General features: G+C 64.3%; 119 protein-coding genes and 1 tRNA gene (2 of these 120 only partly in view). 77 read left to right on the top strand and 43 right to left on the bottom strand.

The features are described 5' to 3' along the window. From JOD47_RS03005 to JOD47_RS02970, 8 genes are all read right to left on the bottom strand, one after another. Positions 1-162 carry the 5' end (the start) of a hypothetical protein gene (locus JOD47_RS03005; RefSeq protein ID WP_204531807.1) on the bottom strand. It extends 492 nt beyond the left edge of the window, so 162 of the gene's 654 nt are visible here — the first part of the coding sequence; the start codon lies at positions 160-162; its stop codon lies beyond the left edge, outside the window. A 27-nt stretch (positions 163-189) separates the two neighbouring features. Continuing rightward, positions 190-1,152, bottom strand: coding sequence for a hypothetical protein (locus JOD47_RS03000; RefSeq protein WP_204531805.1), 963 nt, complete (start codon positions 1,150-1,152; stop codon positions 190-192). 47 nt (positions 1,153-1,199) lie between these two features. Continuing rightward, the gene (locus tag JOD47_RS02995; RefSeq protein ID WP_204531803.1) at positions 1,200-1,799 is read right to left on the bottom strand and encodes a dihydrofolate reductase; all 600 of its coding nucleotides are present in this window, start codon (positions 1,797-1,799) and stop codon (positions 1,200-1,202) included. Beyond that, positions 1,796-2,653, bottom strand: coding sequence for a thymidylate synthase (locus JOD47_RS02990; protein ID WP_204531801.1), 858 nt, complete (start codon positions 2,651-2,653; stop codon positions 1,796-1,798). Before JOD47_RS02990 ends, JOD47_RS02995 begins: the two co-directional genes overlap by 4 nt. Further along, a complete protein-coding gene (locus tag JOD47_RS02985; RefSeq protein ID WP_204531799.1) occupies positions 2,643-3,608 on the bottom strand; it encodes an NUDIX hydrolase in 966 nt (321 codons plus the stop codon). Before JOD47_RS02985 ends, JOD47_RS02990 begins: the two co-directional genes overlap by 11 nt. Beyond that, positions 3,608-5,833, bottom strand: coding sequence for an RNA degradosome polyphosphate kinase (locus tag JOD47_RS02980; protein ID WP_204531797.1), 2,226 nt, complete (start codon positions 5,831-5,833; stop codon positions 3,608-3,610). The genes JOD47_RS02985 and JOD47_RS02980 overlap by 1 nt, the downstream gene beginning before the upstream one ends. 72 nt (positions 5,834-5,905) lie before the next feature. Then, positions 5,906-6,898: a mycothiol synthase gene (gene mshD, locus JOD47_RS02975; protein WP_204531794.1), complete on the bottom strand. Its 993-nt coding sequence runs from the start codon at positions 6,896-6,898 to the stop codon at positions 5,906-5,908. 217 nt (positions 6,899-7,115) lie between these two features. Beyond that, positions 7,116-7,820 carry a winged helix-turn-helix transcriptional regulator gene (locus JOD47_RS02970; protein WP_204531785.1) on the bottom strand — a complete coding sequence of 235 codons (705 nt, stop codon included), beginning with the start codon at positions 7,818-7,820 and terminating at the stop codon, positions 7,116-7,118. Positions 7,821-8,076: 256 nt separating this feature from the next. On the opposite strand from JOD47_RS02970, the gene JOD47_RS02965 reads away from it, so the two are divergent. From JOD47_RS02965 to JOD47_RS02950, 4 genes are all read left to right on the top strand, one after another. Next, complete coding sequence (locus JOD47_RS02965; protein WP_239547985.1) at positions 8,077-8,814, top strand: hypothetical protein; 738 nt, start codon at positions 8,077-8,079, stop codon at positions 8,812-8,814. A 193-nt stretch (positions 8,815-9,007) separates the two neighbouring features. Continuing rightward, positions 9,008-9,607: a nitrobindin family protein gene (locus tag JOD47_RS02960; protein ID WP_204531783.1), complete on the top strand. Its 600-nt coding sequence runs from the start codon at positions 9,008-9,010 to the stop codon at positions 9,605-9,607. Between the two features lie 82 nt (positions 9,608-9,689). Continuing rightward, positions 9,690-10,775: a CAF17-like 4Fe-4S cluster assembly/insertion protein YgfZ gene (gene ygfZ, locus JOD47_RS02955; protein WP_204531781.1), complete on the top strand. Its 1,086-nt coding sequence runs from the start codon at positions 9,690-9,692 to the stop codon at positions 10,773-10,775. After that, positions 10,772-11,173 (top strand): ankyrin repeat domain-containing protein, encoded by a 402-nt coding sequence (locus tag JOD47_RS02950; RefSeq protein WP_204531779.1) that lies wholly within the window; start codon positions 10,772-10,774, stop codon positions 11,171-11,173. The genes ygfZ and JOD47_RS02950 overlap by 4 nt, the downstream gene beginning before the upstream one ends. Here JOD47_RS02950 and JOD47_RS02945 read toward each other — a convergent pair. The 9 genes from JOD47_RS02945 to JOD47_RS02905 form a co-directional block, all read right to left on the bottom strand. Next, positions 11,170-11,910: a GNAT family N-acetyltransferase gene (locus tag JOD47_RS02945; RefSeq protein ID WP_204531777.1), complete on the bottom strand. Its 741-nt coding sequence runs from the start codon at positions 11,908-11,910 to the stop codon at positions 11,170-11,172. The two genes, JOD47_RS02950 and JOD47_RS02945, sit on opposite strands and share 4 nt — an antisense overlap. 39 nt (positions 11,911-11,949) lie before the next feature. Further along, positions 11,950-12,975 carry a 6-phosphofructokinase gene (locus JOD47_RS02940; RefSeq protein WP_204531775.1) on the bottom strand — a complete coding sequence of 342 codons (1,026 nt, stop codon included), beginning with the start codon at positions 12,973-12,975 and terminating at the stop codon, positions 11,950-11,952. A 141-nt stretch (positions 12,976-13,116) separates the two neighbouring features. Beyond that, entirely contained in the window at positions 13,117-13,770 is a 654-nt protein-coding gene (locus tag JOD47_RS02935) for a response regulator (protein ID WP_204531773.1), read from the bottom strand. Continuing rightward, on the bottom strand, positions 13,767-14,999 hold the full coding sequence (locus JOD47_RS02930) for a sensor histidine kinase (protein ID WP_204531771.1): 1,233 nt from the start codon (positions 14,997-14,999) through the stop codon (positions 13,767-13,769). Before JOD47_RS02930 ends, JOD47_RS02935 begins: the two co-directional genes overlap by 4 nt. Positions 15,000-15,043: 44 nt before the next feature. Continuing rightward, a complete protein-coding gene (locus JOD47_RS02925; RefSeq protein ID WP_204531769.1) occupies positions 15,044-15,919 on the bottom strand; it encodes an ABC transporter permease in 876 nt (291 codons plus the stop codon). After that, positions 15,916-16,842: an ABC transporter ATP-binding protein gene (locus JOD47_RS02920; protein WP_204531767.1), complete on the bottom strand. Its 927-nt coding sequence runs from the start codon at positions 16,840-16,842 to the stop codon at positions 15,916-15,918. The genes JOD47_RS02925 and JOD47_RS02920 overlap by 4 nt, the downstream gene beginning before the upstream one ends. Positions 16,843-16,941: 99 nt before the next feature. Next, positions 16,942-17,184, bottom strand: coding sequence for a PspC domain-containing protein (locus JOD47_RS02915; protein ID WP_204531765.1), 243 nt, complete (start codon positions 17,182-17,184; stop codon positions 16,942-16,944). Positions 17,185-17,246: 62 nt separating this feature from the next. Next, complete coding sequence (locus JOD47_RS02910; protein WP_204531763.1) at positions 17,247-17,480, bottom strand: hypothetical protein; 234 nt, start codon at positions 17,478-17,480, stop codon at positions 17,247-17,249. Beyond that, positions 17,477-18,874, bottom strand: a complete 1,398-nt coding sequence (locus tag JOD47_RS02905; RefSeq protein ID WP_204531761.1) for a PspC domain-containing protein — start codon at positions 18,872-18,874, stop codon at positions 17,477-17,479. The genes JOD47_RS02910 and JOD47_RS02905 overlap by 4 nt, the downstream gene beginning before the upstream one ends. A 124-nt stretch (positions 18,875-18,998) precedes the next feature. Between JOD47_RS02905 and JOD47_RS02900 the strand changes: the two genes are divergently transcribed. Further along, on the top strand, positions 18,999-20,243 hold the full coding sequence (locus JOD47_RS02900) for an ATP-binding protein (protein WP_204531759.1): 1,245 nt from the start codon (positions 18,999-19,001) through the stop codon (positions 20,241-20,243). Further along, a complete protein-coding gene (locus JOD47_RS02895; RefSeq protein ID WP_204531757.1) occupies positions 20,236-20,886 on the top strand; it encodes a LuxR C-terminal-related transcriptional regulator in 651 nt (216 codons plus the stop codon). Before JOD47_RS02900 ends, JOD47_RS02895 begins: the two co-directional genes overlap by 8 nt. Positions 20,887-21,041: 155 nt before the next feature. On the opposite strand, the gene JOD47_RS02890 is transcribed toward JOD47_RS02895, so the two are convergent. Continuing rightward, positions 21,042-22,274, bottom strand: a complete 1,233-nt coding sequence (locus tag JOD47_RS02890) for a pyridoxal phosphate-dependent aminotransferase (RefSeq protein WP_204531755.1) — start codon at positions 22,272-22,274, stop codon at positions 21,042-21,044. Positions 22,275-22,546: 272 nt separating this feature from the next. Between JOD47_RS02890 and JOD47_RS02885 the strand changes: the two genes are divergently transcribed. The 8 genes from JOD47_RS02885 to rplL all read left to right on the top strand — a co-directional run bounded on the left by JOD47_RS02885 (position 22,547) and on the right by rplL (position 27,792). Continuing rightward, a tRNA-Trp gene (locus JOD47_RS02885) sits at positions 22,547-22,619 on the top strand. Between the two features lie 105 nt (positions 22,620-22,724). Further along, positions 22,725-22,982: a preprotein translocase subunit SecE gene (secE, locus tag JOD47_RS02880; RefSeq protein ID WP_307836187.1), complete on the top strand. Its 258-nt coding sequence runs from the start codon at positions 22,725-22,727 to the stop codon at positions 22,980-22,982. Positions 22,983-23,041: 59 nt separating this feature from the next. Then, the gene (gene nusG / locus JOD47_RS02875; RefSeq protein WP_204531754.1) at positions 23,042-23,890 is read left to right on the top strand and encodes a transcription termination/antitermination protein NusG; all 849 of its coding nucleotides are present in this window, start codon (positions 23,042-23,044) and stop codon (positions 23,888-23,890) included. 119 nt (positions 23,891-24,009) lie between these two features. Next, positions 24,010-24,441, top strand: coding sequence for a 50S ribosomal protein L11 (gene rplK, locus JOD47_RS02870; RefSeq protein ID WP_204531753.1), 432 nt, complete (start codon positions 24,010-24,012; stop codon positions 24,439-24,441). Between the two features lie 112 nt (positions 24,442-24,553). After that, the gene (gene rplA, locus JOD47_RS02865; protein WP_204531752.1) at positions 24,554-25,261 is read left to right on the top strand and encodes a 50S ribosomal protein L1; all 708 of its coding nucleotides are present in this window, start codon (positions 24,554-24,556) and stop codon (positions 25,259-25,261) included. A 128-nt stretch (positions 25,262-25,389) separates the two neighbouring features. Further along, positions 25,390-26,487 (top strand): GNAT family N-acetyltransferase, encoded by a 1,098-nt coding sequence (locus tag JOD47_RS02860; protein ID WP_204531751.1) that lies wholly within the window; start codon positions 25,390-25,392, stop codon positions 26,485-26,487. A gap of 264 nt (positions 26,488-26,751) precedes the next feature. Beyond that, positions 26,752-27,351, top strand: coding sequence for a 50S ribosomal protein L10 (gene rplJ / locus JOD47_RS02855; RefSeq protein WP_204531750.1), 600 nt, complete (start codon positions 26,752-26,754; stop codon positions 27,349-27,351). 60 nt (positions 27,352-27,411) lie between these two features. Further along, positions 27,412-27,792: a 50S ribosomal protein L7/L12 gene (rplL, locus tag JOD47_RS02850; RefSeq protein ID WP_204531748.1), complete on the top strand. Its 381-nt coding sequence runs from the start codon at positions 27,412-27,414 to the stop codon at positions 27,790-27,792. Positions 27,793-27,892: 100 nt separating this feature from the next. Here the strand turns inward: rplL and JOD47_RS02845 are convergent, their stop codons facing one another. Next, on the bottom strand, positions 27,893-29,095 hold the full coding sequence (locus JOD47_RS02845) for an acetyl-CoA C-acetyltransferase (RefSeq protein ID WP_204531746.1): 1,203 nt from the start codon (positions 29,093-29,095) through the stop codon (positions 27,893-27,895). Between the two features lie 403 nt (positions 29,096-29,498). On the opposite strand from JOD47_RS02845, the gene rpoB reads away from it, so the two are divergent. The 37 genes from rpoB (at position 29,499) to JOD47_RS02660 (ending at position 60,193) form a co-directional block, all read left to right on the top strand. Continuing rightward, complete coding sequence (gene rpoB / locus JOD47_RS02840) at positions 29,499-33,008, top strand: DNA-directed RNA polymerase subunit beta (protein ID WP_204531744.1); 3,510 nt, start codon at positions 29,499-29,501, stop codon at positions 33,006-33,008. A 105-nt stretch (positions 33,009-33,113) separates the two neighbouring features. Continuing rightward, a complete protein-coding gene (locus tag JOD47_RS02835) occupies positions 33,114-37,007 on the top strand; it encodes a DNA-directed RNA polymerase subunit beta' (protein ID WP_204531742.1) in 3,894 nt (1,297 codons plus the stop codon). Positions 37,008-37,355: 348 nt separating this feature from the next. Beyond that, positions 37,356-37,730, top strand: a complete 375-nt coding sequence (gene rpsL / locus JOD47_RS02830; RefSeq protein ID WP_026531947.1) for a 30S ribosomal protein S12 — start codon at positions 37,356-37,358, stop codon at positions 37,728-37,730. Position 37,731: 1 nt separating this feature from the next. Further along, positions 37,732-38,202 carry a 30S ribosomal protein S7 gene (gene rpsG / locus JOD47_RS02825; protein ID WP_167994193.1) on the top strand — a complete coding sequence of 157 codons (471 nt, stop codon included), beginning with the start codon at positions 37,732-37,734 and terminating at the stop codon, positions 38,200-38,202. 84 nt (positions 38,203-38,286) lie between these two features. Next, a complete protein-coding gene (gene fusA / locus JOD47_RS02820) occupies positions 38,287-40,401 on the top strand; it encodes an elongation factor G (protein WP_204531740.1) in 2,115 nt (704 codons plus the stop codon). Positions 40,402-40,522: 121 nt separating this feature from the next. Then, positions 40,523-41,713, top strand: a complete 1,191-nt coding sequence (gene tuf / locus JOD47_RS02815) for an elongation factor Tu (RefSeq protein ID WP_204531735.1) — start codon at positions 40,523-40,525, stop codon at positions 41,711-41,713. A gap of 74 nt (positions 41,714-41,787) precedes the next feature. Further along, a complete protein-coding gene (locus JOD47_RS02810; protein ID WP_204531734.1) occupies positions 41,788-42,390 on the top strand; it encodes a hypothetical protein in 603 nt (200 codons plus the stop codon). Positions 42,391-42,789: 399 nt separating this feature from the next. Then, on the top strand, positions 42,790-43,098 hold the full coding sequence (gene rpsJ, locus JOD47_RS02805; RefSeq protein ID WP_003803825.1) for a 30S ribosomal protein S10: 309 nt from the start codon (positions 42,790-42,792) through the stop codon (positions 43,096-43,098). A 16-nt stretch (positions 43,099-43,114) separates the two neighbouring features. Next, positions 43,115-43,771: a 50S ribosomal protein L3 gene (rplC, locus tag JOD47_RS02800; RefSeq protein WP_204531733.1), complete on the top strand. Its 657-nt coding sequence runs from the start codon at positions 43,115-43,117 to the stop codon at positions 43,769-43,771. Between the two features lie 3 nt (positions 43,772-43,774). Beyond that, positions 43,775-44,443, top strand: a complete 669-nt coding sequence (rplD, locus tag JOD47_RS02795) for a 50S ribosomal protein L4 (RefSeq protein ID WP_204531726.1) — start codon at positions 43,775-43,777, stop codon at positions 44,441-44,443. Continuing rightward, positions 44,440-44,745, top strand: coding sequence for a 50S ribosomal protein L23 (gene rplW / locus JOD47_RS02790; RefSeq protein ID WP_056544012.1), 306 nt, complete (start codon positions 44,440-44,442; stop codon positions 44,743-44,745). Before rplD ends, rplW begins: the two co-directional genes overlap by 4 nt. Positions 44,746-44,775: 30 nt before the next feature. Beyond that, positions 44,776-45,615, top strand: a complete 840-nt coding sequence (rplB, locus tag JOD47_RS02785) for a 50S ribosomal protein L2 (RefSeq protein WP_056544015.1) — start codon at positions 44,776-44,778, stop codon at positions 45,613-45,615. 12 nt (positions 45,616-45,627) lie between these two features. Next, positions 45,628-45,909 carry a 30S ribosomal protein S19 gene (rpsS, locus tag JOD47_RS02780; RefSeq protein WP_011692805.1) on the top strand — a complete coding sequence of 94 codons (282 nt, stop codon included), beginning with the start codon at positions 45,628-45,630 and terminating at the stop codon, positions 45,907-45,909. Positions 45,910-45,948: 39 nt separating this feature from the next. Continuing rightward, the gene (gene rplV / locus JOD47_RS02775; protein ID WP_204531724.1) at positions 45,949-46,314 is read left to right on the top strand and encodes a 50S ribosomal protein L22; all 366 of its coding nucleotides are present in this window, start codon (positions 45,949-45,951) and stop codon (positions 46,312-46,314) included. Beyond that, a complete protein-coding gene (gene rpsC / locus JOD47_RS02770) occupies positions 46,315-47,175 on the top strand; it encodes a 30S ribosomal protein S3 (RefSeq protein ID WP_204531715.1) in 861 nt (286 codons plus the stop codon). Further along, positions 47,176-47,592, top strand: coding sequence for a 50S ribosomal protein L16 (rplP, locus tag JOD47_RS02765; protein WP_056544024.1), 417 nt, complete (start codon positions 47,176-47,178; stop codon positions 47,590-47,592). Positions 47,593-47,594: 2 nt separating this feature from the next. Further along, on the top strand, positions 47,595-47,942 hold the full coding sequence (rpmC, locus tag JOD47_RS17630) for a 50S ribosomal protein L29 (RefSeq protein WP_056544026.1): 348 nt from the start codon (positions 47,595-47,597) through the stop codon (positions 47,940-47,942). Continuing rightward, positions 47,939-48,226 (top strand): 30S ribosomal protein S17, encoded by a 288-nt coding sequence (rpsQ, locus tag JOD47_RS02755; RefSeq protein WP_204531713.1) that lies wholly within the window; start codon positions 47,939-47,941, stop codon positions 48,224-48,226. The genes rpmC and rpsQ overlap by 4 nt, the downstream gene beginning before the upstream one ends. A 370-nt stretch (positions 48,227-48,596) precedes the next feature. Further along, positions 48,597-48,965, top strand: coding sequence for a 50S ribosomal protein L14 (rplN, locus tag JOD47_RS02750; protein ID WP_056544033.1), 369 nt, complete (start codon positions 48,597-48,599; stop codon positions 48,963-48,965). A 2-nt stretch (positions 48,966-48,967) separates the two neighbouring features. After that, positions 48,968-49,345, top strand: a complete 378-nt coding sequence (gene rplX / locus JOD47_RS02745) for a 50S ribosomal protein L24 (protein WP_204531711.1) — start codon at positions 48,968-48,970, stop codon at positions 49,343-49,345. Continuing rightward, positions 49,345-49,920 (top strand): 50S ribosomal protein L5, encoded by a 576-nt coding sequence (rplE, locus tag JOD47_RS02740; protein ID WP_056544039.1) that lies wholly within the window; start codon positions 49,345-49,347, stop codon positions 49,918-49,920. Before rplX ends, rplE begins: the two co-directional genes overlap by 1 nt. A gap of 95 nt (positions 49,921-50,015) precedes the next feature. After that, the gene (gene rpsH, locus JOD47_RS02735; protein WP_056544043.1) at positions 50,016-50,414 is read left to right on the top strand and encodes a 30S ribosomal protein S8; all 399 of its coding nucleotides are present in this window, start codon (positions 50,016-50,018) and stop codon (positions 50,412-50,414) included. A gap of 20 nt (positions 50,415-50,434) precedes the next feature. Next, positions 50,435-50,971 (top strand): 50S ribosomal protein L6, encoded by a 537-nt coding sequence (gene rplF, locus JOD47_RS02730; protein ID WP_056544046.1) that lies wholly within the window; start codon positions 50,435-50,437, stop codon positions 50,969-50,971. Between the two features lie 2 nt (positions 50,972-50,973). Then, entirely contained in the window at positions 50,974-51,357 is a 384-nt protein-coding gene (gene rplR / locus JOD47_RS02725) for a 50S ribosomal protein L18 (protein WP_204531709.1), read from the top strand. Beyond that, on the top strand, positions 51,354-52,091 hold the full coding sequence (gene rpsE / locus JOD47_RS02720; protein WP_204531707.1) for a 30S ribosomal protein S5: 738 nt from the start codon (positions 51,354-51,356) through the stop codon (positions 52,089-52,091). The genes rplR and rpsE overlap by 4 nt, the downstream gene beginning before the upstream one ends. Next, on the top strand, positions 52,091-52,309 hold the full coding sequence (rpmD, locus tag JOD47_RS02715) for a 50S ribosomal protein L30 (RefSeq protein WP_056544055.1): 219 nt from the start codon (positions 52,091-52,093) through the stop codon (positions 52,307-52,309). Before rpsE ends, rpmD begins: the two co-directional genes overlap by 1 nt. Further along, the gene (gene rplO / locus JOD47_RS02710; protein WP_239547984.1) at positions 52,309-52,857 is read left to right on the top strand and encodes a 50S ribosomal protein L15; all 549 of its coding nucleotides are present in this window, start codon (positions 52,309-52,311) and stop codon (positions 52,855-52,857) included. The genes rpmD and rplO overlap by 1 nt, the downstream gene beginning before the upstream one ends. A gap of 203 nt (positions 52,858-53,060) precedes the next feature. Further along, positions 53,061-54,374 (top strand): preprotein translocase subunit SecY, encoded by a 1,314-nt coding sequence (gene secY / locus JOD47_RS02705; RefSeq protein WP_204531705.1) that lies wholly within the window; start codon positions 53,061-53,063, stop codon positions 54,372-54,374. Next, a complete protein-coding gene (locus JOD47_RS02700; RefSeq protein ID WP_204531703.1) occupies positions 54,371-54,943 on the top strand; it encodes an adenylate kinase in 573 nt (190 codons plus the stop codon). Before secY ends, JOD47_RS02700 begins: the two co-directional genes overlap by 4 nt. 5 nt (positions 54,944-54,948) lie before the next feature. Further along, on the top strand, positions 54,949-55,773 hold the full coding sequence (gene map, locus JOD47_RS02695; protein WP_204531702.1) for a type I methionyl aminopeptidase: 825 nt from the start codon (positions 54,949-54,951) through the stop codon (positions 55,771-55,773). Positions 55,774-56,005: 232 nt separating this feature from the next. Continuing rightward, entirely contained in the window at positions 56,006-56,227 is a 222-nt protein-coding gene (gene infA / locus JOD47_RS02690) for a translation initiation factor IF-1 (protein WP_019481515.1), read from the top strand. A 21-nt stretch (positions 56,228-56,248) separates the two neighbouring features. Continuing rightward, positions 56,249-56,362, top strand: coding sequence for a 50S ribosomal protein L36 (rpmJ, locus tag JOD47_RS02685; protein ID WP_024475611.1), 114 nt, complete (start codon positions 56,249-56,251; stop codon positions 56,360-56,362). A 167-nt stretch (positions 56,363-56,529) separates the two neighbouring features. Beyond that, entirely contained in the window at positions 56,530-56,907 is a 378-nt protein-coding gene (gene rpsM, locus JOD47_RS02680; RefSeq protein ID WP_056544063.1) for a 30S ribosomal protein S13, read from the top strand. Between the two features lie 49 nt (positions 56,908-56,956). Further along, positions 56,957-57,358, top strand: coding sequence for a 30S ribosomal protein S11 (gene rpsK, locus JOD47_RS02675; protein ID WP_204531699.1), 402 nt, complete (start codon positions 56,957-56,959; stop codon positions 57,356-57,358). A gap of 155 nt (positions 57,359-57,513) precedes the next feature. Further along, positions 57,514-58,524 carry a DNA-directed RNA polymerase subunit alpha gene (locus tag JOD47_RS02670; RefSeq protein ID WP_204531691.1) on the top strand — a complete coding sequence of 337 codons (1,011 nt, stop codon included), beginning with the start codon at positions 57,514-57,516 and terminating at the stop codon, positions 58,522-58,524. Positions 58,525-58,585: 61 nt separating this feature from the next. Beyond that, a complete protein-coding gene (rplQ, locus tag JOD47_RS02665; RefSeq protein WP_204531689.1) occupies positions 58,586-59,227 on the top strand; it encodes a 50S ribosomal protein L17 in 642 nt (213 codons plus the stop codon). 24 nt (positions 59,228-59,251) lie between these two features. Continuing rightward, positions 59,252-60,193: a tRNA pseudouridine synthase A gene (locus JOD47_RS02660; protein WP_372432784.1), complete on the top strand. Its 942-nt coding sequence runs from the start codon at positions 59,252-59,254 to the stop codon at positions 60,191-60,193. On the opposite strand, the gene JOD47_RS02655 is transcribed toward JOD47_RS02660, so the two are convergent. Next, on the bottom strand, positions 60,190-61,227 hold the full coding sequence (locus tag JOD47_RS02655) for an alpha/beta fold hydrolase (RefSeq protein WP_204531687.1): 1,038 nt from the start codon (positions 61,225-61,227) through the stop codon (positions 60,190-60,192). The genes JOD47_RS02660 and JOD47_RS02655 overlap by 4 nt on opposite strands. A gap of 34 nt (positions 61,228-61,261) precedes the next feature. Further along, complete coding sequence (locus JOD47_RS02650; protein ID WP_307836186.1) at positions 61,262-62,917, bottom strand: sensor histidine kinase; 1,656 nt, start codon at positions 62,915-62,917, stop codon at positions 61,262-61,264. 259 nt (positions 62,918-63,176) lie between these two features. Between JOD47_RS02650 and JOD47_RS02645 the strand changes: the two genes are divergently transcribed. Further along, positions 63,177-63,956 carry a response regulator transcription factor gene (locus JOD47_RS02645; protein ID WP_204531685.1) on the top strand — a complete coding sequence of 260 codons (780 nt, stop codon included), beginning with the start codon at positions 63,177-63,179 and terminating at the stop codon, positions 63,954-63,956. Between the two features lie 34 nt (positions 63,957-63,990). Here JOD47_RS02645 and JOD47_RS02640 read toward each other — a convergent pair whose 3' ends face one another. From JOD47_RS02640 to JOD47_RS02575, 14 genes are all read right to left on the bottom strand, one after another. Next, positions 63,991-64,758, bottom strand: a complete 768-nt coding sequence (locus JOD47_RS02640) for a DUF6994 family protein (protein WP_372432840.1) — start codon at positions 64,756-64,758, stop codon at positions 63,991-63,993. An 81-nt stretch (positions 64,759-64,839) separates the two neighbouring features. After that, positions 64,840-65,295, bottom strand: coding sequence for an Hpt domain-containing protein (locus JOD47_RS02635; protein ID WP_204531684.1), 456 nt, complete (start codon positions 65,293-65,295; stop codon positions 64,840-64,842). Between the two features lie 120 nt (positions 65,296-65,415). After that, positions 65,416-66,300 (bottom strand): type II secretion system F family protein, encoded by an 885-nt coding sequence (locus JOD47_RS02630; protein WP_204531683.1) that lies wholly within the window; start codon positions 66,298-66,300, stop codon positions 65,416-65,418. A 9-nt stretch (positions 66,301-66,309) separates the two neighbouring features. Next, the gene (locus JOD47_RS02625) at positions 66,310-67,245 is read right to left on the bottom strand and encodes a type II secretion system F family protein (protein ID WP_204531682.1); all 936 of its coding nucleotides are present in this window, start codon (positions 67,243-67,245) and stop codon (positions 66,310-66,312) included. A 4-nt stretch (positions 67,246-67,249) separates the two neighbouring features. After that, on the bottom strand, positions 67,250-68,728 hold the full coding sequence (locus tag JOD47_RS02620) for a TadA family conjugal transfer-associated ATPase (RefSeq protein ID WP_204531677.1): 1,479 nt from the start codon (positions 68,726-68,728) through the stop codon (positions 67,250-67,252). Beyond that, positions 68,728-69,921, bottom strand: a complete 1,194-nt coding sequence (locus JOD47_RS02615) for a CpaE/TadZ family protein (protein ID WP_204531675.1) — start codon at positions 69,919-69,921, stop codon at positions 68,728-68,730. Before JOD47_RS02615 ends, JOD47_RS02620 begins: the two co-directional genes overlap by 1 nt. Further along, a complete protein-coding gene (gene cpaB / locus JOD47_RS02610; protein WP_204531673.1) occupies positions 69,918-70,682 on the bottom strand; it encodes a Flp pilus assembly protein CpaB in 765 nt (254 codons plus the stop codon). Before cpaB ends, JOD47_RS02615 begins: the two co-directional genes overlap by 4 nt. Next, complete coding sequence (locus JOD47_RS02605) at positions 70,679-71,665, bottom strand: pilus assembly protein TadG-related protein (RefSeq protein WP_204531670.1); 987 nt, start codon at positions 71,663-71,665, stop codon at positions 70,679-70,681. Before JOD47_RS02605 ends, cpaB begins: the two co-directional genes overlap by 4 nt. Next, the gene (locus tag JOD47_RS02600) at positions 71,653-72,036 is read right to left on the bottom strand and encodes a TadE family protein (RefSeq protein ID WP_204531668.1); all 384 of its coding nucleotides are present in this window, start codon (positions 72,034-72,036) and stop codon (positions 71,653-71,655) included. Before JOD47_RS02600 ends, JOD47_RS02605 begins: the two co-directional genes overlap by 13 nt. Before the next feature lie 84 nt (positions 72,037-72,120). After that, positions 72,121-72,372, bottom strand: coding sequence for a Flp family type IVb pilin (locus tag JOD47_RS02595; protein WP_204531666.1), 252 nt, complete (start codon positions 72,370-72,372; stop codon positions 72,121-72,123). Between the two features lie 164 nt (positions 72,373-72,536). After that, entirely contained in the window at positions 72,537-73,319 is a 783-nt protein-coding gene (locus JOD47_RS02590; protein WP_204531664.1) for an ABC transporter ATP-binding protein, read from the bottom strand. Next, a complete protein-coding gene (locus tag JOD47_RS02585) occupies positions 73,316-74,236 on the bottom strand; it encodes an ABC transporter ATP-binding protein (protein ID WP_372432783.1) in 921 nt (306 codons plus the stop codon). The genes JOD47_RS02590 and JOD47_RS02585 overlap by 4 nt, the downstream gene beginning before the upstream one ends. A gap of 1 nt (position 74,237) precedes the next feature. Further along, positions 74,238-76,973 (bottom strand): FtsX-like permease family protein, encoded by a 2,736-nt coding sequence (locus JOD47_RS02580; RefSeq protein WP_204531663.1) that lies wholly within the window; start codon positions 76,971-76,973, stop codon positions 74,238-74,240. After that, positions 76,970-80,179, bottom strand: a complete 3,210-nt coding sequence (locus JOD47_RS02575) for an FtsX-like permease family protein (protein ID WP_204531662.1) — start codon at positions 80,177-80,179, stop codon at positions 76,970-76,972. Before JOD47_RS02575 ends, JOD47_RS02580 begins: the two co-directional genes overlap by 4 nt. A gap of 93 nt (positions 80,180-80,272) precedes the next feature. Between JOD47_RS02575 and JOD47_RS02570 the strand changes: the two genes are divergently transcribed. The 6 genes from JOD47_RS02570 to JOD47_RS02545 all read left to right on the top strand — a co-directional run bounded on the left by JOD47_RS02570 (position 80,273) and on the right by JOD47_RS02545 (position 85,047). Further along, positions 80,273-80,488 carry a ribbon-helix-helix domain-containing protein gene (locus tag JOD47_RS02570; protein ID WP_204531661.1) on the top strand — a complete coding sequence of 72 codons (216 nt, stop codon included), beginning with the start codon at positions 80,273-80,275 and terminating at the stop codon, positions 80,486-80,488. Between the two features lie 2 nt (positions 80,489-80,490). Further along, positions 80,491-80,910 carry a PIN domain-containing protein gene (locus tag JOD47_RS02565; RefSeq protein WP_204531655.1) on the top strand — a complete coding sequence of 140 codons (420 nt, stop codon included), beginning with the start codon at positions 80,491-80,493 and terminating at the stop codon, positions 80,908-80,910. A 285-nt stretch (positions 80,911-81,195) separates the two neighbouring features. Then, positions 81,196-81,639, top strand: coding sequence for a 50S ribosomal protein L13 (gene rplM / locus JOD47_RS02560; RefSeq protein WP_204531646.1), 444 nt, complete (start codon positions 81,196-81,198; stop codon positions 81,637-81,639). A 39-nt stretch (positions 81,640-81,678) separates the two neighbouring features. Then, positions 81,679-82,176 carry a 30S ribosomal protein S9 gene (gene rpsI, locus JOD47_RS02555; RefSeq protein WP_056544114.1) on the top strand — a complete coding sequence of 166 codons (498 nt, stop codon included), beginning with the start codon at positions 81,679-81,681 and terminating at the stop codon, positions 82,174-82,176. Positions 82,177-82,411: 235 nt separating this feature from the next. Then, positions 82,412-83,764 (top strand): phosphoglucosamine mutase, encoded by a 1,353-nt coding sequence (gene glmM / locus JOD47_RS02550; RefSeq protein ID WP_204531644.1) that lies wholly within the window; start codon positions 82,412-82,414, stop codon positions 83,762-83,764. Positions 83,765-83,955: 191 nt separating this feature from the next. After that, entirely contained in the window at positions 83,956-85,047 is a 1,092-nt protein-coding gene (locus tag JOD47_RS02545; RefSeq protein WP_307836183.1) for a Fic family protein, read from the top strand. A 13-nt stretch (positions 85,048-85,060) separates the two neighbouring features. Here the strand turns inward: JOD47_RS02545 and mscL are convergent, their stop codons facing one another. The 3 genes from mscL to coaA form a co-directional block, all read right to left on the bottom strand. Then, positions 85,061-85,456: a large conductance mechanosensitive channel protein MscL gene (mscL, locus tag JOD47_RS02540; RefSeq protein WP_204531640.1), complete on the bottom strand. Its 396-nt coding sequence runs from the start codon at positions 85,454-85,456 to the stop codon at positions 85,061-85,063. Positions 85,457-85,540: 84 nt separating this feature from the next. Next, positions 85,541-86,233, bottom strand: a complete 693-nt coding sequence (locus tag JOD47_RS02535) for a M15 family metallopeptidase (protein WP_307836182.1) — start codon at positions 86,231-86,233, stop codon at positions 85,541-85,543. 233 nt (positions 86,234-86,466) lie between these two features. Continuing rightward, a complete protein-coding gene (gene coaA / locus JOD47_RS02530; RefSeq protein WP_372432782.1) occupies positions 86,467-87,477 on the bottom strand; it encodes a type I pantothenate kinase in 1,011 nt (336 codons plus the stop codon). Positions 87,478-87,569: 92 nt separating this feature from the next. On the opposite strand from coaA, the gene glmS reads away from it, so the two are divergent. The 12 genes from glmS to JOD47_RS02470 all read left to right on the top strand — a co-directional run bounded on the left by glmS (position 87,570) and on the right by JOD47_RS02470 (position 101,843). Continuing rightward, on the top strand, positions 87,570-89,492 hold the full coding sequence (gene glmS / locus JOD47_RS02525) for a glutamine--fructose-6-phosphate transaminase (isomerizing) (protein WP_204531633.1): 1,923 nt from the start codon (positions 87,570-87,572) through the stop codon (positions 89,490-89,492). Between the two features lie 8 nt (positions 89,493-89,500). Further along, on the top strand, positions 89,501-89,872 hold the full coding sequence (locus tag JOD47_RS02520) for a holo-ACP synthase (protein WP_204531632.1): 372 nt from the start codon (positions 89,501-89,503) through the stop codon (positions 89,870-89,872). A gap of 10 nt (positions 89,873-89,882) precedes the next feature. Continuing rightward, a complete protein-coding gene (locus JOD47_RS02515) occupies positions 89,883-91,421 on the top strand; it encodes an NAD(P)H-hydrate epimerase (protein ID WP_204531631.1) in 1,539 nt (512 codons plus the stop codon). Positions 91,422-91,516: 95 nt separating this feature from the next. After that, entirely contained in the window at positions 91,517-93,703 is a 2,187-nt protein-coding gene (gene glgX, locus JOD47_RS02510) for a glycogen debranching protein GlgX (protein ID WP_204531630.1), read from the top strand. A 45-nt stretch (positions 93,704-93,748) separates the two neighbouring features. Further along, on the top strand, positions 93,749-96,064 hold the full coding sequence (gene treY / locus JOD47_RS02505) for a malto-oligosyltrehalose synthase (protein WP_204531628.1): 2,316 nt from the start codon (positions 93,749-93,751) through the stop codon (positions 96,062-96,064). Beyond that, positions 96,061-97,815 carry a malto-oligosyltrehalose trehalohydrolase gene (treZ, locus tag JOD47_RS02500; RefSeq protein WP_204531626.1) on the top strand — a complete coding sequence of 585 codons (1,755 nt, stop codon included), beginning with the start codon at positions 96,061-96,063 and terminating at the stop codon, positions 97,813-97,815. The genes treY and treZ overlap by 4 nt, the downstream gene beginning before the upstream one ends. Positions 97,816-97,828: 13 nt before the next feature. Then, positions 97,829-99,436: an FAD-dependent monooxygenase gene (locus tag JOD47_RS02495; protein ID WP_204531624.1), complete on the top strand. Its 1,608-nt coding sequence runs from the start codon at positions 97,829-97,831 to the stop codon at positions 99,434-99,436. Between the two features lie 4 nt (positions 99,437-99,440). Beyond that, positions 99,441-100,487, top strand: a complete 1,047-nt coding sequence (gene mgrA, locus JOD47_RS02490; RefSeq protein ID WP_204531622.1) for an L-glyceraldehyde 3-phosphate reductase — start codon at positions 99,441-99,443, stop codon at positions 100,485-100,487. 112 nt (positions 100,488-100,599) lie between these two features. Beyond that, positions 100,600-100,830, top strand: a complete 231-nt coding sequence (locus JOD47_RS02485; RefSeq protein WP_204531620.1) for a ribbon-helix-helix domain-containing protein — start codon at positions 100,600-100,602, stop codon at positions 100,828-100,830. After that, positions 100,817-101,170, top strand: coding sequence for a type II toxin-antitoxin system PemK/MazF family toxin (locus JOD47_RS02480; RefSeq protein ID WP_275577870.1), 354 nt, complete (start codon positions 100,817-100,819; stop codon positions 101,168-101,170). The genes JOD47_RS02485 and JOD47_RS02480 overlap by 14 nt, the downstream gene beginning before the upstream one ends. Further along, the gene (locus JOD47_RS17845; RefSeq protein WP_204531617.1) at positions 101,133-101,336 is read left to right on the top strand and encodes a tetratricopeptide repeat protein; all 204 of its coding nucleotides are present in this window, start codon (positions 101,133-101,135) and stop codon (positions 101,334-101,336) included. The genes JOD47_RS02480 and JOD47_RS17845 overlap by 38 nt, the downstream gene beginning before the upstream one ends. Before the next feature lie 102 nt (positions 101,337-101,438). Further along, entirely contained in the window at positions 101,439-101,843 is a 405-nt protein-coding gene (locus JOD47_RS02470) for a VOC family protein (RefSeq protein WP_204531615.1), read from the top strand. A 78-nt stretch (positions 101,844-101,921) separates the two neighbouring features. Here the strand turns inward: JOD47_RS02470 and JOD47_RS02465 are convergent, their stop codons facing one another. The 3 genes from JOD47_RS02465 to JOD47_RS02455 all read right to left on the bottom strand — a co-directional run bounded on the left by JOD47_RS02465 (position 101,922) and on the right by JOD47_RS02455 (position 105,754). Further along, entirely contained in the window at positions 101,922-102,521 is a 600-nt protein-coding gene (locus tag JOD47_RS02465; protein ID WP_204531614.1) for a class I SAM-dependent methyltransferase, read from the bottom strand. 244 nt (positions 102,522-102,765) lie between these two features. Then, the gene (locus JOD47_RS02460) at positions 102,766-104,112 is read right to left on the bottom strand and encodes a family 4 glycosyl hydrolase (RefSeq protein WP_204531612.1); all 1,347 of its coding nucleotides are present in this window, start codon (positions 104,110-104,112) and stop codon (positions 102,766-102,768) included. Positions 104,113-104,164: 52 nt separating this feature from the next. Next, positions 104,165-105,754 (bottom strand): MFS transporter, encoded by a 1,590-nt coding sequence (locus JOD47_RS02455; protein ID WP_204531610.1) that lies wholly within the window; start codon positions 105,752-105,754, stop codon positions 104,165-104,167. A 111-nt stretch (positions 105,755-105,865) separates the two neighbouring features. Here JOD47_RS02455 and JOD47_RS02450 point away from each other — a divergent pair, with 111 nt between their 5' ends. Further along, positions 105,866-106,951, top strand: a complete 1,086-nt coding sequence (locus tag JOD47_RS02450; RefSeq protein ID WP_204531608.1) for a carbohydrate kinase family protein — start codon at positions 105,866-105,868, stop codon at positions 106,949-106,951. Positions 106,952-106,965: 14 nt separating this feature from the next. Here JOD47_RS02450 and JOD47_RS02445 read toward each other — a convergent pair whose 3' ends face one another. Continuing rightward, a complete protein-coding gene (locus tag JOD47_RS02445; RefSeq protein WP_204531606.1) occupies positions 106,966-107,763 on the bottom strand; it encodes an SDR family oxidoreductase in 798 nt (265 codons plus the stop codon). 99 nt (positions 107,764-107,862) lie between these two features. Here JOD47_RS02445 and alr point away from each other — a divergent pair, with 99 nt between their 5' ends. The 6 genes from alr to JOD47_RS02415 all read left to right on the top strand — a co-directional run bounded on the left by alr (position 107,863) and on the right by JOD47_RS02415 (position 112,437). Beyond that, on the top strand, positions 107,863-109,041 hold the full coding sequence (alr, locus tag JOD47_RS02440; RefSeq protein ID WP_204531604.1) for an alanine racemase: 1,179 nt from the start codon (positions 107,863-107,865) through the stop codon (positions 109,039-109,041). Continuing rightward, on the top strand, positions 109,038-109,571 hold the full coding sequence (gene tsaE / locus JOD47_RS02435) for a tRNA (adenosine(37)-N6)-threonylcarbamoyltransferase complex ATPase subunit type 1 TsaE (protein ID WP_204531602.1): 534 nt from the start codon (positions 109,038-109,040) through the stop codon (positions 109,569-109,571). Before alr ends, tsaE begins: the two co-directional genes overlap by 4 nt. Position 109,572: 1 nt before the next feature. Further along, on the top strand, positions 109,573-110,226 hold the full coding sequence (tsaB, locus tag JOD47_RS02430) for a tRNA (adenosine(37)-N6)-threonylcarbamoyltransferase complex dimerization subunit type 1 TsaB (protein ID WP_204531598.1): 654 nt from the start codon (positions 109,573-109,575) through the stop codon (positions 110,224-110,226). Then, positions 110,223-110,705, top strand: coding sequence for a ribosomal protein S18-alanine N-acetyltransferase (gene rimI / locus JOD47_RS02425; protein ID WP_372432781.1), 483 nt, complete (start codon positions 110,223-110,225; stop codon positions 110,703-110,705). Before tsaB ends, rimI begins: the two co-directional genes overlap by 4 nt. After that, positions 110,692-111,759: a tRNA (adenosine(37)-N6)-threonylcarbamoyltransferase complex transferase subunit TsaD gene (gene tsaD, locus JOD47_RS02420; protein WP_204531596.1), complete on the top strand. Its 1,068-nt coding sequence runs from the start codon at positions 110,692-110,694 to the stop codon at positions 111,757-111,759. Before rimI ends, tsaD begins: the two co-directional genes overlap by 14 nt. Before the next feature lie 129 nt (positions 111,760-111,888). Beyond that, on the top strand, positions 111,889-112,437 hold the full coding sequence (locus JOD47_RS02415; RefSeq protein ID WP_204536367.1) for a TIGR03086 family metal-binding protein: 549 nt from the start codon (positions 111,889-111,891) through the stop codon (positions 112,435-112,437). A gap of 91 nt (positions 112,438-112,528) precedes the next feature. Here JOD47_RS02415 and JOD47_RS02410 read toward each other — a convergent pair whose 3' ends face one another. Then, positions 112,529-113,662, bottom strand: the 3' portion of a protein-coding gene (locus tag JOD47_RS02410; protein ID WP_204531588.1) for a glutamate--cysteine ligase. The gene runs 6 nt beyond the window's last position; the window shows 1,134 of its 1,140 coding nt (coding positions 7-1,140); its start codon lies off the right edge, out of view; it ends in the stop codon at positions 112,529-112,531.

The raw sequence follows: 113,662 nt of genomic DNA, 5'->3' as shown, positions 1-113,662 counted from the left end.
GGTGTCACCGACTTCATCGCTCACCCGCAAGGCCGCGGCACTCGCCGTTGCGGCAGCGCCTGGAGCGAGACTCAGCAGGGCTGCCACCTCGGCGAACCCGAATCCGATGGCGTCGGGATACGGGCTGTCGGCCTGCTCAGGCTTCGACACGGTCTCGGTCATCGTGCTGCTCCTCGTGCAATTGAAGTCCTAGAAACCAAAGAAATCACCGACTGCTTCCGCCCCGTCGGAAAGGGCGCCGCTCACGTCCTCAGCGGTGTCGGCAATTGCCCCGCCCACTGCGTTGACGGCGTCGTGTACTACCGGAACGTTGTCATAGATGGCGAGGGCGCCGCTGGCCACCATGGCGACTGTACCGACAGGGGGAGGCGCAAAGGACGCAAGCCCCAGAACTGTTTTCACCCCGGAGTAGGCGGCTGCGCCCTCGTCGCCCTCGTTCCAGTGGACCACTGTGTCATACAGGTCGAGTCCGGTGCCGACGACGCCGAGCCCCTTGCCCAGCACATCGAAGGCAGCGAACGCCCGGGAGCCTTCCGTGAGGTTCAGGGCCGTGTGCCAGTTCCCGTCGAAGAGGTCACCGGAGGTGTTGAAGAAGCCGCTGAGCATGTTCGAACTGCGGAACGCCGTCCATGCTTCCGGGTCCAGGAACCCGCTGCGGAGGGCCGGCGTCAGCATGGCGCCGATGTCGAAGAGCCCGGCACGCATGTTGGGGAATGCCTTGATGAGCTGGTAGATGTCCCAGCCGTCGCGGAAGGGGGAGTCGGGTCCAAGCAGCCAGTCCGGCCCGGGGACGTCTTCTCCGGGTAGGGGTGTGCGCCCCTGGTCACCAGCGGGTGTCATTCCAGGAGCGCCGGGCGCACCGGGGCCTCCGGGCCCATCGGCGTCCGAGCTGGTGCGCTCCTGGTCCGCGGCCTGCTCCAGCAGTTCTGACTTGGCGCGCTCAAGGCTGGTGGAGGCGGACAGGATCTGCATCCGCAGCACGGTGTTCCACCGCTGGCGCGTCTGATCCGCGTCAGTGCCCTTCCAGAACCCGGGATTGTTGACCACCGCGGAAACGCTGGACGAGATGTCGAGCAGCGACTGTGCCCCTGTACTGCAGTGCTGCGCCAGCGAGCGCAGCTGATCCGGGTTTGCCCCCAGCGTCCCAGTCATTGTCCCCCGCGTCTTTCCCTGTGTCTGATCCCGGTACCGCCCTGAGACTACCCAGTGCCGGTGTTCTCACGCGATGGGGAGGGCTGCCCATGACTGTCCGTCCGGGTCCACAGACTGATCCGGAACCGCGTGCCGTTGTGGGACGTGTTCCAACCCTCGGACGGCTCAACTCCGGTGAGATTCCATGAGCTCGCTAGTGCAGGGGCGTAGGTGTCACCCTCCTCTGCCGAGTCGATCACCGTGACAAAAGCGGCGTTAGCGAGCTGGGCCGCCTCTGCATAGATCTGACCGCCGCCGATGATCCAGATCTCGTCAGCGCCCTCACTCCGCTGTGCCTCGCTGAATGCCTCTTCAAGCGAGCCGACGACGGCGGCACCCCGGTAGCGCGCCGGGTCCGGTTCCTGCCTGCTCACCACGATGTTGGTGCGGCCGGGCAATGGACGGTACTTCTCCGGGAAGGACTCCCAGGTTCGCCTGCCCATGATGACCGGGTGCCCCTGGGTGGTGCGCTTGAAGTGGGCGAGGTCTTCCGGCAGGTGCCAGGGCATGGTGCCGTCCCGGCCGATGACGCCGTCCACGGTCTGGGCCCAAATCATCCCGACAACCGGGGTGCCGACCAGAGCAGCGGCGCTCAATGGCTCGTTCATACGGCGATCGGGGCCTTGATGGTGGGGTGGTGCTGGTAGTTCTCCACCGTGAAGTCTTCGAGCTCGTAGTCGAAGATGCTCTCGGGCTTCCGGTTCAGGCGCAGCGACGGGTAGGGGTAGGGCTCGCGGGACAACTGTTCGGCGACCTGCTCCAGATGACTGTCGTAGATGTGAACGTCCCCGCCGGTCCACACGAACTCGCCTGGTGCAAGGCCCACTTGCTGGGCGACCATGAGGGTGAGCAGCGCGTAGGACGCAATGTTGAACGGTACGCCGAGGAAGGTGTCCGCGGAGCGCTGGTAGAGCTGGCAGGAGAGCTTGCCCTCAGCCACATAGAACTGGAAGAAGGCGTGGCACGGAGGCAGGGCCATGTTCTCGATGTCCGCGACATTCCAGGCCGAGACGATGTGCCGCCGGGAATCCGGATTGGTCTTCAGACCTTCGATGAGGCGTTCGATCTGGTCGATGTGGCCGCCCTCGGGCGTGGGCCACGAACGCCACTGGACGCCGTACACGGGACCAAGCTCACCGTCCTCGTCAGCCCATTCGTTCCAGATCCGCACTCCGCGTTCCTGCAGCCAGGACACGTTGGAGTCGCCGCGGAGGAACCAGAGCAACTCCAGGGCCACTGACTTGAAGTGCACCCGCTTGGTGGTGATGAGCGGGAAGGACTCTGCGAGGTCGAACCTCAGCTGCCGCCCGAAGACGCTGCGGGTTCCGGTGCCGGTCCGGTCCGATTTCGGGGTCCCGTTGGCCAGGACGTCGCGGAGCAGGTCTTCGTAGGGTGTGGGAACCGGGGTAGTCACGGCACCCAGTCTATGACTGGAACCTTCACTGCCGGAATCAGTCGTCATAGGCACGGAATTGCTCAACGGAGACCACCTGGCCCTGCTTCCGGGAGCTCACCTGGCAGATGATCGCCTCACCCGGAGCCAGGTACGGATCCGACGCCGGCAGCAGCTCGCCCAGATGGGACGGCATGTGCGACCGGAGCACGTCGAACAGGAGCGGCAGCACCGGGCGATGGCTGCACACGGCCACCGGGACGCGCCGGTCGAACAGCTTCTCGACCGTGTTGCCGGCCCGTCCGGGCTTACGGGCGGCGTCGCGTTCGGTGATGGCGTCCACGAGCTTCAGCTTCGCGTCGGAGCGCTTCACATACGGCATGATCGTCTGCACGCACCGGTCCCACGGGCTGCTGACTATGCGTTCGGGCCACCACGCCTCCAGGAGGCGGCTCACGGCCTGTGCCTGTCGCCGCCCGGACGCGGCGAGCGGGCGCTCGCCCTCGGCACGGGTCCACGAGGACCGCGGCTTGGCCTTCGCGTGGCGGACGACGATCAGCGGCCAGGTGGCCAGACGGTCCTCCGCGAATGCCTCAACCAGGGCATCCAGCGGCTCCCTGTCGGAGGGGTTGCTGAGCAGTTCGGCGGCGCGATCGGCGGAACACCACAGGAAGTCGTCCACCTCCCTGCCATCCGGCTGCGGGGTAGCGGTATCAACCTTCGCCGCCCAATAGTGGACCACCTTCAACCCGGACGCCACCGGGTACTCGATGGTCGGCAGGGGGATGCCGAGCTGCACCGGAATGCCGATTTCCTCACGGACCTCGCGTACGGCGCACTCCGGTGTGGTCTCGCCGGCGTCGATCTTGCCTTTCGGCCAGGACCAGTCGTCATAGCGGGGACGATGGATGAGGAGAACTTCCAGCGCGCGGGAGCGCTTGCGCCAGCACAGTGCACCGGCAGCGACGACGGCGGCGCCCTTCCTGCTCTGTTTGCTGTCTACCGCCGTATCGGGCTGCGTCATCACTGGCGGGCGGGCCGCAGACGGCTGCGGGAACGGGAGGCCAGCAGCCAGGACTGCACGTCGCTCAGTGGGTTGCCGTCGTCGTCCTTGTGGTGGCGGATCCACTCTCCGTCGCTGTCCAGGTGCCAGCTCGCCGTACCGCTGTCGAGGTAGCGGTCCATCAGCGACAGTAGATAGGTGATGTGTTCGGGTGAAGACAACTGGACCAGGGCTTCCACCCGGCGGTCGAGGTTGCGGTGCATCATGTCGGCTGAACCGATGAACACTGCCGGATCTCCGCCGTTGGCGAAGGCGAAGACGCGTGAGTGCTCCAGGAACCGGCCGAGGACGGACCGGACAGTGATGTTTTCGCTGAGGCCCGGAACGCCGGGGCGTACAGAGCAGATACCGCGGACAATCACGTCCACCCGTACCCCGGCCTGCGACGCCCGGTACAGGGAGTCGATGAGCGCCTCATCAACGATCGAGTTCACCTTGATGGTCACGCGGGCTTCGAGGCCCGCCTGGCTGTTGGCGATCTCCTGTTCGATGCGCTCGATCAGTCCGGAACGGACGGAGCGCGGCGCCACGAGAAGCCGCTTGAACGTCGATTTGGGGGCGTAGCCGGAGAGCTGGTTGAAGAGCCGTGAGAGGTCCTCGCCCACCTGGTGGTTGGCGGTGAGGAGCCCCAGGTCCTCGTAGTAGCGGGCCGTGCGTGGGTGATAGTTGCCGGTGCCGATGTGGCAGTAGCGGCGGAGTCCGTCGATCTCCTGGCGAACCACGAGGGAGAGCTTGCAGTGGGTCTTCAGGCCCACGATGCCGTACACGACATGCACGCCTGCCTGCTCAAGCTTCCGCGCCCAGGAGATGTTCGCCTGCTCATCGAAGCGGGCCTTGATCTCCACCAGCGCGAGCACCTGCTTGCCCGCTTCGGCCGCGTCGATCAGCGCATCGACGATGGGGGAGTCGCCCGAGGTCCGGTACAGCGTCTGCTTGATCGCCTGGACCTTCGGATCCACCGCGGCCTGCTCGAGGAACGCCTGCACGGAAGTGGAGAAGGAATCATACGGGTGGTGCAGGAGGATGTCCCGGCGCCGCATGGCTGCGAAGACGTTTGCGGCCTTCGAGGTTTCGCTCTCGTTGAGGTCCCGGCTGGTGTGCGCCACATGCTTCGGGTAACGGAGCTCGCCGCGGTCAATACGGGCGATGACGCTCAGGCCCCGCAGGTCCAGCGGAGCGGGCAGGTCATAGACCTCCGACTCCTCGACGCCGAGCTCCCGGGAGAGCAGCGCGCGGATGCTGGGGTTGATGTCGGTGGTGACCTCAAGGCGGACGGGCGGGCCGAACCGGCGCCGCAGCAGTTCCTTCTCGAGCGCCTGCAGCAGGTTCTCGGCGTCATCCTCCTCAACCTCGAGGTCTTCGTTTCGGGTGACGCGGAACGTGTGATGCTCTAGGACCTCCATGCCGGGGAACAGCTGGTCCAGGTGGACCGCAATGACCTCCTCCAGCGGAATGAAGCGGGCGTTCCGGCCGGCCACGTTGCCTGCCCGCGGTCCGTCCACGGAGATCAGCCGCGGCAGCTGGTCGGGCACCTTCACGCGAGCGAAGAGTTCCTTGTCGCTCACCGGATTACGCACGACGACGGCGAGGTTCAGTGAGAGCCCGGAAATGTAGGGGAACGGATGTGCCGGATCGACGGCGAGCGGCGTCAGGATGGGGAAGACCTTTTCAGCGAACAGCTTGTTCAGGTCCTGCCGCGCAACCTCGTCCAGCTGATCCCAGGTGGTGAGGTGAATGTTCTCCGCGGTGAGCCCAGGCCGGATGTACTCGGCGAAAATGGCGGCATGGCGGCGTTGCAGCGCAAGCCCGTCAGTCATGATCGTCTCGAGCTGCTCGATCGGGCTCAACCCGGCGGCGGAGGGGACGGCCAGGCCCGTGGCGATCCGGCGCTTCAGGCCGGCCACCCGCACCATGAAGAACTCATCCAGGTTGGAGGCGAAGATGGAGAGGAAGTTCACGCGTTCCAGCAGGGCCAGGTCCGGGTCTTCCGCAAGGTCCAGCACGCGGGCGTTGAAGTGCAGCCAGCTCAGCTCGCGGTCCAGGAAGCGGTCGGCGGAGATCTCGCCTGCCGGCAGGAGGCTCGGCGCGAACTCGGGAATGTCGATGCGGTCCTGGGTTGCCCGGGCGGGAGCCACTTCGGACGATCCGTACCGTGCCGGGACCCTGGCGGCGGTTTCGGCTTCCATGGTGTCTCCTTTTGTGGTTCTGGCGTGGCTCGCTGCCTGCCGTGGCAGCACAGGTCGAGGCCCTTCCCAACCTTACAAGTTGTCGGCTGTGTTACCCGGTGCGTACATGACGTCGACGTCCCACCGGGTGAAGCCCAGCGAACGGTACAGGGCGACGGCGGCAGTATTGTCCGCGTCCACGTACAGCATGATGGCCTGCAGGCCCAGCGAATGCAGGTGTTCGATCCCGGCAATGGTCAGCGCCTTCCCCAGGCCCATGCCCTGCGCGGCGGGAGTCACTCCCACGACATACACCTCGCCGATGGCTGGGTGCTTGCCGCTGCGGGGATGCACCTTGGTCCAGTGGAAACCGAGCAGTTCCCCGTCCGCCTCCCGCACCGCAAGGATCAGGCCCTGCGGATCGAACCAGTCCTCCGCCATGCGTGCCTGCAGGTCCTCGAGCGTCATGGCGCCCTGCTCCTGGTGGTGTGCAAAGGCGGCAGCGTTCGCGTCCAACAGGGCCTGCTCATCCCGGCCCGGTTCAAAGGTGCGCAGTCGAACACCAGCGGGAACCACGGCGTCGGGCACTGTTGCTTCGAGGGCGGCGCGCGTCTGCCGCATCCGCCACAGTTCGCGGACGGGGGTGAACCCCGCTTTACCCGCAAGTTCGACGGCGGCCGCATGGTTCCCGTGCGACCACACCCGCAGCTCAGGCAGCCGGCGGTCCTGCAGCGCGCGCACCAGGCTGCTGCCGACGCCCTGGTTGCGGTAGGTGGGACGGACAACGAGCTCCAGCACGCCCGGTTGGCCGTCGCCGCGGGAAAGACTTACGACGGCGACGCCGGCCAGCTCCTCCCCGGCCTCACCGGTGCCGTTTTCGTCACTGGCGTAGGTCGCGAAGACCAGTAGGGAATCCGGGTGTCCATGCGAGGCGCGCAGGTTCACCAGCGTCTGCTCGGACAGCGGAGGGTTGCCGTCAGCGTCTTCCGCAGCGCGGGCGAGGCCGGCGATGTCCTGCAGGACCTCATCGCGTGGAGCGCCGCCGATGGTGCGGATGGGCCAGGTGGGTGCGTCAGCTGCCGTCATTTGACCAGCGTAGCCGTGGGCACCGCCGTTCCGGGAGGGTTTTGGCGGCGCCGGGCGGCGTACTGTAGGCTTTTCTAGCGTTCGAAAGAGTGCAACCGGGGGGATGCGCCAGTGGGGCGCCCTCGATACGTTCGACCCGTATGTCCTCCACAAAAGACGAAGGCTCCTTTTCCGCAGCGCGGGAAGGGAGCCTTCGTCTATGCCTGCTGGCTGAGGTTCATGCCTGCTGGCTGACGGCGGAATCACCCGGTTGGCGGCTCAGCGTGAACCGGTAGCCGACGTTCCGCACGGTGCCGATCAGCTGCTCATGGTCCGCGCCCAGTTTGGCCCGCAGCCGGCGGACGTGCACGTCGACGGTCCGGGTGCCTCCGTAGTAGTCGTAGCCCCACACCTCGTGCAGCAGCTGGTCGCGGGTGAAGACCCGGCCGGGGTGCTGCGCAAGGTACTTCAGCAGCTCGAACTCCTTGTAGGTGAGGTTCATCGGCTCGCCGCCCACCCGTGCGGTGTAGCTCGCCTCATCGATGAAGACGCCCGAGGCATGGATCTCGCTCGAAACCTCCTCGGCCGCAGTGTTCGCCCGCGAGATGACAAGGCGCAGCCGCGCCTCGACCTCGGCCGGACCCGCGGAGTCGAGGACGACGTCGTCGGCCAGCCAGTTCGCGGCTACGGCCGCCATTCCGCCTTCGGTGAGCACCAGCATGAGCGGAGCGCTGAGCCCTGTGGCACGCAGCAGTTGCGTCAGTGAGCGGGCACCCACCAGGTCCTTCCGCGCATCGATGATGACGACGTCGGACGGTTCAGTTTCAAGCAGGGCAGTGGGCTCGGCTGGAAGGATGTGCACCTTGTGGCTGAGAAGCTCCAGCGCCGGAAGGATGTCCACGGAGGAGCCAGGGCTGTTGGTCAGCATCAGGATGTGCGGCATGTGTCCTCCAGGGATTGGGACGCGCATCATCGGGCGGGCGCAGCGGTGACCGGATGCCGGAAACAGCAGGACGTTCCGGCGGGCCGGCAGCGGATTGAAGTCCAGTATACCGGTGTGACCGGGGGCACCCCCGTAACATCACGTCCGAAACGGCCTCCCACAGCACATGCCGGACGCGGGGCGGACGGGTACGCCGAGGACGATCCGCCGCTTTCGACGCCTCCGGCGTGGGTAGTGCAGTATTGCAGGGGTGAGGATGATGATGGCGGCACTGGTCGCGGCGGTAGCACTGATAGCTGTCGTCGGGGCGTCCTACGTGTCGCTGACGGTGAGCGCCGTCGTCGTCGTCGTTCTGATCCTGGTGGCCGCTTTCGGGTGGCCGCATCTGCTGGGAGTTCCGGCGCGCAAGAGCCAGTCCACGGCGATCGCGCTCAGTGCCCTTGCGGCCAGCGCCGCTGCCTACTTCTCCCCGTCCGGGGCAGCGCTGACCTGGCTGCCCGTTGCGGTGGCCCTCGGTGTCGGGGCGATCTTCCTCATCCAGCTCATCCGGGGAACCGGCCAGAGCCACCGCCTCGAGTCAACGCTCGGGGCGAGTTCCGGCGTGCTGATCGTCGCGCTGGGGGCCGGCTGGATCGCCGCCGAGAACCTCGGGTTGAACGCGGGAACCTCCGGTGTCACGCTCGTTACGGGAATCAGCGTCCTGAGTGCGATCGCCACCGCTCTGCTGCCCTGGCCCGACCGCATGGTGGGGCCGCTCGGTGTTGTCCTCGCGGCGCTCGCGGGGCCCCTGTGCGCACTGATTTTCACGGACGTCGAAGGCCTTGCCGCCGCAATCATCGGCGCGGTGTGCGGCGCCGTCGTCATGGCCGGCCGCCGCCTCGTGATCAGCCGGGATGCGCCGCTCAACACGGCGGCCGTTCTCGCCGTGGGTGTCGCTCCGATCCTGGGCATCGGCTCGCTTGCCTACTTCCTCGAACGGCTCCTGCTGAGCTGACGCGCGTATTTCGCGCAACTGTTCACCGTGGCGCAGGCGGCGGAAACACAGCGTTAGGATGGACCCATGTCAATTCTTGCGCTGGAAATCTTCTTCATCTCCCTGTTGGTGATCGCGGGCCTGGGCATGGGCGGCTTCGCTCTGCTCGTCATCACGCGCCTGTACAAGGGCCAGAAGTAACTTCCGCTGATCCATGTCTTTCGAGATTCCTACAGATCTGACCCCTGAGCTTGTTCCGCTGTCCTGGCTGCTGGGCAGCTGGGAGGGCTCCGGCCGGCTGGGCGAGGGCACCGCTGATTCCGAGCACTTCTTCCAGCGTGCCGTGTTCACCCAGCACGGACTGCCCTATGTGCAGTACACCGCTGAGAGCTGGCTGACGGATGAAGAGGGCAATACGCTCCGACCGCTGTCGGTGGAGACCGGCTTCTGGGCGCTGGACCGCAAACTGAACGACGCCGACGTCGGGCCGGGCCTGTCTCCTGCGGATATCGTGCCCGCCCTGAAGAGCGCTGACGAGGTTGAGCAGTTCCGTAATGAGGCGGGCGGCTTCGACATCACGGCCACGATCGTTCACCCGGGCGGCATCGCCGAGCTGTACTACGGCAGCATCAAAGGCCCGCAGATCCAGCTTTCCACGGATCTCGTGATGCGCGGCCAGCACTCCAAGGACTACTCGGCGGCCACGCGTCTGTTCGGGCTGGTCAACGGAGACCTCTACTGGCGCTGGGACATCGCGGCGGACGGCAGTTCGCTGGAGCCGCACGCCTCCGCGATCCTCAGGAAGGCGTCCTGAGTAGCACTGCAGACCGCCCGGGTGCGCCGCTGGAATACCCTGTGCCGGAATACCGCTTGCCGCTCATGACGTTGCCAACGGTATGACCTACTCAAGCCCGCTACTTTCCCTGCCCGGCGCAGTGGCTGCCGGTGCACCCGATGAGGGCGTGGCAGCGCACTACGGCGATCCGCTCCGCGAACAGCGCGCCCTTGCCCGCGGAGAGGCCGTCGTCGACCTCTCCCACCGCGGAGTCGTCACCGTGACCGGCCCGGACCGGTTGAGCTGGCTCAACACGCTTTCCTCCCAGCTCCTGCTCGACCTGGCGCCGGGTGAATCCACTGAGACGCTCCTGCTCACCGTGCAGGGCCGGATCGAGTACAGCCCCAGCGTGGTCGACGACGGCGCCACCACCTGGTTGCTGACCGAAAGCTGGGAAGCTGCACCCCTTGCGCAATGGCTTGACCGCATGAAGTTCATGCTCCGTGTGGAGATCGCAGACGTCACTGCGGACTGGGCCACGCTCGGTTCAGTCCGGCCGGTCGAGCGGTTCGCTGACAACCTCAGCTGGGCCGACGCCTGGCCGCACATCCGCACGGGCGGATACTCCTACAGCGTTGTCGGGGAGGATTCACACCCCGGTGCTGAGCGGCCCTGGTATGAGTACCTGATTCCCCGAGCTGAACTCGCGGGAGCGGTGGAGGGGCTCACGCTGGCCGGCACGATGGCGTCGGAGGCACTGCGGATCGCCGCCTGGCGCCCGCGGCTGGGTGTTGAGACGGACGAACGCACCATCCCGCACGAGCTGGACCTCCTCCGCACGGCCGTCCACCTGTCAAAGGGCTGCTACAAGGGCCAGGAGACCGTCGCCCGCGTGCACAACCTCGGGCATCCGCCGCGGCGGCTCGTCTTCCTGCAGCTGGACGGAAGCCAGCACACCCTCCCTGAGCGCGGCAGCGCCGTCGTCGTCGGGGGCCGGACGGTGGGTACGCTCACGTCCGTCGGACAGCACTACGAAATGGGCGCTGTGGGCCTCGCGGTCATCAAGCGCAGCGTGGATCCGGGAGCGACCGTGGAGGTGGTCGACGGCGAAGAGCACTACGCCGCCACGCAGGAACTGATCGTTGCCACGGACGCCGGTCAGGTTGTCGGCCGTCCCACCGGACTGCTGAAAGGCGGCAGAGGATGACCGGACAGGACACCCCGGATCCTTCCGCTGACGCGGCAATCGCACTCGCCCACCGCCTCCTCGACGCAGCGCGTGAGGGCGACGGCGCAACGCTGCGGAAGTACCTCGATGCCGGCGTGCCGGCAACGCTGACCAACGCCGCCGGGGACAGCCTCGTGATGCTCGCCGCCTACAACGGGCACGCGTCGGTGGTTGCCGACCTGCTTGCACGCGGAGCCGATGCGGCGGCTGCCAATGACCGGGGCCAGACCCCGCTGGCCGGTGCGGTCTTCAAGGGCTACGCCGATGTGGCGAAAGAGCTGCTCAGTGCAGGCGCCAGCCCGGACGCCGGAACGCCGTCGGCCCGCGACGCCGCAACCATGTTCGGTAGGGCGGACATGCTCGAGCTGTTCACCTAGTCCTGCTGTTTGGTCTCTTCGGGCATAGCGCCGCCCTCCAGTACAACTGACGTCTGGGTCCCTGCGTAAACGAATCCCGCGCGGAGCGCGGTGCGCTGTGAGGCCACATTGTCGGTGCGCGCACGCCACTGTGGAATCAGTCCGGCAGCCATCGACTCCTCCACCGCGACCGACACGGCATAGGACGCGCGGCCCTGCCGCCGTTCAGCCGGCGCCGTGAGCACGCCGAGGTGGGCAAGGATGCCCTTCCAGATGTCATAGCCGGCACCGGCGAGGGGCAGCAGCGGTTCGGAGGTCTCGTCCACGAGGACGCACGTGTTCTCCATGGCGCTCAGCCCCACCTCGGCCACATCGTCCGGCGGGCAGAGCCGCTCGAGGGCAAGCGCGTGCCCGGGGTCGCTGCTGACCGGCGGCCCGCTGTCCGGGAAGGACGGCAGGGTGTCGCAGAAGTACAGGGACGCTTCGCCGAGCCCGCGTCCACCGTGCGGACGGCTCATCGACAGCAGCGTTGAATGCTGTGAAAGTTCGATGCCGGACAGACCCCTGGCCGCGTCCACCGCCCAGGTGGGACCGACCAGTGCTTCCTTCCCGAAGAGGGACACGAACCTGAGCAGCGGCGCGTTGTTGTCCTCACGGTAGATGCGGTCCCGGCCGCCTGCCATGGCGTCGTCGTCGAACCCCAGCAGCCTGGACCAGGCGAGCTGGATGATCGAGATGGTGCCGGGTTCAAGGTTCATGGAAACGACGTTAGCGGTCGGACGTCCAGCCGGCGGTACTCAGCCGAAGAGGATGGCCGCTTCGTCGTAGCGGTGCTGCGGCACGGACTTGAGGTTGCCCAGCGCCGCTTCGAAGCCCACATGGGCAATTTCGGTGCCGTTCAGCGAGACCATGGTGCCCCACAGCCCGTCGATGACCGAGTCGACGGCGGCCATGCCAAGGCGGGTGGCCAGGACCCGGTCGAATGCCGAGGGGACGCCGCCGCGCTGGATGTGACCGAGGACGGTGGCGCGGGTTTCGATCCCCGTGCGGGCCTCGATCTCGGGAGCCAGCTGGTCCGCGATGCCGCCCAGGCGCGGTCTGCCGAAGGTGTCCAGCCCACGCTCGGAATGCGCCTGCTCCATGTGCGCGGGGACAAAGCCCTCGGCGACGACCACCAGCGGTGCGCGGCCGCGGTCGCGGGCGTCGGTGACCCACTCGCACACCTGCTCGATGGAGGTCCGCTGTTCGGGGATGAGGATGGCGTGTGCACCGGAAGCCATGCCGGCGTGAAGGGCGATCCAGCCCACATGGCGGCCCATCACTTCGGCCACCATGCAGCGCGAGTGCGATTCACCGGTGGTGCGGAGTCGATCAATGGCTTCAGTGGCGATCTGCACTGCCGTGTCGAAGCCGAAGGTGTAGTCGGTGGCGTCGAGGTCGTTGTCGACTGTCTTCGGCACGCCGACGATCTTCAGGCCGGCGTCCGTGAGGCGCTTGGCGGCAGCCAGTGTGCCTTCACCGCCGATGGCGATCATCGCGTCGATACCGAGCCGATCGAGCGTGGCCTTGATCGCATCCGGACCGCCGTTGCCGTCGAACGGGTTGGTGCGGGACGTACCAAGGATGGTGCCGCCCTGTTTGGAGATACCCCGGACCGCATGCCGCGGAAGCTCGATGATGTCGCCTTCCACCACCCCACGCCAGCCGTCACGGAACCCCACGAACTCGAGGTTGTCGGTCTTGATGCCCTTCAGGACAGCTCCGCGGATCACCGCGTTGAGCCCGGGGCAGTCGCCTCCGCTGGTGAGGATTCCGATCTTCATGTAAGGCGTTTTCCAATCAATCGTGGACTTGGGTGATCTGGTCAGGCGCCTCCTTGAGCCACGTATGATTCTAGACACATTTGCGGCAGGGTCCTCTTTATGTCCCGGTCGGCAGGGCAGGGTGCGCCGATGCTGCTTCCGTCAGCGCGCCGACGGAAGCAGTCCGCGCTCCATGGCAACAACGACGGCGCGGGTTCGGTCATCGACGTCCAGCTTGGCGAAGATCCGGAGCAGATGCGTCTTGACCGTAGTTTCCGCGATGAAGAGTGCGGCTGCGATATCCGGGTTGCTCATTCCCTGTGCCACTGCCTGGAGCACTTCGACCTCCCGGCGGGACAGCGCAGGCGTACCCGGTGCCCGTAGCCGGGAAACAAGCTTCGCCGCAATCGGCGGTGCCAATACAGTTTCGCCGCGTGCGGCCGCAAGGACCGCGTCGATGAGCGTCTCACCGGGAGTGTCTTTCAGGAGATAGCCCACCGCACCTGACTCGACTGCACGCACGATGTCGGCATCGCCGTCGTACGTTGTCAGCACCAGGACCTTGATGGCTGGGTTGACGCTCAGCAGTTCGGCGGTTGCCTCCGCCCCGTCCAGTTCCGGCATGCGCAAATCCATAAGAACGACGTCGGGCAACTGCGTAGCGCTCGCAGTGACGGCTTCCCTGCCGTTCCCGGCATCTCCGATCACCAGCAATCGGTCATCTGTACTCAGCAGTGCACGAAGACCGGCGCGCACGATGGGGTGGTCGTCAACGATCAGTACGCGGACGCCGGCACCGGCGGTGGGTTCTGTCATGGCTTCGGGATTTCTCCGGTGGCGTGTGGTGCGAGTGGCACGGTCATGGTCACTCGCGTTCCGTGACCCGGTGCGCTGTCCACGGCAAGTGTTCCGGAGATTTCGGCCAATCGTGTCCGCATCGACGTCAGCCCGTAACCGCCGTTGCTGTCTTCTTGAGGGAAGCCGCGGCCATTGTCGCTCACCATCAGCACCAGGTTGCCGCCCTGCGTATCGACGGTCAACCGCACCTCTTCGGCGTGGCTATGCCGCCGAACGTTACTCAGGGCCTCCTGGGCGCAGCGCAACACGGCAATCTGCTCCGGTGAGGTCAACGGTGGCAGCACGTCCGGAAGGAACACCTCGGCCCTGCGGCCATCCCGGCCGGTGGCTTCCCCCAACCGGCGCAACGCCCCCAGCAGGTCCCCGCCCTGCAGTTGCGACGGGCCCGCAGACGCGATGAGCGCGCGCGCTTCCCGCAAATTCTCCCGCGCTGTCTCACCGATCGCTGCAAGCTCGCCGGGGATGCCGCCGCCTGTCGGAGCACGGCGCAGCCTTGCCTGCGCCGCTTCGGTCAACATGACAATCGACGTGAACCCCTGAGCGAGAGTGTCGTGAATCTCCCGTGACATGCGCTCCCGCTCGGCCATGGCACCCTGCTGTTTGTGGGCCTCGGCGAGCTCCGCCCGGGTCGCCTCGAGGGAGGCGATCAGCTGCCCGCGGTCCTCGCTCTGGTCGATGATCTTGTAGATCCACAGCCCGATCATGCTGGATCCGAGGAAAGACACAAGCACCTGCAGACCCACGCTCCTCAGATTCTCAGGGTCTGTGCCCGTGAGGTTCAGCTGGCCCATGGCGACCACGACACACAGGATGGCGGTGGCGACAAGACCCCTGCGTGGGGTGTTCGAGAACATCCAGATTTGGGGGAAGGCGACAAACAAAAGGATGGCGCCGTAACTCGACAGGAATGCTGACAATCCAACGGTGCAGACAAGCAGCACGACGTAGGCCGTCGGCCGCCAGCTCCCGAGGTGCTGCAGCCGGGTGAGGAACGGGTAGGCGGTTGCGAGGACTCCAAGAGCCACAAGCATGGCGGCCCTCGTCCAATCGCCGTCCACCAGCAGCAGGACAACGAGCACCACCACCGACAGCACCGTGTAGAAGCCGACATGCCACCAGCGCATTCCGCGCAGCCACACTGAATTGTCCGGTAGGAGGGGGACGCTCCGATCGGCTGGAGTGGTCATGGAATTACTGTACGACCGCACCTGCCCGCCCACACCGGCCTCAATCACTTTTGCGGCGGCCAGCGGAAGGTCAGCAGAGTCACCATGAGGCCCACGACCAGCCAGAGCCCGATGACGACGGCGGACAGGCCCAGGTTCCAGACCCCTCCCGGCTCTACTGTCGCCCAGCCCTCCGGCAGTAACACCGAGCGGAAGCCGCTGGCGGTCCAGCGGAGCGGCGTCAGGTCAGCGATGCTGCGCAGCCAGTCCGGAATCTGGGAGAAGGGGAAGTAAATGCCCGAGATGAAGGCGAGGAGAAGGGGCGGAACAGCGGACATGGTGGACGCCGACTGCGCCGATCTGGCGATGCAGGCGAAGGCGATCCCAATGACTGACCATGCGGCTGTGGCACCCAGCAGAAGCCAGGCGAACGTCAGCCACGCGGTCGTCGTCGTCGGTAGCTCGACACCGAACAGGAAGCGCGCGCCCAGCAGGAGGAGGGCCGTCTGGGTCAGGATCAGGATCAGCGTCAGTCCGGTCTTGCCCAGGAAGTAGGACAACCGGGGCAGCGGCGTACCGGCCAGCCGCTTGATGCTGCCGTTGAACCGTTCGGCGGTCACATAGCCGCTGAGGTTCTGGAATCCGCTGAGGATGGTGGCTAGAGCCAGCATGCCTGGCAGGAAGTATTCGGCCGGGCGCAGCAGGGACTCCGGCCGGGAGGGGTCGCCCATGCTGGGTTCGTTACCGAAGACGCTGCTGAAGAGCGCCATCATGATCAGTGGGAAGAAAAGGGTGAACACGAGTGCCGACGGATCCCGCCAGAACATTGTGACCTCAAGGCGTGTCCGCCGCCAGCCAAGGGCAAGGGTGTTCGGCTGCCAGGGACGGCGCCGTGCGTTCGAGGGCACCCCGGTCGGGGCCGTCGCTGCTGGTGTACTCATGATGCTTCTCCACTGGGTGTGCCGTGCTGCTTGAGCAGCTCAAGATAGATGTCTTCCAGGCTCGGTACCTGCACCTGCAGGTTCCGGGGCTCATGGGTGCCGCCTGCGCTGAGCAGGTGCACCAGCTCAGCCGGCCGGTCGGTGATTTCCTCATGCGGGCCGCCGTCGTCGGTCCAACTCACGCGGGGCCGCCGGAGTGCGGCACCTCCCAGCGTGCGGGGCGCGCCCTCGGCGACAAGCCGGCCCCCGGTGATGATGCCCAGCCGGTCCGCCAGCTGTTCTGCTTCATCGAGGTAGTGGGTGGTCAGCACAATGGTTGTGCCGTCCGCCCGGAGGCTGCGGATCAGTCCCCAGAAGGCACGCCGCGCATCGGGATCGAATCCCGTGGTGGGTTCATCCAGGAAAAGCAGCTCGGGGTTGCCGACGAGGCCCAGCGCCACATCGACCCTTCGGCGCTGACCGCCTGACAGTGTGCTGATGCGTTGGGTCTCCTTGCCTTCGAGCCCGACCGCCGCGATCAACTCATCCACCCTTCGCGGATTGGGGTAGTACCCGGCGAGGGCATGCAGCACTTCGGCGACCCGAAGCTCGCCGGAGTCGGTCGCCTCCTGCAGGACAATGCCGATCCGGGCCCGGAAGGAGGCGGGTGCCCTGTACGGAGCCATTCCCAGAACGGTCACTCTGCCGGAGGTGGGCTTGCGGTGGCCTTCCAGGATCTCGATGGTGGTGCTTTTCCCGGCACCGTTGGGCCCCAGCAGGGCGTACGTTTCCCCTGCCTGGATCGACAGGCTCAGGTTGTCGACGGCGGGAATGACGCCGGACTTCTGCCGGTAGACCTTGGTGAGGTTCTCGACCTCGATCGGCACATCGTGGTGTCTGGCCGCGTCATTGGGCGGGGTCGGGTGAACGGTGGGAGTTTCCATGCCTCAAGACTGCTCCGCGCAGGCAGGTCCGGGTAAGCATCTACAGACTGAATGGGGGTGTCCACCGGTTGGTGGACACCCCATTCCTCAAGGCTGAATTCAGCGGTTGGAGACGAGCTTCTCCAGCGCAATGGTCCCGTCAGTCTTGGGAAGCAGCAGCCAGAGAACCACATACACCGGTGGGCCGATGACGGGCAGCAGGAAGCTGAGCAGGATGCCGATCCTCACCAGTCCCACGGACCAGCCGAACCTGAGGGCGATGCCGGAGGCGATGCCGCCGAACCAGCCGCCCGGTGCGCGTTTGATGGGGGAGGAGCGGAGGGCGTTGAAGAAGGAGTTCATAGGTCCATGCTTTCGTAGTGGGGCGGGAATGTCACGGGGAGTGAGGTTTGGTGGATGCCGCCTCAGTTGCGCCGGTTCATTGAGAGGATGCCGCCGATGATCAGGGCCACGCCGGTGCCGACGAGGAGCACCATGACCACGAGTACCGGGTCAAGCACCAGGCCCGTCAGTTCGCCGGCCAGCACAAGCATGCCGATCACAATGGCGAGGACGCCCCAGATGATGGTTCCGGCGCGGGGCCGTGCGTCGTCGTCGTGCTTGGTGGGGTTGTGCTTGCCGGGATAAAGGGTGCTCATCGTTCCTGCCTGCTTTCGGGGTCCTGGAGTGCGTTCTCGTTGGTGGCGACAGTGATGTGGCTGACCACACCCCGCATGTCGAGGATGATGCGGGGGCCGTCCGCGTCCTCGTTCAGGTGAAGGGTCCGCGGCTGCCAGATCCCGCCGACGCTGGTGGTTTCACCGGCATTCACCACTTCGGTTGAGCTGAGCGCCAGCCTCGAACGCACATCCACTGGGACGCCTTCCGGAACCAGGATGCCGACGTTCCCCGCGGCTGCATTGACGGGGATGGTGACGTCCTCAGTGATGTCCTCCAGGCCGGTCAGGTCCACACGCCCCTGGCCGACGACGACGGTGTACCCCTCGGACGCCGGGCTTGCGGCCGTCATGGACCACCTGCCCTGATCGGCGAGCACCCAGTTGCCTGTCACGGGCGACGCTGACGAAAGAAGGGTGGCCGCGATCCCGACCGCGGCCAGGAAGCCGAGTCCGCCGGAAGTGCGCCCGCGAATCCCCAGCAGGACAATGCCCAGACCCAGAACGACGACGCCGGTCGCCAGCGCGACGGCGACGACACTGCCGCCGAGTGCCAGTACGCCGACGTAGTCAAGGACGAGCACGAGTGCTGCCAGGAGGAGCGCGCCGCCGAGGAAGATGGCGACGTCGGCTCCGGTGGGACGCGGTGCCGGCGGCTTAACCTTCACCGGAGGGCGGGTCGGGCCGATGAAGGGCCTCGTGGGGGGAGGTGTCGGCGAAGAGACATCGGTGGGTGCGGTACCGGGCGGCATGGTGCCGAATGGTGGCGCGCCTGTTGCAGCGGTGCCGGCCTTGAAGGATTCGGTCGGCACCGTGCCCGTGCCGGTGCCCGTGTCGGTAGGCCTGCCGGTGCCTGTTCCATCGCTGCTGTTTTTGTTCCGGTTGGCGTTGGAGATCCAGTAGACGATGAACACCGCCACGCCGATCCAGAACAGACTCCAAATGAACCCGCCGAACCCGCCGGTATTGCCGAAGAACGGTGCATTGGGACGCCACAACCCGAGGAGGGAAACAACGAGGGCGCCGGTCATGCCGGAGGTCCAGCTGCCGCGGGCGGCGGATTCCGCGTGGATGCGACCGTCTGGTTCCGGCAGCAGGGCCCACGCCAGCCCGTAGGCCAGCAGGCCGATGCCGCCGAAGATTGCGAGCACTACAAACAGTCCGCGGACCAGGACGACGTCCAGCCCGGTTCGTGCGGAAACACCGGTTGCGACTCCGCCGATCCAGCGGTCCTGACCGCGGGTAACCCGCAGGCTTCGGATCCAGCCGAAGAAGCCGGCGCCGGAACCGGTGCGTGAGGCGCCGCCGGATGCGGGGGATTCCGGGGTGCGGTCAGTGTCCCGGGGCGAGGAGGAAGGGTCATCATGGGAGTTCATATCTTCATCCTTGTCGTCCGCCGGCCTTCCAACCATCGGGGCTGACCCTGAACCACCCCTGAGCTACGGCGGGATTCCCCTGAGAACGGGTAACGCTGAGCCCTGAGCGTGCTTGGATTGACTCATGAGGCCCCCGCTGCTCCGCTCCGACGATGCCCTGATCGCGGGCGTCTGCGGTGGCCTGGCGGCGCACCTCGGAGTCTCGCTGCGGGCGGCCCGCATCTCCATGGTGGCGCTCTCCCTGGTGGGCGGTGCCGGCGTCGTTCTCTATGGCTGGCTGTGGCTGCTGGTTCCAACCACCGAAGAACGACGACGGGGCGTAGCGACGCCCGCCGGACTGCGGCTGGGTGCGCCCGTCCTCGCAGGACAGGGATCCAAACCGGCCCGGTCATTCGGTGCGGCGGGCAGCCGGGAAGTGATGATCGGCGTCGGGCTCCTCGTGGTCGCGGCCGCATTCGTGGCGCAACAACTCGGGGTAACCGTCCAGTGGGGCTGGCTGGTGCCGGTCGGTGCGGTTGCCCTCGGCGCGGTGCTCGCGTGGTCCCAGCTGGACGAGGCCCGCCGTGCCCGGCTGATGGATCATGCGGGCGCCACCCGGGCTGAAGGTGTGGCGCGGCTTGCGGCCGGTCTGGTCCTGGTGATGGTCGGGCTGTTGATCCTCGTGTCCGGGTCGCTGTCCTGGGAGTTCACCTGGCCGGTGCTCCTGGCCACTGCGGCGGTGCTTGGCGGCGTAGGGCTGGTGCTGGCGCCGTGGGGGCTGAAGTTCTGGAAGGACCTTGAGGCTGAGCGGTCGGCGCGCGTCCGCGAAACCCAGCGGGCGGAAATCGCCGCCCACCTTCACGACTCCGTGCTGCAGACGCTGGCGCTGATCCAGAACCGCGCCGCCTCGGAACAGGACGTCATCCGGCTGGCGCGCGCCCAGGAGCGGGAGCTGCGGCGGTGGCTCTACGCGGACACGGCTGCGCGGACCGGCAACCTCGCGGACCGCATCAAGGCGGTTGCAGCGGAGGTGGAAGAGGAATACGGGCATCCCGTCGATGTCGTCTCCGTCGGAGAGGCACCCCTGACCCGGCGGCAGGATGCCCTGGTGCAGGCAACCCGCGAGGCCATCCTCAACGCAGCCAAGCATGCGGGCGGCGCCGTCTCCGTCTATCTTGAGGCAGGGACCGCAGTTTCGCAGGTCTTTGTCCGCGACCGCGGTGCGGGATTTGACCCCGAAGCTGTCCCGCCTGACCGGCTGGGTATCCGCGAATCGGTCATCAACCGCATGCAGCGCCATGGGGGTACTGCCCGGATCCGCAGTTCGGAGACCGGAACGGAAGTTCAACTGACCATGCCGGAAGAGGAAGCAGGAGCTTCGCATGACTGAGCCGATCACCGTCGTCGTCGTTGATGACCACGCCATTTTCCGGTCCGGAGTGAAGGCCGATCTCGACAGTCGTGTCCGGGTTGTCGGCGAGGCAGCCACGGTGGAGGAGGCCATTGCGGTCATCCGGGAGCAGCAGCCCCAGGTGGTCCTCCTTGACGTCCACCTGCCGGGAGGGAAGGGCGGCGGAGGCGCCGAGGTGATCGCAGGGTGCGGAGACGTCCGCCAGTCCACGCGTTTCCTGGCGCTCAGCGTGTCCGATTCCGCCGAAGACGTGGTGACCGTCATCCGGGCCGGTGCCCGCGGATATGTCACCAAGACCATCACGGGGGCCGACATCTCCAACGCAGTGCTCCGCGTGGCGTCAGGAGATGCGGTGTTCTCGCCGCGGCTGGCCGGGTTTGTACTCGATGCCTTCGGTACCGCAGCGGTGGCCGCCGCCGACAGCGAGCTCGACCGGCTGTCCGCCCGGGAACTCGAAGTGATGCGGCTGATCGCCCGCGGCTACAGCTACAAGGAGGTTGCGAAGGAACTGTTCATCTCCATCAAGACCGTCGAGACCCACGTCTCGGCCGTGCTGCGGAAGCTGCAGCTCTCCTCCCGGCACGAGCTCACCCGTTGGGCGGCGGAGCGCCGGCTCCTTTAACCGGGCCGTTCGGTGGCTGGCGCGGGTGCCGCCCGACGGCCACCGCGGGCCTGCCCGCTCCGCGATGCCCAACCACTCCGGGGCATCGCGGTGGCCGTCGGCCGGCGCGAAAGTCACCGGGCCCGCGGCGGCTGCCGCAACGCGGGAGGAGAGCGTCAGCGCGCTGAACCGAGGAACTCCTGGAGGCGGCCGACGCCGGTCGCGAGGTCCTCGTCGCCGAGCGCGTAGGACAGGCGAAGATATCCGCTCGGTCCGAAAGCCTCACCGGGAACCACGGCAACTTCGACCGTGTCGAGGATCAGGGCCGCCAGTTCCGCCGACGTGGCCGGCCGTGCACCGGCGAGTTCCCTGCCCAGGAGTTCGCGCACATCCGCATAGGCGTAGAACGCGCCGTGCGGAGTGGGGCACTGGATACCGTCAATGTCGTTCAACCCGGAAACCATGGCACGACGACGGCGGTCAAAGGACTTCTTCATCTCCTCCACCGCGGTCAGTGGTCCCGACACAGCTGCGAGAGCTGCCATCTGGGACACATTGGCCACGTTCGAGGTTGCGTGCGACTGCAGGTTGGTGGCCGCCTTGACCACATCCTTGGGGCCGATCATCCAACCGACGCGCCAGCCGGTCATTGCGTAGGTCTTGGCCACGCCGTTCAGGATCACTACGCGGTCGCCCAGCGAGGGCGCGGCTGTCGCAATCGAGGTGAACGGGACGTCGTCGTACGTGAGGTGTTCGTAGATCTCGTCTGTCACTACCCACAGGCCGTGACCGGCCGCCCACTCACCGATTTCGCGAACCTGTTCCGGGGAGTACACCGAGCCGGTGGGGTTGGAGGGGGAAACGAAGAGCAGGATCTTGGTGCGCGGTGTCCGTGCGGCCTCGAGCTGGTCGATGGTGACCAGGTAGGACTGTTCAGGGCCGGCGAAAACCTCGACCGGGACTCCTCCGGCCAGCCGGATGGCCTCCGGGTAGGTGGTCCAGTACGGGGTCGGCACCAGCACCTCGTCGCCCGGGTCGAGCAGCGTGGCGAAGGACTCGTAGACTGCCTGCTTGCCGCCGTTGGTGACCAACACCTGTGCCGGGTCCACCTGGTAACCCGAATCGCGCAGGGTCTTGTCGGCAACAGCCTGCTTGAGCTCCGGAAGGCCTCCTGCGGGGGAGTAGCGGTGGAACCGGGGCTGACGCGCGGCGTCGACTGCAGCATCCACGATGTAATCCGGTGTGGGGAAGTCCGGCTCGCCGGCGCCGAAACCGATCACAGGACGCCCGGCAGCCTTCAACGCCTTCGCCTTCGCATCTACGGCCAGCGTCGCGGACTCAGCGATCGCTCCGATTCGCTGGGACACGCGTCCGTTGGAGTGCTGGGACAGGGCATCAGCGGCAGTCATGGTCTTCCCGTCAGTCGAGGTGGGTCTGTCTTGGAGATGAAATAGGGTTCAGTAACCCTTGTCTCAGCTTAGGGCTTACCCACTGAACGAAGCCTGTCCCGACGCACTGGATGACAGGGGAAGAGACGTCGGAATGCGTGTGGCTCGTCCGGTTCGACGTTGCGTCCCTGATTGCGTAGACTAGTTCCTCGGTGTTGAAGTCGCCATGATGGTTCGTGCCTGCACAGCGGTATTGCTGCGGGGCACTGGGCAGCAGCGAAGCTTCACTCCAAAGGGTAGTGGCGCAATTGGTAGCGCAGCGGTCTCCAAAACCGCAGGTTGCAGGTTCGAGTCCTGTCTGCCCTGCGCATCACCGTCATGGACAGCATGCGGCAGTGCGGCGTCGAACGCTCTATGAGTGATGGGTCAGTGCGGCCAGCTCAGGTACCTACAGGATTGGTGAGGTTGAAGGTGACCGATACGGCTGAAAGCAGCTCCAAGGGAAACCCCGCCGGCAAGCAGAATCCGAAGCGCGGGTTCTTCGGTCGGATCATCCTGTTTGTCCGTCAGGTCATCGCCGAACTGCGCAAGGTGGTTGTACCCACCCGCAAGGAACTGATCCGGTTCACCATCACAGTTCTGGTGTTCGTGATCATCATGATGCTCATAGTGACCGGTTTGGACTTCCTGTTCGGCACGGGCGCGGTGTGGGTCTTCGGCGACAACTAGTTTCTGTCCTCAAACGGCAGTATCGAGCAAGCACAGCAATTCAGAAAGCAGGCAGCTAGGTGTCCGAGCAAGAACTCGAACGACAGATCACAACCGACGAGGAAGATCTGGGTACCGAGGATCAGGTAACTGCAGCAGGTGCGGAAGACGCCCCTGCTGATACCGTTGCGCCCGCGGACAGTGAAAACTCCTCGGTCGAGGAAGGCACAGTTGACGAGGAAGACTCGGCTGACAGTGATGACTCAACTGACAGTGCTGACTCAACCGACGGGGAGGACTCGGCTGAAGAGGCTCCGGAACCCGAAGTCGACCCCGTCGCCGAATTCAAGTCGAAGCTGCGTCGCCAGGACGGCGACTGGTATGTGATCCACTCCTATGCCGGTTATGAAAACCGCGTGAAGGCAAACCTGGAAACCCGTATCCAGACCCTGGACATGGAGGATTTCATCTTCGAGATCCAGGTGCCGATGGAAGAAGTCGTGGAGATCAAGAACACCACGCGCAAGATCGTCAACCGTGTCCGCATCCCCGGTTACGTGCTGGTACGCATGGACCTCACCGATGAGTCCTGGGGCGCGGTTCGGCACACCCCCGGCGTTACCGGTTTTGTCGGGAACGCGCACGATCCCGTGCCGTTGAGTCTCAACGAGGTTTTCTCGATGCTGGAGCACACCATCGTGAAGAGCGGCTCCGAGACAGGAAAGCCGGCGCGCGCCCAGGCCACACCAGCGATGGTGAACTTCGAGATCGGCGAGTCCGTGACCGTCAACGAAGGTCCCTTCGAGACGCTTCCGGCCAGCATCTCGGAGATCAAGCCGGAGACCCAGCAGCTGGTTGTACTGGTTTCGATCTTCGAGCGTGAAACCCCGGTTACCCTCTCGTTCAGCCAGGTAACCAAGATCCAGTAAGTTTCGTCTTCGTCGGGTCCGCTTTGACCCGTCAGGACGGCCGGCCGCCACGCCATGGCGGTCACCATCCCCGGGACGCTCCTGTCCCGAGGAACGAATTGTAAGAAAAGGACCCTTTCATGGCCCCCAAGAAGAAGGTCACCGGCCTCATCAAGCTGCAGATCAACGCAGGCGCCGCCAACCCGGCTCCTCCGATCGGTCCCGCACTTGGCCAGCACGGTGTCAACATCATGGAGTTCTGCAAGGCATACAACGCCGCAACAGAATCCCAGCGCGGGAACGTTATCCCCGTGGAAATCACGGTGTACGAGGATCGCTCGTTCACCTTCGTCACCAAGACCCCTCCGGCTGCCGAGCTGATCAAGAAGGCTGCAGGCGTACAGAAGGGCTCGGCTACGCCGCATACCGTCAAGGTTGCCAAGCTGACCCGGGCACAGGTTGAGGAGATCGCCACCATGAAGATGGAAGACCTCAACGCCAACGATGTCCAGGCAGCTGCCAAGATCATCGCCGGCACCGCCCGGTCGATGGGCATCACCGTCGACAACTAAGCGTCGACAACTATTTCAATCAACGAAAGACACCGCGCCGAACCGGCACGGGATGTCTGTGGCAGGGCCGAGCGCGGTCCGCAGACCACGACTGCATAAGGAGAAAGAGCAGATGGCAAAGCGCAGCAAAGCATATGAGGCAGCTGCCGCCAAGATCGACGCGAACAAGCAGTACGCGCCGGTAGAGGCAGTGGCCCTGGCGAAGGCAACCAATCCTTCGTCGTTCGACGCAACGATCGAGGTGGCTTTCCGCCTCGGCGTGGATCCCCGTAAGGCAGACCAGATGGTGCGCGGCACCGTCAACCTGCCGCACGGTACCGGCAAGACCAAGCGCGTCCTGGTCTTCGCAACAGGTGAAAAGGCTGAGGCGGCAATCGCCGCTGGAGCCGATTTCGTCGGATCAGACGACATGATCGAGAAGGTAGCCGGCGGCTGGGTCGATTTCGACGCAGCAGTTGCAACCCCGGACCTCATGGGCAAGGTTGGCCGACTCGGCAAGGTACTGGGTCCCCGTAACCTGATGCCCAACCCGAAGACCGGTACCGTCACCCCTGACGTCACCAAGGCTGTCACCGACATCAAGGGTGGAAAGATCGACTTCCGTGTCGACAAGCACTCTAACCTTCACTTCATCATCGGCAAGGTTTCCTTCGATGAGACCAAGCTGGTTGAGAACTACGCGATCGCGCTGGAGGAAGTGCTTCGTCTGAAGCCTTCAGCCTCCAAGGGCCGCTACATTCAGAAGGCAACGGTTACCACCACCTTCGGACCGGGCATCTCGGTTGACCCCAACGTCACCAAGGTTCTGGCAGACGCATAAGGATCTGAGTGGAAAAGGCGGGTGCAGCTGTTGCTGCACCCGCCTTTTGCGTTGGATGTACCACCCAGCGCCGGGGTCGGCAGGGAAAGTGATTGACATTTCCCAATCAGGGGGCGATGATTCAGACCATGACCACTACCGACGTGAGTATCCGGCCGTATGCACTCCCGGTGTCACTGGACGTGCCGGAGGCCCAGCCATTCATTGCCGCTTCTGAGCTCAGCAACCTCATTGAGCGCGAGGTGTGGGGCAATGATGATCACTGCCACACAGCGCAGACACGGTTCGAGAGCTCGAAATCCAACGATTACGAGGAGCGGACCATCTTCCTTGCTTTCGAGGGGGAGCGGGTGGTTGGCAAGGCCGTGGTCGACGTACCGCTCACGGACAATCTTCAAACCTGCTACGCATTGGTCATTGTCCATCCGGAGCGCCGCAGGATGGGCTTCGGCTCAGCCCTCTATGCCGCCGTGGAGGATCTTGCGCTGCAGTGCGGACGCTCTACGATCATGGGCTGGACGGATCACCGCGCCGGTTTCGACCCAACCGAGGTGCTCACTCCCGCAACAGGAGCAGGCGCCTTCCCGTCGACGTCGCTCGCGGCCCGGTTCGCCACTGCCCATGGATTCTCCCTGGCGCAGGTGGACCGCTGCAGCGTTCTGCCGGCGGATTGGGACAGCAGTGCGCTCGCAGCGCTTGGTGTCGACGCAGTCCGGATCGCTGGGCCGGACTACGCGGTGGTGGACTGGGTGGACCGCTGCCCGGATGAGCTCCTCGAGGAGTACGCACACTTGCGGAAGACCATGAGCACCGATGTCCCCATGGGTGAGCTGGACTGGGAAGAGGAGATCTGGGACGGGGCGCGCGTCCGTGAGAATGAGGACCGCCTCGCGCGGGAGGGTGGCAATAGCCTCGTCAGGGCCGTTCTGCACAGGCCGAGCGGACAGCTGGTCGGTCACACCATCCTCGAAAGGCGGGCGGAGAATCCTGGGACGGTGTACCAGGAGGACACCCTGGTACTTTCCGCCCACCGAGGGCATCGCCTTGGGATGTGGCTGAAGGCAGCGAACCTGCTTGCCGTCGTCGATGTCTGGCCGGAGACGCGGCAGATCTACACCTGGAATGCCGAAGAGAACCGGCACATGCTGGACGTGAATATCGAGCTTGGGTTTACGCCCGAGGGGTATACCGCTGCCTGGCAGAAGAAGCTGAAGACCGCGCAATGAAGGGACGGGCGGCCCGATTTGGCCGCTCCGTCCCGGTCCCGTAAGATTGGGGGACCAAAGACCGTCGGTCGATGAACACCCATGTTCCTGAATCCGTTCAGTTCGTGATGTCCATCTGAAAGTTCCCGTAAGGGCGGCCAGCGCAGGTGAACGAAGCTCAACCTTCCGAGGAGCAGTAAGCTCCAATGTGGTCAAGCCCCGTGCATCTGCGCGGGGCGTTTTTATTGGGCCGATCACCGGCACCAATTCCCCGGAAGGAGGGTTATGGCAACGCCAACAAAGGTTACGGCCGTGGATGAGATCACCACCGATTTCAAGGAATCCACCGCCGCTGTCCTAACCGAATACCGTGGGCTCTCCGTTGCACAGCTCAAGGAACTGCGCCGCTCGCTCGGTGCGGAAACCAAATACGCTGTCGTCAAGAACACCCTGACTGGCATTGCAGCCAAGGAAGCCGGCATCGACGCGTTCGAAGGCCAGCTTGCCGGACCCACTGCAATCGCTTTCATCAAGGGTGACGCCGTTGCTGCGGCAAAGAGCCTGACGGATTTCGCGAAGACCAACCCACAGCTCGTCATCAAGACCGGTTACTTCGAGGGCAAGTCCCTCGACGCCTCGGCGGTAATTGCTCTTGCTGCTCTTGAGTCGCGTGAGTTCCAGCTGGCCCGTGTGGCAGGTGTCCTCAAGGCACCCATGTCCGCACTTGCCCGCACCGTCGATGCCCTGCGCATCAAGTTGGATGAGAACGGGGACGCTGCACCCGCGGCAGAAGCCGTTGCTCCCGCGGCAGAGGAAGCACCCGCAGCAGCGGATGCCGCACCTGCCGAGGCTGCTGAAGCTGCAGCCGCCCCCGAAGAGAAGTAATTCTCTTACCCACCACACTCCCGGTGCCGCGCGCACCATATCAGGAAGGATGCTTTTGCCATGGCGAAGCTCACCAACGAAGAGCTCATTGAGGCCTTCAAGGAACTGTCCATCATCGAACTCTCGGACTTCGTAAAGCTGTTCGAGGAGACCTTCGACGTCACCGCTGCTGCCGTTGCAGTTGCAGGCCCAGGCGGCGGCGGCGCAGGCGAAGCTGCTGAGGAAGAGAAGGACTCCTTCGACGTCATCCTCGAAGCTGCCGGCGACAAGAAGATCGCGGTCATCAAGGAAGTTCGCGCCCTCACCTCCCTCGGCCTGAAAGAGGCCAAGGATGTTGTGGACAGCGCTCCCAAGGCTGTTCTCGAAGGCGCCAACAAGGAAACGGCAGAGAAGGCCAAGGAGGCCCTCGAGGCTGCCGGCGCTACCGTCTCCCTCAAGTAGGTTCTTCGAACTTTCCAAAACAGCCCCGGAACCGTATGGTTCCGGGGCTGTTTTGTGTCTGCGGCTCCATGTCTGCGGCAGGGGCAGAGCCCAGCAGGCGTCAGTCGCGGTACAGCAGCAGTGCCTCGCCCTGGCCGCCGCCGCCGCAGAGGGAAACGGCGGCTTTTCCGCTGCCCCGGCGCTGCAGTTCCAGCGCCGCGTGGAGGGCAAGCCGCGCGCCCGATGCGCCGATGGGGTGGCCGAGGGCAATCGCTCCGCCGTGGATGTTGCATTTATCGAGCGGCAGGTCCAGGTCCTTGAGGGACTGGCAGGCAACGGAACCAAACGCTTCGTTGATCTCCACGAAGTCGAGGTCAGCGGTGCTCCACCCCGCGCGTTCGAGGGCCTGTTCAATCGCGCGTGACGGCTGGGAGTGCAGCGAATTGTCAGGTCCTGCCACCTGGCCGGGACGCCCGACGACGGCAAGAACCTCCCAGCCGTTGGCTTCCGCATTCTGCCGGCTGGTGAGCACCAGGGCGGCCGCGCCGTCGGACAGTGGAGAGGAGTTCCCCGCCGTGATGGTGCCGTCCTTCGCGAACGCCGGCTTCAGCCCGGCCAGGGTTTCGACGGTGGTGTTGGGCCGCAACCCCTCATCGGCGGAGACAACGAGGTCATCGCCCTTGCGTTGCGGTACGTGCACGGGAACGATCTCGTCCTTGAACACTCCGGACTCTGTTGCTGCCGCCGCACGCTGGTGCGAGGACGCTGCAACCTCATCCTGGGCCGTCCGGTCGATGCCAAGGCCGGTGTTGCCTCGTTCGGTGGACGCTCCCATTGATTCGGAGTCGAAAGCGTCAGTGAGGCCATCATGCGCAACGGAGTCAACGGCGGGCATTGTCCCGTAGGTCCAGCCCTGGCGGGCACCCGGCAGCAGATGGGGGCCGTGCGTCATGGATTCCTGCCCGCCGGCGACGACGACGTCCGCCTCCCCGCTGCGGATCAGCCGTGCGGCGTCAATCACCGCGGTCAGGCCGGAAAGGCAGACCTTGTTGACGGTCACAGTGGGAACATTCCACCCGATGCCGGCCTTGATGGAGGTCTGCCGCGCCGGGTTCTGGCCACAGCCGGCCTGCACGACGTGGCCCAGGATGACGGCGTCCACATCCGCGGCCGAGACTCCGGACCGTTCAAGCGCACCGGCAACGGCGAAGGCGCCGAGTTCGACTGCGGTGAAGGCTGCCAACTGTCCATTGAGACGGCCCTGCGGAGTGCGTGCACCACCTACGATGACAACATCCTGGGGGGTTTGCTCGAGGCTGTTCATGGGAGATTCCGCTCGCTTTCGTCATCGAATTGCACGGCGCATGGTGCTGCCGGCGCGTCCTTCTTCAAGATTACCGCCACGTCCCACTATTTCAGCTAATGATCATTCACTGAACCCTCTTGCCGCCGTCGATGTCCGCTGAACCCGTATACCACATCCGGTTGGACATTGTCGCTACCCTGACGTACAGTAGATATTTGCGTCTTCCCTCATAACCTCAGCCTTCATATAGCGGTGGGCTTTGCCACGCATTCGTCATTTAACGGACAAAGTCCCGTCGGTTTCCCTAGTCGGTTTCCCTGTGGACTGTATCCGGTGTGCGAGTGCGGGCGTCAGGTTGGCACCTCACCGGTGCGGGGAGTGATCGTAAGAACACGCCTGTTGGTCTGTGGAAGGATCCCTCTTGGTCGCCCCGAGCACCTCACTTAATGCAACCGCTACCAGCCAGGTCGACGCCGACGGCGCCGCACCCCGGCTATCATTCGCAAAGATTCACGAACCGCTGGACGTTCCCAATCTTCTTGCCCTACAGACAGACAGCTTTGACTGGCTGGTAGGCAACGAGCGCTGGAAGGCGCGCGTTGAAGAAGCGCTGAAACAGGGCCTCCAGGGTGTGGCCACCACTTCCGGCCTGGCTGACATCTTCGAAGAGATCTCTCCGATCGAGGACTTCCAGGGCACCATGTCCCTGAGCTTCTCGGAGCCTGAATTCGCTGATCCGAAGTACACCATGGCTGAGTGCAAGGACCGCGACGCAACCTACGCGGCCCCGCTGTACGTCAAGGCCGAGTTCATGAACAACAACACGGGCGAGATCAAGCAGCAGACCGTGTTCATGGGCGACTTCCCGCTGATGACGGAGAAGGGTACGTTCGTCATCAACGGCACCGAGCGTGTCGTTGTCTCCCAGCTCGTTCGTTCCCCCGGCGCATACTTCGAGCGCGCTGCGGACAAGACCAGTGACAAGGACATCTTCAGCGCGAAGATCATCCCGTCACGCGGTGCCTGGTTCGAGCTCGAGATCGACAAGCGCGATCAGGTCGGCGTACGCCTTGACCGCAAGCGCAAGCAGTCGGTCACCGTGCTCCTCAAGGCGCTCGGCTGGACTGAAGGCCAGATCCTCGAGACGTTCGGCGAGTACGACTCCATCCGCGCCACCCTCGAGAAGGACGCCACGGAGACCCAGGAAGACGCCTTGCTGGATATCTACCGCAAGCTCCGTCCGGGAGAGCCGCCCACGGTCGAGGCTGCCAAGACGCTGCTCGACAACCTGTACTTCAACTCCAAGCGCTATGACCTGGCGAAGGTTGGCCGGTACAAGATCAACCGCAAGCTCGGCATCGACAAGAACCTGGGCGATTCCGATGCCTCGGTCCTGAACATCGATGACATCGTCGCGATGATCAAGTTCCTGGTTGCCCTCCACGCCGGTGAGACCACCCTGGCGGGCAAGCGCGACGGCGAAGACGTGGAGCTCCGCGTTGAGGTTGATGACATCGACCACTTCGGCAACCGCCGCATCCGCGCCGTTGGCGAGCTCATCGAGAACCAGGTCCGTACGGGCCTGTCCCGTATGGAGCGCGTTGTCCGTGAGCGGATGACCACCCAGGACGTCGAGGCGATCACGCCGCAGACCCTGATCAATATCCGTCCGGTTGTCGCTGCGATCAAGGAGTTCTTCGGAACCTCCCAGCTGTCGCAGTTCATGGACCAGAACAACCCGCTCGCCGGCCTGACGCACAAGCGTCGCCTGTCCGCGCTGGGCCCGGGTGGTCTCTCCCGCGACCGCGCCGGTATGGAAGTCCGTGACGTCCACCCGTCGCACTACGGACGTATGTGCCCCATTGAAACTCCTGAAGGCCCGAACATCGGCCTCATTGGTTCGCTGGCGTCCTACGGCCGGATCAACACCTTCGGTTTCATCGAGACTCCGTACCGCAAGGTCGAGAACGGCATCGTCACCGACCAGATCGACTACCTCACGGCAGACGACGAAGTTGAGCGGCTGATCGCCCAGGCCAACGCACCGCTTGATGCAAAAGGCAAGTTCGAAGAGGACATGGTCCTCGTCCGTACCCGTGGTGGCTCAGGCGAGCCCGTCCTGGTGGTGGCGGCTGACGTTGAGTACATGGATGTCTCCCCGCGCCAGATGGTGTCCGTCGCTACCGCGATGATTCCGTTCCTGGAGCACGACGACGCCAACCGCGCCCTCATGGGTGCGAACATGCAGCGCCAGGCCGTGCCCCTGCTCCGTTCCGAGCGCCCCCTCGTGGGCACCGGCATGGAGCGGAACGCCGCCGTTGATGCCGGTGACGCAGTGACCGCCAACAAGGCCGGCGTGGTGTCCGAGGTGTCGGCTGATCTCGTGACCGTGCTGAACGACGACGGCACGGAGACCAACTACCCGATCATGAAGTTCGCGCGCTCCAACCAGGGCAACGCCTACAACCAGCGTGTGCTGGTTGCCGACGGCGACCGCGTCGAATACAACACGATCATCGCGGACGGTCCCTCCACGGACCAGGGCGAGCTCGCGCTCGGCAAGAACATGCTTGTTGCGTTCATGTCCTGGGAAGGCCACAACTTCGAGGACGCGATCATCCTGTCCCAGCGCATCGTCTCAGACGATGTCCTGACCTCGATCCACATCGAGGAGCATGAAGTCGATGCCCGCGACACCAAGCTCGGTGCCGAGGAAATCACGCGTGACATCCCCAATGTCTCCGAGGAGGTGCTTGGCGCGCTCGACGAGCGCGGCATCATCCACATCGGTGCAGAGGTTGAGGCCGGCGACATCCTGGTTGGCCGTGTCACCCCCAAGGGTGAGACGGAACTGACCCCGGAGGAGCGCCTGCTGCGCGCCATCTTCGGTGAGAAGAGCCGCGAGGTCCGCGACACGTCGCTCAAGGTTCCCCACGGTGAGTCGGGCACGGTCATCGGTGTCCGCATCTTTGACCGCGACAATGACGACGAGCTGCCCCCGGGCGTCAACCAGTTGGTCCGCGTCTACGTTGCACAGAAGCGCAAGATCACGGACGGCGACAAGCTGGCCGGCCGTCACGGCAACAAGGGCGTCATCTCCAAGATCCTGCCGATCGAGGACATGCCGTTCCTCGAGGACGGAACACCGGTTGATATCGTCCTGAACCCGCTGGGTGTTCCGGGCCGCATGAACGTCGGCCAGGTCCTTGAGATCCACCTTGGGTGGGCTGCCAAGCAGGGCTGGAAGATCGAGGGCGAGCCCGAGTGGCTCAAGAACCTTCCGAACCTTCCCCGGGAGATCGACACCACCACCGTCGCAACTCCCGTGTTCGACGGTGCCACCGAGGATGAGATCGTCGGCCTGCTCGGTTCCACGAACGTCACCCGCGACGGACACCGCCTGATCGGCGAGTCCGGCAAGGCGCGCATGTTCGACGGCCGCTCCGGCGAGCCGTTCCCGGATCCGATCTCCGTTGGCTACATGTACATCCTGAAGCTTCACCACCTGGTGGACGACAAGATCCACGCCCGGTCCACCGGCCCGTACTCGATGATCACGCAGCAGCCGCTGGGTGGTAAGGCGCAGTTCGGCGGGCAGCGCTTCGGTGAGATGGAAGTGTGGGCCCTCGAGGCTTACGGTGCGGCCTACACGCTGCAGGAACTCCTGACCATCAAGTCGGATGATATCCACGGACGCGTCAAGGTGTACGAGGCAATCGTCAAGGGCGAGAACATTCCCGAACCGGGTGTTCCGGAATCCTTCAAGGTTCTGATCAAGGAAATGCAGTCGCTGTGCCTGAACGTGGAAGTACTCTCCACCGACGGCACCACGATTGAGATGCGTGACTCGGATGAAGAAGTCTTCCGGGCCGCGGAAGAGCTGGGTATCGACCTCTCACGGGCCGAGCCGAGTTCTGTCGAAGAGGTTTAGCTGCTTTCGCACCGCACCGGGGATTGAACTCCGGTGCGGTGTACAGCTGAGCTCCTGCCGCACCCACGAGACTTTGTGAATTTAGAGAAGAGAGACAGGGACCATATGTCCAGCGAATCCTCATTCGGCCACATGAAAATCGGCCTGGCCACCGCGGAAGAGATCCGCGGTTGGTCGTACGGCGAAGTCAAGAAGCCGGAAACCATCAACTACCGCACGCTCAAGCCCGAGAAGGACGGACTCTTCTGCGAGAAGATCTTCGGCCCATCGCGTGACTGGGAATGCTACTGCGGCAAGTACAAGCGCGTGCGCTTCAAAGGCATCATCTGTGAGCGGTGTGGCGTCGAGGTCACCCGTGCAAAGGTACGCCGCGAGCGCATGGGCCACATCGAGCTCGCCGCTCCCGTTACACACATCTGGTACTTCAAGGGCGTTCCGTCGCGCCTGGGCTACCTCCTTGATCTGGCACCGAAGGACCTCGAAAAGGTCATCTACTTCGCGGCCTACATGATCACCTCGGTTGACGAGGAGAACCGCCACGCCGAACTGCCTAACCTCCAGGCCGAGCACGACCTCGAGAAGAAGCAGCTCGTCGACCAGCGCGACTCCGACATCGCCGCGATCGCCCGCGACCTCGAGGACGAGCTTGCCCGTCTTGAGGGTGAAGGCGCCAAGGCTGCAGACAAGAAGAAGGCTCGCGACTCGGCGGACCGCCAGATGGCGAACCTCCGCAAGCGTGCGGATGCCGAGATCGAGCGCCTCGAGCAGGTCTGGGACCGCTTCAAGAACCTCAAGGTCGCAGACCTTGAGGGTGACGAGGGCCTGTACCGCGAACTGCGCGACCGCTACGGTCTGTACTTCGAGGGCTCCATGGGAGCCGAGGCCATCAAGAAGCGCCTCGAGAACTTCGACATGCAGGCTGAGGCAGCACTGCTCCGCGACATCATCCAGAACGGCAAGGGCCAGCGCAAGACCCGCGCCCTGAAGCGTCTGAAGGTTGTCAACGCGTTCCTCACCACCACCAACAGCCCGCTGGGCATGGTGCTCGACGCCGTACCGGTGATCCCGCCGGAACTGCGCCCGATGGTGCAGCTGGACGGCGGCCGCTTCGCGACCTCCGACCTGAATGACCTGTACCGCCGCGTGATCAACCGCAACAACCGCCTGAAGCGCCTGCTCGATCTCGGCGCACCCGAGATCATCGTGAACAACGAAAAGCGCATGCTCCAGGAAGCTGTTGACTCCCTGTTCGACAACGGCCGCCGCGGCCGTCCGGTTACAGGACCGGGTAACCGCCCGCTCAAGTCGCTCTCTGACATGCTCAAGGGCAAGCAGGGTCGCTTCCGCCAGAACCTTCTCGGCAAGCGCGTCGACTACTCGGGCCGTTCGGTCATCGTCGTCGGTCCGCAGCTGAAGCTGCACCAGTGTGGTCTGCCCAAGCAGATGGCCCTGGAGCTCTTCAAGCCGTTCGTGATGAAGCGCCTGGTTGACCTCAACCACGCGCAGAACATCAAGAGCGCGAAGCGCATGGTCGAGCGCTACCGCCCGCAGGTGTGGGATGTCCTCGAAGAGATCATCACCGAGCACCCCGTGCTGCTGAACCGTGCGCCCACCCTGCACCGTCTCGGCATCCAGGCGTTCGAGCCGCAGCTGGTTGAAGGCAAGGCCCTTCAGCTCCACCCGCTGGTCTGTGGTGCGTTCAACGCTGACTTCGACGGCGACCAGATGGCAGTGCACCTGCCGCTGAGCCCGGAGGCCCAGGCCGAGGCGCGCATCCTGATGCTGTCCTCGAACAACATCCTGAAGCCGTCGGACGGCCGTCCGGTGACCCTTCCTTCCCAGGACATGATCATCGGTCTGCACCACCTCACCACCAAGCGCGAGGGTGCGGCAGGGGAGGGGCGTATCTTCTCCAGCCCGGCTGAGGCGATCATGGCTTTCGATTCCGGTGAGCTGCACCTGAACTCGGTTGTGAAGATCCGCGTTCCGCACTTCATCCCGGGCCCTGACACCGCAGCCCCCGAAGGCTGGGAAGAAGGCACTCCGGCGCTGATCGAAACGTCGCTCGGACAGGTCCTGTTCAACGACACCCTGCCCGCGGATTACCCGTGGGTGGACAAGGTCGCTGACAAGGGTGAGCTCTCCACGATCGTCAATGATCTCGCTGAGCGGTACCCGAAGGTCGTCACCGCGGCAACGCTGGACAACCTGAAGGATTCCGGTTTCTACTGGGCAACCCGCTCCGGCGTGACCGTCGCCATCTCCGACATCTCCGCGCCGATCAACAAGGCCGGGATCATGGAGGGTTACGAGAAGCAGGCAGCCAAGGTGCAGTCGCAGTTCGACAAGGGCCTCATCGCGGATGAGGAACGCCGTCAGGAACTGATTGACATCTGGAACAAGGCAACCAACGAGGTGGCCGAGTCCATGCGCGGCGCAATGCCGAAGGACAACACCATCAACCGCATGGTGTCCTCCGGTGCCCGTGGTAACTGGCTGCAGGTCCGTCAGATCGCGGGTATCCGCGGCCTGGTGGCAAACCCCAAGGGCGAGATCATCCCGCGTCCGATCAAGTCCTCCTACCGTGAGGGCCTGTCGGTTCTGGAGTACTTCATCGCTACGCACGGTGCCCGTAAGGGTCTTGCCGATACCGCTCTGCGTACCGCGAACTCGGGTTACCTGACCCGTCGTCTCGTGGACGTGTCCCAGGACGTCATCGTCCGCGAGGACGACTGCGGTACGGAGCGCGGCCTGAACGTCACCATCGCCGTACCGAACCACGACGGTGAGCTTGTCCTGCATGAGGAAGTCGAGAACTCGGCTTACGCACGCACGCTGGCCACCGACGTCGTTGATTCCAAGGGCGAAGTGCTGGCTCCTGCGGCCTCCGATGTCGGCGATGTGCTGATCAGCAAGCTGTTCGCGGCTGGCGTGACGGACATCAAGGTCCGCTCGGTCCTGACCTGTGAGTCCAGCGTTGGTACCTGCGCACTGTGCTACGGCCGTTCGCTGGCCACCGGCAAGACCGTGGATATCGGCGAGGCAGTAGGCATCATCGCCGCGCAGTCCATCGGTGAGCCAGGCACGCAGTTGACCATGCGTACCTTCCACACCGGTGGTGTTGCTTCGGCTGAAGACATCACCCAGGGTCTGCCCCGTATCCAGGAGCTCTTCGAAGCGCGTACGCCCAAGGGTGTCGCGCCGATCTCCGAGGTCGCCGGCCGGGTCACCATCGAAGACGCAGAGAAGCAGCTGCGCCTCGTGGTCACTCCGGACGACGGCTCCGAAGAGATCGCCTACCCGGTCCTGCGGCGTGCGCGTCTGCTGGTTGCCGACGGCGATCACGTCGAGGTTGGCCAGCAGCTGGTCTTCGGTGCGGTCGATCCCAAGCAGATCCTCCGTATACTCGGCCCCCGCAAGGCGCAGGAGTTCCTGGTGGACGAGGTCCAGCGCGTGTACCGCAGCCAGGGCGTAGGCATCCACGACAAGCACGTGGAAGTCATCGTCCGGCAGATGCTGCGCCGCGTCACGGTCATCGAGTCCGGCGATTCCGACCTGCTCCCCGGTGAGCTGGCCGAGCGTCGCCGCTTCGAGAACGAGAACCGCCGTGTGGTCTCCGAGGGCAAGAAGCCGGCCTCCGGCCGGCCCGAGCTCATGGGTATCACGAAGGCCTCGCTCGCCACGGAGTCCTGGCTGTCGGCCGCGTCCTTCCAGGAGACCACGCGTGTCCTCACGCAGGCCGCCATGGAAGGCAAGAGCGATCCGCTGCTCGGCCTGAAGGAGAACGTCATCATCGGTAAGCTCATCCCGGCCGGCACCGGCCTGGACCGCTACACGAAGATCACGGTCGAGCCCACCGAGGAAGCCAAGGCCAACCTGTTCACCGGTCCGAGCGCGTTCAGCGACTTTGACTACGCAGGTGTCGACGGCGGACTCAGCCCCGAGTTCCACGCCATCCCGCTGGATGACTATGACATGGGATCGAGCGACTTCCGCTAGGAGACGCTTTCCCCGTTGATTGAGTAGAGGGGCCTGGACAGCAGATTCACTGCAGTCCGGGCCCCTTTACCATGCCGTTCCAGCCACGGCGCCCAATCTGTTAGACTTATCAGGAATTGTTTGTGTGGCAGTGGATTGGCGTCTCTTCGGGCGTATCTCCGTGTTGTAGGGAACTTGTACAACGAATGCCACATTTTTGCACGCCTACGGTCGTTTCACTTTCATTTTTCGCGTAGGCACGCCAAACGACTGACAAGCTCTGATTCGCTGCTGACCGGCCACGTGTCGGCGGTGCGATGCGGAGTCAGCAGAGATCTGATCTCGAGACAACATACGGAGAACTGAGAAGTGCCTACCATTAACCAGCTGGTCCGTAAGGGCCGGTCACCTAAGGTCTCCAAGACCAAGGCGCCCGCACTGCAGGGCAGCCCCATGAAGCGCGGTGTCTGCACCCGTGTTTACACCACCACCCCGAAGAAGCCGAACTCGGCTCTGCGGAAGGTCGCACGTGTACGCCTCAACGGCGGCATCGAAGTAACCGCCTACATCCCGGGTGTCGGCCACAACCTCCAGGAGCACTCCATCGTGCTCGTGCGCGGCGGTCGTGTGAAGGACCTTCCCGGCGTGCGTTACAAGATCGTCCGTGGCGCACTGGATACCCAGGGCGTGAAGAACCGCAAGCAGGCTCGCAGCCGCTACGGCGCAAAGATGGAGAAGAAGTAATATGCCTCGTAAGGGCCCGGCCCCCAAGCGGCCGCTCGTTGTAGATCCCGTTTACGGTTCCCCCTTGGTCACCCAGCTGATCAACAAGGTGCTCGTCGACGGCAAGAAGTCCACCGCTGAGCGCATCGTCTACGGCGCACTCGAAGGTGCTCGCGCCAAGTCCGGCGGAGATCCGGTTGCAGCGCTCAAGAAGGCTATGGACAACGTCAAGCCGAGCCTTGAGGTTCGCTCCCGCCGCGTCGGTGGAGCCACGTATCAGGTTCCCGTCGAGGTCAAGCCGGGCCGCTCCACCGCCCTGGCCCTCCGCTGGCTGGTTGGCTACTCGAAGGCCCGCCGCGAGAAGACCATGACCGAGCGTCTCCAGAACGAGATCCTCGACGCTTCGAACGGTCTGGGTGCCGCTGTGAAGCGCCGCGAAGACACGCACAAGATGGCCGAGTCCAACAAGGCCTTCGCTCACTACCGCTGGTAATCGCGCTGCCGGTCTTTTCCACTGCTTCGGCGGTGTGGGGGACCGGCGGTCCAGCAGAACTCCACCTTAGAAAAGGGAGACACCGTGGCACAGGACGTGCTTACTGACCTCAACAAGGTCCGCAATATCGGCATCATGGCCCACATCGATGCCGGCAAGACCACTACTACCGAGCGCATCCTGTTCTACACGGGTGTAAACCACAAAATTGGTGAAACGCACGACGGCGCCTCGACCACTGACTGGATGGAACAGGAAAAGGAACGCGGCATCACGATCACCAGTGCCGCGGTGACCTGCTTCTGGGAACAGAACCAGATCAACATCATTGACACCCCCGGTCACGTTGACTTCACCGTTGAGGTTGAGCGCTCACTGCGCGTCCTCGACGGCGCAGTTGCTGTGTTCGACGGCAAGGAGGGCGTTGAGCCCCAGTCCGAAACCGTCTGGCGCCAGGCCGACAAGTATGAAGTGCCCCGCATCTGCTTCGTCAACAAGATGGACAAGCTGGGCGCGGACTTCTACTTCACCGTAGACACGATCATCAGCCGCCTCGGTGCCAAGCCGCTGGTCATGCAGCTGCCGATCGGTGCCGAGAATGACTTTGTCGGCGTTGTCGACCTGCTCTACATGCGCGCACTCGTGTGGCCCGGTGACTCCAAGGGCGACGTGACCATGGGCGCCAAGTATGAGATCCAGGAGATCCCGGCTGACCTCCAGGCCAAGGCTGAGGAATACCGTGCAGCCCTGGTCGAGGCCGTTGCCGAGTCTTCGGACGAGCTGATGAACAAGTACCTCGAGGGCGAAGAGCCCACCATCGAGGAACTGAAGGCCGGAATCCGTAAGCTGACGATCAACTCGGAGATCTACCCGGTCCTGTGCGGCTCGGCGTTCAAGAACCGCGGTGTCCAGCCAATGCTCGACGCCGTTATCGACTACCTGCCCTCCCCGCTGGACGTGCCGCCCATGGTCGGACACGATCCCCGCGATGAGGAAGTAGCGCTGACCCGTCAGCCGAGCACCGAGGAACCTTTCTCGGCGCTTGCCTTCAAGGTCGCTACGCACCCGTTCTTCGGTCAGCTGACCTTCGTCCGGGTGTACTCCGGACACGTCACTGCCGGCACACAGGTTGTGAACTCGACCAAGGGTAAGAAGGAGCGCATCGGGAAGCTGTTCCAGATGCACGCCAACAAGGAAATCCCTGTTGACGAAGCCTTCGCAGGGCACATCTACGCGGCGATCGGCCTGAAGGACACCACCACCGGTGACACCCTGTCTGATTCGTCCAACCAGATTGTCCTCGAGTCCATGAGCTTCCCGGAGCCGGTTATCTCGGTTGCAATCGAGCCGAAGACCAAGGGCGACCAGGAAAAGCTTTCCACCGCTATCCAGAAGCTCTCGGCTGAGGATCCCACCTTCCAGGTGTCCCTCAACGAGGACACCGGTCAGACGATCATCGCCGGCATGGGCGAGCTCCACCTGGACATCCTGGTGGACCGTATGCGTCGCGAGTTCAAGGTCGAGGCCAACGTCGGCAAGCCGCAGGTCGCGTACCGTGAAACCATCCGCGGTACGGTGCAGAAGCTCGATTACACCCACAAGAAGCAGACGGGTGGATCGGGACAGTTCGCGAAGATCCAAATCAGGATCGAGCCGATGGACACGTCCGAGGGTGAGATGTATGCCTTCGAGAACAAGGTCACCGGTGGTCGCGTTCCGCGCGAGTACATCCCGAGTGTCGACGCCGGCATCCAGGATGCGCTTAACGACGGCATCCTGGCTGGATACCCGGTAGTCGGTATCAAGGCAACGCTGCTTGACGGCGCATACCACGATGTTGACTCCTCCGAAATGGCCTTCAAGATCGCCGGTCGCATGGCGTTCAAGGAAGCTGCCCGCATGGCAAAGCCTGTGCTGCTCGAACCGCTGATGGAGGTGGAAGTCCGCACGCCCGAGGAATACATGGGTGATGTGATCGGCGACCTCAACTCCCGCCGTGGCCAGATGCAGTCCATGGAGGACGCAAGCGGTGTCAAGGTCATCAAGGCGCACGTGCCGCTGTCCGGCATGTTCGGCTACATCGGCGACCTGCGTTCAAAGACCCAGGGACGCGCGGTCTACTCAATGCAGTTCGACAGCTACTCGGAGGTCCCGAAGGCAGTAGCCGACGAGATCATCCAGAAGACTCGCGGAGAGTAATCCCGGCTCGTCCGGACAGTAATTTCACCAAAATAAAAGCCCCCAGTAGACTTGCATGAGTTTCAGCCGCGAAAAGCGTGGCTGGGGAGTAAGTCTTCTAAAAACGTTCTAGGAGGAACCCGTGGCGAAGGCAAAGTTCGAGCGGACTAAGCCGCACGTTAACATCGGCACCATTGGTCACGTTGACCATGGAAAGACCACGTTGACGGCTGCCATTTCCAAGGTGCTGTATGACAAGTACCCCAACCTCAACGAGGCACGCGACTTCGCGTCCATCGACTCGGCTCCCGAGGAGAAGCAGCGCGGCATCACCATCAACATCTCGCATGTTGAGTACCAGACCGAGAAGCGCCACTATGCACACGTAGACGCTCCCGGCCACGCTGACTACATCAAGAACATGATCACCGGTGCCGCGCAGATGGACGGAGCAATCCTTGTGGTTGCTGCGACCGACGGCCCGATGGCCCAGACCCGCGAGCACGTTCTGCTTGCCCGCCAGGTTGGTGTTCCCTACCTGCTGGTCGCGCTGAACAAGTCCGACATGGTCGACGACGAGGAACTTCTGGACCTCGTGGAGATGGAAGTCCGCGAACTGCTCAGCGCGCAGGGCTTCGACGGCGACGAGGCACCTGTGGTGCGCGTTTCCGGACTGAAGGCTCTCGAAGGCGACCCCGAGTGGGTCAAGTCCGTTGAGGACCTGATGGATGCTGTGGACAACAGCGTTCCGGACCCCGTCCGCGACAAGGACAAGCCGTTCCTGATGCCGGTTGAGGATGTTTTCACCATCACAGGCCGCGGAACCGTTGTCACGGGCCGCGCCGAGCGTGGAACCCTCAAGATCAACTCGGAAATCGAGATTGTCGGAATCCGTCCGGTCCAGAAGACCACGGTTACCGGTATCGAGATGTTCCACAAGCAGCTCGACGAGGCTTGGGCCGGCGAGAACTGTGGTCTGCTGCTCCGCGGTATCAAGCGCGAAGACGTAGAGCGTGGCCAGGTTATCGTGAAGCCGGGTTCGATCACCCCGCACACCGACTTCGAGGCCAACGTCTACATCCTGGCCAAGGACGAAGGCGGGCGTCACAACCCGTTCTACTCCAACTACCGTCCGCAGTTCTACTTCCGCACCACTGACGTCACCGGTGTCATCACCCTCCCCGAGGGCACCGAGATGGTCATGCCTGGCGACAACACTGAGATGACCGTTGCGCTCATCCAGCCCATCGCCATGGAAGAGGGCCTCGGCTTCGCTATCCGCGAAGGCGGCCGCACCGTTGGATCAGGTCGCGTCACCAAGATCAACAAGTAGCATCTGTTCTGCTTGAGAAAGCCCCGCTGCGTCATCGCAGCGGGGCTTTCGTCTTTGTACCGTAGAGTTATCCGGTGCAAATTTACTCAAACGTCCCGCTGCAGCGGGGCTGGCAGATCCTGACTGATCTGTGTGCAATAGCCGTAGTCGTCGTCGCGTGGCTTTTCTCGCGCGCGACCTTCGAAGCGGTTTCTGGACTCGCGGTGTTCGGCCGCGGCATGCAAGATGCCGGCAGCGGGTTCCAATCGACCATGAGTGATGCCGCTGAACGCATCGGGGGAGTGCCCCTCATCGGAGATGAGGCAAGCGCGCCCTTCCTGAACGCTGCAGAAGCAGGCGGATTCTTCATCAGTGCCGGTCAGGATCAGCAGGACTCGGTTGCCCAGGCTGCAGCAGTGGTGGGTTGGGCTATTTTCCTGCTCCCGGTCCTGGTCCTCATTCCGTTGTGGCTGGTCCCGCGCGTGCAATTCGTTGTGCGGTCCACGCGCACCCGTCGCCTGAGCCGCGAGGCCGGCGGGAAAGAGCTTCTTGCGCTGCGTGCTCTGGTCCTCGCGAAACCCTCCCAGTTGCAGAAGGTCTCTGTTGATCCCGTGCGCGCGTGGCGCGACGGTGACCCAGCTACAGTGGACCGGCTTGCACAGCTTGCACTGGAGCGTGTTGGAGTGAGGTCCCGCTAGCACCCGAACGGCGTGTCGGCAAGCTGATACAGGGCCGGATTCGCAATGTGCCGCATAATCTGGCAGACTAAATGAGTTGTTCAAGCGCCTGTGCGCGCGGTTTGAGCTGTAGTCCCGGTCAGGATAATGCCTGACGCAGGGTCGCATCCGCCGCGGAAGCTGGCCCAAATATAACCCACCCCAATCGGATAGCTCGGATTCAGCGGGATTCTTCGCATTCTTTTGTAGAAGATACGCGACACGCCCGAGCGCGGGGGTCGGAGCCTCGGCAGGGTGAGGAACCCGGAACTATCCGGATTCAGTCTGCTGGAGGAGCGCCATAACAACGGGCGCAACGTACGTAGCCAGGAACGTCACCGCACGGTGGCGCTCTACATGAAGAGAGAGAGTCGAGACGCCATGGCGGGACAAAAGATCCGCATCCGGCTGAAGTCGTATGACCACGAGGTCATTGACGTTTCAGCTCGGAAGATCGTTGAGACGGTGACGCGCGCAGGCGCAACGGTAGTCGGCCCCGTGCCGCTGCCCACGGAGAAGAACGTTTACTGCGTTATCCGGTCGCCGCACAAGTATAAGGACAGCCGCGAGCACTTTGAAATGCGCACACACAAGCGTCTGATCGACATCATTGACCCCACGCCCAAGGCCGTCGACTCGCTCATGCGCCTCGACCTTCCCGCGGACGTGAACATCGAGATCAAGCTGTAAGGGAGAGAAGATAACTATGTCTACTTCGCTTACGCGCCAGGTCAAGGGACTGCTGGCTACCAAGCTCGGCATGACCCAGGTCTGGGATGAAAACAACCTCCTCGTACCGGTGACGGTCCTGCAGGCTGACTCCAACGTCATCACGCAGCTGCGCACCGCTGCCGCTGACGGCTACAGTGCTGTTCAGATCGGCTTCGGCCAGATCGATCCGCGCAAGGTCACCAAGCCGCTCGCCGGCCACTTCGAAAAGGCCGGCGTCACGCCGCGCCGCCACGTTGTCGAGCTGCGCACGTCCGATGTTGATTCCTACTCGCTCGGCCAGGAACTCTCTGTTGAGCTGTTCGAAGCCGGCCAGCAGGTCGACGTCATCGGCAAGACCAAGGGCAAGGGCTTTGCCGGCGTCATGAAGCGTCACGGCTTCCACGGCGTCGGAGCATCGCACGGTGCTCACAAGAACCACCGCAAGCCCGGCTCGATCGGTGGCGCCTCCACCCCCAGCCGCGTCTTCAGGGGTATGAAAATGGCAGGCCGTATGGGTGCCGTTCGCCAGACCACCCTGAATCTCACCGTTCATGCTGTGGACGTCGAGAAGTCGCTGCTGCTGATCAAGGGTGCCGTCCCCGGCGCCCGCGGACAGGTCGTACTTGTACGCACCGCCGTGAAGGGAGCATAAGTCATGGCTACCAATACTGCTGCCAAGGGCTCAGCGAGCACCTTGAACGTTGATCTCCCCGCTGAGATCTTCGATGTACAGACCAACGTTCCGCTGCTGCACCAGGTCGTCGTGGCCCAGCTTGCTGCCGCCCGTCAGGGTACGCACAAGACCAAGACACGCGCCGAGGTCAGCGGAGCCGGCCGCAAGCCGTTCAAGCAGAAGGGCACCGGCCGCGCACGCCAGGGCTCTATCCGCGCACCGCACATGACCGGCGGTGGCGTTGTCCACGGCCCCACTCCGCGTGACTACAGCCAGCGCACCCCCAAGAAAATGAAGGCCGCCGCCCTGCGCGGTGCCCTCTCCGACCGGGCACGCAACGGACGCATTCACGTCATCGAGTCGCTGATCGGCGGTGAGAAGCCGTCGACAAAGGCCGCAATGGTCGCGCTGCGCGGTGTCTCGGAGCGTCCCAACCTGCTGCTCGTCATCGAGCGTTCAAATGACCAGGCCGCACTGTCCGTGCGCAACCTGCTCGACGTCCACACCCTGTATGTGGATCAGCTGAACACCTATGACGTACTCGTATCGGACGACGTGATTTTCACGAAGGCCGCCTACGACACCTTTGTTGGTACGGCGCAGGCTGCCGGCTCTGCCGAAGGCATTACTACTGAGGAGGACGCCAAGTGAGTGGCTCCATCACCAAGGATCCTCGCGACGTCGTCATTGCACCCGTCGTGTCGGAGAAGAGCTACGGACTGATCGACGAAGGAAAGTACACCTTCCTGGTCGACCCGCGCTCCAACAAGACCGAGATCAAGCTGGCCGTGGAGAAGATTTTCTCCGTAAAGGTCGACTCGATCAACACCATCAACCGTGTAGGGAAGCGCAAGCGCACCCGCTTCGGATGGGGACAGCGCAAGGACACCAAGCGCGCAATTGTCACCCTAAAAGAAGGCACGATCGACATCTTCGGCGGTCCGCTCAGCTGAGCGGAGACCACTTTAACGAGGAACTGAAAAATGGCTATCCGCAAATACAAGCCGACAACCCCGGGCCGTCGCGGCTCGAGCGTTGCCGACTTCGCAGAAATCACACGGTCGACGCCGGAGAAATCCCTGGTGCGTCCGCTCCCCAAGAAGGGCGGCCGCAACAACTCCGGAAAGATCACCACCCGTCACAAGGGTGGTGGACACAAGCGTCAGTACCGTCTCATCGACTTCCGTCGTCATGACAAGGACGGAGTCAACGCCCGCGTTGCCGAGATCGAATACGATCCCAACCGCACCGCGCGCATTGCACTCCTGCACTACATTGACGGCACGAAGCGCTACATCATCGCGCCGAACAAGCTGAAGCAGGGCGACAACGTTGAGGCCGGCCCCGGCGCCGACATCAAGCCCGGCAACAACCTGCCGATGCGCAACATCCCCGTGGGTACTGTTATCCACGCTGTTGAGCTTCGTCCCGGCGGCGGTGCCAAGATGGCACGCTCCGCAGGGGCATCGGTCCAGCTCGTTGCCAAGGAAGGCCGCTTCGCGCAGCTTCGCCTGCCGTCCGGTGAAATCCGCAACGTTGATGTGCGCTGCCGCGCCACCATCGGCGAGGTCGGCAATGCCGAGCAGTCGAACATCAACTGGGGCAAGGCAGGCCGCATGCGCTGGAAGGGCGTTCGCCCGACCGTCCGCGGTGTTGCGATGAACCCGGTCGATCACCCGCACGGTGGTGGTGAGGGCAAGACCTCCGGTGGACGTCACCCGGTCAACCCGAACGGTAAGGCCGAAGGCCGTACCCGCCGTCCCAACAAAGAAAGCGACTCGCTCATTGTGCGTCGCCGTCGTTCCGGCAAGAACAAGCGATAGGAGCCTGGAAACATGCCACGCAGCCTGAAGAAAGGCCCCTTCGTCGATCAGCACCTGTTCGTCAAGGTGGACCGCGAGAACGAGAAGGGCACCAAGAACGTCATCAAGACGTGGTCCCGCCGTTCCATGATCATCCCGGACATGCTCGGCCACACCATTGCCGTGCATGACGGGCGCAAGCACATTCCGGTGTTTGTCACCGAGTCGATGGTCGGGCACAAGCTCGGCGAATTCGCTCCCACGCGGACATTCCGCGGCCATGTGAAGGACGACCGCAAGGGCAAGCGCCGCTAAGGCGCCTGTTTCTACGGCTAAGACGAGAGAAGGAAAGCAATGGAAGCCAAGGCTATTGCGCGTCATCTGCGCGTAACGCCTATGAAGGCCCGGCGCGTCGTCAACCTTGTTCGTGGTAAGCAAGCGAATGAGGCTCTGGCAATCCTGAAGTTTGCCCCCCAGGCAGCTTCGGAGCCGGTTTTCAAGGTAGTACAGTCGGCGATCGCCAACGCCCGGGTCCTCGCGGACCGCGACGGCCTGGCGTTCGACGAAGGCGACCTCATCATCAGCGAAGCGTTTGTTGATGAAGGCCCGACCATGAAGCGGTTCCAGCCGCGAGCTCAGGGTCGTGCATTTCAGATCAAGAAGCGGACCAGCCACGTCACTGTGGTAGTCGCTACCCCTGAGAAAGTGGAGGCTCGCTAAGTGGGACAGAAAGTAAACCCGCACGGGTTCCGACTCGGCATCACCACTGACCACCGGTCACACTGGTTTGCTGACAGCAACAAGCCGGGCCAGCGCTACAAGGACTTCGTTCGCGAGGACATCAAGATCCGTCAGCTCATGTCCACGGGCATGGACCGCGCAGGCATCGCCAAGGTTGAGATCGAGCGCACCCGCGACCGCGTTCGTGTGGATATCCACACAGCACGTCCCGGTATCGTCATCGGCCGCCGCGGCGCCGAAGCGGACCGCATCCGCGGCGAGCTCGAGAAGCTCACAGGCAAGCAGGTTCAGCTGAACATCCTCGAGGTCAAGAACCCCGAGATCGAGGCACAGCTTGTTGCCCAGGGCGTCGCTGAGCAGCTCTCTTCGCGTGTGGCTTTCCGCCGCGCCATGAAGAAGGCCATGCAGTCGGCACAGCGTGCCGGTGCCAAGGGCATCCGCGTACAGTGCTCCGGCCGTCTCGGCGGCGCGGAAATGAGCCGCTCGGAGTTCTACCGCGAAGGCCGTGTGCCCCTGCACACCCTGCGTGCGAACATCGACTACGGCTTCTTCGAAGCGAAGACCACCTTCGGCCGCATCGGCGTGAAGGTATGGATCTACAAGGGCGACGTCACCGCCAAGGAGCTCGCAGCCCAGGCTGCCGCAGCACCTTCGCGTGGCCGTGGTGGCGGAGACCGACCGGGCCGTGGCCCGGCCGGCGCTGACCGCGGAGGCGATCGCGGAGGCGACCGTCGTCGTCGTAATACCGATCGCGGTGCCGGTCAGGGTGAAGCCAACGCTGCTCCCGCCGAGACCGCACCGGCCGAGTCCGCTGCTGCAGCGGAAGGAGGACAGGCTTAAATGCTTATCCCACGTCGAGTGAAGTTCCGTAAGCAGCATCACCCCGGTCGTTCGGGCGCTGCTACCGGCGGCACGGAGGTCAGCTTTGGTGAGTGGGGTATCCAGGCTCTGAGCCCGGCATACGTCACCAACCGCCAGATCGAATCCGCGCGTATCGCAATGACCCGTCACATCAAGCGTGGTGGAAAGGTGTGGATCAACATCTACCCGGACCGTCCGCTGACCAAGAAGCCTGCTGAAACCCGTATGGGTTCCGGTAAGGGTTCCCCTGAGTGGTGGGTCGCCAACGTCAAGCCGGGGCGCGTTCTCTTTGAACTCTCCGGTGTCAATGAAGAGGTAGCTCGCGAGGCACTGCGCCTGGCGATCCATAAGCTGCCGTTGAAGGCACGTATCGTGCGTCGTGAGGGTGGTGAATAGTCATGGCACTCGGTTCAAAGGAACTGGCAACCGACCAGCTGGATGGGTTCGATAAGGACCGTCTGGTGGAGGAACTCGCCAAGGCTAAGGAAGAGCTGTTCAACCTGCGCTTCCAGTCAGCCACCGGTCAGCTTGAAAATCACGGCCGCCTGCGCTCGGTGAAGCGGGATATCGCCCGCATCTACACCGTGCTGCGCGAGCGCGAGCTGGGACTCCGACCCGACGTCGTTGCCCCGGTAGAAGAAGCAAAGACTGAAAAGGCCGGCAAGAAATCGAAGGGTTCCAAGGCTGCCTCCACAAAGGACGAAAAGTCCGTGGAAACACAGGCTTCTGAGGAGGACGCCAAATGAGTGAAGAGAAGAACGGCGCTGTAGAGGCTGACGCCCGCGGTAACCGTAAGACCCGCCGCGGCTACGTCGTGTCGGACAAGATGGACAAGACGGTAGTCGTGCAGGTGGAGGACCGTGTGAAGCACGCCCTCTACGGCAAGGTCCTCCGCCGCAGCTCCAAGGTCAAGGTCCACGATGAGCAGAACACCGCCGGCATCGGCGACATGGTTCTGATCAGCGAGACCCGCCCGCTGTCCGCTACCAAGCGGTGGCGCCTGGTGGAAATCCTGGAAAAGGCCAAGTAAGGCCAAGTAAGGCCACGTAAGGCCAAGCACCGTCGATTCGTCGACAACGGCAGTCCCTCGTTCCTCGCGGAACGGGGGACTGCTTGCGTTTCGATCCGTGCTAGGATATTGAGTTTGTATGGCGCCTTCCGTGTAGATTTCATCTGCACTTCCCGAGCGTCATCATGAAAACCTCGTAAACAATCGTGCTCCGGCATAGTACTTCCCTGCGCTTCGGCGACTGGGAGGCAAATGCCTCGGGCACGGGCGTTTAGGCCCATCCCTGGCAAAATCCAGGTGGGTCCAGAGACACCCCGATCAACCGTTCCGCAAGGCTCATTCCGTATGCATGATTTCGGTCTGAGAACCGGCGCGACGCAAGGAGTAGATAGTGATTCAGCAAGAGTCGCGACTCAAGATCGCCGACAACACCGGTGCTAAGGAAATCCTTACCATTCGTGTTCTCGGTGGATCCGGACGTCGCTACGCAGGAATTGGCGACGTCATCGTCGCCACCGTCAAAGACGCCATCCCTGGTGGGAACGTCAAGAAGGGCGATGTGGTCAAGGCCGTCATCGTCCGCACCAAGAAGGAACGCCGCCGTGCGGATGGTTCCTACATCAAGTTCGATGAGAACGCTGCCGTCATCCTCAAGGCCGACGGCGATCCCCGTGGTACCCGTATCTTCGGTCCGGTCGGTCGCGAACTTCGCGACAAGCGCTTCATGAAGATCATTTCACTGGCCCCGGAGGTGCTGTAGTCATGGCTCAGACCCGTTCGAAGCTGAAGATCAAGAAGGGTGACCTCGTTCAGGTCATCACCGGCGCCAAGCAGGAGCGCGGCGGAGACCGCGGCAAGCAGGGCAAGGTCCTCAAGGTATTCCCTGAGAGCAACCGTGTACTGGTCGAAGGCATCAACCGCATCACGAAGCACACCAAGGCTGGGCAGACGCAGCGCGGTACCAAGACCGGTGGCATCGAGACCGTTGAGGCTTCCATCCACATCAGTAACGTCGCAGTGGTAGACCCGGAGAGCAAGAAGCCCACCCGCGTCGGCTACCGCACCGAAACCGTGGAGCGGGACGGCCGTGAGCGCACGGTCCGCATCCGCGTCGCCAAGGCATCAGGGAAGGATCTGTAATGACTGCTGAAGCCGTAGAAACAAAGATCACCCCCCGCCTGAAGGCCCGCTACGCATCGGAAATCAAGTCGACGCTGCTGGAGGAATTCAGCTACAGCAACGTCAACCAGGTTCCCCGGCTGGTCAAGGTCGTCGTGAACATGGGTGTTGGAGATGCCGCCAAGGACTCCAAGCTCATTGACGGTGCGGTCCGCGACCTCACCCAGATCACCGGCCAGAAGCCGCAGGTCACCAAGGCACGCAAGTCCATCGCGCAGTTCAAGCTCCGCGAAGGAATGCCGATCGGTGCGCACGCAACTCTGCGCGGAGACCGCATGTGGGAATTCGTCGACCGCCTGGTCTCGCTGGCACTGCCCCGTATCCGTGACTTCCGCGGCCTCAACGGGCGCCAGTTCGACGGCAACGGCAACTACACCTTCGGTCTCACGGAGCAGTCAATGTTCCACGAGATCGACCAGGACAAGATTGACCGTGTCCGTGGCATGGACATCACCGTTGTGACCACCGCCAAGACTGACGCCGAAGGCCGCGCACTGCTCAAGGCGCTCGGCTTCCCGTTCAAATCCGAAGACTAATTCAACTACGTTGCAGGTCCGTTCCGGGGTCTGGCCAGCTGATGCTGGTTCTCACCGGAGTAGCGGAAACCGTTCCGAGGAAGGGCTAGAGCCCAATGACAATGACAGATCCAGTTGCAGACATGCTTACGCGTCTCCGCAACGCCAACTCGGCATACCACGACACCGTGTCCATGCCATACAGCAAGCTGAAGGCACGCGTTGCCGACATCCTGAAGGCCGAAGGCTACATCGGCGGCTGGAAGGAAGAAGAGGCTGAGGTGGGCAAGAAGCTCACCATCGACCTCAAGTTCGGTCCTGACCGTCAGCGCTCCATCGCGGGCATCCGGCGCATCTCCAAGCCGGGCCTGCGCGTCTACGCAAAGTCCACCAATCTGCCGCACGTACTGGGCGGACTGGGCATTGCCATCCTGTCCACGTCCTCCGGTCTGCTCACAGACCGCCAGGCAGCCAAGAAGGGTGTAGGTGGGGAAGTCCTCGCCTACGTCTGGTAGCGGGAAAGGGAAAGAGAAAAATGTCACGTATTGGACGTCTCCCCATCACCGTGCCCGCAGGCGTTGAGGTCAAGGTTGACGGCAGTGTTGTTTCCGTCAAGGGATCGAAGGGCGAGCTGAGCCACTCTGTTGCCAGCCCCATCCAGGTATCGCTTGAGGAAAGCACCATCACCGTCTCCCGCCCGAATGACGAGCGCGAAGCGCGTTCGCTGCACGGCCTGACCCGCACCCTGATCTCCAACATGATTGTTGGAGTGACCGAGGGCTACAAGAAGAACCTTGAGATTGTCGGCACCGGTTACCGCGTGCAGGCCAAGGGTTCAGACCTGGAGTTCGCACTGGGCTACAGCCACCCCGTGGCCGTCAAGGCCCCGGAGGGCATCACGCTCACCGTGGACAGCCCCACGAAGGTGTCCGTCTCCGGCATCAACAAGCAGCAGGTCGGCGAAGTTGCTGCGAACATCCGCAAGCTGCGCCGTCCGGATCCCTATAAGGGCAAGGGCATCCGCTACGCGGGCGAAATTATTCGCCGCAAGGTCGGAAAGGCTGGTAAGTAACCATGACACTGAGCATCAACAAGAAGCGCACGTCGAAGAGCAAGTCCGCCCAGCGCGGACGGCGCCACCTTCGGGTCCGCAAGCGCATTACCGGTACTGCTGTCCGTCCCCGTCTGGTGGTCAACCGTTCAGCCCGCCACATGTTCGTGCAGGTTGTCGACGACACCAAGGGCATCACTGTGGCATCGGCGTCGACCCTCGAAGCGGACCTGCGTTCGTTCGACGGCGACAAGACCGCCAAGGCCAAGCGCGTCGGCGAGCTCGTTGCTGAGCGGGCAAAGGCTGCGGGCATTGAGGCAGTCGTCTTCGACCGTGGGGGCAACAAGTACCACGGCCGGGTTGCCGCAATCGCAGACGGCGCACGTGAAGGTGGGCTGGCACTGTGACCGAGCAGAATAACGCAAAGGAAGCCTCATTGAATACGGCAAAGGCTGAGCAGCCAGCAACCGAAGCTCCCGCGGCCGGAACCACCGAGACGGCGTCAGCTACTGACGACCGCCGCGGCGGCGGCGGTCGCCGTGGAGAGCGCGGCGGCCGTGACAGCGGTCGCGGCGGACGCGATGGCGGCCGTGGCGGACGCGACGGTGGTCGTGACGACAAGGACAAGTTCGTAGAGCGCGTCGTGTCGATCAACCGCGTATCAAAGGTCGTCAAGGGCGGCCGGCGGTTCAGCTTCACCGCACTCGTTGTTGTCGGCGACGGCAACGGCATGGTCGGTGTCGGCTACGGCAAGGCAAAGGAAGTTCCCTCGGCTATCGCCAAGGGCGTGGAGGAAGCCAAGAAGTCCTTCTTCAAGGTTCCCCGCATCGGTGGCACAGTTCCGCACCTGGTGCAGGGCGAGGCCGCTGCCGGCGTCGTACTCCTGCGCCCGGCGTCTCCCGGTACCGGTGTAATCGCCGGTGGTCCGGTGCGCGCTGTGCTGGAGTGCGTCGGTATCCACGATGTCCTTTCCAAGTCACTCGGATCCTCCAACGCCATCAACATTGTTCACGCAACTGTTGACGCGCTGAAGAGGCTCGAAGAGCCCCAGGCTGTAGCGGCACGCCGTGGCCTGCCGCTCGACCAGGTTGCTTCCACGTCGATGCTGCACGCTATGCAGGATCAGAAGGCAGGTGCGTAATGACTGCTATTACACCCAAGCGCGTGGTTGTCAGCTCAGCGAAGCTGGAAATCACCCAGATCAAGTCCGTCATTGGCGGTAAGCAGAACCAGCGCGACACCCTTCGTTCACTCGGCCTGAAGCGGATCGGACACACCGTTGTCCGTAACGCTGACGCAGTGACCGTAGGCATGGTCAACACGGTTCCGCACCTCGTGAAGGTTGAGGAGGCCAAGTAATGGCAGAGAAGAAGACGGTGGAGGAATCCACCGAGAAGAAGCCGGCCCGCAAGCCTGCTGCCAAGTCCGTTGCCGCTCAGGAAACTGCTGAGAGCACGCCCCGCGTCCACGCGCTGAAGGTACACCACCTTCGTCCCGCCCCCGGAGCCAAAACCGCAAAGACCCGCGTTGGTCGCGGTGAGGGTTCCAAGGGTAAGACCGCAGGCCGTGGTACCAAGGGCACCAAGGCACGCTACTCGGTCAAGGCAGGATTCGCTGGTGGGCAGCTGCCGCTGCACATGCGCCTGCCGAAGCTGCGTGGGTTCAAGAACCCGTTCCGCGTTGAGTACCAGGTAGTGAACCTGGACAAGCTCAATGAGCTCTACCCCGAAGGCGGCGAGGTGTCCGTTGACAGCCTGATCGCCAAGGGCGCAGTGCGCAAGAACCAGCTCGTCAAGGTGCTGGGAACGGGCGACATCGCGGTCAAGGTGGACGTCAAGGTTCACGCCGTGTCCGCCAGCGCTGCCGAGAAGATCACCGCCGCCGGCGGTTCCGTCTCGGGGCTCTAGTTCCCAGCCTCGGTAGCCGGCTGTGATCTAGCTCATGAAGCAACTAGACTCTTGGTGGGCCGGAATCTCCGGTCCACCAGGAGTTTGTTTCGTTTAACAGGCTCAATTGATTCCCCGGGTTCTTTTGCGCCCGGTTCCACCCGTTAGACTCGGTTGGTGCGTATTGCCCGTGAAGGGCCACTAAGACTTAATCAGGAGGACGCTTGCTTAGCGCTATTGGCCGGGCTTTCCGGACGCCAGACTTGCGGCGCAAGCTGTTGTTCACGCTGGGAATCATCACCATCTTCCGTTTGGGTGCGTTCATCCCGGCGCCCGGTGTTGACTACGGCAACGTGCAGCAGTGTTTGCAGCTCGGCAACACAGAGGGCGGCCTCTACCAGTTCGTGAACCTCTTCAGCGGCGGTGCGCTGCTGCAGGTGTCCATCTTTGCTCTCGGGATCATGCCCTACATCACGGCCAGCATCATCACGCAGCTGCTCCGTGTGGTCATTCCCCGTTTCCAGGAGCTGCACCAGGAAGGCGCACAGGGACAGGCACAACTGACCCAGTACACGCGCTATCTGACGATTGCCCTCGGGCTGCTGAACGCCACGACGCTGGTGTCGTTGGCGCGATCAGGTGCCTTGCTGGGTAACTGTCCGGTGCCGATCATCCCGGACGACAGCCTCATCACCATCATCCTGCTCATCCTCACCCTGACCGCCGGTACTGGCCTCATCATGTGGATGGGCGAGCTCATCACCGAGCGCGGCGTCGGCAACGGCATGTCGCTGCTGATCTTCACCGCGATCGCTGCGGGTTTCCCCAGCTCGCTGGGTGAGATCCTGCGCACGCAGGGCTGGAGCGTCTTCATCAGCGTCCTGGTAGTAGGCGTCATTGTGGTGATGCTCGTGATTTTCGTTGAGCAGTCACAGCGCCGTATTCCGGTGCAGTATGCCAAGCGCATGGTGGGCCGCCGCACGCTGGGCGGCAGCAGCACCTACATACCGATCAAGGTCAACATGGCGGGCGTCATCCCCGTGATCTTCGCATCATCGATGCTGTACCTCCCGTCGCTGATCGCCCAGTTCAACACCCCCACGGATGGCGAGACGCCGCCTCCGGAGTGGGTCAACTGGATCACCACCTACCTGACCTCGGGTGATCACCCCCTCTACATGGCGTTGTACTTCGCGATGATCGTGTTCTTCACGTATTTCTACGTGGCGATCACCTTCAACCCGGACGAAGTGTCGGAGAACATGAAGAAGTACGGCGGCTTCATCCCGGGTATCCGGGCGGGGCGGCCTACGGCTGAGTACCTCCAGTACGTCCTGTCCCGCATCACCCTGCCGGGCGCCATCTACCTCGGTCTTGTTGCGCTCATCCCGTTGATCGCGCTCGTGGTCATCAATGCAAACCAGAACTTCCCGTTCGGTGGAGTCTCGATCCTCATCATGGTCGGCGTTGGCCTCGAGACGGTGAAGCAAATTGACGCGCAGCTGCAGCAGCGCCACTACGAAGGGTTATTGCGATGACACGGATGCTCATCATTGGGCCGCCCGGGTCCGGCAAGGGCACGCAGGCCGCGCGTATCTCCGAGCGGCTGGGAGTGGTGGCAATTTCCACCGGAGACATCTTCCGCGAGAACGTCCGCAACGAGACCCCGCTCGGCATTGAAGCAAAGAAGTACATGGACGCCGGAGACTTCGTTCCGGACAGCGTGACCAACAGCATGGTCCGCGCGCGTCTCACTGAAGACGACGTCCAGGAAGGTTTCCTGCTTGACGGATATCCCCGCACCGCCGCCCAGGTGACCGAGCTGGATGACATCCTTCAGCAGAATGACCTGGCCCTCGACGTCGTGCTGCAGCTCACGGCGGATGACGAGGAACTGGTCCGCCGGCTCCTGGGCCGGGCGCGCCTCGACGGTCGCACCGATGACAATGACGTTGTGATCCGGCATCGCCTGGACCTCTACCACGAGCAGACCGAGGTTGTTGTCTCCCAGTACGAGGCACGCGGCATCGTGACCCGGGTTGATGGCATCGGCGCAATCGATGAAGTGACCGAGCGCGTCATGTCGGCACTGAAAGTGACGCAGTAACCGCGATGTTTCGTCAGCAGCGGGTCGAGTACAAGTCGGCAGAGCAGATCCGGATCATGCGGACCGCGGGCCTCGTGCTCTCCGATGCCCTGGACCGGACGGTCGCTGCCGCCCGGGTAGGCGTGTCCACCCTCGAGCTCGACGCAGTGTTCTCCGGGGTCCTCAAGGACGCCGGCGCCACTTCCAACTTCCTCGGCTATCACGGCTTCCCGAACAGCATCTGCACCTCGGTGAACCATGAGGTGGTGCACGGTATCCCCGGCGAATATGTGCTGCAGGACGGCGACATCATCTCGATCGACGGCGGCGCCATCGTCCGCGGCTGGCATTCGGACTCCGCCCATACGGTCATCGTCGGTACGCCCCGTCCGGAGGACGTGCACCTGTCCAGGGTCACCGAGGAAGCCATGTGGCGGGGGATCGCTGCCCTGGCCTCCGGCAAGCACGTGGGTGACATCGGCGCAGCCATCGATGACTATGTGTCCGCCGCCGAGGGCCCTCACCTCGGCATCCTGCAGGATTACGTCGGCCACGGTATCGGTACGCAGATGCACCAGTCACCGGACGTACTGAATTACCGCAGCAGCCACCGCGGCCCCAGGATCAAGCCGGGGCTTTGCCTGGCGATCGAGCCCATGCTCGTTCAGGGTCGCGTGGAAACGGCAGTCCTGGATGATGACTGGACAGTGGTCACCGTTGACGGCAAGCGCGCCTGCCAGTGGGAACACACCGTGGCAGTGCACGACGGCGGTATCTGGGTTCTCAGCGCGGCTGACGGCGGTGCCGCAAAGCTGGCTGAACTCGGCGTGACGGTCGCGCCGCTCGGCTGAGGTTCTCCCGGAACCACCTATGGCAGAGTGCGCGGATTTAACTTCTGGCACGCCGTAGCGTAGAGTTATTTGTTGGTTGTCGCTACTTTTGCGCCCTTTTGCGCCCTTCCTCCGAACGGTCTGTTCCGTTGCGGGTGGAACGGGATCTCGCGATCCCGGGTGGGGGAGTCAGGCAATCAAAACCCCTAGACCGTCCGCCCCGCAAGTGGCGGCACAGAAGTTAGCGGAGGATATGGCCAAGAAAGACGGTGTCATTGAGATTGAAGGCACTGTGAACGAGGCTCTGCCCAACGCGATGTTCCGCGTTGAGTTGGCCAACGGACACATTGTTCTAGCCCACATCTCGGGAAAGATGCGTCAGCACTACATTCGAATCCTCCCCGAGGATCGGGTGGTAGTGGAGCTTAGCCCTTACGACCTCACCAGAGGCCGTATTGTCTACCGCTACAAATAAGATCGAACGCAAAGGAAAACCATGAAGGTCCAGCCGAGCGTGAAGCGGATTTGCGATAAGTGCCAGGTGGTTCGCCGCAAGGGCAACGTACTCGTAATCTGCGAAAACCCGCGCCACAAGCAGCGCCAGGGCTGAATCCTCTTTTCTTGAGGGTCACCCACGCGTAGTAACACCACGATAAAAAGCAGTGCAGGGCACGCCCCACCAGGCAGGCCCACACCCCCGGCACGGAGGCCGGGGACCGGAGATCATCCGGGCCGCACTGTTTCAGACCTCCGGTCATCAAAAGGAGAACCGCCACTATGGCACGTCTCGCTGGCGTAGACATTCCCCGCGAAAAGCGGGTAGTCATTGCGCTTACCTACATCTACGGCGTGGGCAAGACCCGTGCGGATCAGACGCTCGCAGAGACCGGGATCAACCCGGAAACCCGAGTGAAGGATCTTTCTGACGCTGAGCTGGTACAGCTTCGCGATTACATTGAAGGCAACTACAAGGTCGAGGGTGACCTCCGCCGTGAGGTAGCTGCAGACATCCGCCGCAAGGTTGAGATCGGCAGCTACGAAGGCATCCGGCACCGCCGCGGCCTTCCTGTGCGCGGACAGCGCACCAAGACCAACGCGCGTACCCGCAAGGGCCCCAAGCGCACCGTCGCAGGCAAGAAGAAGGCTGGCCGCTGATTTCAGCGGTTGCCGATAGCCACCACCCAAAACCTTCGTAGGAGAAGTAATGCCCCCCAAGACTCGTGGAGCGGTGCGCAAGCCGCGTCGCAAGGACAAAAAGAATATCGCCTTCGGTCAGGCGCATATCAAGAGCACGTTCAACAACACCATCGTCTCGATCACCGACCCCAACGGAGCTGTTATCTCCTGGGCCTCGGCTGGCGAGGTCGGATTCAAGGGCTCACGCAAGTCCACCCCTTATGCTGCGCAGACCGCTGCCGAGGCCGCTGCAAAGCGCGCCCAGGAGCACGGCGTCCGCAAGGTCGACGTCTTCGTGAAGGGTCCGGGATCCGGACGCGAGACCGCGATCCGTTCGCTGCAGGCTGCCGGCCTTGAGGTTGGTTCCATCCAGGACGTTACCCCCAGCGCCCACAACGGCTGCCGCCCGCCGAAGCGCCGCCGCGTCTAAGTAGCTCCCTTGGCTCCAGGCTCGCCCGCGCTTCACCGGAAGTGTGGGCGGCCTGGGGCTGACTGTCGTTTAGCTACTGAGTCCCGCTCTCTAGCTTTCCCTTTCCACCATTTGTGTTGCGTCATATAGCGGATGCTCCCTGAAAGGAAATGTAAGTGCTCATTGCACAGCGCCCCACCCTGACTGAAGAAGTAGTCGCTGACAACCGTTCGCGGTTCGTCATCGAACCGCTGGAGCCCGGTTTCGGCTACACCCTCGGCAACTCGCTTCGCCGCACGCTCCTGTCCTCGATTCCCGGAGCAGCTGTCACCAGCATCCGGCTCGACGGCGTGCTGCACGAGTTCACCACCGTTCCCGGTGTGAAGGAAGATGTCACCGAGATCATCCTGAACATCAAGAACCTCGCGGTGTCCTCCGAGCACGACGAGCCCGTGGTTGCCTACCTGCGCAAGCAGGGCCCCGGCGTGGTTACCGCAGCCGACATCGCTCCGCCGGCCGGTGTGGAGTTCCACAACCCGGACCTGCACATCGCCACCCTGAACTCGAAGGGCAAGTTCGAGCTCGAACTGACCATTGAGCGCGGCCGCGGCTATGTCTCTGCCTCGCAGAACAAGTCCGGTGACTCCGAGATCGGCCGTATCCCGGTTGACTCGATCTACTCGCCGGTCCTCAAGGTGACCTTCCGCGTGGAAGCCACCCGTGTTGAGCAGCGCACCGACTTCGACCGCCTGATCGTTGACGTCGAGACGAAGGACGCCATCGCTCCGCGCGATGCCGTTGCTTCGGCCGGTACCACCCTGGTTGAACTGTTCGGCCTCGCCCGCGAGCTGAACACTGCCGCTGAAGGCATCGAGATCGGTCCGTCGCCCAGCGACGCCGCCCTCGCCGCTGACATGGCACTCCCGATCGAGGATCTCGAACTGACCGTTCGTTCCTACAACTGCCTCAAGCGTGAGGGCATCCACAGTGTGGGTGAACTCGTTGCACGCTCCGAGGCTGACCTGATGGACATCCGTAACTTCGGTGCGAAGTCCATCGATGAGGTCAAGGCAAAGCTGGTTGAGCTCGGTCTTTCCCTGAAGGATTCCCCTCCAGGATTTGACCTTGCAGCCCGCGCCGCTGCGATTGAAGAGGACGACGACGCCTACGGCGACGAAGCACTCTAAACGTTAGAACCTGGTGCCGCTTAGGATGCGGCCTCGGGCACATTCATGAGGAGATAAAATCATGCCCACACCCACAAAGGGCCCACGCCTCGGTGGCGGTCCGGCGCACGAGCGCCTGATGCTCGCCAACCTGGCCGCCTCGCTGTTCGAGCACAAGCGCATCACCACCACGGTGACCAAGGCAAAGCGGCTTCGTCCCTACGCCGAGCGCCTGATCACCTTCGCCAAGAAGGGTGATCTGGCCTCGCGCCGTCGTGTCCTGGCTGTCATCAGCAGCAAGGGCATTGTCCACGAGCTGTTCACGGACATCGCCCCGGCTGTTGCCAACCGCAACGGTGGCTACACCCGCATCACCAAGATCGGCAACCGCAAGGGCGACAACGCTCCCATGGCTGTCATCGAGCTGGTGCTCGAGTCAGTGTCCGCCAAGCAGGCAGTGGTCGGCGAAGCTGAGCAGGCTGCCGGCAATGCCGCTGCCCGTGACGCTGCAGCCGCTGCACCGGTGGCTTCGGCTGAGTCCGCAGATTCACCGGAATCTGCTGATTCCGCAGAGTCGGCTGAGTCGGCTGAGTCAGCGCCTTCGGCAGCTTCGGCTGACGAGGTTGCTGCTGAGGACACTACGGTAAGCGCCTCTGAGGGCGACGCCGAGGAGACCGTTGTCGTTGAAGAAGGCTCCGTGCCGGAAGCAGACGAGAAGAAGTAGTTCTTCTGCGTTGCAACTGATTACGTGACCGAACAAATGCCCGTCATCCCGTCCGTGGATGGCGGGCATTTGCGTGTCCGGATCGATTTTGCGTACGACGGCGGTCCCTTCTCCGGTTGGGCGGTCCAGCCTGGTCTGCCTACAGTCCAGGGCACCGTCGAGTCCGGTCTCGAGCTGCTGTTCCGCAGGCGCGTCCGACTGACCGTCGCAGGACGGACCGACGCCGGTGTGCACGCCCGCGGCCAGGTGACCCACATTGACCTGGAGCCGGGGGAGTGGTTCGCGCTGAGCCGGGGCCGGGACATCGATCCTGCGCTGTCCCTGAAGCGCCGCCTCCAGGCCACCCTGAACCGCTATCTGCCGCCCGGAGCGGCCGCGCGCACGGCCTACGCCAGCAACCCTGCTTCCCCTGTGATCGTGCGTGCTGTGCGGCTTGCCCCGGCGGGCTTCGACGCGCGCTTCTCTGCCCTGTGGCGCCGCTACAGCTACCGGATCTCCGACAGGTCCGAGCTTGAAGATCCGCTGCACCGCAGCACTGTACTGTGGCACTCCGGAAAGCTGGATGAGAGTCTGCTGAACCAGGCTGTCCAACCATTGCTGGGCCTGCAGGACTTCCGCGCGTTCTCCAAGCCCCGGGTGGGCGCCACGACCGTCCGTGAGCTGAAGCGGTACGAATTCGAGCGCGAGCCCGACGGTGTTCTCTGCGCAACCATCCAGGCCGATGCGTTCTGCCACAACATGGTGCGTGCCCTCATCGGAGCCGCGCTGCGTGTGGGCAGTGGCGAGGAACCGCCGCAGTGGATGGCTGAGCGGCTGCGCTCCCGGCAGAAGGATTCCCGGTCTGTCCTCGCACCGGCCCACCCGCTGGTGCTTGAGGAAGTGCGTTACCCCGACGACGACGCCGAGCTGGCACTGCGCGCACAGTTCACCAGGGCGAAGCGCGCTGACGTCCGGGGCGAGGCCTAACCAGCACGGGGATCGGCGGCGTCCAGATGGCTGGTGATCGCTTCCATCACGCGGGGCATATCTCGGTAGGGGAACGGGTGGCCGGCGCCTTCCAGCCAGAGACCGCGGGCGGAAGGAATGGCTGCAGCGAGTCGATGGCCGTGCTCGATCGGCAGGAATGCATCGGCGCTTCCGTGGATCACGAGGGTGGGCGCTGTGATCGTGTCCAGAAGAGGGTATCGGGAGCGGGTTACAGCGACTGCAACCTGGTGTTGCATCAGTGCGCGAACGTTGAGGCCGTTCCGTTCGCGCAGGTCGTAAAGCACGAGTTTGGTCCACTCCTCGACGTCGAGGGGTTCGTCCTTGTGGTGCGCAACCAGCCCTGCGAGGACACTCTTCACGGCGTTGGTCTCCCCGCCGAGCAAACGGTAGCGGAGCAGGGGTAAGCCCGCTATGGCGGATCGGATCAGCGGCCAGGTCTGGGGTCCGGGCAGAGCGGTGTCGGTTGGGTCCGCCGATGTTGACATGAGGGTGAGGGACAGGACCCGCTCGGGGCGAGCTATAGCAACCTCTTGCGCGACGAAGCCTCCGAGCGAGAGCCCGATCATGTGAACGCGGTCGATGCGAAGTTCGTCGAGGACGGCGATCGCGTCCTCTGCCATATCGATCAGCGAGTAAGGATTCTTTCGGGTCCAGCCTGCCATCCAGCTCGACGAGCCGGTTCCCCGATGGTCATACCTGACTACTCGGTATCCTTCCGCCGCCAGGGTGCGCAGGAACGCCGGCGGCCAGAATAACGAGCCAACGCCAAGGGAGGTATTGAGCAGGACCACACCCTTTTCGCCGTTGACGGCTGGAATGGATTCATACCAGATCCGAACCTGGCCTGACTGGGCGTACCCCGCTGTGCCGGAGATGACTCCCGTCAGCGGAGCGGCGCGGATCCGGTCGATGGTTTCCGCGGTGCCGGGCGGCAGGGGAGGCATCCGCCAACTCAGCAGCGCCGCGAGCCCGGCGAGGGTGAACGCCGCCGCCAGCGCCGTCCGCTTCCTCATCGGCTCAGTATGGCAGGCGCCCGGCCCGAAGACGCTAGTTCTGCTCGGACTGGTGCAGCGGCAGCGTCACCGTGAACGTGGTTCCGGCGCCGGGCTGGCTGCTGCAGCGGATGGTTCCGCCGTGGCTGTCGACAATGGCCTTGGTGATGGAAAGCCCAAGCCCCACACCCGGAATGGATGATTCGCGCGCAGCGGTCGTGCGGAAGAACTTGCCGAAGACCTGTGTGGTCTCATTCGGTGACATGCCGATCCCGGTGTCCTGCACCTCAAGCAGCGCTGCGTCGCTGTGCTGCCGCGCGCGGACGGTGACTGTGCCGCCGTCGGGCGAGTACTTGATGGCGTTGGAGATCAGGTTGTCGAGCACCTGGCGGATGCGCAGCGGGTCAGAGGTGGTCCACAGGATGTCCGGGACATCCGCGGTGAGGGTCACGCCGGTGCCAGCGGTCTGCGGCCACGCCGATTCGATGCTGTGCTCCACCAGGCCGGTGAGGTCCGTCGGTCGCAGGTGGACGCTTGCGGCACCAGACGCCGAGGCAAGCAGGTTGGACACCAGCGCGTAGAGGCGTTCGGCGTTCCGGCGGGCAACCGAGAGCTGGTGAGTGACGTTCTGCGGGAGGTCGTGATCGTCGTCGAGCACCAGGTCCAGGTGCCCGATGATCGAGGTGAGCGGCGTCCACAGTTCGTGCGACACGTTGGACACGAAGTCCTCTTTGGCGCTGAGGGCCTCCACCATGTCCGTCACGTCGTTGGAGACGATCACGGATCCGGTGAACCGGCCGTCGCCGTCTTTCATGGCCGTCGCGGCCGTGGACACGGCGCGCTGGTTGTCCTTCGATCCGAGCCACACCAGGTAGTTGGCGAACGTTTCACCGGCCGCACCCCGCTGGACGGGATACCGGGCGGGCCCCACGGGAGTGGTTTTGTCTGCCGCGTAAAGGTGGCTGGCGCCGTCGTCGTTGGTGTTGCCTGCCTGGATGAGGAGGTCATAGGAGCGCTGCTGGCGGTTGGTGTGGGTGCGGTTGCCGTCGGCGTCGAGGGCTACGAGGCCGACGTCGATCGTGTCGAGGATGGCTTCGAGGAGCAGCTCGCGCTCGTTGTTCTCGCCCTGGAGGCGGTCTACCTCGGCCTTCGACGCTTCGAGTTTGCGCTGGCTGTAGACGGAGTTCATGCTCGCGAAGCGCAGCGAAGCCCAGACGGTACCCATGGCCACGCTGAGCAGCACGGCAGTGCCGAACTGGGCCGGCGGAGCGAGTCCCAGCAGGGGAGCGACGCCGAGGATGAGGTACGGCCCGGCGAAGCTGGACAGCAGGCTCAGTGACGGTTTCATCCCGGACGCTGACAGCCAGATCACCGGGAAGATGGCCAGCAGGCTCAATCCCGGCAGCACATCAGCCGCTCCGTTGCGGGTCAGCGAAATGGCCACGAAGTCCAGCAGCGGTATGGCCACGTAGGATCCCTCGCGGAACTTCTCCCATGGAATCAGGAAGGCCGCGGCGAGCAGTGCCGCGTGAAGGAGGAGTCCGCCAAGGAAAAGGGGATTCACCAGCAGGGAGGGCGCCACGATGGCGGCGATGATGGCAATGACGGCCACCAGGAGCGCCAGGGGTAGCTCACAGAGCCCCACCCGAGTGCGGAATTGCAGATTCGAGTAGGCGCGCTTCACTTTCAGGAACATCACGCGATCGCTCACGGTGCCGCCTTGCGACGCGCACACGGAACGGTAGGGATATGCCTCCGAGACCAGGACATACCATCTATTATGCGGCCACCCGGCACTGCTGACGGACCATAACTCCCAACCGGTTCACAAAGTTCCGTCATTGTGACCGCAAACACCTCCGCACGCGTATGCTGTGAAGCACGCTGCGGCGGTTCACTGCTCTTCGCGGTGTTTCGTCCTTTTGTGATGAACTGGACAACTACAGTTCTGTTGGGGCCAGGAGGAGATAGTGCCAGATCCAGGTGTGGCGGTAGTCGTCGAGGATGATCTCGACGTTCGCAACCTCGTGAGCACGGTTCTCACGCAGTCGGGATTCGTTGTCCATACCGCTGCCGAGGGGCGCGACGGCGTGGAAGCGGTCAAGGAGCACAACCCCACGCTGGTCACCCTCGACGTAGGCCTTCCGGACATTGACGGCTACGAGGTGCTGCGCCGCATTCGCGGCCTCAGCGACTGCTACGTGATCATGCTGACCGCGCACAACGAGGAGATCGATACCCTCACCGCGCTGCAGTCCGGTGCCGATGACTTTGTCACCAAACCCTTCCGGCCGCGAGAGCTACGGGCGCGCATTGCCGCGATGCTGCGGCGGCCGCGTGGTGGACTCACCGAGGAAAAACCGACGACGACGACGGCGCCCGCCTCTGAGGAGCCGAACCTACCGTCGCGTCCGGATTCCGTAATGCGGCACAACGGCCTCGAGCTGGACAAGGACACCCGCACCGTCACGGTGCGCGGTGAGGAACTGGTGCTGACACGCAGCGAGTTCGACCTGCTGCACGAGTTGCTGCGCAGCTCCGGTGCCGTGCGTACCAAGGGAGACCTGGTGCGGGTAGTGCGGGGGCAGTACTACCGGACGGATACGTATATCAGCGAGGCCGATGAGCGGGCCATCGAGGTTCACATCGGGAACCTGCGCCGGAAGCTGGGGGAGGATCCCCGGAGCCCTCGCTGGCTGATGACCGTTCGCGGCGTGGGCTACCGGCTGGTGCCGCGGCGGGCGGACTGAGTCCTGTAAAGGGCTTGAACTCTAGCTCAGGGAGCTAGTGGCGAACCTCGATCTCGGGGTGGTGCTCCATGACCCACTCAGCCATCCGACGCTGCCGGGCTTCGATGAACTTAAGCGTGGCCTCCCGGTATGTCACGTAGTCCTCGGTCGTGGACGGCGCCCCAGAACGCTTGAAGTTGTCGAACGGCAGGTGAAACTCAACCGCATCATAGTCGGGCGTCACGAGGTCCTGTAAGTGGAAGAATTCAACAAACTCCGAGAATCCGTCGAAGAGCGCGAAGAAGTCCGCGTAGGCGTTGATGACGTCGGCGAGAGGGCTCGCTGGCTCGCCTGAGTAGTGACGCCGGATGCACTCAAGGGTCAAGTCCATGCGGTCAGCAATCCGCAGACGGAGCCCTCGGGCCGTGTTCATGGTAGGCCGGTCCTTGGACCGGACGGGCCAGATCATCGCACTGCCGATGGTGTACGTCGGGTTCAGGTAGAGGGCCTGCTGTTCCTCGTTCAGCGAGGTGATGGCATCGACCAGAGACTTCGGCCGTAACCACCGGCCGTAGGAGTTGGTGATGGCGTCGCTCCCATACACGAACCTTCCCCCGGCGGTGTCCTCGAACATGAGGTAGTTCCCCCGACGTTCCCGCGGCAAAATCGGCACGCTCGGCCGGAAATGGACGCCAGAGCTCAGCTCCTTGGACCACAGCAGCTCATGGTCTAATCGGAGCCGCTGACTGTCTCTGTCGGCGTCGGGCCTGGTCCTAGCAGGGGTGTCAGTCTTGTAGTCGAAGGAAGTATCGAAGACGCGCACGTTCGCGGGGTATGCATGCGTCAACTTCTTGAGTGCATCGTGATTATTCAATTGCGCGCCCTTAGGATCTTTGGTTGATGTCTAGTGCTTGTTGAGGTGCAGCAGTCGCAGCTCACGCATGGTCCGTACCCCGCACCGGTGAACGTGGGGGAGTGCGGCCTCAGCCTCTTCGAGTTTGCCCTCACGGAGCAGCTTCTCCAGCGCGCTCGCCAGGGTAACAAGCTGCGTGGCTCCGACCATGGTGGACGTGATCTTCAGGCTCAGCACGGCGTCGAGTGACGCTGCCTGGTTCCGGCGCGCGATGGCGGAGGAGATCCGCAGGTCACGCTCGTCCCAGACAGCAACGTAGTCGCGCACGAATGCCCGGGCAGCGGCGGGGCTGTCGAGTTGGTCCTCGAGGTCATGGAGCACGTTGGGATCCACGAGAGGTGTCCTGTCTACACGGTGGCTGCCGCCCGTGGCTCTCCGCGGCTCAGCACCGACGGCGCGCAGGGACTCCGCGTCGTCGTCATCTGCGCTGGGGCGGGAGAGGGGCATGGGCTAACGCTACTTTCTGAAATTGGGAGAAAAGCGGGAATTGCCTGATGCTGTGCAAACACTGCGGAATTCTTCGGCTTGCGTACTAGCTGGTGTTTCTTGAGCTGGCTTGGTCCCGAATCAGGAGCCGCTGAACGTCGCCATCGCGTTGATGACGGCGGGTCCCAGGATGATGATGAACAGCACCGGGAAGATGAAGAAGAGCAGGGGAAACAGCACCGTAACCGGGAGCTTCATCGCCTTTTCTTCTGCCCGTTGGCGCCGCTTCACACGCATCACCTTCGCCTGGATGCGGAGCACGCCGCTCAGTGCGATGCCGTAGGCGTCCGCCTGGACGATCGCCTTGACGAAGCTTCGGAGCTCAGGGATGCTCGTGCGGTCGGCCAGGGCAAGGTAGGACTCGCGCCTGCTGCGGCCCACCTGCATGTCCTGAAGCGTCCGCACCAGTTCCTCGGCGAGGGGGCCCTTTCCGGTCTCGCCAGCCCGCTGCATGGCGCTTTCGAATCCGAGACCTGCCTCCACGGAGATGAGCATCTGGTCAAGCGTGTTCGCCAGTTCCAGTTGCATGGCCTTCTGGCGTTCCTGACCCTTGCTGTAGAGCAGGAGGTCCGGGATGAAGTAGCCGAGCACTGTAAGGAAGATCGCGAGGATCGTGATCATCGGCTTCTGCGCGGCGTTGGCCATCAGGAACCCGAGTCCCGCTCCCACCACGCAGAGCGCCGGCTTGGCGCCGAGCACACGGCCGAGCGGCAGCGACGCCGGGCGGCCTGCTAGGGCGAGGAGATTGTCCAGCTTCTCAACGTACGACAACGGGGTGATCTTGTAGCCGAACCTCGCGAGAGAGCCGGAAGTATTTCCCTTTCCATCCTCGGATCTGCTGATGCCGCGATGCAGGTTGGCCTGGATGGTCTTGTACGACTTGTTGCCAGGGCTGAGCAGCGCCCAACCAAGGTAACCCAAAGGTGCAGCGACGAGCAGTAAGGATGTCAACAACACTGGATTCATGCAGGCCTCCTAAAACTTCAGATCGATGATCTTGCGGAGCCACAGGCAGCCAATGGTCATCATGACCACGGAGGCGCCGATCATGACCCAGCCCAACGGATTCTCGAACAGCGGATTGACGTATCCGGGGCTGACGACCATCAGCATGCCGCCGATGCCGAAAGGGAGGGCTACGAGGATGTAGGCGGAGAACTTGCCTTCCGCAGCCAGCGCCCGAATCTGTCCCTTGATTTCGCTGCGTTCGCGGATGGTAGCACCGACCTGATCGAGGACCTCAGCCAAATCCCCGCCGACTTCGCGGTTGATTTGGATGGCTTGCGCTATCCACGCGAAGTCTTCGCTTTCCATGCGGTGTGAGGTATCCAGCAGAGACGCGAGCAGGTCCTTGCCAAGGCTCGTCTCGGTAACCACCCGGCGCATTTCATCTGAGGTGGGCGCATCAGCCTCGATGGCTGCCGCATCGATGGCCCGCAAGATACTGTGTCCTGCGCGCAAGCCACCGGTGAGGAGCTGCAGGGTGTCACCGAGCTGATCCTCGAATTTTGAGCGTCGCCGCCCGATCTTGAAGACTAGCGCGACATGACCCACGACGGGCGCAAGGATGAAGAATAGAATTCCTAAGAGAGGGCCGCCCGCGACCAGACCGAGCGCCAGGCCCGCAATGCCCCCGGTGAAAACGACCAGGAACATGTCCGCCTGCGTCAGGCGCAGACCCGCAGTTTCAAGTAACTCCGGCCGATACAGTCGCTGCGGATGCTTCTTGAGGAAGCGCTCCACAGCTCGCACGGCAGAACCTGCGAACCTCGTAAGCTGCGAGTCTGATTCCTCTACTGGTGGCCGGCGGCGGTCCAGTGGCACAGCGGACTGGCGCGGACGGGTGGCGTAAAACAGCAGCCCGAGGGCGCCGAGGCACAGGCCTGCGCCGTACAAGAACAGGAGCGTCATCGGGTTACCTCCGACCGGTGAGCGCGGCGCCGAAGACAGCGGGGGACACAGTAATGCCCATATCCTCGAACCGCTCCATGAAGCGCGGACGAATGCCAGTGGGGATCGGCTTGCCGAGGAAGCGACCGGAAGAATCCACGCCGGCCGAGTAGTCAAACACGAACGCGTCTTGGAGAGTTACAACGTCACCCTCCATGCCCTGCACCTCGGTGACATGCGTAATGCGGCGTGTGCCGTCACGCAGACGGGAGATCTGGATCACCAGATTCACAGCGGAGGCGAGCTGCTCGCGGATGGCGCGCAGGGGCAAATCCATTCCTGCCATCAGGACCAGCGTCTCGAGGCGCGCGACGGCGTCGCGCGGCGAGTTGGCGTGCACCGTGGAAAGCGAGCCGTCGTGACCGGTGTTCATGGCCTGCAACATGTCGAGCGATTCACCGCCGCGGACCTCGCCGATGACGATACGGTCGGGCCGCATACGCAGTGAGTTCCGGACGAGGTCGCGGATGGTGACCGCGCCTTTGCCTTCGGTGTTCGGGGGGCGGCTCTCAAGGCGCACAACGTGTTGCTGCTGAATCTGCAGTTCCACGGCGTCCTCAATGGTGACGATCCTGTCCCCGTGGGGAAGGAAGGAGGACAGCACATTGAGTAGCGTTGTCTTGCCGGTACCGGTACCGCCGGAAACGATGATGTTCAACTTTGCCTTGACGCAGGCATCAAGCAGCTCGGCCATTTCCGGGGTCAGTGTGCCGAAGCTGATGAGCTTCTCCACCGTCAGCGGAATCTTGCTGAACTTACGGATGGTCAGAGAGGATCCGTTCACCGCGAGCGGAGGGATCACCGCGTTCACGCGCGACCCGTCTTCAAGGCGCGCGTCAACGAAGGGCGAGGACTCGTCAATACGGCGGCCCACCTTGGAGACGATGCGCTCAATGACCCGGCGCAGGTGTTCCTCAGACTTGAAGTTCGTGTCGGCGAGCACCAGCTGCCCGCGACGCTCGATGTAGATCTGGTCGGCGCGGTTCACCATGATTTCGGTGATCTCCTCGTCGTCGAGTAGCCGTTGGAGCGGTCCGTAGCCGAGCACATCGTCGGCAACATCCTGGATGAGACGGCGGCGCTCGTCAGGGGTGAGCGGCACCTGCTCGGCGTCGATGACCTGGCTCAACTCTTCACGTGCGACTGCGCGGAGGTCCTCCTCCTTCAAGGTGGAGTCACTGAACCGGGCGCCCATGCGCTCATAGAGGGCCTCGGCAGCGCGCTGCTTGATGCCGGCGAAGACATCAATGCGGGCCGCGACCGGAGCTTCCGGCGCCTTGGACGATGCAGAGCCGACGACGACGGCCCCATGGAACGCAGGCTCGGCCGCTTCTGCGGCAGGAGCCGAAGCTGAAGGTTTAACGACAACCGTCGTAGTTTTGTCGCCGCCGGGTACGGCGCTTGGTGCCGTTGTCGCCTGACTCAATCGTTCGGAAAGTTTCATCAGATCACCACACGCCGGTGTAATTTGCGTTGGGCGCGTGCTCGCCACTGTGGATCGAAGCGCTCGACCAAGCCACGCAGGTTTTTGGTAGCGGGATCGCGTACGTCTTCCTGAAGCAGCGGAACGCCGCGGTTGGTGGCGAGGGAAAGGGCCCGCGACCGCGGGATCGACACGTCAACCGGTGCACCGAGAGTGGCTTCGATATCCTGGACGGAGAGCCCTGTCTTGGAGTCGGCGAAATTGAGTACCACGTGGCGCGTCTCGGGGAACAGATCCAATTTCCCGAGAACGTCCAGACCGGAGCGGAGGCCACGCACACTGGGGACGTCCATCCCCGTTACCCACACCGCGTCTGTGCTCTGTTCAAGGGCAGCGAGACTATGCTCTGTGAGTCCGGGACCGGTGTCTAGAATAACGTAGGCAAACTCGCCTGCGAGCTGCTTGATCAGAACCTCGAGCTGTGCGGCTGTAATGCTGTCCGCGTCTGCCGGATTGGACGAAGCGCACAGCGCATAAATGCCGGATGGGTGCGGAGTCAGGAAAGCCTTCAGGATCATCGTGTCCTGGCTTGCGGATGCTGAGACGGCATCCAGGACGGAGTACTCGGGTTCGAGGTAGAGGTTGGATGCCACATCTCCGAACTGGAGATCGAGATCTACTATTACCACGCCCATAGGCGCCAGCTTCCCAAGCCCCACGGCGATATTGGTCGCGATGGTTGTCTTGCCGACCCCCCCCTTGGGCGAGAACACGCCGACGACCAGACCGTGCTCCTTCTTCGGAGCAGCTTCGACACTATCGACACGGTGGCGGCTGGCGAAAGCGTGGCAGGCACGCTCAAGGAGGAGGCGCACAGTGGGTATATCGGAGGTCGGGTCCACGACGTCGCGGACTCCGGCTCGCATGGCCTGTAGCGCAACACCGGACTCGTCCGGTGTCACGAGGACCATACTGACGTTGGGGAACCGGACGTCCACAACCGTGGCAAGGCGGAGTGCGCCATCCACTGCCATGCCCGGTCCCAGTACCAGTACCTCTGGCTGCTGAACGGCGACGAGGTCGAGCAGGTCTTCGGGCTGGCCAAGCAGTTCGGGCTTGACGGAGAGCACCTCTCCGGGAAGGCCGCCGGCCGTGGCGAGGCGGACCTTCTGCTCGAAAGCGCTGTCCGCTGTGATGAGGAGAAAACGGCTCATCGGTGTAGTTCCTTGTCCTGGACGATGAATGGGGGAGCATCGTTCTCAGCGGCGGTTGCGTTGCTGAGCCAGATGGATTCATACTCGCTGGCGAAGATAAGCTTCGAGGCCTGGTCAGGTCCGACGGCCAGCGTCACCATGAGGGACCCGGTGGGAAGGGCTTCAGCCTCAGCGGCTTTAGCGTCTTCTTCGGTGGCTGCGGGATCTACCGGTGGGGGTTCTGGAGCCCGCTGCACAGCCGAGACCAGGACGCGGGGAAGGACCAGTTGAGTTGTCTGCTTGTCGGGTTCGGATTCAAGACCGCTATCAGCCATGGAGACGAAGACGCCGACGAAGTCGCCTGCGGTGATGCGGCCACCGGCGATCCGCTGTGGTTCAACAAGGATCGACACTTCGTGTAGACCCTTGGGAACCTCTACTGCGCCGGAAGTAACGAGATCTTCGGGGGCAACAAGGCGTTCGGTCACAAGCTGCTCGCCAGGGACCAGATCGACGGCGGTGACCAGGCCGGCCGAGCTGTCTAGGTTCTTAAGGGCGGTGTCTGCCACTGAGGCACCGGGAAGCTGAGTAGTGGCTACCGATGCGGCCAAGTCAGCGACTGGTGTCCCTGCCGGCACCGTTTGCTGAACCACGAGGACATCAACCGGATCGAGGTTCTGCACGGCACGGGCTTCAGCGCCGTTCGCATAGCTGAAGACCATCACGGCGCCAGCAAGTGCGAGGACAACGGCGGCAATGCCGGCTATGAGACGGGACTTCATGGTGCATCTCCGAGAGTGAGTTTGACGACGTTGGTTCCGTTGGATGGAGCGCTTGGGCTCAGGGTGTACGCGTCATCGAGTGTGACGAAGCGCTTGAAGTAGCCTTCGATGCACTTGTTGCAGATCGATGAGCCGTCCAGGGCCCAGTCGTGGGTCGCGAAGTGATAAGCAGTGACGTGGAACGCCGCGAACCCTTTGATATGGAATTCGGCGTTGTTGCCAGTCCCGCGCTCATCGTCGTAAAGCGGGAACAGTACCGTGCGATCCTTAATCCGATTGAAATCGGATGAACCGCAGACCGAAGGTGCGCTCGCGCCGGGATCGCTGGCGTGCCAGGCTCCCACATACCCGCTTATTGGGGCTGTGATGGATACTCCGCAGGATGACGGAGCGGTGTCCAGCCACCCGAACCCGCCTGGAACCCATCCGCAGCCGTTGTTTCCCATCTCAAGGAGCTGGATTGATCCGTTGCTGATGCCTGGATTGAGATTGAGCTTGCACTCCGCTAGGGCAAGGGGGAATATGGCTGGTCCGGCCACGGGCTTGCCCCAGGCCGCGTGGGATGTGACGGTGACTTCAGCTTCATCGAAACCGAGGGCTCGCGCGAAGTAGAGAGAGACGCTGTTTGGCGTGCTGCCGGCCTCGAGAGCACCTGTTGTTACAGAGACTGTGCCGGCGGTCTTGTTGAGCGCGACGTTGCCGGCGTTGCTTTGGTTATCGAGCGCGTTTGCATTCGCCATCTGCTTCGCGAGGGAGCTGCTTGCGACGGAGGAGCTGCACTGGGCGTCAGAAGCGTTGAGTGAGCACGTCTGCGCAATGCTGAGCGCTGCGGCATCTGCTCCGTTGCGCAACTGAGCTTTCTCGGAGTAGAGCATTCCAACGTCGACTGCAATCGCAGCAAAGCCGAGGAGCACGACCAGGAGGATAGCGACGATGACCGAAACCGCGCCCTTTTCATGCCCATTCTCGGCTATCCGCCGCATAACATCGTTCCTTTGCCAGTCATGGTGAAAGGACCGGCGATCCCGGTCAGGGTATTGAGTGAGTAGCTGATGGTGAAGGTGGTGCTCTCACCGCTTACCGTCGGACTGCAGGGGGTAGGAGCGGGGGTAAAGTTGCTCGTCGTGAGCAATGGTCGCAGGGTTGATGCCGCGCTAGCGGCGGCGGCTCGGGCCTTGATCGGGTCATTCGTGATCGCCATTGCCCGCGCGCCGTCGCGGGCTGCGTTGGTGAGCGTGACTTGGGCGTTATAGGCTCGGCCGAATTCCATGATGCCGAAGAGCAGGAGGATCAACACGGGAAGGAGGAGCGCCATTTCGACGGCGACAGCACCGCGATCGTTCGATGGCTTCATCTCAGTCCTTCGTAGGAAACAGTTTGGCCTTTGAGAAGGTTGCGCCCGTCAGCGCAGGAAGCGCTGACGGGCACGCAGGGAAAATTACGCGCAGGTGCCGTCGGTTCCCGCTGGGGCAGCGGCGGCTGCAGGGGTCCAAGCACCGCCACCAATAACGCACTCTGCCTGCAGGAAGGTCTGCGTCATGCCGCCACCGAGAAGAGTGACGGCTGCGATGATGACAACGGCGATGAGGGCGACCATGATGCCGTACTCAACAGCGGTGGCGCCGGTCTCGTCGCGGCTGGTGCGGGACTTGATGATGGTCTTTGCGTCTGCGAAGAATGAAGCGAGCATTTTGGTTCTCCTGAAGTACGAGATGGGCGGCTGGCCCGTCGCCAGCTCTGCCAAAAAAGTAGCAGTGGAAATCCTCGAAAACTCCAAGTTTGAACCAATCCTGAGCGAACCCTATCCGTGGTCCCTTTTCCTGCGCTCTATCTTGAGGTTTTCCTGCGTTAGCGTCAGGATTTGCGGCGTCGACGACCCGTGTAAGTAGCCGGAACTTCGATCATTCCGGAGGCACTTTGAGGACCCGAAACGGCTGCCGAGGAGCCGTCGCTCCCACCGAGAATTCGCCCGTCGTGCAACTCCAGAACCCGGTCCGCACGCTGCATCAGAAGCGGGTCGTGGGTGGAAACAATAGCGGCGACCTCGTGACTGTGCACGAGGTCGCTGATGAGGTCCATCATGGTGCCGGCAGTGACACTGTCGAGCTGTCCAGTGGGCTCGTCAGCGATTAACACTTTCGGCCGGTTCGCCAAGGCCCGCGCCAGCCCTACCCGCTGCTGTTGTCCACCCGAAAGCTCAGCCGGCCGCTGGTGATGGTGCTTCCCCAGCCCCACGAGCTCGAGAAGCTCATCAACCCGCGCCTGGCGCTCAGCGGCCGGCATTCCGACCAGCCGCATCGGCACCTCGACGTTCTCCGCAGCGGTCAGAATCGGAATCAACCCGAACGACTGGAACACGAACCCGAGATTCGTCTGCCGCAGCGTCACCCGATCCTGCTCCCGCATCGCGGTCAGCTCCAGGTCTCCGACAAAGACGCTCCCGCTGTCAGGTTCATCCAGCCCGCCGATGCAGTTCAGAAGGGTCGTCTTCCCCGACCCAGACGGCCCCTTCACCACCAGCAACTCGCCCGGCGCAACCGACAACGACACATCCGTGCACGCGTAAACAGCGCTCTCACCGGTGCGGTAGGTCTTGGTCACTCCATCCGCACGCAACGCGGGAACAGCGGCGTTCATCGAGTCTCCTCCGACGGGGTACCAGCCGATGGGCTTTCACCAGAAGCCGGCGTCACCCGCACATGATCCGGCTCCAGCCCCAACCGCACACGATCCTTCATATCCAGGCTCTCCATAAACTCCTGCGGCAACTGCAACCGCCCAACCCTGTCGATCACAGCAAACTCCTCGGCAATCAGGTGCTCATCGCCGTCGTTATTCAATCCTCTCCGGCGCAGAGTCTCCGTCGAGCAGCGACCGTCACGGATCTGCACCGTGCGCTTCACATGCTCGGACACCGTGGGGTCGTGCGTGACAATCAGCGTCGTCGTCCCCAGCTCCTCATTCACCCGCCGCATCGCCTCCAGCACCTCTGCGGAGGTGTGCTCGTCCAGCTCGCCGGTCGGCTCATCCGCCAGGATCACCTTCGGTTGATTGGACAGCGCGACGGCGAGAGCCACCCTCTGCTGCTCGCCACCGGACATTTCCTGCGGCCGTCGGTCCCGGCAATGCGCCACACCGGCGAGCTCGAGCAGCTCCGCAACCCGAGCGTCGGCATCCTTGCGGCCGGTGATCGCCATGGGCAGCGCCACATTCTCCGCAGCGGTGAGGTAGGGCAGCAGGTTCCGTGGCGTCTGCTGCCAGATGAAGCCCACGGTCTCCCGCTGGTACCGCGAACGCTCCTTGCGGCTGAGCCCCAACAGATCCACGCCCGCCACCTGCGCCTTCCCAGCGGACGGACGGTCCAGGCCGGACAGGATGGTCAGCAGCGTCGACTTCCCGGAACCCGACGCTCCGACCACGGCCGTCATCTCACCGGGCATCACCGTCAGGTTGAGCCCCTGGAGGGCCTGCACCTCGATGCCCTCACCCTTAAAGATGCGCACCACGTCCTCACACAGGATGTGCGGCTGCGTTTCGTTTCCCACCGTTATCACCTCAGGTATCCGTCATTCGAAGAACCGCAGCCAACCGCTGCCGCCTACCAGCCGCCACAGCACCCGCCACCGACACAAGCACCACCACCAGGAACCCAACCAGCAGCCCCAGCAGCAGCAGGGGATTCAGCGCCAGCGCCGGCTCGGCAGCACCGCCGGTGAACGCTGACAGGTCAATCGCACCCAGGATGACCAAGGGCAGCACCAGCCCGAGCGCCGTCCCCGCCAGCACCGCTGCCCCGGTGATCGGCCCAAGCTCCCACAGCATCAGTGCACCATCGCGACGCGGCGGGAACCCCAGCGTTCGCAGCAGCGCAATCAGCCGGTTGCGGGCCGGCGCATTCACCACCGACGTCATGACAATCGTCAACGAACACAGCACAGCCATCGCACCGATCACAGCCCACAGCCCAAGCTGCAGGCCCCGCCCCGACGCGGATTCGAGCGTCTGCTGCACCTGCTGTCCCGGTGTCTGCTGCAGGACAGGCCCGCCAGCGATGTCGGCGACGGCGGCCATCACGGGCCCGGAAGCGGCGTCGCTATCCAGGTCCGCCAGAAGCACAGACGGTTCGAAGGTCCGCTCCTCCACAGAGCCGATCGCCTGCTCACCCACCAGCATCCAGGCCGACGAGGCAGAGAACACCACGTCCTCCGCACCGATGCCCACCACCTCGGCGTCCACGGAAGTTCCGCGGTAGCGCAGCTCAATAGCCGTACCTTCCGCAAGCTCCAGCGCAGGCGACGCCACCACGGGCAGCGCGCCATCCGCCGCATCGCCCTCCAAAGCGTTCAGCAGCGCCGGCGGGAACGCACCCGCAAGGTCCTCCTGCACGCCCAGCACTGTCCCCGGATCAGCGGCGAGCAGGTTCACGTCCTTGGTCTGCCGGCCGCCCGTCTCAGCGCGCAGCGTTCCCAGATCCGTCACCGCGGCCACCGATGCAACCCCCTCGACGGACCGGATCTCCTCAACCTGCTCCACCGAGAAAGGCGGGCCCTGGACGCGGAGGTCAGCACCGACGTCGGCCTGTGCCGCATCGGTGACGCCCTCACGAAACGTGGACAGCAGCACACCGGAAAAGAGCACGACGGCGAGCCCTACAATCAGCGCCAGAATCGGCACCAGCCCGGCGCCGGGGGAGCGCACCGCACGCGACGCCCCCAGGAACCCGACCAGCCCCGGACCGCGCCGCCTCACCCGCGCGAACCACTCAAGCGGCACCGGATACAGGCGCAGCACCAGCACGCACACGGCCAGCGCAATGAGCAGCGGCGTCGCCGACAGCAGCGGATCCACCTCGCCGTACTCCAGCGCCCCCTGCGCCAGCCCCCGTTGCGTCAGCAGAACCGTGGCCATTCCAGCCAGCACGACGACGGCGGCCTGCGCACTCACGCGCCACCGGTTCCGTGCCGAGGAGCCAAGATCCTGCCGCGCCGCCGCTTCCGGACGATGCTGGACCGCCATCAGCACTGCGGGCACGAAAGCCGCCAGCACCGGCCACAGCAGGTGCGCCGGCGAGAACGGAACGGGCACCAGCAGGAAAGCTGCAAGCGCACCGAGCGCGGCCGCCGGGACGCCGAGCAGCAACCCGTCGAGCGCCAGGGCTCCGCGCAGCTGCCACCCACTGGCCCCGCGCGCCGACGCCAGAGCCAGCGCGCCCCGCCGTCGTTCGAGGAGAAGCCGCACAGCGAGGGCGGCGGTCGCCAGGCACACGCCAAGCGGTCCGGAGGCCAGCAGCGCGAGGATCTGGTTGGTCGACGCGGCACGCTGCGTGGCTTCGGCCATCGCATCCGGCGTCTCGGACGCAAAAATCACCGTGGGCGCGGTGGGGAAGGTAGCCGGCACGGTGTGCGGGCTTCCGAGGAACTCACGCAGCTGCGCAGCAGATTGCGGAGCGGTGCTGGCGGTCAGGGAATCGGTGGACAACGGGTACCAGTAGGACGTCTGGACATGGTCGGCCGCCCGCGAGAGGAAGGGAAACGCCATGGGAGAGACGAAGGCCGTTGCATTCACGGCGGTGCCGGTGTCCGGGTTGAAGTCCTCGGCCGCAGAAAGCAGCGAGTTGTTGAGGCTCCAGTACGGGGAATCGGCGTCCTTCGGTGCGTAGATGCCGCTGAGGACAATCGGCTGAGACCGCACCGCGTTGCTCTCATCGCCGGGTTGCCCCGGCAGGAAGACGGCGACGTTCCGCTCCTCGCCGACCGGCCACTCCGCAGACGCGGCGGAGTCCCGTGAGAGGAGAATCTCCACCGGTTCCCCGCCGTACTGATCCGGCGGCGGTCCCGGAAGCGCGCCCTCCACCAGTTCGATGTGCTCCAGCGCCTGCACATCAACGGCGTAGTTGAGCACCAGTTCGCGGATGCCCTCCGGCAGAGGCCCGATGCTCGAGTTGACACCGGTAGCGAGCCAGCGGCCCTCGCCGAGGACGGAGCCAAGCGGCTCCGCCAGGTCTTCGCGAATGGTAGCGAGTGCGTCCTCCGTGCGGCCGTCGGTGTCCGTCTCATCAAAGGCGCGGTCGAAGTCCTCAAGCGGCGGGAACGACGTGCTGAACGCGCGGACCGCCTGCTGGGATCCGGCGAGTTCGGACACCGACTCCTGCAGGTCCGCCGTATACATGGAGTCCACCGCCCGCGGCCACGCGCACAGCAACGCCGAGACCACCAGCACGATTGACGCCACCAGCACCGAGGGCCACCGGGAATGACGGAACTCGCGGCGCAGCAGCCGATACAACCTCACAGGGCATCCACCGCCAACGCCGGAGTGAGGGCCTGCCGTTTCACGCGCTCGCCATAGAACCAGGCCGCAAGCACCAAGATCAGCACCTGCACCACGAGGACGCCCAGCAACGGCACGACGGCGATCGACAGCGGCGCCCGCAGTGCCTCCGACGCGTTCACCACCACCGCCTGCGCCAGCAGCGAGACGGTCAGTGCCGCCACTCCCAGCCCGGTCAGCAGACCCAGTACGACGGCGGCAACCCCGACACTGAGCACCTCCCACCGGCGCCCGCGCACCTGGTCCCGCGCCTGCATGCCGAGCGCCCGCAGGATGGCCACCTCGGAGCGCCGGGACTGCACGAGGGTCACGATGCTGGCCGTCAACGCCGCACCGCCCACGAGCAGCGCTCCGATCGCGCCGATCCAGAGCGACGTGGTTGCCGGCGCCAGGAAGCGTCCGATGAGTGAGTTGTCCGCAGTGGAGACCGTTGCGCCCGGTCCGGCCAAGCCGGCGGCAGCGGCGGCGGTGGCGTTCCGGTCAGTGGACGCGAGCCAGACCTCGCCCGGCCGCGGCGGTACGGGTGAGCTGGCGAGCGAGGCGGAACTGTAGGCCTGCAGGTCCACCAGGACGGCCGTGCTCTCCGTGGTGCCGGGAAGGACCGGGGCAGCAGCGGCAACAACGCCCTCGATCTCGACGCCGCCGGGACGCAGTGACACCGGATCGCCCACGGCGAGGTCGAGGTCGGCGAGGAGCTCAGCGGTGAGGGCCACGGGGAGGGGAGGCGCTTCCTGCGCTCCGACCATGAGCCGTGCCTGCGCGGTGCCAGCCGTTGAGCTATCGTCCGGGAAACGCACTCCGATGCCCGTATCGAGCGGCTGCACACCGGACTGCGCGGCCCCGAATGCGCCGGACGCCAGCCGCAGTTCGGAATCCTCGGTGAACCGGCCCTGCCCCGTGCCGATGCCGCCGTCGCTGGACACGCTCGTGATTTCGAGCTCGTAGCCGCGCGGGGCCTCGGACGGGTCCAGGGCGACGTCGATCGCTGCGATCGCGGCCGGACGCAGGTCTTCGGGCAGCGTAAAGGACAGGGAGTGCGCCTGATCACCGGAGCCGGACAAAGCGAGCGTGCCGGCCGGCACGGGCACCAGGAGCCCGGCCTCCGAGCGGATCCAGGCGGTGACGGAGGCAGAGCGGGCGGCAGCGCCGTCGTCGTCGGGGGTTTCCGAGGTGCCGCGCGAGGTGAACTGCATGCGGATCTGGGTGGCGGACGGCGTCAGGGCCAGCGCCGGTTCGGGGACGGGAGGTTCGTAGGCCAGGGCGCTCGCCAGCTCCCCGACGTCCACCAGATCAGCACCGTCGCCCAGGAGTCCCGGCAGCGATCCGGCATCGACCGCGAGCAGGGGAGCGGTGACCGAGGCCAGCCGCGCTTCGCCGCGGTACGCGAGGGAGGCTGCGGTCACCGCCTCACCGCTGGCGTAGGCGCTCAGGACCGGAACGTCGTCAGCGGACCGGATGACCAGCGAGCCGGGCACCGCGACGCGGACGTCCGAGCCGTTGCCCAGCTGCGACGCCGCGTCCTGGGACCGGCTGGTGGTCTGCGCATACGCGGCGGTGAACGTGGCGGTGCCCACCGTGACGGTGACCAGCGCGATCGGAATGACGTAGGACGCGATCCGCCGGGACACCTGCCGCGCCGCCAACGGCACGCCGAGCGTGGCTCGGAAGGAAGCCTGCCGTTCCACCCGGCGGGCGAGCCACGCGGTAATCACGAGCGCCAGCGCGGTCCCGGACAGGAGCAGCAGGGCGGGCGCCGGTGCGGCGAGCGGGTTCACCCTCAGGGCGCCGCTTCCGGACGCCACCAGCGGCGACCGGTACAGCAGGAACTGCCAGAGCGAGAGCGCGGTCGCACCAACGAGCAGCGCCAGGACGCCGAAGGAGGCAACCCGCGCCGTGCGCGCTGCGTCCACCCGGGGATCGTGCCCGCGCAGCGCGTCGAGCACCGCGACCGCCACGAACACCAGCGCCGTGATCCCCGCGCACAGCACCGGCACGCTCCAGCTGGCCGAGGCGAACTCGCCCATCCCCTCGAGATACTCCGTCTCACTGCCGGTGGAGAGCATTGGACCCAGCACGACGGCGGCAATCCACCCGAGCAGGCAGCCCCCGACAGCCAGGGGCACCACTTCAAAAGCGGCGACCACGGCGCGCTGCCCCGCCGTGGAGCCACGGGCACTGATCAACCTGTCCTCTCCAGCACGCGTATCGGCCAGGAGCCGCGCGAACTGCACCACCGTGACCCCACTCAGCGCCACCAGCAGAAGCAGGGCAATGGGAAGAATAGCCCGGACCGACTGCGTTGCGTCCGCCGCTGCTGCCAGCAGCCCGGCGAGCTCACCGGACGGGATCACGCCGCCGCTATTGACTGCCGGATCGCTGCTCAGCCGCTGCGGCAGCTGGCGCAGCCCCTCGGCCAGCCGGGGCAGCTCCGCGGCCGAGACCGAGTCCGCGTCCACGGTGAACACCCACTGGACCTTCGGCTCACCGCTCAGCGCGGCAATGGCATCCAGAGGAACGACGACGGCGGTCGGGACGGACTCTGCACCCTGGACGGGTACCGGGTCAAGGAAGGCGGCGTCCGGGCCGACGGGATCCAGGGTTGCCACCAGCTCGAGCCGGACCGTTCCCGCTGCACCTTCCACGGCGAACGTGTCGCCGGGAGCAAGGCCGAGGGATTCCGCCGTCGAGGCCTCCAAAGCGGCAGGGACGGGGCCGGTCCTGTTGCCCTCGGTAGCGGCACTCGAGGTGAGTGGTTCGAGCGAGCCGGCTGCCGGCGTCGTCGTCGGTATCCAGCCGACCGGCAGGAAGGTGAGGTCCGCCGGGAGGTTGGTGGCGCTGCCGCCGGAGGGCACCAGCGGGCGGGGCGGTGAGTACGGAGCAGTGGAGATGGCGAGGCCGTTGGGAAGGCCCAGTTCGGCGAAAGCGGACTCGGCGGCTGCCTGCTGGGCCGCGGCGTCGTCGGCAAGGGTGGTGTGGATGCGGAAGAATCCCTGCGCACCGGAGGCTGAGGCTGACGCTAGGGACCGCAGGGCCTCCGTGGCGGCGAGCGCGGTGTTGCCGCTGATCCCGGCGAGGACCGCCGTCAGTACCGCGAGGGTCAGCGCAATGATGGCCAGCAGGCTGCGGCGGGCGGCGGAACGGCGCGAAGCAAGATGGACCAGCCGCACTCTTCGCCCTACCCCCTTGATGAACCTCCTGCCATCCTAACCGCGAGGGCTGGCGCCGGTTTGGCAGAGTGCCACCGGTGGTACCATACATTCATGGAGAAGACCACGCTGTACTTGCCTTCCGAGCTCAAGGCCTCCATCAAGCGAGTTGCTGCCCAGCAGGGCATTTCTGAGGCTGAGGTGATCAGACAGGCCATCCGTCAGGCAACGGGGGAGGCGCCGCTTGCGCCGCGCGGGGCGTTGTTCGCCAGCGGCCGGCCGATTGCCCGTGAGGCTGACGATCACCTGGCCGGGTTCGGGGAACGGTAAGGGTGGCAAATCTAGTCGTTGACACCAGCGCACTGCTGGCATATTTCGACGCCTCCGAACCTGACCATGCAGCTGTCTCGGACGCGATCGGTGCCGTCGGGACTCAACTCCTCGTGGTGTCCCCGTATGTGGTGGCCGAGCTCGACTATCTCGTGGCCACCCGCCACGGAGTTGAGGCCGAACTCGCTGTTGTGGACGAGTTGATGAGCGGAGCTTGGGAGTTGGCCGGATTTGGAGCCAGCGACCTTCGAAAGGCGCATGCGGTCATCACTCAATACCGGGATCAGGCAATCGGGGTGGCGGACGCTTCCAATGTTGTCCTGGCCGAACGATACGGAACGCAGACAGTCCTCACGCTCGATCGTCGCCATTTCGAGGTCTTGCGCCCGCTCACCGGAACGCGCTTCACCGTGCTGCCGTGATCGCCGTTTTGACTGTGTTCTGACCGTGTTTTGACCCGGGGGTCACGTCCGCGCTAACCTTGAGAGTCGTTGTGCGTATCCCATCTCGATACGTCCATGCCCGCGAGCGGCTCAGTTGCAGAGCTACCTGATCCGCGGATATGGCCGAGAACCAAGGGATCACCGGTGTAGCTTTCAGTCCTCACCTGAAGTTCCGGTAACGCATGCATCAGCTGCGTTGGCATCTGGAGGTCACCCTCCATGTGTGCCAGCGTCACCGTAGAACAAGAAACGAAGGCAAAAACCGTGCGTACGTACACCCCGAAGCCCGGCGACATCAACCGCCAGTGGCACGTCATTGACGCCACCGACGTTGTCCTAGGCCGTCTTGCCAGCCAGACCGCAACACTGCTGCGCGGAAAGCACAAGCCGACCTTTGCCCCCCATATGGATATGGGCGACTTCGTCATCATCATCAACGCCGAGAAGGTTGCCCTCACCGGCGCCAAGCTCGAACAGAAGCGTGCCTACCGCCACTCCGGTTTCCCGGGTGGCCTGAAGTCCGTCACCTATGCAGAGCTGCTGGAGAAGAACCCGGTACGCGCTGTGGAGAAGGCCATCAAGGGCATGCTCCCCAAGAACTCCCTTGCTGCACAGCAGATCGGCAAGCTGAAGGTCTACCGCGGTGCAGAGCACCCGCACTCGGCCCAGCAGCCCCAGACTTTCGAAATCACCCAGGTCGCTCAGTAGTCCTGGCCACCACAGACTAAGAATCACTCAAGGAGAACCGTGGCTCAGAACACTGAAGAGCTGAATGAACCAACCGAGGAGCTCACCAGCTACACCTCGGAATCGTCCGCAGTCTCGGACGCCCCCGTCAAGGAGCGCCCCGCGCTGACCGTCGGTGGCGCCGCTGTAGGCCGTCGCAAGGAAGCTGTTGCACGCGTCCGCGTCACGCCGGGAAGCGGCAAGTGGATTGTCAACGGCCGCGAGCTGTCTGACTACTTCCCCAACAAGCTGCACCAGCAGGAAGTCAACGATCCGTTCAAGCTCCTCGAGCTCGACGGCGCGTATGACGTCATTGCACGCATCCACGGCGGTGGCCCTTCCGGCCAAGCCGGTGCGCTGCGCCTCGGTGTTGCCCGCGCGCTCAACGAGATTGACCGCGAGAACAACCGCCCCGCCCTCAAGAAGGCAGGCTTCCTGACCCGTGACGCCCGCGTCATCGAGCGCAAGAAGGCCGGTCTCAAGAAGGCACGCAAGGCGCCTCAGTACTCCAAGAGGTAAAAATCGCCTACCCCGGGGAATACCGCTGGCGCGTTATTCCCCGGGTCCCCGCGGCGATTTTTCGCTCTTGGCTCCACGCTCCTTTGTGCCGCTTGGGTTATCAGGCACTTGGATGCGCTGGTCACCAGCTTCACCCGTTACGCCCGCTCGGCTGCTGCCGGGCGGGCGTAACGCTTTAATAGTGTTCTTCGACGCTTCCCGGGCGCGGGACATTTCTCCCTTAGGATGAACCACGATGACTAGATTATTTGGGACCGACGGTGTCCGCGGTCTGGCGAACGGCCTCCTCACCGCAGAACTCGCTTTGCAGCTAGCCCAGGCTGCGGCCGTGGTGCTCGGGCACCGGCAATCCGATGGCAGGCGCCCCACCGCCGTCATCGCCCGGGATCCGCGTATCAGTGGCGACTTCATTGCCGCTGCCGTGGAAGCGGGTTTGGCGAGTGCCGGCGTCGACGTCTTTGACGCCGGGGTCCTGCCCACGCCCGCTGCGGCATTCCTCGTCGCGGACCTGAACGCTGACTTCGGCGTCATGATCTCCGCCTCGCACAACCCCGCACCGGACAACGGGATCAAGTTCCTTGCACGCGGCGGCAAGAAGCTCGACGACGCCCTTGAGGACGCGATCGAAGCTCAGCTGAACGCTCCGCGCCACCGCCCCGTCGGGCCGGAGGTCGGGCGGATCCAGCGCTTCGCGGATGCCGAGGACCGCTACGTGGTCCATCTCCTGCAGTCACTCCCGCACCGCCTCGACGGCCTCAAGGTGGTGCTCGATTGCGCCAATGGTGCGGCCAGCGGCTGCTCGCCCCAGGTGTTTTCCGACGCCGGCGCGGACATCGTGGTCATCGGCGCTGACCCGGACGGCAACAACATCAACGATGGCTGCGGGTCCACCCACCTTGAAATGCTCCAGGCCGCAGTGCTGGAACACGGCGCGGACCTCGGCATTGCGCATGACGGCGACGCCGACCGCTGCCTCGCAGTAGACCACGAGGGAACGGTGGTGGACGGCGACCAGATCATGGCGATCATGGCCGTTGCGCTCAACTCCGCCGGGCGCCTGAAGGACGGCACGCTGGTGGCCACAGTGATGAGCAACCTCGGCCTGAAGCTTGCCCTGCGTGAGGCCGGAATCAGCCTGCGCGAGACCGCTGTCGGTGACCGCTACGTACTCGAAGGCATGCGCGACGGCGGCTTCAGCCTCGGTGGCGAACAGTCCGGACACGTCATCTTCGCTGACTACGCAACCACGGGCGACGGCGTACTGACCGGGCTGCAGCTGGCGGCGCAGGTCGCGCTGACCGGCAGGAGCCTCAAGGAACTGTCGACCGTCATGACCAAGCTTCCCCAGGTGCTCATCAACGTCAAGGGTGTCGACAAGTCGAGTGTCAACAGCGACGACGAGGTACAGCGTGCCGTCCGCGACGCCCAGGAATCGCTTGGCGAAACCGGCCGCGTGCTGCTGCGTCCCTCCGGCACCGAACCGGTTGTCCGCGTCATGGTTGAAGCAGCCGATATGGCCACCGCCGAACGAACGGCCGAGACACTGGCCGCGATCGTGCAGAACCAGCTGGCGCTCGAACCCGCGTAGGCCTCCCTGCTCCGTCTAAACATGGATAGCGGATTGACTATTCATGTTTAGTGGGTGAAACATGAACAACATGAAGCATCTTTTGGGTTCTGCGGCGAGCCGGTAACCGGATGTGGCCAGCGCATAATTACGAGAAGCGGCCGTGGAGGTCTTCCGGGAGACCGCCGCGGGAGGATCGGCTCTTCGCGGAGGTGGTGGTATCCCTGCCGCCACTGATCGCCGCTCAGGATTACTACCCGGAAAGGGACACACTGGTCGCGCTGGAAGAGGCCGCCGTTGCTGTCGCTTCCCTGGACGCTACTTCCGGCTCACGCATGGCGGCGATCAGCGGTTTTCTCCTCAGGAGCGAGTCTGTCTCTTCCTCGAAGATTGAACATGTAGAAGCGCCACGGGATGACTACGCGCGGGCAGCAATCGGGATTAAAGCCAGCGCGAACGCCCGTTCAATGGTCGCTGCCACAGACGCCATCCAGGCCATGATCGACGGAGCTGGTTCCAAGGGCACAATCTCGCTGGATCAGATATTGAAGGCTCACCACCTGCTCATGAAGGACGATCCGGTCGACTTCAAGTACGCCGGCCGCTTTCGCGATGTCCAGAACTGGATCGGCGGTTCTGACTACTCTCCGCGCGACGCCATTCATGTGCCCCCTCCGCCGGAACTCGTCGACGATCTCATGGACGACCTGATTGTATTCAGCAACAGGGTCGACCTGCCGGTCATGGCCCAGGCAGCCATCGCGCACGCACAATTCGAGACCGTGCACCCATTCACCGACGGCAACGGCAGGATCGGACGAGCCCTCATCGGCGCTGTCTGCCGCCGCCGTCGGCTGACCACCAGAACGGTTACCCCAATCGCCTCCGCCATGGTCGCCGACGTCCAGCGGTACTTCGATCTGGTCAATGCCTACAGGACTGGCGATGTCGACCCGTTCGTGAAGTACCTGGCGGTCTCGGCGGTAAGGGCGACTGACGCCGCCCGCGCATCGATTGCCGAGCTGGAAGAGCTACCCGGCATCTGGGAGGAAGCCGCAAAGCCACGGCGCGGTTCTGCTGATGAGAAAATGATCGCCGCTCTGCTGGAGCACCCTGTCGTCGAAGCGCACACGGCTGCCCACATCGCAGGTGTCACCCTGAATGCCGTGTATGCCAGCTTGGAGCGGCTGACAGAAGCCGGAGTCATCGCGCCTATCACCCGGGGCAAGCGGGACCGTGCCTGGGCGGCCACCGAGGTGCTCGACGAGGTTGATCGGCTGAGCGCTCGCTTGGCACACAAGTAAGGCACGGCAGGAGTTAAACGGAACGCTGCTTGAGGCTGTCGCGGATCTCTGTCAGGAGCGCAACCTGCGGGTCAACCTCTTCAACCTTTTCTTCGAGGTTCAGCTTGCGGTCGCGCCGCTCGATCAGCTTGTTCATCGGCATCACGATCACGAAGTAGACAGCGGCTGCAATCAGGAGGAAATTAACGACGGCGGTGAGGAACATCCCGAACAGGATCTCGTTGCCGTTGATGGTCACCTTCGCAAAATCGTCGAAGTTGGGCGCGCCAACCAGCGCCGAGATCAGGGGCATGAGAATGTTCTCGACGAGCGACTTCACCACCGCCCCGAACGCGGCGCCGATAACCACGGCAACAGCCAGGTCAATGACGTTGCCCTTCATGATGAAATTTTTGAATCCGTTGATCATGGGTTCAGGCTACGGGAAATTTTGCGCAGATCCGGTGAGCCCGAGGGCGTTCAAACCACCGGAGCTGCGCAAAAATTCGGGGGTTTAGTACCCGGGCGCCGGGGGAAGGCCGAAGTGCTCCTCGAGCGTCGCCACGCCGTCCTCCCGCATGGCCTGTGCCAGTTCGACGCCGACGTAGCGGTAGTGCCAGGCCTCGCCGGAGAAGCCGGTGATGCCGTCCGCGCCCACCGGGTACCTCAGGATGAATCCGAACCGGTGCGCGTTGGCCGCCATCCACTGGCCGGCCGCAGTGTCAGCGAAGCAGGAGGACAGGGTGCACGCGCCGTCGTCCTGTCCTACATCGAACGCGAGCCCTGTCTGGTGTTCCGAGAACCCGGCGCGTGCCGAGATGCGGTCAGCCGCCGCCGTGTCACCGCCGTACTCTGCCACCCAGTGCTCATAGGTGGAGACCTGGTCCTGGAAGGACCGGTACCCGCTGACCAGGGTGAGGCTCACGCCGTCGTTCGCTGCAGCTGTGAACAACTCCTCCACAGCGGCAGCCGTATCACCGCGCAGCAGGGCATTGGGCTCCGCCACCGCGAGCGGAACCGCCGGCAGCACCAGTCCGGAAGGAAAGTAGTCGATCGGATTGAGCGGGCGCTGCTTGTTGACGACGACGCTCACCGACGTCGGGTCGCCCAGTTCGGCCGCCTCTGCAGGCGGTGCAGGAACAGTGGCCGGCGGAGAGGTGGAAGCCGCGACACTCGGCGCGGCGGTGGGTTGCGCAGATGGAGACACGGGAATCACAGACGGAGCTGGAGTGTCGACGGGAGAGGGGGCGCGCTGTGCCGGGGCGGGAATCGTGCCGGGAGTAAGCGTCGTAGCGGGCGATTGTGCAACCGAAGGGGCGGGTGAGTCTGCGGACGTCGTGCTATCCGCAGGAGGGAGCGGCGTACCGCAGGCTGACAGCGCGACGAGGAGCACCGCCGTCGTCATCCAACTGGATGGGGTGCGGTGCAGCCGGGGTTTCGTCAGGTCTTTCGTAGCAGCATTCTTCGGATCGAGTGGTCGGCTTCCTTGGTGAGTACCAGGGTGGCGCGGCCGCGGGTGGGAAGGACATTGGCCATCAGGTTCGGCTCGTTGATGCGTTGCCAGATGCCAAGCGCGGTCTCGCGGGCCTCCTCGTCGGTGAGTGAGGCATACCGGTGGAAGTAGGACTCCGGGTTGGCGAAGGCGCCGCTGCGCAGCGACTGGAAACGCTGGACGTACCACTCCTCAATATAGGAGGTTTTCGCGTCCACGTAGATGGAAAAATCAAAGAAATCGCTCAGCGCAAGCCCGGACCGGCCGTCCGCCCTCATGCGCGCCGGCGCTAGAACGTTCAGGCCCTCCACAATCAGCACGTCCGGCCGGCGGACCACCACCTCACGACCGGGCACGATGTTGTACGTCAGGTGCGAGTACCAGGGGGCGCGGACCTCCTCGGCGCCGCTCTTGACTTCGCTGACGAAGCGCAGCAGACGACGGCGGTCATAAGACTCCGGGAAGCCCTTCCGCTGCATCAGCCCGCGCCGTTCCAGTTCCTCGTTGGGATAGAGGAAGCCGTCCGTGGTTACCAGCTCAACGTTGGGTGTGCCGGGCCAGCGGCGGAGGAGCTCGCGCAGTACGCGGGCAGTGGTGGACTTGCCGACCGCCACTGAGCCGGCCACACCGATCACGAACGGCGTCCGGGTGGTGGTCTCGCCCAGGAAGGTATTCGTGGCGGCGTGCAGTTCACCGGCGGCAGCCACATACAGGGAGAGCAGCCGGGAGAGCGGGAGGTAGACCTCGCGCACCTCGTCGAGGTTGAGTGCGTCTCCCAGCCCGCGCAGACGGAGGATGTCCTCGACGTTGAGCGGCGACTCGATCTCATTGGACAGCCGTGACCACGTCTGACGCTCGAGTTCAACGAACGGGGTGACCCCGGCATCCACCGTCGCTGTGGGCCCGGTACCGGGAGATTGCTCACTCACCCTGTGAATTCTGCCCCCTGGCCAGGACATTAACAAACGGGTAGGGGCTTCCCCGGTGACCTGTACCACGCCTGAACTGCGCGGCGCAGAGGAACGAGTGCGCGGCAGGTAGGCTTAAGCCCATGTGTGGAATCGTAGGATACGTAGGCCGGAACAACGGCGCATCACTGAACAGTGCGGTACTCGAGGATGTCGATTCGAACGGCAGCCACGGCGCCCTTGACGTTGTCATGGAGGGCCTGCGCCGGCTCGAATACCGCGGCTATGATTCCGCGGGGGTTGCGGTCCTGACGGATTTCGGCATCCAGTCGCGCAAGAAATCCGGCAAGCTGACCAACCTCATCGCTGAGCTCGAGGCAGAGCCGCTTCCCGATTCCCTCACCGGAATCGGCCACACCCGCTGGGCCACGCACGGCGGACCGACGGACCAGAACGCGCACCCCCACCTCGCGGACGACGGCCGGCTCGCCCTCATCCACAACGGCATCATCGAGAACTTCGCCGAGCTGAAGCTTGAGCTCCTCGACGCCGGCGCCACCTTCATCTCCGACACCGACACCGAGGTTGCCGCAGTGCTGCTGGGCAGCATCTACCGCCGCCTCGCGGACGCCGGGACCGAGGACACGCTGACCAAGGCCATGCAGGAAGCCTCCCAGCGCCTCGAAGGCGCCTTTACGCTGCTTGCCATCCACCAGGATGCACCCGACGTCGTTGTGGCCTCCCGCCGCAACTCCCCGCTGGTTGTGGGCCTGGGCGAGGGCGAGAACTTCCTCGGCTCGGATGTCTCGGGCTTCATCGACTTCACCCGCCGCGCTGTGGAGCTGGGCCAGGACCAGGTTGTCACCATCACTCCTGACGAGGTTGCGATCACCGATTTCTTCGGGGCTCCCGCCGAGGGCAAGGAATTCCACGTCGACTGGGACGCCGCCGCAGCAGAAAAGGGCGGTTACGACTCCTTCATGGAGAAGGAAATCAATGACCAGCCCGACGCCGTCGGGCAGACCCTGCTGGGCCGCACCGACGCCAAGGGAAACCTGGTGCTGGACGAGCTCCGGATCGATGAGTCCATCCTGCGCTCGGTGGACAAGATTGTTGTCCTCGCCTGCGGAACCTCCGCGTACGCCGGCTCGGTGGCCAAGTACGCCATCGAACACTGGTGCCGCATCCCCACCGAGGTGGAGCTCTCCCACGAGTTCCGTTACCGGGACCCCATCGTGAACGAGAAGACCCTCGTGGTTGCCATCTCCCAGTCCGGCGAGACCATGGACACCCTCATGGCGGTCCGGTACGCCCGCGAACAGGGTGCCAAGGTGGTTGCCATCTGCAACACCAACGGGTCCACGATCCCGCGTGAGTCGGACGCCGTGCTGTACACGCACGCCGGGCCGGAGATCGCCGTCGCATCCACCAAGGCCTTCCTGGCGCAGATCACCGCCGCGTACCTGCTCGGCCTTTACCTGGCCCAGCTGCGTGGCAACAAGTTCCGCGACGAGATCAACGCCGTCCTGAGCGACCTCAACGAGATGCCCGCGAAGATCCAGCAGGTCCTCGACAACGCGGACGCCGTCAAGAAGCTCGGCCGGGACATGGCAGATGCCAAGTCCGTGCTGTTCCTCGGTCGCCACGTCGGATTCCCGGTAGCCATGGAAGGCGCGCTCAAACTCAAGGAACTCGCCTACATCCACGCCGAGGGGTTTGCCGCCGGCGAGCTCAAACACGGCCCGATCGCGCTGATCGAGGAGGGCCAGCCCGTCGTCGTCGTCCTGCCGTCCCCCCGCGGCCGGGACTCACTGCACTCCAAGGTGGTCTCCAACATCCAGGAGATCCGCGCCCGCGGTGCCGTCACCATTGTGATCGCCGAGGAGGGCGACGAGTCCGTGGCAGCGTTCTCCGAGCACGTCATCCACGTGCCGCAGACGTCCACGCTGCTGGCGCCCCTGCTCACCACGGTTCCGCTGCAGATCTTCGCCCTTGAACTGGCATCAGCCAAGGGCTATGACGTTGACCAGCCCCGCAACCTGGCCAAGTCCGTCACGGTCGAGTAGGCGCACCGGTGATCATCGGTATCGGCGTGGACGTCGTGGACGTGGCCCGGTTCGAGCGCCAGATCGAGCGCACGCCCGGGCTGCGTGAGCGTCTGTTCGTCGCGGCCGAGCGCGGGCTCAACACCCGCTCGCTGGCCGCCCGGTTCGCCGCGAAGGAAGCGGTGGCCAAGGCGCTCGGCGCTCCGGCCGGCATGAACTGGCAGGACTGCTGGATCGGCCTTGACGCCAACGGCAGCCCAACGGTCCAGGTATCCGGCACGGTCAAGGCTGTTGCCCAGGCGCGCGGAGTGAACCGCTGGCACCTGTCACTCAGCCACGACGGCGGGGTCGCAACCGCCATGGTGGTGGCCGAAGGGGAATATCCGGAGACCACCCGGTAGGATTCTAAGCATGCTTAGTGCTTATACCGGGAATCAGGTCCGGGCCGCGGAATCCCCGCTGCTCGAGGCCGGTCTCGGGGATGAGCTGATGCAGCGTGCTGCGCACGGCCTCGCACAGGCCTGCGCAGCGGAACTTCAGGCGACCGGCGGCAGCTACGGCCGCGTCGTCGTCGTACTGGCCGGCAGCGGCAACAACGGGGGAGACGCGCTTTACGCCGGCGCCCGCCTGCAGCAGCGCGGAGCGGGTACGACGGCGGTACTCACCTCCGATCGCGTGCACACCGACGCGCTGGCCGCCTTCCGCGCCGCCGGCGGGCGGGTCGAACACCTCACCGCGGCTACCCAGGACCGTGTGCTTGAACGGGTGGTTGCAGCTGACCTGGTGATCGACGGCATTCTCGGTACGGGCGGCGTCGGTGGACTGCGCGGTGCGGCGGCTGACCTGATCGGACGGGTCAACGCGCGCGGAGTGGCCGGGCGGGTCGTTGCATGCGACGTTCCGAGCGGCGTCAACGCAGACACTGGCGAGTCCTCCGGTGAAGTTCTGGCAGCGGACCTCACCGTCACCTTCGGCGGGTTGAAGTCCGGCCTGCTGGCCGGCGCCGGAGCACGCGCCGCCGGACGGGTCACAACCATCGACATCGGACTCGCTGAAACGCTCCCCGAACCCACTGTCTATTCGCTGGAGCCCGCCGACTTCCGGCACCTCTATGCACGGCCGCAACCGGCTGACCACAAGTACAGCCGCGGCGTCCTGGGGATTGCCGCCGGGTCCGCGCTGTACCCCGGGGCAGCCGTTTTGGCCACCGGAGCGGCGCTGGCCACCGGCGTCGGCATGATCCGGTTCCTGGGGCCCGCCCCGGTGACTACCCTCATCAACACCGTCCATCCGGAGGCGGTCTGCTCCCACGGCTCAGTCTCCGATTCCCATGTGCAAGCGTGGCTCGTAGGGCCGGGCGCCGCCGAGGACCCGGGTCAGCGGCAGCGGGCCCGCGACGCCATTGCCTCCGGATTGCCCACCGTGGTTGACGCCGGAGCGCTCCCGCTGTTGCCGGAGGCGGTCGGTAGCCACGTGATTCTCACGCCCCACGCGGGCGAGCTGGCGGCACTGCTCGAACGCCGCGGGGAGACCATGGAACGGCAGGCCATTGAGGCAGCTCCCGTGGATTATGCCCGTCGTGCCGCCGAGGCGACCGGCGCCACCGTCCTGCTGAAGGGCTACACCACGGTGGTGGCCGCGCCGGACGGCACGGTTTTCAGCCAGGCCAACGCCACGCCGTGGCTCGCCACGGCCGGCTCGGGAGACACCCTCGCGGGGATCCTGGGCGCGCTGGTTGCCACCAACGCCCGCAATAACGACGCCGGTGCCCCCCTGGCGCTCCCGTCGTCGTCGCGCTGGGCTGCGCTGGCAGCAGCTGCGGCGATGCTGCATGGCCTGGCCGGTCAGCGCGCGGCGAAGCGCGGACCGATTGTGGTGAGTGACCTGCCGCGCCACATCGGGCGCGCCATCCACGAACTGCTGCGGGATCCGCCCGTCTATACCGGGTAACGTCCGTTCACCGAAATGTCAGATCCCTGCGCTATGAAAAGATGCAGGAAACGCACCCGAGCAGATCGGGTGACACAAACAAGCAAGGAGCACATATGGAACTGTGGCCAGGAGATGCCTATCCGTTGGGGGCAACCTATGACGGCACGGGGACCAATTTCGCGCTCTACAGCGAGGTCGCCGAGAAGGTGGAGCTGTGCCTGATCGACGATGACGGCTCTGAAACCCGCGTCGCCTTCAAGGAAGTCGACGGGTACGTCTGGCACGGCTACCTTCCGCACGTGGTTCCCGGACAGAAGTACGGCTACCGGGTTCACGGTCCCAACAACCCGGCTGAGGGCAACCGCTGCAACCCGAACAAGCTGCTCCTGGACCCCTACGCCAAGGCAATCCACGGCGAGTACGACTGGGATCAGGCGCTGTTCGGTTACAACTTCGGCGACGAGAATTCCGTCAACAATGACGATTCAGCCGCTCACACCATGTTGGGCGTCGTCATCAACCCGTTCTTCGACTGGGACGGCGACCGCATGCCGCGCACGCCGTATCACCAATCCGTGATCTACGAGGCACACGTCAAGGGCCTCACACAGCTGCACCCCGATGTTCCGGAGGAACAGCGCGGCACCTACGCCGGTGTAGCGCACCCGTCCGTCATCGCGCACCTCCAGAAGCTCGGCGTCACCGCCATCGAGCTGATGCCGGTTCACCAGTTTGTCAATGACAGCACGCTGCAGGACAAGGGCCTGTCCAACTACTGGGGCTACAACACCATCGGGTTCTTCGCACCGCACAACGCCTATGGCTCCACCGGCGATGAGGGCGAGCAGGTCCAGGAATTCAAGGCGATGGTGCGGGAACTGCACCTCGCCGGCATTGAGGTCATCCTCGACGTCGTCTACAACCACACCGCGGAGGGCAACCACATGGGGCCCACCCTCTCCATGCGCGGGATCGACAACGCGTCCTACTACCGCCTGGTGGAGGACGACAAGCAGTACTACATGGACACCACGGGTACGGGTAACTCGCTGAACGTCGGCAACCCTCACTCCCTGCAGCTGCTCATGGACTCGCTGCGGTACTGGGTCACCGAGATGCACGTGGACGGCTTCCGGTTTGACCTTGCCTCGGCGCTGGCCCGTGAGTTCTACGAGGTGGACAGGCTGTCGGCATTCTTCGAACTGGTGCAGCAGGACCCGATCGTCTCCCAGGTCAAGCTCATTGCAGAGCCATGGGACGTTGGTCCCGGCGGATACCAGGTGGGTAACTTCCCGCCGCAGTGGACTGAGTGGAACGGCAAGTACCGGGACACTGTGCGTGACTTCTGGCGTGGTGAGCCCTCCAGCATCGGCGAATTCGCTGCGCGGCTGACAGGATCAGCGGACCTGTATGAGCACTCGGCACGCCGTCCCGTCGCCTCGATCAATTTCGTCACCGCCCATGATGGCTTCACTCTCCGGGACCTCGTGTCCTACAACGAGAAGCACAACGAGGCCAACGGTGAGGACAACAACGACGGTGAATCACACAACCGCTCCTGGAACTGCGGCGAGGAAGGCCCGTCCGATGATCCGGTAGTGCAGTCGCTGCGCGTCCGGCAGCAGCGCAACATCATCGCAACCCTTCTGCTCTCGCAGGGTGTGCCGATGATCTCCCACGGTGACGAGCTCGGCCGCACGCAGGAGGGAAACAACAACACGTACTGCCAGGACTCCGAACTGTCCTGGGTGCACTGGGACAACCTCGACCAACCGCTGCTCGAATTCACTGCGGCAGTCAACCGGCTCCGTTCTGAGCACCCGACTTTCCGCCGTCGTCGTTTCTTCGATGGGCGTCCCGTCCGCCGCGGTGAGGGCGAAGCGCTGCCGGACATCGTCTGGCTGGACACAGCGGGCGAACTGATGGCACCTGAGGACTGGGACTCCGGGTTTGGCCGTTCCATCGGTGTCTTCCTCAACGGGGACGGCATCCGCGGCCGCGATCAGCGGGGCCAGCGCATCACCGATTCGAACTTCCTGCTGTACTTCAACGCCAATGACAAGGCCGTGACGTTCACAGTGCCGTCGGAGGAGTACGGGCCCATGTGGGATGAGGTCATCGACACGGCCGGCGTCTACGCGGATTCGGAGCCCATAGCGGCCGGCAAGGAAGTCACAGTGGAAGCGAAGGCAATGGTGGTGCTGCGGGCGCATGCAGAGGTGGAGGAACCGGATCACTCGGTCGCGGCCTCCCTGGCCATCCTCGCCAACGAGAACACATCGCGGGCCGGCTCAGCCTGATCTTTCCGGGCCAGTCAGAACCACCCCACCTACAGGAGGAACACCGTGCAGACACCCAAGTCCACCTATCGGCTGCAGATCCGATCCAGTTTCGACCTTGCTGCTGCAGCAGATGTCGTGCCCTACCTCGTGGACCTCGGGGCGGACTGGGTGTATCTCTCGCCCGTTTTGACAGCGGAGCAGGGATCCGACCACGGGTACGACGTCACCGATCCCACCTCGGTGGACCCCGAACGGGGAGGCACGGAAGCGTTCGATGCATTGTGCCTGACGGCCCACGAGGCTGGGCTCGGTGTCCTCGTGGACATCGTGCCCAACCACGTGGGCGTTGCCACCCCGGCGCAGAACGCATGGTGGTGGGACCTCCTGGCCAAGGGCACGGACTCCCGCTATGCCGAGGCCTTCGACGTTGACTGGGACGCGGGCGGCGGTCGGATCCGTGTGCCGGTGCTCGGCGACAGTGACACCGAGGAAGACCAGCTCAAGGTGGTGGACGGCGAGCTGCACTACTACGAAAACCGGTTCCCCATCGCCGAGGGGACAGTGCGCCCCGGTGACACCGGTGCCCAGGTCCACGCGCGGCAGCACTACGAGCTCGTGAACTGGCGCCGTGCGGACAGCGAGCTGAACTACCGCCGGTTCTTCGGAGTGAATACCCTCGCCGGCGTCCGGGTGGAGGTGCCGTGGGTCTTCGACGAGGCGCATTCGGAGGTTCGCCGCTGGTTCGCTGAGTCCCTCGTTGATGGCGTGCGGATTGACCATCCGGACGGCCTCGCGGATCCGGCGGGCTACCTTGAGCGGCTGCGGGAAGTATCGGGCGGCGCGTACACGCTGGTCGAGAAGATCCTGGAGCCGGGGGAGGTGCTGCCGGAGCGCTGGGCCTGCGAGGGAACCACCGGTTATGACGGACTCGCCGTGGTGGACCGGCTCTTCGTCGATCCGGCGGGCCAGCCTGCGCTGGATGCTGCGGTTCCCACCGAGCCCTTCGTTCACATGATCCACGGGACCAAGCGCGGCATCACCGACGGGATCCTGCGTTCCGAGGTGCTCCGGCTCGCCCGCCTGGTGACGGCCTCGGCGAACCTTGAGCCGGAACAGTCCGCAGATGCGATTGCCGAACTGCTCACCTGCTTCCCCGTCTACCGCAGCTACCTGCCCGACGGCGCCGGTCACCTTGCCGAAGCGGTGCTGAACGCGAAGGTCCGCCGGCCGGACCTCGCGTCCGTGATCGACGCACTGCATCCCCTGCTGAACCCGTACCTCAGCAAGCCGAACGCGGAACTTACCGAGCTGGCTGTCCGGTTCCAGCAGACCTCGGGCATGGTGATGGCCAAAGGCGTGGAAGATACCGCGTTCTACCGGTTCAACCGGCTGACCTCGCTGAATGAAGTGGGCGCGGACCCATCAATTTTTGCGCTGGGCACCTATGAGGTGCACCGTGCACTGCTGGAGCGCCAGGAGTCCTCTCCGCTGACCATGAACTCGCTCAGCACCCACGACACCAAGCGCGGCGAGGACACCCGGGCCCGCATCTCGGTGCTCTCCGAGCTGGCCGGGGAGTGGACTGATGCCCTCGAGCAGTTGAACCGGTTGGCACCGATCGGTGACACAGCCTTCGCATCGCTGATGTGGCAGGCGCTGATCGGAGCGTGGCCGCTGAGCCGGGAACGTGCGCATGCCTACGTGGAGAAGGCATCGCGGGAAGCCGATGCCAGTACCCACTGGACGGCGCCCAACGCTGCGTTCGAGGAGAAAATGCACGACGCCGTGGACGCGGCTTTCGATCGTCCGGAGGTGAACGGCCTCATCACCTCACTGGTGGAGACGACGGCTGCTCCGGGATGGTCGAACTCGCTCGGAGCGAAGCTCGTGCAACTCACCATGCCGGGCGTACCTGACGTCTATCAGGGATCGGAGCTGTGGGAGACCTCGCTCGTGGACCCGGACAACCGGCGCCCGGTGGACTTCGCCGCCCGGAAACAGGGGCTCGTGGACCTCGCCTTCGGTGCGCTCCCGCAGATTGACGGCGGCGGTATGGCCAAGCTCCTTGTGGTCTCACGTGCCCTACGGTTGCGCAGGGACCGCCCGGAACTGTTCTCCGGTTACCGTTCGGTGGTGTCCACCGGATCCGCGGCTGACCATGTTTTCGCCTTCGACCGCGGTGGTGCAGTTGCAGCGGTCACGCGGCTCCCGCTGGGACTGGAGCGTGCCGGCGGGTGGCGGGACACCGCCGTCGTCCTTCCGGAAGGCACCTACAGCTGCGCGATCACCGGCACCGGGTTCGAGGGCGGGCCGGTTCCGGCCAAGCGGCTGTTTGAGACCTACCCCGTGGCACTTCTCGTGAAGGAGGAAGCTCGATGAATCCGACGTTCGCAGCACGCTCAAGGTTTGATGTCTGGGCGCCGAAGGCGCAGTCCGTAACGCTGCTGGCTGACGGAACCGAATACGCGATGGTCTCCGGCGAGGGTGACTGGTGGACCGCGCCCGGCGCTCCCGCCGGCGGTGAGGTGGACTACGGCTACCTGATCGACGGCGCCGAGAAGCCGGTCCCGGATCCCCGGTCCCGCCGGCAGCCGGAAGGGGTGCACAAGCTCTCCCGCACGTTCGACGCCGGTGCCTACTCTTGGGGCGACAGCGGCTGGGTTTCCCCCGGGCTGGACGGAAACGTCATCTATGAGATGCACATCGGTACGTTCACGCCGGAAGGCACGCTGGACGCTGCGATCGGGAAGCTCGACTACCTGGCGGGCCTGGGCGTGCAGTACGTCGAACTGCTGCCCGTCAACGCCTTCAACGGCACCCATAACTGGGGCTACGACGGCGTCCTCTGGTACGCAGTCCAGGAAACCTATGGGGGGCCCGAGGCCTACCAGCGGTTTGTCGACGCAGCGCATCAACGCGGGCTCGGTGTCATCCAGGACGTCGTCCACAATCACCTGGGCCCCAGTGGGAACTACCTTGGCATGTTCGCTCCGTACCTGACCGAGGGCAAATCCAACACCTGGGGCGACTCGCTCAACCTGGACGGCCCGCTGTCCGATGAGGTCCGCCGGTATGTGATTGAGAACCTGCTGATGTGGTTCCGGGACTACCACGTGGACGGGCTGCGTCTGGATGCTGTGCACGCCCTGCATGATGAGCGGGCCATCCACATCCTCGAGGAGTTTGCGGTGGAGACGGACCGGTGCGCCGCGGAGCTCGGCAAGCCGCTGTTCCTCATCGCGGAGTCTGACCTCAACAACGCGAGGCTCATCGCACCGCGCAGCGTCGGCGGCTACGGCCTGGCCGGGCAGTGGAGCGATGACTTCCACCACGCGGCCCACGTCAACGTCACGGGGGAGACGGTGGGCTACTACGAGGACTTCGACTCAATCGGTGCGCTGGCGAAGGTCTATACGGAAGGCTTCTTCCACAACGGAACCTGGTCATCCTTCCGCGAGCGTTCACATGGGCGTCCAATTGACCCGGCCAGGCACAGCCTGCACCAGCTCGTGGTCTGTACGCAGAACCACGACCAGATCGGCAACCGCGCTGCCGGTGACCGGATCAGCGCCTCGCTCAACACCGCACAGCTGGCGCAGGCGGCGGTACTCAACATCGCCGGGCCCTTCACGCCGATGCTGTTCATGGGGGAGGAGTACGGCGCGCTTACGCCGTGGCCGTTCTTCACTTCGCATCCGGAGCCGGAGCTCGGGAAGGCGACGGCGGAAGGACGCTTGAGGGAGTTCGAGAAGATGGGTTGGGACCCGGACACGGTGCCCAATCCCCAGGATCCGGAGACGTTCGTCTCCGCGAAACTCAACTGGACAGAGCAGGAGCGCCCGGAACAGGCACGCCTCCTGAACATCTACCGGGACCTGATCGCGCTGCGCCGGAAGAACAAGGACCTGCACAACCCGGACTTCACGTCAGTGAAAGTCAGCTTCGACGAGGACAAGCGCTGGCTGGTGCTCCATCGGGGAGGCACCGCCGTCGTCGTGAATTTTGCTGACGGCGAGCGGGAAATTCCGGTGGCCGCGAAGAAGGTCCTGCTCAGCACCGAACCAGGGGAGTCGATCGGGGACGGCACGGTCTCGCTTCCGGCGCACGGGACCGCGATCGTGAAGGTTTAGGAAAGGCGTCGCCATGCGCGAGGTCAGCACGGATGTGCTTGTGGTCGGATCCGGTCCCACCGGCCTGATGCTCGCCGCCTGGCTGGCCAAACTCGGTGTCGATGCCATACTTGTGGACGGCAAGGACGGGCCCACCCGGGAATCCAGGGCGCTCGGCGTCCATTCGCGGAGCATGGAAATTTATGACCAGCTGGGCGTCGTGGACCGGGTACTCGCCGAGGGCTATTCGGCAGTGAAAATCCGTCCAGGCTACGAGAGCCGGTCCTTCGGCGCCGTGCCGATCGGCCGGTTCGGTGCCGGGCTGATGCCCTATCCGGGACTCCACATCCTGGAGCAGAGCAGGAATGAGAGCATCCTGCTCGACCGCCTGCAGGAACTGGGTGGAACCGTCGAATGGCAGCACGCGCTGGTCAACCTGACCCCGGACGCCGGCGGTGTGACCGCCGAGTGCAGCGGGCCCGCCGGTTTACTGAGCGTCCGTGAGCGTTTCTGTGTCGGGGCGGATGGTGGCTCGTCGGCCGTCCGGAAGATTGCTGGGATTCCGTTCGAGGGGCTGACCAACGAGCACACGTTCTATGTGGCGGACGTCAGCGGTGTCTCCGGCGTGGCCGGGGACAGCGTGAACCTGCGCTTCGGGGCCGAAGAGTTCCTGCTCGGTTTTCCCATGGGGCCGGGAGGTCATCACCGGCTGCTCGGTGTGCTGCGCACCGCAGGCGGTGAGGACGTGCCCGAGTCGCTCGCGCGGCAACGGCTCGATACCGTGTTTGGCATTACCTACCGGGAGTCGCTCTGGTTCTCCACGTACCGGATCCACCACCGCGTTGCTGCCCGTTTCCGGGAGGGTCCGGTCTTCCTTGCGGGGGACGCCGGGCATGTCCATTCCCCGGTCGGCGCGCAGGGAATGAACACCGGCCTCCAGGATGCGCACAATCTGGCGTTCAAGCTGGCGGAAGTGATTCAGGGGCGCGCGTCGGAGTCCCTGCTTGACCGGTACGAGGCTGAGCGACGCCCGGTGGCGCTTCGCCTGGTCAACAGCACTGACCGTGTATTCGGCCTCGTGACCTCTGACCGCCGGCTGGCCCGCACCGTCCGGCGCATCGCTCCGCGCCTCTTGGCCCCTGCGGCTATCCGGCTTCTTCCGCGCTTGCCCATCGCGCCCAGGCTCTTCGGCTACCTGTCCCAGATCCGCATCCACTACTGGATGGACGGCTTCTCTCCTGACGGTACCTCTTCTGATAAACCAACGAACGACGCCGCCGGGTCGGCTCCCGATCCTGGCAGCAAACCGCGCGCACACCGGACGCGCCGCGGCCGGGTGATTGGCAGGAGGCTGCCGTGGACCGGGCCGAATTTCGAAGTTCTGCGCTCTGCAACCTGGCAGGTGCACACTTATGGCGAGGTGGATGCGGAGGTGGCTGCCGCCGTCGGGCATGGCCTGAAAGTGCCGGTCCATTCATTTCCCGCGGCGGGCGGCAAGGGGCTTCAGGAGGGGCTGTGCTACCTCGTGCGTCCGGACGGATTCGTAGCGGGAGCGGCGCCGATGCATACCGCGGTGTCGCGGTTACGTGCGCATCTGCCCGATCAATGGTTCGGGGCTGGGCCCACTAGCGACCTAGGATGAATTCATGACCTTTCACCCCGCGGAGAACCGCTATGACACCATGCCGTACCGACGAGTGGGACGCAGCGGGTTGCACCTGCCGGCCGTCTCTCTTGGGCTGTGGCACAACTTCGGTGATGACAAGCCGTTCGATGTGCAGCGTGCCATCCTGCGGCGGGCGTTCGACCTCGGCGTCAACCACTTCGACCTTGCGAACAACTATGGGCCTCCCTATGGCTCGGCGGAGACCAACTTCGGCCGGCACCTCAAGGACGACTTCAAACCGTTCCGCGACGAACTGGTCATCTCAAGCAAGGCCGGCTACGACATGTGGCCCGGCCCGTACGGCAACTTCGGTTCACGCAAGTACCTGCTCGCCAGCCTCGACCAGTCGCTGAACCGCATGGGGCTGGACTACGTCGACATCTTCTACAGCCACCGGCCAGACCCGGAAACTCCGCTCGAGGAGACCATGGGTGCACTGGATACCGCAGTGCGGTCCGGGCGGGCGCTCTACGCCGGCATCTCCTCGTACTCCCCGGAGAAGACGGCTGAGGCAGCGGCGATCCTGCGCGACCTCGGCACGCCTCTGCTCATCCACCAGCCCTCCTACTCCATGCTGAACCGCTGGGTGGAGAACGGCGAGCCCAACCTGCCCGAGGTTCTGGAGCAGACCGGCGCCGGTTCGATTGCGTTCTCACCGCTGGCCCAGGGCCTGCTGACCAGCAAGTACCTGAACGGGGTGCCGGAGGGTTCTCGTGCGGCGTCGAACAAGTCGCTGTCGGAGGACCACCTGTCCGAGGACAACCTGCGGCGGGTGCGCGGCCTGAACGGCATTGCGGAGTCCCGGGGGCAGACGCTGGCCCAGATGGCTATCGCGTGGATCCTGCGTCCGCAGGGCAAGGGCTCGCCCATCACGTCGGCACTGATCGGTGCGTCGAGCGTGAAACAGCTCGAGGACAGCGTGGGTGCGATCAACAACCTCGACTTCAGTGAGAGCGAGCTGCACGCGATCGACGAGTTCGCCGTGGAGTCGGACATCAACCTGTGGGCCAAGGCGCTCGAGGCATAGTAACTACCCTTACCCCGAGGCGTTGGTCGCAGGGAAAGGTCATCCCGAGCACGGTTCGAATAGGGATTGTGCGGGATGGCTCACCTCAGTAGTACCGCGGTAGCATGAGGGTATGAAACTTAGCGTCAGTCTGCCTGAGGAGGATGTAGCCATCCTCGACGAGTTCGTCCGCACCGCTGGCCTTCCCTCGAGGTCGGCCGCGTTGCACCATGCCGTGCGCATGCTCCGCCTGCCCGAACTGGAGCAGGACTACGAAGCCGCTTGGAACGAGTGGGAAGCATCAGATGAACAGGCGGCGTGGAGCATGACCGCAGCCGACGGGCTTGCTGATGCTACGCGGTGAGATCCGGCTCATCGATCTGGACCCTGTGCGTGGGAGCGAGGCCAACAAACGACGGCCGGCAGTCATCGTCAGCAACGATCGAGCGAACTCGATCGCGGCGCGGCTCGGCCGTGGCGTGATCACCGTCGTACCGGTCACCAGCAATACCGACCGAATCTTCCCGTTCCAGACGTTGTTGCCCGCCGCTTCGACCGGCCTGCGGCAGGATTCCAAAGCCCAGGCGGAGCAGGTCCGCTCGATCGCGGTCGAGCGGCTGGGCGCGGTCCTTGGGCGAGCTCCAGCGGACGTCATGGCACAGCTCGATGACGCATTGCGCCTCCACCTGCAGCTGGGGCGATGACGAAGCGGCGCGCAAGGCGTTTCTCGCCCTAGCGTTGTATGACGAAGGCCGTTACGGAGATGCTTTGCAGACTGCTCTGAACGCCCTCATTCCTACGCTCGGTGGCTATGGAAGAGCGCTTACAGAGTACGCCGAAGACCTTCCGAGGACTGTTTCGTCGCGGTAAGAGGAGCACTCCCACAAAATGATCGGCATGGGAGCAAGGACTGCCCCTACGTGCTGGGATTAGGGTAGGAGTTGAAATGGTCCCGCGATGATTGGTAGAGCCATGTCAGTTGATCGGTACGACGATGACCCTGCTGAAACCCCTTTCAAATTGGGCTTGCATCATGTCCAACTCGCTTTGCCACCGGGCGGCGAGGACGACTGCCGAAGATTCTATATCGACATTCTTGGACTTACCGAAGTGGAGAAACCACCGGTACTGGCAGCGCGAGGCGGCCTTTGGGTACGGGCGGATAGCCTCGAGATTCATTTAGGTGTAGAAGAAGATTTCAGGCCGCAGAAGAAGGCTCACCCCGGCATCCTGGTTCACGATCTCGACGCCTTGGCAGCCCAGGTTGAGGCACATGGATTGACGCCTGAGTGGGATGAGAACCTTCCCAATATGCGGCGCTTCTACTTGCCTGACAACAACGGCAACAGACTGGAATTCCTCTCATCAGAGTCGTGAGGCAAGGCTCTAAGAAGTGCTTCATCTGATTCAGTTCGACTCGTCCCGCAAGAACGATCGTTTCTGAGCCAGTCGAATTCATAGGCGAGTGGCAAGGATCGCGCCGTGCGTTCGTTTTGAACGATCAGTCCGTGACTCCGTGTGCGTAACGGTGAAACCTGCCGCCTCGACCTCGCGTGTCAGTAGGTCGATGGGCCAGTAGTACGCCGTGGTTATCTCGTGATTGAACGGTTCCAGCGTCGGGCCGGTAAAAAATCCGAGCGCCAAGCCGCCTCCCGAGCGGATACACCGCGCGAACTCGTCGAGCGCAGTGCTGATCTGCTCAGGGTCGATGTGGATGAGCGAATACCACGCGAGTACGCCGCCGAGCACGCCAGCGTCCATCTCCAATGCTTCAGCTCGACCGAGTCGATAGCGGCCTGCGGGATAGGTTATCTGCGCACTTTCGATGAATTCTGCTACGGGATCGATGCCCTCTGCATCCACACCAATGCTTGTGAGGTGGTGCGTCCATTGACCAGGTCCGCATCCGACATCAAGCACCAGCCCCTCGATCCCGTGCGCCCATTTTTCGACTAGCGCCAAATCAGGAATCGCTGCGTGCTCGATGCTTCCGACGACTTCAATGTACTCATTGGCTCTGGCACCGTAACAAGAACGAACGGACCGTAACGACATGCCTCAACAGTAGTGGGCACCTCCGGCACGGTCGTCTCTGGGCTGGGCCTTATCGCCAAGCACTCTCAAGGGATGTGTGCCCATCGGCCGCGCGCTGCCAACCAACAGCGCCGCTTGCGCGCTCATTTAGCTGCGGTGATAAACCCGAATAGCACTTGTTCATTGCCGAGGAGGTCCGCAACGACGGCCGGGTGCGCATCCTGTCGCGCGGCGGCTGCGATCGGTTGGTGCCCCGGGCGCGAAACTACCGCCAGAGACTGCGCAACCCCGGCAACGCCTTCTCGTACCCGCGGAGCAGCCGCTGCGCGGTGTGCGCGGAGTCGATGAGCGGGTGCAGCGCGAAAGCCCGCAGCGCGAGTGACCGGTCGCCCTGCACGACGGCGGCAATCACGTCCTGCTCGACGCCCAGGACCTGCGATATCAGGCCGAGCTGGTGCGGCGTTGGCGTGCCAACCGGCAGGGCCCGGACTCCGTGGCCGGTGACCCGGGCAGGAATCTCCACGACGGCGCCGGCGGGCAGCTGGGGTATCGCGTTCCCGTTGCGGATGTTGAGGATGAGCTCAGCAGGCTCGTCCCGCACGAGTGCGCGCATTACCGTGAGGGCGACCTGCTCATACCCGCCGCCAGCCAGATCCGCCTCATCGCGGGATTCCTCCGCCGTGCGGGCCTCGGCAAGATACCCCTCTTCGCGGGAGCGCCGGGCTGCTTCCCAGGCGGCGAACGGCCTATCGGTCGAGAGCAGGTCCGGGTAAAGACCGTCCTGTTGGCGGATAATCGATTCGCCCCGGGTCTCCGGAGCTGCAGCGACAGACCGCCGGGCCTCCGCGTGGAAGTAGTAGTAGAAGAGGTACTCGTTCGGCAGCGCACCGAGCATGTGCAGGAACTGCGGACCGAACACCCGGCCTTCCTCGAAGACCGCCAGCCGGGAAGAGTCGGCGAGCAGAGCGGGCAGGAGGTCACCGCCGTCGTACTCCAACGCCCGCAACCATCCCAGGTGATTCAGGCCCACATAGTCGACGCCGGTCAGGGAACCGGGCGGCAGCGGCACTCCGACTGCGATGGAGGCTCTGCGCACCAGCCCCGAGGCCGAGTCGCAGATCCCGATGATGCGCCCGCCGAGGAGCGGTTGCAGCGCCCCGGTGATGATTCCGGCGGGGTTGGTGAAGTTGATGACCCATGCATCCGGACACGCCGCGACGATCGCCTCCGCGACCGTGAGCATCTGCGGGATGGACCGCAGCGCGTAGGACAGTCCACCGGCGCCCACGGTTTCCTGTCCCAGCAGCCCTTCGGCGATCGCTACCCGTTCATCCAGCACGCGACCACCGGCGCCGCCGGGACGGATGGCAACGAAGACGACGTCGGCTCCCGCCAGTGCGTCCTCTAACCGCTCATTCACGGTGAGACGGGGCGGCTGCGCCCCGTGCGGGAGCGGCAGGTCCCGGGCGACACGGGCGATGGCCGCCGTGCGGGAGGAATCGGCGTCGTACAGGCAGACTTCATTGACCAGCCCGGCAAAAGTGCCTGAGCAGAGCGCTCGGTAGATGAGCGGTACACGGAACCCGCCGCCGCCGATGACCGCCAGTTTCACGGTGTGCTCCTCTCTGTACGGCTCACCCCATCCTTACCCATTCACCCGCGCCCTATGGTCGTTTGCTCACTTTCCGCTTGCCTTCGATCAGCAGGGCCGCACTGACCGCGCTCGCGAGGGCGAGCCCGGAGCACACGAGCATCGACACCCGGAAGCCGGCAACGTACGCCTCATCCACGGCCTGCTCGATGGCCGCAGCGGTCTCCGGGGGCACACCGGCCGGAGACTGCGTGGCTCCCAGGTCCACCTTCGCTGCCTCGAGTTCTGCCTGCTGCGCCGCGGAAAGTCCAAGGCGTTCCGTCTGCGCGTCCAGGGCTGGGCTGAACACCGCGAACATCAACACCCCCAGCACGGCGACGGCAAGCAGGGAGGCAACCCGGGAGAACGCGTTGTTGATGCCACTTGCCAGCCCCGACCGCTGCCCGGACACCGAGTTCAGCGCCACCGTGGTCAGGTTTGGCACCAGGATGGACAGCCCGAGCCCAAGCACCACCACCGCCGGGAAAAAGGTGGTCCAGTAGGATCCCGAGCCGGCTCCCGGTACGGCGAACAGGCCGAAGCCCACCGCCGCAAGCGCGGGACCGGTCACCAGCGGAAGCTTCGCACCGAATCTGTCGGTCAGCGCTCCCGTGTAGCGGGACAGGAAAAACATCAGCACGATCGCCGGAATGAACGCCGCGCCGGCCGCCGTCGCTGAGTAGTCCTGCACCTGAATAAGGTTGAACGGCAGGAGATAGAGGGCCCCGCCCAGAGCGAAGTAGAGCAGCAGCGTGAAGACATTCGCGCCGGTGAAGTTGCGGCTCCGGAACAGGGACAGGGGCATCATCGGTTCGCGGATCCGGTGCTGAACGATGACAAAGCCCGTCAGCGCAGCTGAGCCGGCCAGCAGCGAAGCAACCACCACCGGTGCCGTGAAACCGAGTGTCGACGCTTCAAGCAGCCCGAACACCAGGCCGCCGAGCCCGACGGTGGCCAGCACGGCGCCCCACGGATCCAGCCGGCCAGCCGCCTCATCGCGGCTCTCCGGCACCCGGGTGAGTGTAATGATGAGCACCGCAGCGGCAAGAGGAATGTTGATGAGGAACACCCACCGCCAGGAGAGAGTGTCAACCAGATACCCGCCAAGTACCGGTCCCAGCACGGAGGTCATGCCGGAGAAGGCCGCCCACGTGCCGATGGCCTTGCCGCGCCGGTTCTCGTCAAAGGAGGCACTGATGATCGCCAGCGAGCCGGGAATCAGCATGGCCCCTCCAACCCCCTGCACCGCCCTCGCGAGGATCAACTGCCCGGGATCGGGAGCCAAACCGCACCACACGGAGGCCAGGGCAAAAAGCCCGACTCCGGCCGCGAAGATCCGGCGCCGTCCGAAGTGGTCTCCCAACGAACCCCCGAGCAGCAGCAGGGCGGCCAGGAACAGCGCATACGACTCCACGATCCAGAGAGCGTCCACTGCGGTGGCACCCAATTCCTGCTGAATGGCGGGCAGTGCGACGTTGACCACCGATCCGTCGATGAAACCCATCGATGAACCCAGGATCGTCGCTGTCAGTACCCACATTCCAACGCGCGGCGTACACGGCGATCCGGTGCCTCCGGAACGCAGAACACCCTCGTCGCACGGCTGTCGAATGATATTGGACATCGCCTGCCCCTCGCTGCTGGTGCGAACAGTATCAGCCGCAGATGCGCCGGGCTACCGACCCCGAGCGGGCAGCGCGGCCGCCGTGGAGCAGACCCGAGTAGCATGCCCTACATGGCCGCCCTGAACCGCTTTGACCCGCTCGCCTCCGCACGAACCGGGAACGATCCGCAGTTCGACCTCCTGCTGACTGGCTCGGTGTTCTTCGACATTATCTTCACCGGCCTCGATGCGTTGCCTACCCCAGGGACCGAAGCCTGGGCAGAGGGTATGGGCTCGTGCCCGGGCGGGGTGGCGAACCAGGCGATCGCGGCCAGCAGGCTGGGACTGCGCACTACCCTGGCGGCAGCATTCGGCGACGACGGATACGGCGCCTTCAACCGCAGCATCCTTCAGGGGCAGGAACATGTTGACCTGTCCCGGTCACGCACCTTTGAGCAGTGGCATTCGCCGGTAACGGTCTCGCTCTCGGTCGACAGGGACCGGTCGATGGTCACGCATGGGCACCCGTCGCCGCTGTCGGCCTCCGCACTGATCGCTGACCTGCCGCGCTGCCGGGCAGCCATTGCAGAGGTTGGTCCCGAGGTGGAGCCGTGGGTGCCGGCCGCACACGCCCAAGGCATGCGGCTGTTCGGCGACGTGGGCTGGGACCCGAGCGGGAACTGGTCCAGCGAAGCGCTGGACTCGCTGCAGTACTTCCACGCCTTCCTTCCGAATGAGACCGAGGCCATGGCCTACACCCGGACCAGTGACCCCTGGGCCGCGCTGTATGCGCTCGCCGACCGGGTGCCGGTGGCCGTGGTGACGGTCGGCCAGCATGGTGCGATCGCCGTCGACTCTTTGACTGGGGAGGAAGAGTGGGTGCCGGCGTTGCCGGTGAATGCCTACGATCCGACGGGCGCCGGCGACTGTTTCGGTGCGGCGTTCGTGATGGGCGATCTCGCGGGGTGGCCGCTCGCGGACCGGCTCGCCTTCGCCAATCTGTGCGCCTCGCTGTCCGTTCAGGAGGTGGGCGGTTCCCTTGCCGCGCCGGGCTGGGGAGACATCGCTGACTGGTGGCGGCGAATGAGTGCAGAGCGCGACGGCGTGCGGAAGCAGTGGCTGCGACGCTACGCCTTCCTGGAGGACATCGTGTCGAACGTTCCTCCCGGAGCGGTGCGGCGGGCGACTGCCACCATCGCGACGCAGTCGGACGCGTAAGGGCTAACTTCCAGTCAGGCCGTTCGCCAGTCGTCACTGGTGATGTGTGATCCCGCCTGTGGACCCATCTGGAGCATCCCGCCGTCCACAGCCCACGATGCGCCGGTGACATAGCTGCTGGCCGGTGACGCGAGGAACGCGATGACCGCGGCGACTTCCCGTGGGTCGCCCGGGCGCCCCAGCGGTACGCCGGGGCGGCTGATCTGATGCGGGTCCTCGTTTTCCTCGTGCGTCATGGGAGTGGCGATCTCACCGGGGAGGACGGTGTTCGCCGTGATCCCGCGGTCGCTGAGCTCAAGCGCAATGGTGCGGATCAGGCCGCCCAGCCCATGCTTCGATGCGTCATAGGCCGCTGCACCCACCCTGGGCTGTTCCTGGTGCACGCTCGTTACAGCGATGATCCGTCCACCGTTTCCCGCGTTGACCATGCGCTTCGCGGCGCGCTGGATGCAGACAAAGGCGCCGTCCAGGTTTGCCCCCACAGTGGTGCGCCACGTGTCCAGATCCAGGTCCAGGAACGGTGTTCCGTCACCGGTTCCGGCGTTATTGACGAAGACGTCAACACCGCCGAGCTCGTCAGCCAGCCGGTCGATGACGTCGCCGCACGCCGGTGTGTCGGTGGTGTCGAGTTGTGCCACGGCCGCTTTCCGGCCTTGAGCCCGCACCAGGCGGGCAGTCTCCTCAGCGCCCTCTTGGTCCGAATGCCAGGTGACGCCGATGTCGCATCCCGCTTCTGCGAGTGCCACCGCAGTAGCGCGTCCGATGCCGGAATCAGACCCGGTGACTATTGCCGTTTTCGGTGAGAAAGTCATGGTCCATCCTGTCGCGCCCTGAAAGCTGAGCGCAAGGGTGTGCCGCAGCCGGTGCCGCCGGATTCCCGACCGTCCGCCCGGAACTGACAGAATGGGCCTGTGAGTTTTTCAGCAGGACCAGTACCGGAACGGCGTGTGGACATCGACCTCGCTGCGCTGCGGCACAACGTCCGTCATATCGCGGAGATAGCGAGCCCGGCACGTGTCATGGCTGTGGTGAAGGCCGACGGCTACGGACACGGTGCTGTTCCGGTGGCAAAGGCGGCACTGGAGGCGGGTGCCACGTGGCTGGGTGTTGCACACATCGCCGAGGCCGTCGAACTGCGCCGGGCCGGCATTGAAGCGCCGATCCTCGCCTGGCTGCACACTGAATCCAGTGATTTCGCCGCAGCCATCGAACTGGGTGTGGACCTCGGTATCTCGGGTTGGGAACTGGCCCACGTCGTTGCTGAGGCGCGCAGGCTTGAGCGTCCTGCGCGGGTACACCTCAAGATCGATACCGGCCTGGGCCGGAACGGTTGCCCGCCGGAGCAGTGGGAAGCACTTCTGGGCCGGGCGATGGAACACCAGGAGGACGGGTTGCTGCGGGTGGTTGGAGTGTTCTCCCACCTCGCTGTTGCGGATGAGCCCGACCGCGAAGAAACTGACGAGCAGATTGACCGCTTCCGGGAGGCCGTCGCAGTCGCTGAGGACGCGGGGGTTGACCTGGAGGTACGCCACCTGGCCAACACCCCCGGGACGCTCTCCCGACCGGATGCGCATTTCGATCTGGTGCGGGTGGGCCTCGGCATCTATGGACTCTCGCCGTTTGACGGACAGTCCTCGGCCGAGCTCGGGCTCCGTCCCGTAATGAGCTTCCGGACCACCATCGCCAACTGCAAGGAAGTGCCGGAAGGCCACGGCGTTTCCTACGGACTGTCCTACCGCACGGACAAACGCACCACCCTGGGTCTCGTGCCGGTGGGCTACGGCGACGGCGTGCCACGGGTGGCAACCGGTGCCCCCGTCTCGGTCGGCGGCCGGTTCTATCCCGTCGTGGGCCGGATCGCGATGGACCAGTTCGTCATCGACTTCGAGGAGACCGGGATTGCCGACTCGGAGAACAGCCCCCTTGGCCAGGAGGCCGTTATCTTCGGAGCGGGGGACGGAACGCCCACCGCCGATGACTGGGCCCGGGCAAGCGGTTCAGTCAACTACGAGATTGTCACGCGCATCAGTTCCCGCGTTGCCCGCCGGTATATTGACGCCGAGGTTATTGCTGCGGAGGCTGACCGGTGACCGGTCCCGTCTGGTCACAGGAGTTTTCCGTCGCGTCCGTCGAGGAGCTGCAGGGCGCGGCCAGAAGTATTGGGCAGCGGGTCGCCGCCGGTGACCTCCTCATCCTGACCGGCGAGCTCGGCGCGGGCAAGACCACCTTCACACAGGGGCTGGGCCGCGGGCTCGGCGTGCGGGAGGGCATCATCTCTCCCACCTTCGTGCTGGTCCGCAACCATCCCTCGCTCGCCGACGGACCGGGGCTGGTCCACGTCGATGCCTACCGGCTCGAATCGGACGCGGAAATCGACGACCTCGACCTCGAGACGACGCTGGATAGCTCCGTCACGGTCGTGGAGTGGGGTTCCGGCCGGGTGGAGCACCTGGCTGACAGTTGGCTGCACATCACGCTGGTGCGTCCCGCCGTCCCGCCTGCTGGCGGCTCGCCTGCAGAGCAGGCGGTGCTATCAGATGATGACGACGAACCGCGCCACGTGCGCATCGAAGCCTACGGCCCGCGCTGGGTGGACCAACGGCTGGGAGCGCTGGTCTAGCGTGCTGATTCTTTCCCTTGACACATCCGCCGCCGCCAGCGCTGCTCTGGTGAGGACCGGCGTCGTTCTCCAGCGGTTCGCCTCGACCGACACGCGCTCGCACGCTGAAGTGCTGGCTCCCGCCGTCGAGCAGTTGTTGACTGACGCGGGGGTGCGTGGAACGGAACTCGATGCCATTGTGGTGGGCGTCGGTCCGGGCCCGTTCACGGGGCTGCGTGCGGGCATCGCGACGGCGCGGATGCTCTCCTTTGTGTGGAGCGTGCCGGTGCACGGAGTGATGAGCCTGGACGCGGTGGCCCTCGATGCGGGGCACACGGAGGGCGAGTTCGCGGTGGCCACCGACGCCCGGCGCAAGGAAGTGTACTGGGCGCGCTACCGGGCGGGATCGCCGCTGCCGGTACTCGTGGATGGTCCGCATGTTGGCCCCGCGGAAACCGTTCCGGACCTGCCCGTGTACGGGCGCGGTGCCGGCCTTTATGCCGAGCGGTTGACCGGTTCGGCCGGGGCAACCGAACTCACGCCCGACGCCGCTGCGTTGGCTTTGGTCGCAGACCATACCTTTGCCGGAGGCGGCACTCTGCGCCCCACCACGCCGCTGTACCTGCGGGAATCGGATGCCAAGGTGCCGGGTCCACGGAAGAAGGCGCTGCCGTGACCTTCGCCCTTCGGCCTATGCGGCTGCAGGACATTCCCGCGGTCGGCACCCTGGAGCAGGCGCTCTTCCCCATCGACGCCTGGCCGCTGGAACTGTTCTTCGACGAATTCGCGCAGACCGAGACGCGGCAATACCTGGTTGCTCAGGTTGATGGTGAGCTCGTCGGGTACTGCGGCGTCATGGTGGTCGGTACCACGGCGGACATCCAGACCATCGGTGTGCTGCCGGACTATGAGGGCCGGGGGATCGGCACGGCGATGCTGACCAGCATGCTCGAGGAAGCGCGGCGCCGGGGTGCAGCGGAAACCCTGCTGGAGGTACGCGAGGACAACCCACGGGCGCGCCGGCTGTATGAGCTGTTCGGCTTCGAGCACATCCACACCCGGCGCGGCTATTACCGGGATGGCGTGGGTGCCCACGTCATGCGGCTGATCTTCAACTCCTCCGGCGCGGCGAAAGGTGATCATGAACCGGTCTGAGCCCCTGGTGCTGGGGATCGAGTCCTCCTGTGACGAGACCGGCGTCGGAATCGTGCGGGGAACAACCCTGCTGACCAACGCGGTGTCATCCTCCATGGACGAGCACGTGCGCTTCGGTGGTGTCATTCCCGAGATCGCTTCGAGGGCACACCTCGACGCGATGGTGCCTACCCTTCAGCTGGCACTCGACGAGGCAGGGGTGCAGTTGTCCGACATCGATGCGCTCGCCGTCACCTCGGGACCGGGGCTGTCAGGCGCGCTCATGGTCGGCGTTGCGGCGGCGAAGGCACTGGCGGTGGCAACGGGCAAGCCGCTCTTCGCGGTGAATCACCTGGTGGCGCACGTCGGGGTCGGGTTGCTCGACGCCGGTGAACTGCCCGGGAATCTTGGCGCTCTGCTGGTGTCCGGCGGGCACACGGAGATACTGCGCGTGCGCAACCTGGCCTCCGACGTCGAGCTGTTGGGTTCGACCATCGACGACGCCGCGGGGGAAGCGTATGACAAGGTGGCGCGCATCCTCGGCCTCGGGTATCCGGGCGGCCCGGCGATCGACCGGATCGCGGCGCAGGGCAATCCTGCTGCCGTGCGGTTCCCGCGCGGGCTGAGCCAGCCGAAGTACCTGGGGACGGCGGAGCAACCCGGACCACACCGGTACGACTGGTCATTCAGCGGACTGAAGACCGCCGTCGCACGCTTCGTTGAGGACTGCGAGGCACGCGGGGTCGAGGTGCCGGTTGCGGACGTCGCGGCGTCCTTCCAGGAAGCAGTGGTGGACATCATCACGTCGAAGGCAGTGCTGGCGTGCCGCGAGAACGGCATCACGTCGCTGCTGCTGGGCGGGGGAGTGGCGTCGAACTCGCGGCTTCGTCAGCTGACCCGGGAACGCTGTGAGGCGGCGGGCATCACGCTGACCATCCCGCCGTCGTCGTTATGTACTGACAACGGCGCCATGGTCGCGGCGCTCGCCGCTCGCATCATCATGGACGGCGGCGAGCCCAGCGGGATCGGCTTCGGCACCGACTCCTCAATGCCCGTGAGTACGGTTCACCTCTAACCCACTCGCGTTCATTTGGCAGGACACGCCCCTAAAAGACGCGCAAAAGGGGTGTGTCCTGCAAACTCGACGGGGCTGTCGCTCCGGTGAGCGGCGGCTTACGGTTATGCCACGACTACCTATTCGGAACTGTTTCGGACTGAGAACGCCCGCTTGACCGAGATCCTCGAGACTGTGGAGGACTGGAATGCCCCGTCGCCGTGTACCGGCTGGACTGTCCGCGATGTGCTGGACCACCTGATCGATACGGAACGCGACTTCCTGAGCCAGCACGACATTGATGCGGGTTCGCGGCCGGACACCGCGCAGGATCCGGCGGGTGGGTGGAAGACTCACGCGTCGCGGGTTCAGCACGTCCTCGACACCGCGGAGCTCGCCGAAACGTCGTTCGACGGATTCTTCGGGCCCACAACGGTCGGCGCTACGCTCGCAACCTTCTACGGCTTCGACCTGCTGGTGCATCGTTGGGACATCGCACGCGGTGCCGGCAGGGACACCGAGTTCAACGAATCGGAGCTCGACCTCATTGAGAAGTCACTCGACGGCTTCGGCGAGAACCTGTACATGGAAGGTATCTGCAGGCCTGCGCTTCCCGCCCCGGCCGGCGCGGATCGGGCAACAAGACTCCTTGCCCGGATGGGCCGCGACGCCCGGTGGCGGCCAGCGGTCAACGCCTGACTTCTCGCACAATCCCGCGTTCATTTCGCAGGACACGCCCCGAAAGCACGCGCAAAAGGGGTGTGTCCTGCCAATTGAACGCGGGGGAGGGTCAGCTGCGGAGCTGGCGCACCATATCCAGTACGACGGCGCTCAGGTCGCCATTGTTCTCCGCGGCGATGCGGCGCTGGCGCTGGTAACCCGCGCCGCGCTGAAGGATCTTCTCGACGTCGGCCAGCTCTTGAGAGCAGCCAAGCTTCGCCGCGACGGGCTCCAGCCGGTTCAACTCGTCCAGCAGGTGTTCGGTGACGAGGCGCTCGTTGCCGGCGGCGTCCAGAATGATGATCGCCTCCAACCCGTAACGGGCGGCGCGCCACTTGTTCTCCTGCACATGCCAGGGCGGCATGGTGGGGATCGAGCCGCCGTTATCAAGGGTGGTGGAGAAGTCGTCCACAAGGCACTGGGTGAGCGCAGCCACCGCGCCGACGTCCTCGAGCGTCGAGAGTCCGTCGCATACGCGCATCTCAACGGTCCCCAGGTTGCCGACCGGGCGGATGTCCCAGCGGATCTCGCTCACGGTATCGATCACACCGGTGGTGAACATGTCCTGCACATAGGACTCGTACTCCGCCCAGCTGGGGAACTGGAACGGCAGGCCGGCGGTGGGCAGCTGCTGGAACATCAGCGCACGCTGGGACGCGTACCCCGTGTCCTCGCCACCCCAAAACGGCGACGACGCCGAAATCGCCTGGAAATGCGGGAAGTAGTTCACCAGCCCGTCGACCACCGGCAGCGCCTTGTCCCGTGAATCCAGGCCCACGTGCACATGGACGCCGTAAATGACCATCTGCTGGCCCCACCACTGGGTGCGGTCGATCAGCTTGAAGTAACGGTCCTTGTCCGTGACCGGCTGGGAACGCGGCGCGCTGAACGGATGCGACCCGGCGGAGAACAGCTCCACGCCCATCGGATCCGTGACCTCTCGCACCGCGGCCAGCGACCGGCTCAGGTCTTCCTTCGCTTCAGCGACCGTATGGCAGATGCCGGTCACGATCTCCACAGTGTTGAGGAGGAGTTCCTGCTTGATGTGGGGGTGCTCATCATCGGCCTGCAGCTCGGGATGCCGTTCGTTGACCCCGCGGAGCACCTCTTTGGCCACGGAGACCAGGTCGCCGTTGTACCGGTCGACCAGGGCCAGCTCCCACTCAACGCCGAGCGTCGACTGCTCGGACTTCGCGAACTCAAT

The sequence above is a fragment of the Arthrobacter tumbae genome, from assembly GCF_016907495.1.
Classification (GTDB): Bacteria; Actinomycetota; Actinomycetes; order Actinomycetales; family Micrococcaceae; genus Arthrobacter_D; species Arthrobacter_D tumbae.
This window is presented reverse-complemented; position numbering and strand designations above follow the sequence as displayed.

Bases quoted from the DNA above. Each gene is read 5' to 3' on its own strand.
- JOD47_RS03000 (WP_204531805.1), bottom strand. From the start codon at position 1,152: ATGACTGGGACGCTGGGGGCAAACCCGGATCAGCTGCGCTCGCTGGCG.
- JOD47_RS02995 (WP_204531803.1), bottom strand. From the start codon at position 1,799: ATGAACGAGCCATTGAGCGCCGCTGCTCTGGTCGGCACCCCGGTTGTC.
- JOD47_RS02990 (WP_204531801.1), bottom strand. From the start codon at position 2,653: ATGACGACTGATTCCGGCAGTGAAGGTTCCAGTCATAGACTGGGTGCC.
- JOD47_RS02985 (WP_204531799.1), bottom strand. From the start codon at position 3,608: ATGACGCAGCCCGATACGGCGGTAGACAGCAAACAGAGCAGGAAGGGC.
- JOD47_RS02980 (WP_204531797.1), bottom strand. From the start codon at position 5,833: ATGGAAGCCGAAACCGCCGCCAGGGTCCCGGCACGGTACGGATCGTCC.
- mshD (WP_204531794.1), bottom strand. From the start codon at position 6,898: ATGACGGCAGCTGACGCACCCACCTGGCCCATCCGCACCATCGGCGGC.
- JOD47_RS02970 (WP_204531785.1), bottom strand. From the start codon at position 7,820: ATGCCGCACATCCTGATGCTGACCAACAGCCCTGGCTCCTCCGTGGAC.
- JOD47_RS02965 (WP_239547985.1), top strand. From the start codon at position 8,077: ATGATGATGGCGGCACTGGTCGCGGCGGTAGCACTGATAGCTGTCGTC.
- JOD47_RS02960 (WP_204531783.1), top strand. From the start codon at position 9,008: ATGTCTTTCGAGATTCCTACAGATCTGACCCCTGAGCTTGTTCCGCTG.
- ygfZ (WP_204531781.1), top strand. From the start codon at position 9,690: ATGACCTACTCAAGCCCGCTACTTTCCCTGCCCGGCGCAGTGGCTGCC.
- JOD47_RS02950 (WP_204531779.1), top strand. From the start codon at position 10,772: ATGACCGGACAGGACACCCCGGATCCTTCCGCTGACGCGGCAATCGCA.
- JOD47_RS02945 (WP_204531777.1), bottom strand. From the start codon at position 11,910: ATGAACCTTGAACCCGGCACCATCTCGATCATCCAGCTCGCCTGGTCC.
- JOD47_RS02940 (WP_204531775.1), bottom strand. From the start codon at position 12,975: ATGAAGATCGGAATCCTCACCAGCGGAGGCGACTGCCCCGGGCTCAAC.
- JOD47_RS02935 (WP_204531773.1), bottom strand. From the start codon at position 13,770: ATGACAGAACCCACCGCCGGTGCCGGCGTCCGCGTACTGATCGTTGAC.
- JOD47_RS02930 (WP_204531771.1), bottom strand. From the start codon at position 14,999: ATGACCACTCCAGCCGATCGGAGCGTCCCCCTCCTACCGGACAATTCA.
- JOD47_RS02925 (WP_204531769.1), bottom strand. From the start codon at position 15,919: ATGAGTACACCAGCAGCGACGGCCCCGACCGGGGTGCCCTCGAACGCA.
- JOD47_RS02920 (WP_204531767.1), bottom strand. From the start codon at position 16,842: ATGGAAACTCCCACCGTTCACCCGACCCCGCCCAATGACGCGGCCAGA.
- JOD47_RS02915 (WP_204531765.1), bottom strand. From the start codon at position 17,184: ATGAACTCCTTCTTCAACGCCCTCCGCTCCTCCCCCATCAAACGCGCA.
- JOD47_RS02910 (WP_204531763.1), bottom strand. From the start codon at position 17,480: ATGAGCACCCTTTATCCCGGCAAGCACAACCCCACCAAGCACGACGAC.
- JOD47_RS02905 (WP_204531761.1), bottom strand. From the start codon at position 18,874: ATGAACTCCCATGATGACCCTTCCTCCTCGCCCCGGGACACTGACCGC.
- JOD47_RS02900 (WP_204531759.1), top strand. From the start codon at position 18,999: ATGAGGCCCCCGCTGCTCCGCTCCGACGATGCCCTGATCGCGGGCGTC.
- JOD47_RS02895 (WP_204531757.1), top strand. From the start codon at position 20,236: ATGACTGAGCCGATCACCGTCGTCGTCGTTGATGACCACGCCATTTTC.
- JOD47_RS02890 (WP_204531755.1), bottom strand. From the start codon at position 22,274: ATGACTGCCGCTGATGCCCTGTCCCAGCACTCCAACGGACGCGTGTCC.
- rplK (WP_204531753.1), top strand. From the start codon at position 24,010: ATGGCCCCCAAGAAGAAGGTCACCGGCCTCATCAAGCTGCAGATCAAC.
- rplA (WP_204531752.1), top strand. From the start codon at position 24,554: ATGGCAAAGCGCAGCAAAGCATATGAGGCAGCTGCCGCCAAGATCGAC.
- JOD47_RS02860 (WP_204531751.1), top strand. From the start codon at position 25,390: ATGACCACTACCGACGTGAGTATCCGGCCGTATGCACTCCCGGTGTCA.
- rplJ (WP_204531750.1), top strand. From the start codon at position 26,752: ATGGCAACGCCAACAAAGGTTACGGCCGTGGATGAGATCACCACCGAT.
- rplL (WP_204531748.1), top strand. From the start codon at position 27,412: ATGGCGAAGCTCACCAACGAAGAGCTCATTGAGGCCTTCAAGGAACTG.
- JOD47_RS02845 (WP_204531746.1), bottom strand. From the start codon at position 29,095: ATGAACAGCCTCGAGCAAACCCCCCAGGATGTTGTCATCGTAGGTGGT.
- JOD47_RS02835 (WP_204531742.1), top strand. From the start codon at position 33,114: ATGTCCAGCGAATCCTCATTCGGCCACATGAAAATCGGCCTGGCCACC.
- rpsG (WP_167994193.1), top strand. From the start codon at position 37,732: ATGCCTCGTAAGGGCCCGGCCCCCAAGCGGCCGCTCGTTGTAGATCCC.
- rpsJ (WP_003803825.1), top strand. From the start codon at position 42,790: ATGGCGGGACAAAAGATCCGCATCCGGCTGAAGTCGTATGACCACGAG.
- rplC (WP_204531733.1), top strand. From the start codon at position 43,115: ATGTCTACTTCGCTTACGCGCCAGGTCAAGGGACTGCTGGCTACCAAG.
- rplD (WP_204531726.1), top strand. From the start codon at position 43,775: ATGGCTACCAATACTGCTGCCAAGGGCTCAGCGAGCACCTTGAACGTT.
- rplB (WP_056544015.1), top strand. From the start codon at position 44,776: ATGGCTATCCGCAAATACAAGCCGACAACCCCGGGCCGTCGCGGCTCG.
- rpsS (WP_011692805.1), top strand. From the start codon at position 45,628: ATGCCACGCAGCCTGAAGAAAGGCCCCTTCGTCGATCAGCACCTGTTC.
- rplV (WP_204531724.1), top strand. From the start codon at position 45,949: ATGGAAGCCAAGGCTATTGCGCGTCATCTGCGCGTAACGCCTATGAAG.
- rplP (WP_056544024.1), top strand. From the start codon at position 47,176: ATGCTTATCCCACGTCGAGTGAAGTTCCGTAAGCAGCATCACCCCGGT.
- rpmC (WP_056544026.1), top strand. From the start codon at position 47,595: ATGGCACTCGGTTCAAAGGAACTGGCAACCGACCAGCTGGATGGGTTC.
- rpsQ (WP_204531713.1), top strand. From the start codon at position 47,939: ATGAGTGAAGAGAAGAACGGCGCTGTAGAGGCTGACGCCCGCGGTAAC.
- rplX (WP_204531711.1), top strand. From the start codon at position 48,968: ATGGCTCAGACCCGTTCGAAGCTGAAGATCAAGAAGGGTGACCTCGTT.
- rplE (WP_056544039.1), top strand. From the start codon at position 49,345: ATGACTGCTGAAGCCGTAGAAACAAAGATCACCCCCCGCCTGAAGGCC.
- rpsH (WP_056544043.1), top strand. From the start codon at position 50,016: ATGACAATGACAGATCCAGTTGCAGACATGCTTACGCGTCTCCGCAAC.
- rplF (WP_056544046.1), top strand. From the start codon at position 50,435: ATGTCACGTATTGGACGTCTCCCCATCACCGTGCCCGCAGGCGTTGAG.
- rplR (WP_204531709.1), top strand. From the start codon at position 50,974: ATGACACTGAGCATCAACAAGAAGCGCACGTCGAAGAGCAAGTCCGCC.
- rpmD (WP_056544055.1), top strand. From the start codon at position 52,091: ATGACTGCTATTACACCCAAGCGCGTGGTTGTCAGCTCAGCGAAGCTG.
- rplO (WP_239547984.1), top strand. From the start codon at position 52,309: ATGGCAGAGAAGAAGACGGTGGAGGAATCCACCGAGAAGAAGCCGGCC.
- JOD47_RS02700 (WP_204531703.1), top strand. From the start codon at position 54,371: ATGACACGGATGCTCATCATTGGGCCGCCCGGGTCCGGCAAGGGCACG.
- map (WP_204531702.1), top strand. From the start codon at position 54,949: ATGTTTCGTCAGCAGCGGGTCGAGTACAAGTCGGCAGAGCAGATCCGG.
- infA (WP_019481515.1), top strand. From the start codon at position 56,006: ATGGCCAAGAAAGACGGTGTCATTGAGATTGAAGGCACTGTGAACGAG.
- rpmJ (WP_024475611.1), top strand. From the start codon at position 56,249: ATGAAGGTCCAGCCGAGCGTGAAGCGGATTTGCGATAAGTGCCAGGTG.
- rpsM (WP_056544063.1), top strand. From the start codon at position 56,530: ATGGCACGTCTCGCTGGCGTAGACATTCCCCGCGAAAAGCGGGTAGTC.
- rpsK (WP_204531699.1), top strand. From the start codon at position 56,957: ATGCCCCCCAAGACTCGTGGAGCGGTGCGCAAGCCGCGTCGCAAGGAC.
- rplQ (WP_204531689.1), top strand. From the start codon at position 58,586: ATGCCCACACCCACAAAGGGCCCACGCCTCGGTGGCGGTCCGGCGCAC.
- JOD47_RS02655 (WP_204531687.1), bottom strand. From the start codon at position 61,227: ATGAGGAAGCGGACGGCGCTGGCGGCGGCGTTCACCCTCGCCGGGCTC.
- JOD47_RS02635 (WP_204531684.1), bottom strand. From the start codon at position 65,295: ATGCCCCTCTCCCGCCCCAGCGCAGATGACGACGACGCGGAGTCCCTG.
- JOD47_RS02630 (WP_204531683.1), bottom strand. From the start codon at position 66,300: ATGAATCCAGTGTTGTTGACATCCTTACTGCTCGTCGCTGCACCTTTG.
- JOD47_RS02625 (WP_204531682.1), bottom strand. From the start codon at position 67,245: ATGACGCTCCTGTTCTTGTACGGCGCAGGCCTGTGCCTCGGCGCCCTC.
- JOD47_RS02620 (WP_204531677.1), bottom strand. From the start codon at position 68,728: ATGAAACTTTCCGAACGATTGAGTCAGGCGACAACGGCACCAAGCGCC.
- JOD47_RS02615 (WP_204531675.1), bottom strand. From the start codon at position 69,921: ATGAGCCGTTTTCTCCTCATCACAGCGGACAGCGCTTTCGAGCAGAAG.
- cpaB (WP_204531673.1), bottom strand. From the start codon at position 70,682: ATGAAGTCCCGTCTCATAGCCGGCATTGCCGCCGTTGTCCTCGCACTT.
- JOD47_RS02605 (WP_204531670.1), bottom strand. From the start codon at position 71,665: ATGCGGCGGATAGCCGAGAATGGGCATGAAAAGGGCGCGGTTTCGGTC.
- JOD47_RS02600 (WP_204531668.1), bottom strand. From the start codon at position 72,036: ATGAAGCCATCGAACGATCGCGGTGCTGTCGCCGTCGAAATGGCGCTC.
- JOD47_RS02595 (WP_204531666.1), bottom strand. From the start codon at position 72,372: ATGCTCGCTTCATTCTTCGCAGACGCAAAGACCATCATCAAGTCCCGC.
- JOD47_RS02590 (WP_204531664.1), bottom strand. From the start codon at position 73,319: ATGAACGCCGCTGTTCCCGCGTTGCGTGCGGATGGAGTGACCAAGACC.
- JOD47_RS02570 (WP_204531661.1), top strand. From the start codon at position 80,273: ATGGAGAAGACCACGCTGTACTTGCCTTCCGAGCTCAAGGCCTCCATC.
- glmM (WP_204531644.1), top strand. From the start codon at position 82,412: ATGACTAGATTATTTGGGACCGACGGTGTCCGCGGTCTGGCGAACGGC.
- mscL (WP_204531640.1), bottom strand. From the start codon at position 85,456: ATGATCAACGGATTCAAAAATTTCATCATGAAGGGCAACGTCATTGAC.
- coaA (WP_372432782.1), bottom strand. From the start codon at position 87,477: ATGTCCTGGCCAGGGGGCAGAATTCACAGGGTGAGTGAGCAATCTCCC.
- glmS (WP_204531633.1), top strand. From the start codon at position 87,570: ATGTGTGGAATCGTAGGATACGTAGGCCGGAACAACGGCGCATCACTG.
- JOD47_RS02515 (WP_204531631.1), top strand. From the start codon at position 89,883: ATGCTTAGTGCTTATACCGGGAATCAGGTCCGGGCCGCGGAATCCCCG.
- glgX (WP_204531630.1), top strand. From the start codon at position 91,517: ATGGAACTGTGGCCAGGAGATGCCTATCCGTTGGGGGCAACCTATGAC.
- treZ (WP_204531626.1), top strand. From the start codon at position 96,061: ATGAATCCGACGTTCGCAGCACGCTCAAGGTTTGATGTCTGGGCGCCG.
- JOD47_RS02495 (WP_204531624.1), top strand. From the start codon at position 97,829: ATGCGCGAGGTCAGCACGGATGTGCTTGTGGTCGGATCCGGTCCCACC.
- mgrA (WP_204531622.1), top strand. From the start codon at position 99,441: ATGACCTTTCACCCCGCGGAGAACCGCTATGACACCATGCCGTACCGA.
- JOD47_RS02485 (WP_204531620.1), top strand. From the start codon at position 100,600: ATGAAACTTAGCGTCAGTCTGCCTGAGGAGGATGTAGCCATCCTCGAC.
- JOD47_RS02480 (WP_275577870.1), top strand. From the start codon at position 100,817: ATGCTACGCGGTGAGATCCGGCTCATCGATCTGGACCCTGTGCGTGGG.
- JOD47_RS17845 (WP_204531617.1), top strand. From the start codon at position 101,133: ATGACGCATTGCGCCTCCACCTGCAGCTGGGGCGATGACGAAGCGGCG.
- JOD47_RS02470 (WP_204531615.1), top strand. From the start codon at position 101,439: ATGTCAGTTGATCGGTACGACGATGACCCTGCTGAAACCCCTTTCAAA.
- JOD47_RS02465 (WP_204531614.1), bottom strand. From the start codon at position 102,521: ATGTCGTTACGGTCCGTTCGTTCTTGTTACGGTGCCAGAGCCAATGAG.
- JOD47_RS02455 (WP_204531610.1), bottom strand. From the start codon at position 105,754: ATGTCCAATATCATTCGACAGCCGTGCGACGAGGGTGTTCTGCGTTCC.
- JOD47_RS02450 (WP_204531608.1), top strand. From the start codon at position 105,866: ATGGCCGCCCTGAACCGCTTTGACCCGCTCGCCTCCGCACGAACCGGG.
- JOD47_RS02445 (WP_204531606.1), bottom strand. From the start codon at position 107,763: ATGACTTTCTCACCGAAAACGGCAATAGTCACCGGGTCTGATTCCGGC.
- tsaD (WP_204531596.1), top strand. From the start codon at position 110,692: ATGAACCGGTCTGAGCCCCTGGTGCTGGGGATCGAGTCCTCCTGTGAC.